General features: G+C 65.2%; 105 protein-coding genes, 4 tRNA genes and 1 pseudogene (1 of these 110 running past the window's edge). 63 read left to right on the top strand and 47 right to left on the bottom strand.

Annotated features, from left to right (window positions below; translation table 11 throughout):
- Window positions 1–83: 83 nt before the first annotated feature.
- Complete coding sequence (locus V9L17_RS05655) at window positions 84–569, bottom strand: Fur family transcriptional regulator (RefSeq protein WP_337346756.1); 486 nt, start codon at window positions 567–569, stop codon at window positions 84–86.
- A 30-nt stretch (window positions 570–599) separates the two neighbouring features.
- Window positions 600–1,394, bottom strand: coding sequence for a hypothetical protein (locus V9L17_RS05660; protein ID WP_337350781.1), 795 nt, complete (start codon window positions 1,392–1,394; stop codon window positions 600–602).
- A 195-nt stretch (window positions 1,395–1,589) separates the two neighbouring features.
- On the opposite strand from V9L17_RS05660, the gene htpX reads away from it, so the two are divergent.
- Entirely contained in the window at window positions 1,590–2,450 is an 861-nt protein-coding gene (gene htpX, locus V9L17_RS05665; RefSeq protein WP_337350782.1) for a zinc metalloprotease HtpX, read from the top strand.
- Window positions 2,451–2,503: 53 nt separating this feature from the next.
- On the opposite strand, the gene V9L17_RS05670 is transcribed toward htpX, so the two are convergent.
- Entirely contained in the window at window positions 2,504–2,995 is a 492-nt protein-coding gene (locus V9L17_RS05670; RefSeq protein WP_066293529.1) for a YajQ family cyclic di-GMP-binding protein, read from the bottom strand.
- A 203-nt stretch (window positions 2,996–3,198) separates the two neighbouring features.
- Between V9L17_RS05670 and V9L17_RS05675 the strand changes: the two genes are divergently transcribed.
- From V9L17_RS05675 to V9L17_RS05685, 3 genes are all read left to right on the top strand, one after another.
- Entirely contained in the window at window positions 3,199–3,453 is a 255-nt protein-coding gene (locus tag V9L17_RS05675) for a hypothetical protein (RefSeq protein WP_337346760.1), read from the top strand.
- A 181-nt stretch (window positions 3,454–3,634) separates the two neighbouring features.
- Window positions 3,635–3,716: transfer RNA gene (locus tag V9L17_RS05680), tRNA-Tyr, on the top strand.
- 254 nt (window positions 3,717–3,970) lie between these two features.
- On the top strand, window positions 3,971–4,402 hold the full coding sequence (locus tag V9L17_RS05685; RefSeq protein WP_337346761.1) for a CBS domain-containing protein: 432 nt from the start codon (window positions 3,971–3,973) through the stop codon (window positions 4,400–4,402).
- Window positions 4,403–4,521: 119 nt separating this feature from the next.
- Here the strand turns inward: V9L17_RS05685 and V9L17_RS05690 are convergent, their stop codons facing one another.
- On the bottom strand, window positions 4,522–5,364 hold the full coding sequence (locus V9L17_RS05690) for a LysM peptidoglycan-binding domain-containing protein (protein ID WP_337350783.1): 843 nt from the start codon (window positions 5,362–5,364) through the stop codon (window positions 4,522–4,524).
- Window positions 5,365–5,724: 360 nt separating this feature from the next.
- Window positions 5,725–6,459, bottom strand: coding sequence for a potassium channel family protein (locus V9L17_RS05695; protein ID WP_337350784.1), 735 nt, complete (start codon window positions 6,457–6,459; stop codon window positions 5,725–5,727).
- A gap of 72 nt (window positions 6,460–6,531) precedes the next feature.
- Between V9L17_RS05695 and V9L17_RS05700 the strand changes: the two genes are divergently transcribed.
- Window positions 6,532–7,086 carry an acyl-CoA thioesterase gene (locus tag V9L17_RS05700; RefSeq protein ID WP_337350785.1) on the top strand — a complete coding sequence of 185 codons (555 nt, stop codon included), beginning with the start codon at window positions 6,532–6,534 and terminating at the stop codon, window positions 7,084–7,086.
- A gap of 42 nt (window positions 7,087–7,128) precedes the next feature.
- On the opposite strand, the gene V9L17_RS05705 is transcribed toward V9L17_RS05700, so the two are convergent.
- Together V9L17_RS05705 and V9L17_RS05710 are read right to left on the bottom strand one after the other, a co-directional pair.
- On the bottom strand, window positions 7,129–7,929 hold the full coding sequence (locus V9L17_RS05705; RefSeq protein WP_337350786.1) for an ABC transporter permease subunit: 801 nt from the start codon (window positions 7,927–7,929) through the stop codon (window positions 7,129–7,131).
- Window positions 7,926–8,849, bottom strand: a complete 924-nt coding sequence (locus tag V9L17_RS05710) for an ABC transporter ATP-binding protein (RefSeq protein ID WP_337350787.1) — start codon at window positions 8,847–8,849, stop codon at window positions 7,926–7,928. Before V9L17_RS05710 ends, V9L17_RS05705 begins: the two co-directional genes overlap by 4 nt.
- A gap of 160 nt (window positions 8,850–9,009) precedes the next feature.
- Between V9L17_RS05710 and trxA the strand changes: the two genes are divergently transcribed.
- On the top strand, window positions 9,010–9,405 hold the full coding sequence (trxA, locus tag V9L17_RS05715) for a thioredoxin (RefSeq protein ID WP_337346767.1): 396 nt from the start codon (window positions 9,010–9,012) through the stop codon (window positions 9,403–9,405).
- 89 nt (window positions 9,406–9,494) lie between these two features.
- Here trxA and V9L17_RS05720 read toward each other — a convergent pair whose 3' ends face one another.
- Window positions 9,495–9,773, bottom strand: coding sequence for a putative quinol monooxygenase (locus tag V9L17_RS05720; RefSeq protein WP_337346768.1), 279 nt, complete (start codon window positions 9,771–9,773; stop codon window positions 9,495–9,497).
- Between the two features lie 115 nt (window positions 9,774–9,888).
- Here V9L17_RS05720 and V9L17_RS05725 point away from each other — a divergent pair, with 115 nt between their 5' ends.
- Window positions 9,889–11,565, top strand: coding sequence for an AMP-binding protein (locus V9L17_RS05725; protein ID WP_337350788.1), 1,677 nt, complete (start codon window positions 9,889–9,891; stop codon window positions 11,563–11,565).
- Between the two features lie 14 nt (window positions 11,566–11,579).
- Here V9L17_RS05725 and V9L17_RS05730 read toward each other — a convergent pair whose 3' ends face one another.
- On the bottom strand, window positions 11,580–12,014 hold the full coding sequence (locus tag V9L17_RS05730) for an ester cyclase (RefSeq protein ID WP_337350789.1): 435 nt from the start codon (window positions 12,012–12,014) through the stop codon (window positions 11,580–11,582).
- Window positions 12,015–12,141: 127 nt separating this feature from the next.
- On the opposite strand from V9L17_RS05730, the gene V9L17_RS05735 reads away from it, so the two are divergent.
- Window positions 12,142–13,824: a helix-turn-helix transcriptional regulator gene (locus tag V9L17_RS05735; protein ID WP_337350790.1), complete on the top strand. Its 1,683-nt coding sequence runs from the start codon at window positions 12,142–12,144 to the stop codon at window positions 13,822–13,824.
- A gap of 45 nt (window positions 13,825–13,869) precedes the next feature.
- On the opposite strand, the gene V9L17_RS05740 is transcribed toward V9L17_RS05735, so the two are convergent.
- Complete coding sequence (locus V9L17_RS05740) at window positions 13,870–15,369, bottom strand: multicopper oxidase family protein (RefSeq protein WP_337350791.1); 1,500 nt, start codon at window positions 15,367–15,369, stop codon at window positions 13,870–13,872.
- Complete coding sequence (locus tag V9L17_RS05745) at window positions 15,353–15,835, bottom strand: hypothetical protein (RefSeq protein WP_337350792.1); 483 nt, start codon at window positions 15,833–15,835, stop codon at window positions 15,353–15,355. The genes V9L17_RS05740 and V9L17_RS05745 overlap by 17 nt, the downstream gene beginning before the upstream one ends.
- Before the next feature lie 174 nt (window positions 15,836–16,009).
- Between V9L17_RS05745 and V9L17_RS05750 the strand changes: the two genes are divergently transcribed.
- Window positions 16,010–18,046, top strand: a complete 2,037-nt coding sequence (locus V9L17_RS05750; protein WP_337350793.1) for a sensor histidine kinase — start codon at window positions 16,010–16,012, stop codon at window positions 18,044–18,046.
- Complete coding sequence (locus V9L17_RS05755; protein ID WP_337350794.1) at window positions 18,039–18,758, top strand: response regulator transcription factor; 720 nt, start codon at window positions 18,039–18,041, stop codon at window positions 18,756–18,758. The genes V9L17_RS05750 and V9L17_RS05755 overlap by 8 nt, the downstream gene beginning before the upstream one ends.
- Here V9L17_RS05755 and V9L17_RS05760 read toward each other — a convergent pair.
- From V9L17_RS05760 to V9L17_RS05770, 3 genes are all read right to left on the bottom strand, one after another.
- On the bottom strand, window positions 18,751–19,557 hold the full coding sequence (locus V9L17_RS05760; protein WP_337350795.1) for an ABC transporter permease: 807 nt from the start codon (window positions 19,555–19,557) through the stop codon (window positions 18,751–18,753). The genes V9L17_RS05755 and V9L17_RS05760 overlap by 8 nt on opposite strands.
- A complete protein-coding gene (locus V9L17_RS05765; RefSeq protein ID WP_337350796.1) occupies window positions 19,557–20,525 on the bottom strand; it encodes an ATP-binding cassette domain-containing protein in 969 nt (322 codons plus the stop codon). Before V9L17_RS05765 ends, V9L17_RS05760 begins: the two co-directional genes overlap by 1 nt.
- Before the next feature lie 96 nt (window positions 20,526–20,621).
- Window positions 20,622–21,593, bottom strand: a complete 972-nt coding sequence (locus V9L17_RS05770) for a DNA-3-methyladenine glycosylase family protein (RefSeq protein ID WP_337350797.1) — start codon at window positions 21,591–21,593, stop codon at window positions 20,622–20,624.
- 132 nt (window positions 21,594–21,725) lie between these two features.
- Between V9L17_RS05770 and V9L17_RS05775 the strand changes: the two genes are divergently transcribed.
- The 8 genes from V9L17_RS05775 to V9L17_RS05810 all read left to right on the top strand — a co-directional run bounded on the left by V9L17_RS05775 (window position 21,726) and on the right by V9L17_RS05810 (window position 30,239).
- Entirely contained in the window at window positions 21,726–22,118 is a 393-nt protein-coding gene (locus V9L17_RS05775; protein WP_337350798.1) for a VOC family protein, read from the top strand.
- A 43-nt stretch (window positions 22,119–22,161) separates the two neighbouring features.
- Window positions 22,162–23,547, top strand: a complete 1,386-nt coding sequence (locus V9L17_RS05780) for a cystathionine beta-synthase (RefSeq protein ID WP_337350799.1) — start codon at window positions 22,162–22,164, stop codon at window positions 23,545–23,547.
- A gap of 15 nt (window positions 23,548–23,562) precedes the next feature.
- Complete coding sequence (locus V9L17_RS05785) at window positions 23,563–24,726, top strand: cystathionine gamma-synthase (RefSeq protein ID WP_337346781.1); 1,164 nt, start codon at window positions 23,563–23,565, stop codon at window positions 24,724–24,726.
- Window positions 24,723–26,009, top strand: a complete 1,287-nt coding sequence (locus V9L17_RS05790; RefSeq protein WP_337350800.1) for a glycosyltransferase 87 family protein — start codon at window positions 24,723–24,725, stop codon at window positions 26,007–26,009. Before V9L17_RS05785 ends, V9L17_RS05790 begins: the two co-directional genes overlap by 4 nt.
- 14 nt (window positions 26,010–26,023) lie before the next feature.
- Complete coding sequence (locus tag V9L17_RS05795; protein WP_337350801.1) at window positions 26,024–26,545, top strand: winged helix-turn-helix transcriptional regulator; 522 nt, start codon at window positions 26,024–26,026, stop codon at window positions 26,543–26,545.
- Complete coding sequence (locus tag V9L17_RS05800; protein WP_337350802.1) at window positions 26,542–27,873, top strand: MFS transporter; 1,332 nt, start codon at window positions 26,542–26,544, stop codon at window positions 27,871–27,873. The genes V9L17_RS05795 and V9L17_RS05800 overlap by 4 nt, the downstream gene beginning before the upstream one ends.
- A 218-nt stretch (window positions 27,874–28,091) precedes the next feature.
- The gene (locus V9L17_RS05805) at window positions 28,092–29,441 is read left to right on the top strand and encodes a glycosyltransferase 87 family protein (protein ID WP_337350803.1); all 1,350 of its coding nucleotides are present in this window, start codon (window positions 28,092–28,094) and stop codon (window positions 29,439–29,441) included.
- A 9-nt stretch (window positions 29,442–29,450) separates the two neighbouring features.
- Window positions 29,451–30,239 (top strand): SDR family oxidoreductase, encoded by a 789-nt coding sequence (locus V9L17_RS05810; RefSeq protein ID WP_337350804.1) that lies wholly within the window; start codon window positions 29,451–29,453, stop codon window positions 30,237–30,239.
- A 109-nt stretch (window positions 30,240–30,348) separates the two neighbouring features.
- Here the strand turns inward: V9L17_RS05810 and V9L17_RS05815 are convergent, their stop codons facing one another.
- The 4 genes from V9L17_RS05815 to V9L17_RS05830 are packed head-to-tail and all read right to left on the bottom strand — an operon-like array spanning window position 30,349 to window position 35,022.
- Window positions 30,349–31,569, bottom strand: a complete 1,221-nt coding sequence (locus V9L17_RS05815; RefSeq protein ID WP_337350805.1) for an acyl-CoA dehydrogenase family protein — start codon at window positions 31,567–31,569, stop codon at window positions 30,349–30,351.
- A 9-nt stretch (window positions 31,570–31,578) separates the two neighbouring features.
- Window positions 31,579–33,105 carry an APC family permease gene (locus V9L17_RS05820; protein WP_337346788.1) on the bottom strand — a complete coding sequence of 509 codons (1,527 nt, stop codon included), beginning with the start codon at window positions 33,103–33,105 and terminating at the stop codon, window positions 31,579–31,581.
- 31 nt (window positions 33,106–33,136) lie between these two features.
- A complete protein-coding gene (locus V9L17_RS05825) occupies window positions 33,137–34,348 on the bottom strand; it encodes a glutathionylspermidine synthase family protein (RefSeq protein ID WP_337350806.1) in 1,212 nt (403 codons plus the stop codon).
- A 2-nt stretch (window positions 34,349–34,350) separates the two neighbouring features.
- Complete coding sequence (locus V9L17_RS05830) at window positions 34,351–35,022, bottom strand: Tat pathway signal protein (protein WP_337346790.1); 672 nt, start codon at window positions 35,020–35,022, stop codon at window positions 34,351–34,353.
- A 171-nt stretch (window positions 35,023–35,193) separates the two neighbouring features.
- Here V9L17_RS05830 and V9L17_RS05835 point away from each other — a divergent pair, with 171 nt between their 5' ends.
- The 7 genes and pseudogenes from V9L17_RS05835 (at window position 35,194) to V9L17_RS05865 (ending at window position 41,178) form a co-directional block, all read left to right on the top strand.
- Window positions 35,194–35,847, top strand: a complete 654-nt coding sequence (locus tag V9L17_RS05835) for an MOSC domain-containing protein (protein WP_337350807.1) — start codon at window positions 35,194–35,196, stop codon at window positions 35,845–35,847.
- Window positions 35,848–36,240: 393 nt separating this feature from the next.
- A complete protein-coding gene (locus V9L17_RS05840) occupies window positions 36,241–38,433 on the top strand; it encodes a DEAD/DEAH box helicase (protein ID WP_337350808.1) in 2,193 nt (730 codons plus the stop codon).
- A 248-nt stretch (window positions 38,434–38,681) separates the two neighbouring features.
- Window positions 38,682–38,753: transfer RNA gene (locus V9L17_RS05845), tRNA-Thr, on the top strand.
- A gap of 61 nt (window positions 38,754–38,814) precedes the next feature.
- Window positions 38,815–38,888: transfer RNA gene (locus V9L17_RS05850), tRNA-Met, on the top strand.
- Between the two features lie 138 nt (window positions 38,889–39,026).
- Window positions 39,027–39,800 (top strand): annotated as a pseudogene (gene yidC / locus V9L17_RS05855) (membrane protein insertase YidC); the annotation flags it as partial.
- Between the two features lie 128 nt (window positions 39,801–39,928).
- Window positions 39,929–40,486 (top strand): dihydrofolate reductase family protein, encoded by a 558-nt coding sequence (locus V9L17_RS05860; protein WP_337350809.1) that lies wholly within the window; start codon window positions 39,929–39,931, stop codon window positions 40,484–40,486.
- 35 nt (window positions 40,487–40,521) lie between these two features.
- Entirely contained in the window at window positions 40,522–41,178 is a 657-nt protein-coding gene (locus V9L17_RS05865; protein WP_337350810.1) for an SDR family oxidoreductase, read from the top strand.
- Here the strand turns inward: V9L17_RS05865 and V9L17_RS05870 are convergent.
- Window positions 41,175–42,416, bottom strand: a complete 1,242-nt coding sequence (locus V9L17_RS05870; protein ID WP_337350811.1) for an ROK family transcriptional regulator — start codon at window positions 42,414–42,416, stop codon at window positions 41,175–41,177. The two genes, V9L17_RS05865 and V9L17_RS05870, sit on opposite strands and share 4 nt — an antisense overlap.
- A gap of 222 nt (window positions 42,417–42,638) precedes the next feature.
- Between V9L17_RS05870 and V9L17_RS05875 the strand changes: the two genes are divergently transcribed.
- The 8 genes from V9L17_RS05875 to V9L17_RS05910 all read left to right on the top strand — a co-directional run bounded on the left by V9L17_RS05875 (window position 42,639) and on the right by V9L17_RS05910 (window position 50,870).
- A complete protein-coding gene (locus tag V9L17_RS05875; protein ID WP_337350812.1) occupies window positions 42,639–43,940 on the top strand; it encodes an ABC transporter substrate-binding protein in 1,302 nt (433 codons plus the stop codon).
- A gap of 26 nt (window positions 43,941–43,966) precedes the next feature.
- On the top strand, window positions 43,967–44,911 hold the full coding sequence (locus V9L17_RS05880; RefSeq protein WP_337350813.1) for a carbohydrate ABC transporter permease: 945 nt from the start codon (window positions 43,967–43,969) through the stop codon (window positions 44,909–44,911).
- Window positions 44,911–45,810, top strand: a complete 900-nt coding sequence (locus V9L17_RS05885) for a carbohydrate ABC transporter permease (protein ID WP_337350814.1) — start codon at window positions 44,911–44,913, stop codon at window positions 45,808–45,810. Before V9L17_RS05880 ends, V9L17_RS05885 begins: the two co-directional genes overlap by 1 nt.
- Before the next feature lie 57 nt (window positions 45,811–45,867).
- Window positions 45,868–47,580 carry a glycoside hydrolase family 13 protein gene (locus V9L17_RS05890; protein WP_337350815.1) on the top strand — a complete coding sequence of 571 codons (1,713 nt, stop codon included), beginning with the start codon at window positions 45,868–45,870 and terminating at the stop codon, window positions 47,578–47,580.
- Window positions 47,581–47,661: 81 nt separating this feature from the next.
- Window positions 47,662–48,630 (top strand): aldo/keto reductase, encoded by a 969-nt coding sequence (locus V9L17_RS05895; protein ID WP_337350816.1) that lies wholly within the window; start codon window positions 47,662–47,664, stop codon window positions 48,628–48,630.
- 161 nt (window positions 48,631–48,791) lie between these two features.
- Window positions 48,792–49,655 (top strand): HpcH/HpaI aldolase/citrate lyase family protein, encoded by an 864-nt coding sequence (locus V9L17_RS05900; RefSeq protein ID WP_337350817.1) that lies wholly within the window; start codon window positions 48,792–48,794, stop codon window positions 49,653–49,655.
- A gap of 26 nt (window positions 49,656–49,681) precedes the next feature.
- Window positions 49,682–50,623, top strand: a complete 942-nt coding sequence (locus V9L17_RS05905) for a DUF2797 domain-containing protein (protein ID WP_337350818.1) — start codon at window positions 49,682–49,684, stop codon at window positions 50,621–50,623.
- A gap of 22 nt (window positions 50,624–50,645) precedes the next feature.
- Window positions 50,646–50,870, top strand: a complete 225-nt coding sequence (locus V9L17_RS05910) for a DUF3188 domain-containing protein (protein WP_337350819.1) — start codon at window positions 50,646–50,648, stop codon at window positions 50,868–50,870.
- On the opposite strand, the gene V9L17_RS05915 is transcribed toward V9L17_RS05910, so the two are convergent.
- Both V9L17_RS05915 and V9L17_RS05920 read right to left on the bottom strand, forming a co-directional pair.
- A complete protein-coding gene (locus tag V9L17_RS05915) occupies window positions 50,858–52,531 on the bottom strand; it encodes a SulP family inorganic anion transporter (RefSeq protein WP_337350820.1) in 1,674 nt (557 codons plus the stop codon). The genes V9L17_RS05910 and V9L17_RS05915 overlap by 13 nt on opposite strands.
- The gene (locus V9L17_RS05920) at window positions 52,528–52,908 is read right to left on the bottom strand and encodes an ArsR/SmtB family transcription factor (protein ID WP_337346822.1); all 381 of its coding nucleotides are present in this window, start codon (window positions 52,906–52,908) and stop codon (window positions 52,528–52,530) included. Before V9L17_RS05920 ends, V9L17_RS05915 begins: the two co-directional genes overlap by 4 nt.
- A gap of 133 nt (window positions 52,909–53,041) precedes the next feature.
- Between V9L17_RS05920 and V9L17_RS05925 the strand changes: the two genes are divergently transcribed.
- From V9L17_RS05925 to V9L17_RS05940, 4 genes are all read left to right on the top strand, one after another.
- Window positions 53,042–53,503, top strand: a complete 462-nt coding sequence (locus tag V9L17_RS05925) for an FAS1-like dehydratase domain-containing protein (protein WP_337350821.1) — start codon at window positions 53,042–53,044, stop codon at window positions 53,501–53,503.
- Window positions 53,504–53,505: 2 nt separating this feature from the next.
- On the top strand, window positions 53,506–53,943 hold the full coding sequence (locus tag V9L17_RS05930) for a MaoC family dehydratase (RefSeq protein ID WP_337350822.1): 438 nt from the start codon (window positions 53,506–53,508) through the stop codon (window positions 53,941–53,943).
- 71 nt (window positions 53,944–54,014) lie between these two features.
- Entirely contained in the window at window positions 54,015–55,235 is a 1,221-nt protein-coding gene (locus tag V9L17_RS05935) for an MFS transporter (RefSeq protein ID WP_443198010.1), read from the top strand.
- A 25-nt stretch (window positions 55,236–55,260) separates the two neighbouring features.
- Window positions 55,261–56,328: a UDP-N-acetylmuramate dehydrogenase gene (locus tag V9L17_RS05940; RefSeq protein ID WP_337350823.1), complete on the top strand. Its 1,068-nt coding sequence runs from the start codon at window positions 55,261–55,263 to the stop codon at window positions 56,326–56,328.
- Here the strand turns inward: V9L17_RS05940 and V9L17_RS05945 are convergent.
- Window positions 56,309–56,821 carry a hypothetical protein gene (locus V9L17_RS05945; RefSeq protein ID WP_337350824.1) on the bottom strand — a complete coding sequence of 171 codons (513 nt, stop codon included), beginning with the start codon at window positions 56,819–56,821 and terminating at the stop codon, window positions 56,309–56,311. The two genes, V9L17_RS05940 and V9L17_RS05945, sit on opposite strands and share 20 nt — an antisense overlap.
- Window positions 56,822–56,936: 115 nt before the next feature.
- On the opposite strand from V9L17_RS05945, the gene V9L17_RS05950 reads away from it, so the two are divergent.
- Window positions 56,937–58,043: a winged helix DNA-binding domain-containing protein gene (locus V9L17_RS05950; RefSeq protein ID WP_337350825.1), complete on the top strand. Its 1,107-nt coding sequence runs from the start codon at window positions 56,937–56,939 to the stop codon at window positions 58,041–58,043.
- Window positions 58,044–58,131: 88 nt separating this feature from the next.
- Here the strand turns inward: V9L17_RS05950 and asd are convergent, their stop codons facing one another.
- The 13 genes from asd to V9L17_RS06015 all read right to left on the bottom strand — a co-directional run bounded on the left by asd (window position 58,132) and on the right by V9L17_RS06015 (window position 70,572).
- A complete protein-coding gene (gene asd, locus V9L17_RS05955; protein WP_337350826.1) occupies window positions 58,132–59,262 on the bottom strand; it encodes an aspartate-semialdehyde dehydrogenase in 1,131 nt (376 codons plus the stop codon).
- A 114-nt stretch (window positions 59,263–59,376) separates the two neighbouring features.
- A complete protein-coding gene (locus V9L17_RS05960; RefSeq protein ID WP_337346829.1) occupies window positions 59,377–59,622 on the bottom strand; it encodes a hypothetical protein in 246 nt (81 codons plus the stop codon).
- Between the two features lie 130 nt (window positions 59,623–59,752).
- Complete coding sequence (locus tag V9L17_RS05965) at window positions 59,753–60,391, bottom strand: hypothetical protein (RefSeq protein ID WP_337346830.1); 639 nt, start codon at window positions 60,389–60,391, stop codon at window positions 59,753–59,755.
- A gap of 28 nt (window positions 60,392–60,419) precedes the next feature.
- Window positions 60,420–61,376, bottom strand: a complete 957-nt coding sequence (locus V9L17_RS05970) for a hypothetical protein (protein ID WP_337346831.1) — start codon at window positions 61,374–61,376, stop codon at window positions 60,420–60,422.
- A gap of 121 nt (window positions 61,377–61,497) precedes the next feature.
- Complete coding sequence (locus V9L17_RS05975) at window positions 61,498–61,716, bottom strand: NF038396 family protein (RefSeq protein ID WP_108600216.1); 219 nt, start codon at window positions 61,714–61,716, stop codon at window positions 61,498–61,500.
- A gap of 1 nt (window position 61,717) precedes the next feature.
- Complete coding sequence (locus V9L17_RS05980; protein ID WP_337346832.1) at window positions 61,718–62,302, bottom strand: dihydrofolate reductase; 585 nt, start codon at window positions 62,300–62,302, stop codon at window positions 61,718–61,720.
- Complete coding sequence (locus V9L17_RS05985) at window positions 62,299–63,102, bottom strand: thymidylate synthase (RefSeq protein ID WP_337346833.1); 804 nt, start codon at window positions 63,100–63,102, stop codon at window positions 62,299–62,301. The genes V9L17_RS05980 and V9L17_RS05985 overlap by 4 nt, the downstream gene beginning before the upstream one ends.
- A gap of 82 nt (window positions 63,103–63,184) precedes the next feature.
- Window positions 63,185–63,577 (bottom strand): GntR family transcriptional regulator, encoded by a 393-nt coding sequence (locus V9L17_RS05990; RefSeq protein WP_337350827.1) that lies wholly within the window; start codon window positions 63,575–63,577, stop codon window positions 63,185–63,187.
- Window positions 63,574–65,214, bottom strand: coding sequence for a hypothetical protein (locus V9L17_RS05995; protein WP_337350828.1), 1,641 nt, complete (start codon window positions 65,212–65,214; stop codon window positions 63,574–63,576). Before V9L17_RS05995 ends, V9L17_RS05990 begins: the two co-directional genes overlap by 4 nt.
- A gap of 96 nt (window positions 65,215–65,310) precedes the next feature.
- Window positions 65,311–66,279 (bottom strand): NUDIX hydrolase, encoded by a 969-nt coding sequence (locus V9L17_RS06000; protein ID WP_337350829.1) that lies wholly within the window; start codon window positions 66,277–66,279, stop codon window positions 65,311–65,313.
- 10 nt (window positions 66,280–66,289) lie between these two features.
- Window positions 66,290–68,539 (bottom strand): RNA degradosome polyphosphate kinase, encoded by a 2,250-nt coding sequence (locus tag V9L17_RS06005; protein WP_337350830.1) that lies wholly within the window; start codon window positions 68,537–68,539, stop codon window positions 66,290–66,292.
- Window positions 68,540–68,669: 130 nt separating this feature from the next.
- Complete coding sequence (gene mshD, locus V9L17_RS06010) at window positions 68,670–69,641, bottom strand: mycothiol synthase (protein ID WP_337350831.1); 972 nt, start codon at window positions 69,639–69,641, stop codon at window positions 68,670–68,672.
- A 232-nt stretch (window positions 69,642–69,873) separates the two neighbouring features.
- A complete protein-coding gene (locus V9L17_RS06015; protein WP_337346839.1) occupies window positions 69,874–70,572 on the bottom strand; it encodes a winged helix-turn-helix transcriptional regulator in 699 nt (232 codons plus the stop codon).
- A 346-nt stretch (window positions 70,573–70,918) separates the two neighbouring features.
- On the opposite strand from V9L17_RS06015, the gene V9L17_RS06020 reads away from it, so the two are divergent.
- The 6 genes from V9L17_RS06020 (at window position 70,919) to V9L17_RS06045 (ending at window position 76,348) form a co-directional block, all read left to right on the top strand.
- Window positions 70,919–71,686 (top strand): permease, encoded by a 768-nt coding sequence (locus V9L17_RS06020; RefSeq protein WP_337350832.1) that lies wholly within the window; start codon window positions 70,919–70,921, stop codon window positions 71,684–71,686.
- A 168-nt stretch (window positions 71,687–71,854) separates the two neighbouring features.
- Window positions 71,855–72,469: an FABP family protein gene (locus V9L17_RS06025; RefSeq protein WP_337346841.1), complete on the top strand. Its 615-nt coding sequence runs from the start codon at window positions 71,855–71,857 to the stop codon at window positions 72,467–72,469.
- 86 nt (window positions 72,470–72,555) lie between these two features.
- Window positions 72,556–73,278: a flavodoxin family protein gene (locus tag V9L17_RS06030; RefSeq protein ID WP_337350833.1), complete on the top strand. Its 723-nt coding sequence runs from the start codon at window positions 72,556–72,558 to the stop codon at window positions 73,276–73,278.
- A gap of 41 nt (window positions 73,279–73,319) precedes the next feature.
- Window positions 73,320–74,405: a CAF17-like 4Fe-4S cluster assembly/insertion protein YgfZ gene (ygfZ, locus tag V9L17_RS06035; RefSeq protein ID WP_337350834.1), complete on the top strand. Its 1,086-nt coding sequence runs from the start codon at window positions 73,320–73,322 to the stop codon at window positions 74,403–74,405.
- Window positions 74,402–74,827, top strand: coding sequence for an ankyrin repeat domain-containing protein (locus V9L17_RS06040; protein WP_337350835.1), 426 nt, complete (start codon window positions 74,402–74,404; stop codon window positions 74,825–74,827). The genes ygfZ and V9L17_RS06040 overlap by 4 nt, the downstream gene beginning before the upstream one ends.
- A 3-nt stretch (window positions 74,828–74,830) precedes the next feature.
- On the top strand, window positions 74,831–76,348 hold the full coding sequence (locus tag V9L17_RS06045; RefSeq protein ID WP_337350836.1) for a DHA2 family efflux MFS transporter permease subunit: 1,518 nt from the start codon (window positions 74,831–74,833) through the stop codon (window positions 76,346–76,348).
- A 23-nt stretch (window positions 76,349–76,371) separates the two neighbouring features.
- On the opposite strand, the gene V9L17_RS06050 is transcribed toward V9L17_RS06045, so the two are convergent.
- The 9 genes from V9L17_RS06050 to V9L17_RS06090 all read right to left on the bottom strand — a co-directional run bounded on the left by V9L17_RS06050 (window position 76,372) and on the right by V9L17_RS06090 (window position 84,471).
- Window positions 76,372–77,088, bottom strand: a complete 717-nt coding sequence (locus tag V9L17_RS06050) for a GNAT family N-acetyltransferase (RefSeq protein WP_337350837.1) — start codon at window positions 77,086–77,088, stop codon at window positions 76,372–76,374.
- Window positions 77,089–77,189: 101 nt separating this feature from the next.
- On the bottom strand, window positions 77,190–78,215 hold the full coding sequence (locus tag V9L17_RS06055; protein WP_337346847.1) for an ATP-dependent 6-phosphofructokinase: 1,026 nt from the start codon (window positions 78,213–78,215) through the stop codon (window positions 77,190–77,192).
- Window positions 78,216–78,313: 98 nt separating this feature from the next.
- Window positions 78,314–78,946, bottom strand: coding sequence for a response regulator transcription factor (locus V9L17_RS06060; protein WP_337346848.1), 633 nt, complete (start codon window positions 78,944–78,946; stop codon window positions 78,314–78,316).
- Window positions 78,943–80,259 (bottom strand): sensor histidine kinase, encoded by a 1,317-nt coding sequence (locus tag V9L17_RS06065; protein ID WP_337350838.1) that lies wholly within the window; start codon window positions 80,257–80,259, stop codon window positions 78,943–78,945. Before V9L17_RS06065 ends, V9L17_RS06060 begins: the two co-directional genes overlap by 4 nt.
- Before the next feature lie 58 nt (window positions 80,260–80,317).
- Window positions 80,318–81,184, bottom strand: coding sequence for an ABC transporter permease (locus V9L17_RS06070; protein ID WP_337350839.1), 867 nt, complete (start codon window positions 81,182–81,184; stop codon window positions 80,318–80,320).
- The gene (locus tag V9L17_RS06075) at window positions 81,181–82,158 is read right to left on the bottom strand and encodes an ABC transporter ATP-binding protein (RefSeq protein ID WP_337350840.1); all 978 of its coding nucleotides are present in this window, start codon (window positions 82,156–82,158) and stop codon (window positions 81,181–81,183) included. The genes V9L17_RS06070 and V9L17_RS06075 overlap by 4 nt, the downstream gene beginning before the upstream one ends.
- Window positions 82,159–82,346: 188 nt before the next feature.
- Window positions 82,347–82,604, bottom strand: a complete 258-nt coding sequence (locus tag V9L17_RS06080; RefSeq protein ID WP_337346852.1) for a PspC domain-containing protein — start codon at window positions 82,602–82,604, stop codon at window positions 82,347–82,349.
- A 3-nt stretch (window positions 82,605–82,607) separates the two neighbouring features.
- A complete protein-coding gene (locus V9L17_RS06085; RefSeq protein WP_337350841.1) occupies window positions 82,608–82,898 on the bottom strand; it encodes a hypothetical protein in 291 nt (96 codons plus the stop codon).
- 1 nt (window position 82,899) lies between these two features.
- Window positions 82,900–84,471 (bottom strand): PspC domain-containing protein, encoded by a 1,572-nt coding sequence (locus V9L17_RS06090; protein WP_337350842.1) that lies wholly within the window; start codon window positions 84,469–84,471, stop codon window positions 82,900–82,902.
- Window positions 84,472–84,595: 124 nt separating this feature from the next.
- Here V9L17_RS06090 and V9L17_RS06095 point away from each other — a divergent pair, with 124 nt between their 5' ends.
- Both V9L17_RS06095 and V9L17_RS06100 read left to right on the top strand, forming a co-directional pair.
- Window positions 84,596–86,074, top strand: coding sequence for an ATP-binding protein (locus tag V9L17_RS06095; RefSeq protein WP_337350843.1), 1,479 nt, complete (start codon window positions 84,596–84,598; stop codon window positions 86,072–86,074).
- Entirely contained in the window at window positions 86,071–86,754 is a 684-nt protein-coding gene (locus tag V9L17_RS06100) for a response regulator transcription factor (protein WP_337346856.1), read from the top strand. The genes V9L17_RS06095 and V9L17_RS06100 overlap by 4 nt, the downstream gene beginning before the upstream one ends.
- 82 nt (window positions 86,755–86,836) lie before the next feature.
- On the opposite strand, the gene V9L17_RS06105 is transcribed toward V9L17_RS06100, so the two are convergent.
- A complete protein-coding gene (locus tag V9L17_RS06105) occupies window positions 86,837–88,054 on the bottom strand; it encodes a pyridoxal phosphate-dependent aminotransferase (RefSeq protein ID WP_337350844.1) in 1,218 nt (405 codons plus the stop codon).
- Window positions 88,055–88,329: 275 nt separating this feature from the next.
- Between V9L17_RS06105 and V9L17_RS06110 the strand changes: the two genes are divergently transcribed.
- The 9 genes from V9L17_RS06110 (at window position 88,330) to rplL (ending at window position 94,910) form a co-directional block, all read left to right on the top strand.
- Window positions 88,330–88,402, top strand: a tRNA-Trp gene (locus V9L17_RS06110).
- A gap of 81 nt (window positions 88,403–88,483) precedes the next feature.
- Window positions 88,484–88,768, top strand: coding sequence for a preprotein translocase subunit SecE (gene secE / locus V9L17_RS06115; protein ID WP_337346858.1), 285 nt, complete (start codon window positions 88,484–88,486; stop codon window positions 88,766–88,768).
- A 117-nt stretch (window positions 88,769–88,885) separates the two neighbouring features.
- A complete protein-coding gene (gene nusG / locus V9L17_RS06120; protein ID WP_337350845.1) occupies window positions 88,886–89,728 on the top strand; it encodes a transcription termination/antitermination protein NusG in 843 nt (280 codons plus the stop codon).
- Window positions 89,729–89,858: 130 nt separating this feature from the next.
- Window positions 89,859–90,290, top strand: coding sequence for a 50S ribosomal protein L11 (rplK, locus tag V9L17_RS06125; protein WP_024365990.1), 432 nt, complete (start codon window positions 89,859–89,861; stop codon window positions 90,288–90,290).
- 196 nt (window positions 90,291–90,486) lie between these two features.
- Window positions 90,487–91,194, top strand: coding sequence for a 50S ribosomal protein L1 (rplA, locus tag V9L17_RS06130; protein WP_337346860.1), 708 nt, complete (start codon window positions 90,487–90,489; stop codon window positions 91,192–91,194).
- 125 nt (window positions 91,195–91,319) lie between these two features.
- Entirely contained in the window at window positions 91,320–92,432 is a 1,113-nt protein-coding gene (locus tag V9L17_RS06135) for a GNAT family N-acetyltransferase (RefSeq protein WP_337350846.1), read from the top strand.
- An 8-nt stretch (window positions 92,433–92,440) separates the two neighbouring features.
- Window positions 92,441–93,559 (top strand): GNAT family N-acetyltransferase, encoded by a 1,119-nt coding sequence (locus tag V9L17_RS06140; protein WP_337346862.1) that lies wholly within the window; start codon window positions 92,441–92,443, stop codon window positions 93,557–93,559.
- Between the two features lie 310 nt (window positions 93,560–93,869).
- Complete coding sequence (gene rplJ, locus V9L17_RS06145; RefSeq protein WP_028269591.1) at window positions 93,870–94,460, top strand: 50S ribosomal protein L10; 591 nt, start codon at window positions 93,870–93,872, stop codon at window positions 94,458–94,460.
- A gap of 78 nt (window positions 94,461–94,538) precedes the next feature.
- Window positions 94,539–94,910 (top strand): 50S ribosomal protein L7/L12, encoded by a 372-nt coding sequence (gene rplL, locus V9L17_RS06150; protein ID WP_011692821.1) that lies wholly within the window; start codon window positions 94,539–94,541, stop codon window positions 94,908–94,910.
- Between the two features lie 117 nt (window positions 94,911–95,027).
- Here rplL and V9L17_RS06155 read toward each other — a convergent pair whose 3' ends face one another.
- Window positions 95,028–95,531, bottom strand: a complete 504-nt coding sequence (locus tag V9L17_RS06155) for an aminoacyl-tRNA deacylase (RefSeq protein ID WP_337350847.1) — start codon at window positions 95,529–95,531, stop codon at window positions 95,028–95,030.
- On the bottom strand, window positions 95,531–96,730 hold the full coding sequence (locus V9L17_RS06160) for an acetyl-CoA C-acetyltransferase (protein WP_337350848.1): 1,200 nt from the start codon (window positions 96,728–96,730) through the stop codon (window positions 95,531–95,533). Before V9L17_RS06160 ends, V9L17_RS06155 begins: the two co-directional genes overlap by 1 nt.
- 213 nt (window positions 96,731–96,943) lie before the next feature.
- Here V9L17_RS06160 and V9L17_RS06165 point away from each other — a divergent pair, with 213 nt between their 5' ends.
- From V9L17_RS06165 to V9L17_RS06200, 8 genes are all read left to right on the top strand, one after another.
- Entirely contained in the window at window positions 96,944–97,411 is a 468-nt protein-coding gene (locus V9L17_RS06165; protein WP_337350849.1) for a hypothetical protein, read from the top strand.
- A 297-nt stretch (window positions 97,412–97,708) separates the two neighbouring features.
- Complete coding sequence (gene rpoB, locus V9L17_RS06170; RefSeq protein ID WP_337346866.1) at window positions 97,709–101,218, top strand: DNA-directed RNA polymerase subunit beta; 3,510 nt, start codon at window positions 97,709–97,711, stop codon at window positions 101,216–101,218.
- A gap of 107 nt (window positions 101,219–101,325) precedes the next feature.
- Entirely contained in the window at window positions 101,326–105,225 is a 3,900-nt protein-coding gene (locus V9L17_RS06175; protein WP_337346867.1) for a DNA-directed RNA polymerase subunit beta', read from the top strand.
- A gap of 404 nt (window positions 105,226–105,629) precedes the next feature.
- Window positions 105,630–106,004: a 30S ribosomal protein S12 gene (rpsL, locus tag V9L17_RS06180; RefSeq protein WP_018773658.1), complete on the top strand. Its 375-nt coding sequence runs from the start codon at window positions 105,630–105,632 to the stop codon at window positions 106,002–106,004.
- 1 nt (window position 106,005) lies between these two features.
- Window positions 106,006–106,476, top strand: a complete 471-nt coding sequence (gene rpsG / locus V9L17_RS06185; RefSeq protein WP_026531948.1) for a 30S ribosomal protein S7 — start codon at window positions 106,006–106,008, stop codon at window positions 106,474–106,476.
- 69 nt (window positions 106,477–106,545) lie between these two features.
- Complete coding sequence (gene fusA / locus V9L17_RS06190; RefSeq protein ID WP_337346868.1) at window positions 106,546–108,660, top strand: elongation factor G; 2,115 nt, start codon at window positions 106,546–106,548, stop codon at window positions 108,658–108,660.
- Window positions 108,661–108,925: 265 nt separating this feature from the next.
- A complete protein-coding gene (gene tuf / locus V9L17_RS06195; RefSeq protein ID WP_078027241.1) occupies window positions 108,926–110,116 on the top strand; it encodes an elongation factor Tu in 1,191 nt (396 codons plus the stop codon).
- Between the two features lie 168 nt (window positions 110,117–110,284).
- Window positions 110,285–113,858, top strand: the 5' portion of a protein-coding gene (locus tag V9L17_RS06200; RefSeq protein ID WP_337350850.1) for a hypothetical protein. Its footprint extends 668 nt past the window's final position; only the first 3,574 of its 4,242 coding nucleotides appear in the window; the start codon lies at window positions 110,285–110,287; the stop codon falls past the right edge of the window.

Here is a 113,858-nt window from a genome sequence, read left to right on the forward strand (position 1 = left end):
CGTCGGCACCAACTGACTTCGAATGCGCGTCGGACGTAACCGGCGCACCTGACTGGGTCGTTGAAATGGCAGTCATTTTTCTCCTATTTCTCTATTACTTGCGAGGGACGTTCAGAAGGAAGTTGTTGGGACTGCTGGCAGTCCTGGCAGATGCCCTGGTACATGACATCGGCGATCTGGATGGTCATGGGCTTGGCGTCCTTATCCCAATGCGGGGTAAGGCAAGGCGCATGCCCGACGGCGCACTCTACGTCCTCGACGCGCCCGCAGCTGATGCAGATCGCGTGGTGGTGGTTATCGCCCACGCGGGTCTCGTACAGTGCGGGGGAGTGCGGCGGCTCAAAGCGGCGCAGCATGTGCAGGTCAGTGAGGTCGCCCAGGACCACGTAGACGGACTGCGCAGTGAGCTCCGGGAGCTCCTTGCGCGCGGCGGCGAGGATGCTCTCCGCGGGGGAGTGGGGGTGATGCTCGACGGCGGCCAGCACCGCCAGCCGCTGCTTGGTCACCCGGCGGCCGTGGGCGCGCAGGGCAGCAGCCCAGGCTTCGTGGCCGCCAAAGTGTTCCGTCATGCCTCTATTGAAGCACTTATTATGAGTTCATCACAATAAGGCTTGGCTAACCTCCGGAAGAGCCAGGAACTCCTGCATCGGATTGACTGATTCCCCAGCCGAACGTCCCATGGCGTGGACCTCCAATGGCCCATCGCCAGGCTCCGGAACCACACAGCTCAACCCGCTCACGCCGGGGCGCTCCGTCATGCTTTGGAGTGACGCGGCCAGCGCCAGCAAGTGTCCGGGCCTGAGCCCCGGTTCGCCCGACGACGGCGCCAACGCCGTGGACAACACAGTGTGGTGCGCGCCAGCCTTAAGCCGGGGTGGCGCCACGACGAGTTCCCCGAGATGGGAGTTCGCGGCAGTGTCGCCGGGCAACATTGTCTCGAACTGCCAACTCGGATCAGCCTGGCGCTCCAAAGCCAAACGGCGCAGCGCAGTGCGGAGGCCGCCGTCGTACTCCTGGAGTTCCTCGGCTGCGGCCGGTACCCGGCGCTGCGCGGGGAGGCGGAGCTGTTCGCCCGGGGTGACCGGCTCAGTGGCCCAGCGGCCGAACAGGTGGAACGTGGGCGTGGAGGATTCGACTTCCGGTTCGCCGATTGCCGCGCCGATGGGGTGCCACTGGTGGGCGAAAACCACGGTGCAGCGACTGGCGCCGAGGACCTCGGCGAGCGCCTGCCGGGCAGCATTGTGGCACCAAAGCCAGTCGGCGGCCGAGCGGAGATCGAAGGCAACGGCTGGATTCGTGAGCCGGATCAGGAGGTGGCCGGCGTTCAGCGCGGTCCGGGGACGGGCCACCTCCCAGAACGCCGATGCAAAAAGCAGCCGCCTGGATAGATTCATGCGCCAACTCCTTCCCCCGCCTGAGGATACCAAGCCGATGGCACAACACGACACGCAGGCGTGACCAGGTTTGCAGGTGGCTTCGGTGGGGACCCGCACCTCGACTGGCCCACACGGTACTAAAATTCTGACTGAGGGCCGGGTCCTGCTGCCCGGTCCCCTGAAGGCGTGCCGGGCAGACGTGGAGGAGTGGACGTGCACAAGCATTACAACGGCCTGAAAACTGCGGCGCTCTTCGGCGTCCTCTGGGCCGTCCTGCTAGGACTGGGCGGCCTGATCGGCCTCAACATGCGCAGCTCGGCGCCCATCTGGATCATGGCACTTATCGGCGTGGCCACCACGGCCTATGGCTACTGGAACAGCGACAAGATCGCCATACGCTCCATGCAGGCCTACCCGGTCGCCGAAACCCAGGCGCCGCAGCTGTACCAGATCGTCCGCGAGCTGTCAGTCCGCGCCAACCAGCCGATGCCACGCATCTATGTCTCGCCCACGATGAACCCGAATGCCTTCGCGACGGGGCGCAATCCGCGCAACGCCGCCGTTTGTGTCACAGAAGGCATCCTCCAGCTGTTGGACGCAAGGGAGCTCCGCGCCGTCCTGGGGCACGAACTCATGCACGTGTACAACCGCGACATCCTCACCTCCTCGGTGGCTGCCGCCGTCGCCGGCGTGATCACCTCGGTGGGCCAGATGCTGTTGTTCTTCGGCGGTGACAGGCGCAACTCCAATCCGCTGGCCATGCTGGCCATGGCCCTGTTGGCGCCGTTTGCGGCGTCCCTGATCCAGTTGGCCATCTCCCGGACCAGGGAGTACGACGCCGACGAGGACGGTGCGCAGCTGACCGGCGATCCGCTGGCGCTCGCCTCAGCCCTGGGACGGATTGAGCAGGGCGTGCGGATCGCGCCACTGCCACAGGACCAGAAGCTCGTCAACACCTCGCACCTGATGATCGCCAACCCGTTCCGCGGCGGGGCGATGACCAAGCTGTTCGCCACGCACCCGCCCATGAAGGACCGGATTGCCCGGCTCGAACGGATGGCGGGCCGGCGCTGACCCGGGGTTGATCAGCAAAGCTGGATGCCGCCGTCGTGCTTTCTTCGCTGCTGCTAGCTGCGGAAGTTGACGAACTGCAGGTCCGCCTCGTCAAAGTCCTTCAGCAGCGCCATGGTGGCCTGCAGGTCATCGCGTGACTTGGATGTGACGCGGAGTTCGTCGCCCTGGATCTGGGACTTGACCCCCTTGGGCGCTTCGTCGCGGATGAGCTTGTTGATCTTTTTGGCCAGGTCCTGCGCGATGCCTTCCTTGATGGAGGCCTCCAGGCGGAACTCCTTGCCGGACGCGTAGGGCTCACCGGTGTCCAGGGACTTCAGCGAGATGCCGCGGCGGATCAGCTTGGACTGGAGCACGTCCAGGACGGCCAGGACGCGTTCCTCCGAGTTCGCCTTCATCAGGATCTTCTCGCCGCTGAAGTCGACCTCGGCGCCGACGCCCTTGAAGTCGTAGCGCTGGGCCAGTTCCTTCTGGGCCTGGTTCAGGGCGTTGGCCACTTCCTGCTTGTCCACTTTGCTTACGACGTCGAACGTTGACTCGCCTGCCATGATTCTCCTTGTGCTGGTGGTGTTATGCCGGTGGTGCGGCTGGTTGCGCCCGGGAGGCGCCTGATGTCTGCATTCCAGCCTAATACGGATGCCCCTGTTGGTCGTTGCCGCTTTTCACAGTTCCCTCTCAGCGGACACCGGGCGGGAACGAAGCCCCGCGCCACAGAGTTGGAGTTGTTGGAAAGAGCGCGAAGGGAAAGACCATGCACCGCAAAGCCGTCCGTTACGTCAACCGAACCACCACTGCAGCCGCCGGAGCCGTGGCTACCGCAGCCACCTCCGTCGCGGCCGCCGCCGTGGCGGCCTCCATCATCTTCAGCCCGGTGGCGGATGCTTCTGCCCGCATGGACGGCGTCAGTGAGGACCTGCTGCGTGCGGTCGAACTGAACCAGATCACCGAGGAGCAGGCCGTGAAGTTCGAGGCCCGGCTCGCCGGACGCATTCTCGGCGAGGCCTGATTCGGGCCGTTTTCCGCGCCGTTTCGGGGTTTTTCACGTGCGTTCCGCAGGACCGGGGGCTCGATTCGATTCTTCGGCAGAAGTTCTGTAAAGTTGTCTTGCCCGCGGTTACTGGAAGCGGAACGGCCCGGAAACGGACGTTCCGAACACTGCAGCCGGGGGTGATCTTCTTTTGAAGTTCGGCAGATTACCCGAGCGGCCAAAGGGGGCTGACTGTAAATCAGCTGGCAACGCCTACGGGGGTTCGAATCCCTCATCTGCCACCCAAGGAAAGCCTCCGGAACCATCAGGTTCCGGAGGCTTTTTCGTGCCTGAAGCGACCCCCGGCCGCCTGTCCTGCCCTGCTGCGGGGTATTCCCCTCCTCGTGGTCTTTTCCCCCCTGCGTTACAGGGGGAATTGACCACGCAAAGGGGAAATCTGGGCCGTCGACAGCTTTATGGCTCCGGCGTAGGCTGGCAGCATCGGCGCATGAACCCGATGCCCTGCGTCGATGCATCAATCGATGAAGGAGTACCAATGAGTGCTGTACGTGAATTCATGACTACAGATGCAAAGTGTATTAAGGAGACCCAGTCCCTCACGGATGCTGCCCGGATGATGCAGGATCTGGACTGTGGCTCGTTGCCGATCTGCGGTGACGACGGAAAGTTGAAGGGCATGATCACCGATCGTGACATCGTGCTCAAATGCATCGCCGCCGGCCGCGATCCCCGCGAAATGATGGCCAAGGACCTCGCTACCGGCAAGCCTTACTGGGTTGACGCCGATGCGAATGTCGACGCCGCCATCGAACTGATGGAGAGGCACCAGGTCCGGCGTCTCCCGGTCATCGCCGACCACAAGTTGGTGGGCATCATCAGCCAGGGCGACATCGCCCGCAACTACTCCGAGCAGCGTGTGGGCGAGCTGGTGGAACACATTTCGGAACGCAGCCGAATGCAGGTGTAGTCAGCAACTGAAGCAGAACGCCACGGAGTCCTCTCCGTGGCGTTACTTTGTGGGCCGTCATGGCCTTGTCCGCGGTTCCCCGCCTTGAAGGTTAGGAACCACGGACAAGCTTTGGAAGGTCAGTTCAGCGCGATCAGGAGCATCTGGCTGGTTCCCGGGATACAGGTCTGCAGGATAGCCCTGGGGAAACCACCGAAAACGGCCTTGACGTCGTTGGTGGTGCCGGGGTTGGGAACCTGCCCACGGGCGGTGGCCGTGTAGGTTCCGTAGCCCGGGATGCTGATGGTTTCGCCCACGGCGATGCCGGAGAAGCGCGCCCAGCCGCCGCAGAAGTCATGTTCGGTGATGAACAGCGAGTAGCCATCGTTGGGGGTGAAGTGGATGGGGCCGATGCAGGCGTCCACCATTGCCTGTCCGCCCGCGCCCGCTACATAGATCGTCCGGACCGCAGGCGCGGCCTGGCCCGGAGCCGTTGGGGCGGCGACGGCGGGACCGGTCAGCACCAAGGACTGGCCGGGGACGATGATGCTGTAGGCACCCAGCCCGTTGGCGGCCAGCATCGCATTCAGGTCCACGCCATACCGTGCGGCGATCCCACCCACAGTGTCGCCGGGAACAACGGTGTAGCGGTTGGAGTCGACCGAGGGAGCAGGCGGCGGAGCAGGCGCCGGAGCAGGCGCCGGAGCAGGCGCCGGAGCTGGTGCAGGACCCTCGGCCTGTGCAGGACCCTCGGCCGGTGCGGCCGCGGTCGTGCTTACCTCCGGTGGAAGCGGAACCTCTGCAGTGCGGACGGGCCCTGCTAAGGAAGCAACGCCAACGGCGGAGACCACGGCAGCGGCGGCCATGCCTGCCCAGAGCCGGTTGCTGACAGGATTGCGGGTCTGGGTCAGTTCTGCCCGGGGGACGTCTGTTTCGAAGTTCCGGCTGGGAGGTTCGGAAGGTTTTGCGGTCAACTGATGCATGGGTGGCCCATCGCAGGTCGGCCCAGTCAAGGAAAAGCAGCGGTGGATGCCGCCGGTTCCCCTTGGAGGACGGATCGAGGTGTGATGCGCTATGCGGTTCCGGTCAGTAACCGGCGCCGCGCAGGGATGCGCGTGATGGGAGCCGCCCGCATACCCAGAAGATGCGGGAGCTCCACCATGAAGCGGCATCGTCCACCCCAGCTCGGAGGATGCGCCAGCAACGTATTCGGCCCTAGGAATTCCGAGTCTAGGAAGCCGTTGCGCCAGGCGGCACCAGTAGGGGTTACTCGAATTTTTCGCAACAAAGCCAGTGGCGGGCGTTTTTTCTACTCAGTAGTACTCGCCGCGGCTACGCGAACTTCAGGGCGTGCGCCGGTCCCTCAGTTCGGCGACCTCGCGCCGCAGCGATGCGATCTCCTCCACCAGGTCGGCCAGCTCGGCCCGGACGGGTTCCTCCGCAGACTCCGCGGCGGCTTCGGTGGATTCCTCAACGCGCTGGACAAGCCAGGAGGCGATGGAAGCGGTGACCACGCCGAGCACGGCGATGCCGCTCATCATGAGCGCCGCGGCAACCATCCGGCCGATCGGAGTCACGGGATACATGTCGCCGTATCCCACAGTGGTGATAGTGGTGATGGCCCACCAGACGGCGTCGCCGAAGGTCAGGATCTTGGCATCTGGAGCGGACTGTTCAACATCCAGCACTGCCAAGGCACCCACAAAGACGAGCAGGGCAGCTGAGCCGGCCACATACGTGACAACGCGGCCACGGAGTGTTTCACCGACGGTCCGGTGCAGTACCGAGAGCAGCGTCACCAGCCGGAGCAGCCTGAGTGGACGGAAGAAGGGCAGGGCAACTATCAGGAGTTCGTGCAGGTTCCAGAGGAACCAGCGACGCCGGTCCTCGGCGAGCCACAGGTTGGCTGCGTAGTCGAGGGCGAAGATCCCCCAGGTCAGCCACAGGACGGCCTCCAGCCACTCGGCGGCGCTTCCTTCGACGCGGCCGATCACCTGCCACGCATAGGCGGCCAGGAACACCAGTGCAGTTCCCATCAGCGGCCACTCGGCGAGGTCCCGGTAGCGTTGTTGCGTCATGCGCCACATCCTACGCGGGAGCTCTTGAAAGTCAGGCTGGCCCCTCAAGTTACTGACGGGTAACATTGGGGGATGCACCTGCTTCTTCGTACCCTCCTGATGCTGTTCACGTCCGCCCGCCGCTCCGCGCTCACCATCTGGGACACCTCGTCCTTACCGCTGCGCGTCCTGCCCACCGACATCGACATCGCCATGCACGTCAACAACGGCATGTATTTCTCCCTCATGGACCTGGGCCGGTTTGACCTCATGGTCCGCAGCGGCGTCTGGAAGAGGATGCGCCGGCGCGGCTGGAACCCGGTGGCAGCGGGGGAGACCATCGCCTTCCGGAAGTCCCTGCAGCTGTGGCAGCAGTACACCATCGAAACGAAGATTATCGGCCTGGATGCCAAAGCCATCTACTTTGAGCAGCGCATGGTGGCCGACGGCGAGATTTACGCCCGTGCCTACATCGCCACCCGCCTGGTCAGCAACGGCAAACCCGTCAGTCAGGAAGAGATCCTGCGGGAGTTCGGCCAGCCCCCGGCGGACTGCATTCTGCCCGAATGGATTCACGAGTGGCGTGAGGCCAACGCATTGCCGGGCAGCCGGACACCTGCCCCGCATCTCTGGGAAGCCAGGGCCTGACCGCAGGCCAAGCGAACAAAAACGGCCGACGACGGCACCCGGCTATGCGCCGACGTCGCGCCTTTCCACCGCGAAAGCAGCCAGCGCCACTAGGGCCGCCGAGATACCCCACAGCCACCCCGCCGCGGCCCAGTCCGCACCGTTGGCCACAGGGGAATTTCCATACGCCCAGTGGTAAGGGCTCAAATTCAGCAACCATTGCACATCATCGCTCTGCCGGCCGACGGCGTTGAAAACATACCCCAGCACCCCCACCGCGGCACCGGCGGCGAGCCCGTACGTCCGGCGGCCGGTCACCGCTCCCGCGCAAAGCGCCGCGGTTCCGCTCAGGAGCGCCAGGCCGGCGAACAGCACCGCCGCGCCGAACAGGTTCTCCGGAAGAATGTCCAGCTTGGCCGGGTCATTCAGCAGCCGGACCAGCACAAAGACCAGGGCCGCGAGCAGCACCACACGCAGGACCAGGGAGAGCGCGCGTTCAAGCACCACCTGGACCCGGGTCACGCCGTGGGCGAGCGTCAACTCCAGCTGGCCGGACTCCTCGTCACCACCCACCGCGGCGGCACCCCATCCCACGGAGGCGATGGTCATCAGGAGGAACCCGATCAGGCCGAAGAGCGTGGCCTGGGTATAGCCGGGGCCGGTGGCGATCTGGTCGTAGTTCAGCGCCTTGGTCATCTCGGCCGGGAGGGCATCGATCATGTCCTGCATTTGCGCACTTCCGCCGATGGACGGGTACAGCGGCAGGTACAGGAACGTGGCGCCGGACAGCCCGGCTCCCCACGCGAGGGTGGAGCGCCAGGAATCAAAAAACGCCCGCCGGAACAGCGGAAGCTTGGTGCTCACGTTGCTGCCTCCTGCTGGCTTGAATACATCTTCAGTACCGATTCCTCCAGGTCAGGCTCCTCCAGGACAAGGTCGGTCAGCTGCAGGGACGCGAGCACCTGGACCAAGGGCTGGATGTCACCTTCCAGCGTGGCTGACACGGTGACGGTGCTGCCGGAGTCAAGCACCTCCACGCGTCCGACGCCGGGCACCGCACCCAGCAGCGCGCCGGCGTCGTGCGCGTTGATTCCGTGAGCGGAAAGCCGGACGTGCCGCACGGCACCTGCCCGAAGTCCGCTCACCGACTCAACAGCGATGATCCTGCCGTCCCGCAGGATGGCAACCGTATCCGCCGTCTGCTGTACTTCGCTCAGGACGTGGGAGCTAAGGAAAATGGTCTGGCCATTGTGCTGCGCTTCCCGCACCATGGCATGGAACTCCTGCTGGATCAGCGGATCCAGGCCGCTGGTGGGCTCGTCAAGGACCAGCAGTTCCGGATCGTGCATAAATGCCTGGACCAGGCCCAGTTTTTGCTTGTTGCCCTTGGACAGCTTGCGCGTATGGCGGTCCAGGTCCAACCCCAGCCGTTCGGCCAGCGCATCGATCCGGCCCGGTGCTACCGGACCGCTGATGGCCTGATAATGGGCCAGGAGTTTCCGGCCGGTGACCCGGCCCTCGAGGAACAGCTCTCCCGGAAGGTAGCCGATCCGCCGGCGGAGTTCCGGACCGGCCGCCCGCGGGTCCTTCCCGAGGACCCGGACCTCCCCGGAAGTGGGTCGGATGATGTCCAGCAGGCAGCGCATGGTAGTGGTTTTGCCCGCACCGTTGGGGCCGATGACGCCGAACACCGAGCCGGCCTCGACCGCGAAGTCCACGCCGTGGAGCACCTCCCGGCGGCCGAATTTCTTGGTGAGGGACTTCGTGGAGATGGCGTGCGGCATGCACCCTCCCGTGTGCGGCGTTCAGCGGCTGATCACCCCAAGGGTAGGCTTGGCGGCCCGCCCTGTATATGGGGTGCCGCAGTTATTCCCAATGACGCGCGAAGCGAACAGGGCCCCCAGGCCGCGACATTCCATGGCCTGCTCGCGTACCGTTGAAACCATGGCTACCGTTGACATCACAGGTGAACAGTTCGCATCGACCATCGAAGGCAATGACATTGTCCTGGTCGACTTCTGGGCTGAATGGTGCGGTCCCTGCAAGCAGTTCGGGCCCACGTACAGCGCCGTGTCGGAGAAGCACTCCGACGTCCTGTTCACGAAGGTGGACACCGAGGCCGAGCAGCAGCTCGCTGCCGAGGCCGGAATCACGTCCATCCCCACGCTGATGGCGTTCCGCGAAAAAGTCCTGGTCTTCTCGCAGCCCGGCGCCCTGAACGCCCAGCAGCTGGAGCAGGTGGTTGACGCAGTCAAGGCCCTGGACATGGACGAGGTGCACGCCCACGTGGCGCGTTCGAAGGCAGAGGCCGCGGCCGGCGAGGCCAAGGACAACTCCTAGCCCTTAAAACGCATCGACTGCTCCGTAAGCGCCCTTTAGAACGTCCAAAAGGGCCCTTACGGAGCAGTCGATGCTTAAGTGGCGGGGGGCTAGAGGCGTTCCAGCTTCACGGGCTCGGCCAGCAGGGCGCTCAGGGATTCGTTGAGGTCCTGGACAGCGGTGCCCTTGGAGTGCTTCTCCAGATCCTCTTCGGACGCCCACTGCTCCGTCAGGACCAGCTTCTCTTCGGTGGCCTCGGTCAGCTCGTAACGGATGCATCCGGGCTCATTCACCACCTCGTCGATGGCGATTTCCAGGGCGAGCTTCACACGGAAGAACTCGCCCTCGTTGGGGATGAACGTTGCCTGCAGGTCGATGGGTGCACTCATGGATTTCACAATACCGGGCCGCAGGCTGCCGCCCGTTCCTGTTTACGCGCAGACACCAGCCTGTTGCGCTTCCCATGTGCTTTCAATGCCGGGGGCCAGTTGGTAGCGTGCCAGCATGCGCGCTTATACAGCCGGGGACACTGACGTCCCGCTGCTCGAGGAGACCATCGGCACGAACTTTGAGCGGGTGGTGGCCCAGTTTCCCTTCCACGACGCGCTGATAGAGGCCGCGGCCGTTCCCGGAGCCGACGCCCGACGGTGGAGCTACACCAAAATGAACGACGACGTCGACCGCCTCGCGCGTGCGCTCCTCGCCTTGGGCATTGCCAAGGGAGACCGCGTGGGCATCTGGAGTCCGAACTGCGCCGAGTGGACCCTGCTGCAGTACGCTATGGCGAAGTCCGGCGCGATCCTGGTGAACGTCAACCCCGCCTACCGCAGCCACGAGTTGGAGTTCGTGGTGAAACAGAACGGCATGCGCATGCTGGTCGCGGCGCCGTCGGACCGGACCAGCGACTATGTGGGGATGGCCCGCCAGGCCCTGGCCGCCTGCCCGGACCTGCGGGAACTGGTCTTCCTGCCGGATCCGGGCGTGGACGGGCTCGACGCCGGCATCCCCCAAAGCGACGCAGAGCTGACGTACGGCGAGCTGCTCAAGCGGGCGGACGTCGTCGGGCATTCCGCCCTGAGGGCGCGGATGGCAGAACTGGACCCGCACGACCCCGTCAACCTGCAATACACCTCCGGGACCACGGGCTTCCCCAAGGGCGCCACCCTGACGCACCACAACATCCTGAACAACGGCTACTCCATCGGGGAGCTGCTGGGTTACACCGAACATGACCGCGTAGTGATTCCGGTGCCGTTCTACCACTGCTTCGGCATGGTGATCGGCAACCTCGCTGCGCTCAGCCATGGCGCGGCCACCATCATTCCCGGCCGTGGCTTCAGCCCCGCGGCGGCGCTGGAGGCGGTACAGGACTTCGGCGGGACATCGCTCTACGGCGTGCCCACCATGTTCATTGCCGAACTGGCGCTTCCGGACTTCGCTTCCTACGACCTCGCCACCCTTCGCACGGGCGTCATGGCGGGATCAGTGTGCCCCATCGACGTGATGAACCGGGTGATCTCCGAGATGCACATGGTGGACGTGGCCATCTGCTACGGCATGACCGAGACCTCGCCGGTGTCCACCATGACCCGGAACGGTGACACCCTCCAGCAGCGCACCGAGACCGTGGGCCGCACTATGCCCAGGCTGGAAAGCCAGATCATCGACCCCGGCTCCGGCGACGTGCTGGAACGGGGAAGGATCGGCGAACTGTGCACGCGCGGCTATGCGGTGATGCAGGGATATTGGAACCAGCCGGACAAGACAGCGGAAGCCATCGACGCCGACGGCTGGATGCACACCGGCGACCTCGCCCGGATGGACGACGACGGCTACGTGGTGATCGAGGGCCGGATCAAGGACATGGTGATCCGCGGCGGCGAAAACATCTACCCGCGCGAGATCGAGGAGTTCCTCTACAGCCACCCCTCCATCCAGGACGTGCAGGTCATCGGGGTGCCGGACGCCAAATACGGCGAGGAACTGATGGCCTGCATCATCCTGAAGCCCGGCGCCGAGCGGCTCGATGCGGCCGCCGTGGCCGATTTCTGCCGGGGGAAGCTGGCCCACTACAAGGTCCCCCGCTACGTGGACGTCCGCGAAAGCTTCCCCATGACGGTCTCCGGGAAAGTCCGCAAAGTGGAAATGCGCGAGGAGGCTGTGGCCAGGCTGGGGCTCTGACAGGCGGGCTAGGCTCAGGTTGCCGCGGCTGGCTCGATCTGCGCGAGCAGACCGGCAGCGTCGTAGTAGCGGCGTTCCTCGATGACTTCTCCGTCAGCGTTGAACTTCGAGAAGACAGCCCCGCTGTTGTCGATGGAATTTCCGGTAGCGGGAATCTCCCCCTCGGGGGAAGCCAGCGGGCCAAGGTGCGTCCCGCGCAAGGTGTACTCGCCCGCTACCGTCTCGCCGTCCTGGAGAAGGGGACCCACCGTGACTCGTGCGTCCGGGAAGGCCCGCAAGAGTTCCACCATGTCCTGCTCGATGGCGTCCCGCCCCTTCAACGGCTGCGGATAGAGCGGGTCGTGAACCACCGCGTCCGCGGCGTAGGTTGCGGCGAAGGCCTTCGCATCGTGGGCGTTAACTGCATCCACCGCCGTGGTAAATGCACTGGTCAATGGGCTCGTGTTCATCGTTTGCTCCTAAATTCGTTCCTGTTGTCCGTTTTCCGGGACACCTTCAGGCTCCCCTGATTGGTGGCAGCGGGGATCGGTCAGCTGACCCATTTTGTGGCCCATGCCGAAGTGCTGTAATTGAAGCGTGACGCTGGAGGAAATCACAGCGAGAGGCCACGAGGCACTGGAAGCGGGGCAGTGGGCGCAGGCCCGGGCCGCGTTTGAGGAAGCGCTTGTGGGCACCGGATCGGCAGGCGCGCTGGCGGGCCTGGGTGACGCCCTGTTTTTCCTCGGCGAAGTTGGTGAAAGCGTCCGCTGCCGTGAGCGCGCCTATGCCGCCAGCCGCCGCGCCGGCAACATGCCGGAGGCGATCGACTCCGCAGTGTGGCTGTGCCTCGTCTACGGGATGTCCCTGGGCAATGAGGCAGCGGCGCGGGGCTGGCTCGCCCGCGCCGAAAGCATGGCCGACCCGGACGACGGACTGACCCAGGCCTGGGTCGATTATTGTGCGGCCCTCCTCGCCACGGATGTGCACTCATGCCGGGACCTGATCGAGCGGGCGCTGGCCACCTCGCAGGAGCTGGGCGACCCGGACCTCGCAGTCTGCGCCCTTGCCGAGCGCGGAGTCCTCCTGGTCAAGGACGGCGAAGTCCAGGCCGGGTTGCGGTGCGTGGATGAGGCAATGGCCAGCGCTTTGGGCGGCGATGGGACCACGTTCTACACCGTGGTTATGGCGAGCTGTTCGATGCTGACGGTCTGCGACCTCCTGAGCGACCTCGGGCGGGCAACCCAGTGGTCGCAGGCTGCAGATGACTACATGAGAGCGTATGGATGCCCCTACCTTTATGCCCAGTGCCGGCTGGTCCACGGGCGCGTTCTCCTGCTGACGGGCCACTGGGCCGAAGCAGACGAGGAATTGCGGCGTGCCGCCGCAGGCACAAGGGGCGTTTTCCCCGGCATGTTCCACCAGGCCATCGCGAGCCTTGCCGAGCTTCGCCTGCGCCAGGGACGCTTCGACGAGTCCCGGGCATTGATTGAGGGCATCGGTACCCCGGTCGAGGCCAGCCTTGTGGCGGCGGGCCTGGCCCTCCGAAACAACGAACCGGCGGTGGCTGTGGCCCTGGCAGAGCGGTGGCTTCGGTCGGAAAGCATCAACAGCGACGCCGTGGCTCCGCCGCTGCACGCGGGCGGGCAGCGGACGTCACTGGAGACGGCGGGCGCACGCGGCCTCCTGGTGGAAGCACACCTGGCAGCCGGAAATCCCGCTGCTGCCGCTGCGGCGGCCGAATACCTTGCCACGCTCGACGGCGGCACAGGGGAAGTGCGGTTGCTGTCCGCCCATGCCGCGCTGGCGAAGGGGCGGGTGGCCGCCGCCGAAGGCCGGCAGGAGACCGCAACGGTCTACTTTGAGGACGCCCTCACCTGGTTCGGGCGGCTCGAGCTTCCGCTGGAGGCGGCACGCACCAGGCTGGAGCTTGCGCGGGCATTGGCCCAAGGCCAGCCCGCGCTCGCAGTCTCGGAAGCCCGCTCTGCCCTGTCAGCGCTGGACAAGCTGGGGGCATCCCATGATGCAGACGTGGCTGCGGCCCTGCTGCGGTCCTGGGGTGCCGGGGGCCGGTCCGTTCCCCGCGAGGCAGGCATCCTCACCCGCCGGGAGCAGGAGATCCTGCGCCTGCTGGTCGAGGGCTATTCCAACCCTGAAATCGCAGGACAGCTGTTCATCAGCAGCAAGACCGTGGCACACCACGTGAGCAACGTGCTGGAGAAACTGGGCCTACGCAACCGTGCTGAAGCCGCAGCCTACGCCGCCCGCCTGGACTCCGCCTGACCGGGCCTTGATTGCCCCGCATTTACCGGTTTGTGCTGCGGCCTGCTACTCGGGCTGGTTGCCGGCACCGCCGTTGATGGTGAACGGCGTCGTGACCCCGTCGTACATCACGTGGGCAACGAGGCCGTCGACGGCGTGGGGAAGCGTATGGCAGTGGTCGCTCCAAATACCAGGGTTGTCGGCAACGAAGGCAATCTCATACGCCTCGCCGGGGTGGACATCGAGCGTATCGACCCACCAGGGGCTTCCCGCCGCCGGCTTGCCGTCGCGTGAGAGCACCAGGACATGGTGGCCGTGCAGGTGCATTGGATGCACCTCGCCCGACTCATTGGCGATCCGCATGACGACGACATCATCCTCGCGCACGTGGAACATCGGCACGTCCGGGAAGAGCTCCCCGTTGATTGTCCAGAAGTTTCCGGGCCGGCCGTCGATCAGGCCGAGGCGGCGTCCGATCGTGTAGTCGAACGTGCGGTCCGGCGAGCGCGGATCGAAGTCGGGCGGGGCAGGGTCGCCGTACGCCAGCAGGTCCAGGGTTTCGGAGGGTTGCCGGGCAGGGGGCGCGGCGCCTGTATCTCCGGAGGCCGGATCGCCGATGGAGATGCTCCGGGCCCCGCCGACGTGCAGGCGGGCAGCGCCGTTAACGGGGGCCTGCACGGCGACGTCCACCCGGCCGCCTGCCGGAATCAGTACCTTTCGTCCGTCGACGGCGGCTGCGCCGTTGACCTCGTGCCCATCAGTCGCGATGACCCGGAAGGGTGCGGCTGACCAGACAGCGGCAGTTCCCTGGTCGGTGTTGATGACCCGGATCCTAACGGTACTGCCGGGCTCGGCCGGCACGTGCTCGTCCTGCACGCGCCCGTTGAGGGTGTGCTGGCCGCCGTAGACGTGCAGCAGCGCGACGGCGTCGGCCTGGAACTGCTTGGCCGGCGGGTCGGCCGCCGGCAAGGCCGGTTCGATGACGACCGCACCCAGCAGCCCGCCCTCGACCTGCTCATGTGAGACCTGGTGCGAGTGGTACCAATACGTGCCGGCGTCATCCGCGGTGAAACGGTAGACATGGCGGCCGCCGACAGGAACAGCGTCCTGCGTGATCCCGGCAACGCCGTCAGCCGCGTTCGGCACGTCCACGCCATGCCAGTGCAGGGTGGCCCCTGCCCGGACCGACTCATTGACCAACACCACCTCGACGAGATCACCCTGCGTGGCGCGGATCGTAGGCCCCGGGGATGTGCCGTTCACGGTATATCCCTCCACCGGACGTCCGCCGGGGATGTCCACTGTCTGGCGGCGGGCGACGAGCTCGATGCGGACGTCAGGTGGCCGGAGCGGGTCCGCGATCAGCTCCGTCACGCTGACCTCACCGGCCGGGCCGGCAGCGACGGAACCAGAGCCATGGATGTGGGAGGCGTGCCCGCCACCCATATCGATCACCGAGTATTCGCCCAGCAGGGTGGAGCTCCACCCGAGCGCACCGAGGCCAAGCGCACCGGCCACCGCAACGCCGGCGGAAACGCGCCGGACGAGGTCAGGTCGCGATGGCATGGGAGGCGCGTTCCTCAGCACCGGCTGCCGCCGAGCGCCTGGCCCGCATCCCCGCGTAGACGGCGGTGAGCAGCACGGCCAGCGCGTTCGCACCGTGGACCAGGCCGAGGTAAGGCATGTCAACGATGGAGTAGCCGAGCGTGATCTGCAGCGCCACCAGGGCGAGCACAACGGCTGCCCACAGGCGTGCGCCACGCAGCCGTGCGCCGTCGGCCTTCACGAAGAACGCCACGATGAGCAGCGCGACGGCGGCCAGCGGTATGACCATCCCGCCAACGATGCCGTGGATGGGGAAGCCGAGGTCGCCGATGAACGTGGCCTGCCGGCTCTCGACGAGGGCCTTGTCGATGACACCACCATCCTGGACGTACCGTCCGATGCCTCCGAGGGCGAAGGCGATCGACGCTGCCTGCACAACAACGCCGCCGGCGATGATCCAGGCGATGGCTGCGTAAATCCTGCGCATGATGTCCTCCTGTTCGTGCGGGTGCCATTCCGCGGCATCCACTCGAGCCCAACGTAGGCGCGCAGCCGACGTGCCCGGAACGCGGGTGGCCGCAGGGTAGATGGAGGCCAGCCACCATGGGAGTCGGGTGGGTACCCCCTCCCGGGATTGGCCACACAGGCGGATCATAGGACTGTGCTCCGAAGATGGGGATTGCTCGCAGCGTTGGCTCCGGTCGGAGTGGCGTCGCTCATCTACGTCGTGATCATTCGCGGGTTCGTCGCACCGGAGAACCACGGACTCAGCTGGCCGTTGCTTGGCGTGCTGCCGACCTTCGTCTTCGGCATGTGGCTGCTCACCGTTTCGTCATCCCGGGCCGCCGTGTTCATCGCGGCCGCTGCCACGGCCATGGCTGTCGGCTCGGCGTACGAGACGTTCGCGGTCCAGGATCCGGGGCTGACCGGCCAGCCGTGGTTCCCGCTCGTGAACCTGGTCGGCCTGACCGCCGATGCGGTGGCGGCGGCAGGCTTCGTCAGCATGTTCGCGAGCTTCCCGACCGGGGTGCCCGAGCATCGGTGGCAACGCATCGCCGTCGGCCTCCTGTGGGTTCCCGTGGTGGCCGCCCCGCTCTCTTTGTTCACCAGCCCGCAGGTACTGGTGCCGCAGTTTCTGGACCTCAGCGATGGCATACCGAACGCATTCGCGGTGCCCTGGCTGGGTTGGGCGGCGCCGGCGGTCTACTGGGCCATCTACCAGTGGCCGTGGATGCCACTGGGCGTGGGCGTGCTCCTGAGCCGGGCAGTGTTCGGGGACAAGGAAGTCCGGGCACGCACCCGGGTCATGACCTGGGTGGTGATCGCCACGGTCATCAGCTACGGGCTGTGGCTGCACGGGCCGCCCAACGCCATCGTTACGGCCGCCGTGTTCGCTTCGCTCACCGCAGTCCCGCTGGCGGCCATCCATGGCATCCTCCGCCATGGCGCCTTCGATATTGCCCCCGGTGACCGCGGGCGCCTCGCGGCCCGGTCCTCCGGCCTGCTCATCACGGTCCTGTACGCGATCGGCGTCGCAACACCGGCCGTACTGCTGGCCGACCGCCTCACGATTATCGGCGCCGCTCTCCTGACAACGGTTCTCGCCGTGTGCCTCTTGCCGGTCCGGGGATGGTTGCAGCGGTGGATCCACCGCTCTGTCTTTGGGGATCGGGACAGGCAGCTGATGCTGCTCAGCGAGCTCGGTTCCCGCTTGGAGCAGTCCGTGGAGCCCGGTGAGCTGATGGCCCGCCTGGCGGCGGCCGTGCGTGATGGCCTCGATGCATCCTGGGTCCGTATTTTCCTCGCAGGTCCTGACGGCAGGTTCGTGGCATCGCCCACGGGTGTGGCCGGTGATGTGAAGGGGGAAGCTGTTGCCTCCTGCGACCTTGAGCGGGCGAATGAGGCACTGGGCCGGATCGAGCTTGGGCCGCGCCGGCGCGGTGACTACAGCGACGCCGAACGGGCCTTGCTCCGTACGGTCGCCGGCCAGGCTGCGGAGTCAGTGGCGAACGTGCGCCTGAGCGCCCAGCTCGCTGAGCAGCTTCAGGAGCTGAGTGCGTCGAGGGAGCGGCTCGTCGCCGCGCAGGATGACGAACGCAAGCGCCTCGAACGGGACCTGCACGACGGGATCCAGCAGAACGTGGTCGCACAGATCGCCGGGCTTCGCCTCGCCCGGAACCGGTTGCAGCGCGGTGAGCTTACCGCCGTCGAACTCGCTGATCTCCAGGACCAGGCCCGGGAGACGCTCACCGACCTGCGCGAACTCGCCCATGGCATTCACCCGCCCGTCTTGAGCGATAACGGCCTCGTAGCGGCCATCGAGTCCAGTGCGGCCAGGTTCCCCATCCCGCTGACGGTCGACGCTGACGAGGGCATCCGTGCCGAGCGGTTCCCTGAGGAAGTGGAAACGACGGCGTACTACGTGGTCCGGGAGGCGCTGGCCAACACCGCAAAGCACGCGCAGGCGAGCCATGCCTGCGTGGGCCTCGCCCGGAAGGACGGGCACCTGCGGATCGCGATCACCGACAACGGCTGCGGTATAGGCGCCCTCGCGCCCGGGTCCCGCGGCGGCCTGGCCAATATCCGTGACCGCGTGGCGGCGCTGCGGGGAACGGTGGACGTCTCGGGACGCGACCCGTCGGGCACCACCGTGCTGGTTGACCTCCCCGTGGAGCGGGAGGAGCACCACGTTGGATGAAGCGGATGTGCTGCGGGTGGTCATCGCCGAGGACAACTACCTCGTCCGAGAGGGGCTTCGACGTTTGCTGGAGGACTCCGGCGAAATAGACGTCGTGGCCTGCACGGGCAACGCAACGGAGCTGATCGACGCTGTGCGCCGGTTCTCGCCTGATGCGGTGCTCACCGACATCCGGATGCCGCCTGGCCATCACATGGAGGGCATTGAGGCTGCCCGCGCCATACGCGCCGCGCACCCGGAGACGGGCGTGGTGGTCCTGTCGCAGCACGCCGACCAGAGCTACGCGCTCGCGCTGTTCGCCGACGGTTCGGCAGGCCTCGGCTACTTGCTCAAGGACCGCATCGGCGACCTGGAGGACCTCGTGCACGCGCTCCGCGAAGTGCGGGCTGGTGGTTCGGTCATCGATCCGCAGATCGTCGATACGCTGGTGCGCCGCCGCAGCGCCGGTGCAGCCAACCCGCTTTCGGACCTGTCGCCCCGGGAACTGGACGTCCTGCGGGAGATGGCACAAGGCAGGACAAACGCGGGCATCGAACAGTCGCTGTACCTGTCCTCATCCACGGTCGAGAAGCATGTCAATTCGATCTTTACCAAGCTGCGCCTTCCTTCAACTGGCGTGCACCGCCGCGTGGCAGCCGTGCTCGCCTTCCTCCAGCGCAACGGCAACGAGGCATCGGCCGAAGAAGACGGACAGAACCACCCGCTCAGCTGATGTTGCGGTTGATGGCCCGGACACCAACCACCAGCCCGACGGCGGCCGTCACCGATGCGGCGAGCAAGCCCAGGAGGGTGTCGGTCCCGACGTTGCCGGCGAACAGCTCCCGCTCAGCGTTGACCAGGTAGGTCAGCGGGTTGAACAGGCTCGCAGTCTGCATCCACCCCGGTCCGGCCTCAATGGGCAGCATGATGCCGGAGAGAATCATCAGCGGGAACAGCAACGTCTGCTGCACGCCCCAGAAGATCCACTCCTTGTTCTGGGACACGAGCGCCAAGGCGTAGGAGAGCGCGCCGAGCCCGATGCCGAAGATCCCCAGGATGACCAGTCCTGCCAGCACATGCACCGGGTAGAAGACGAAGCCGAAGGGAATGCAGACCAGGGCGATGAGCAGTCCCTGCACCACCAGCGGCGCCCACTCTTTCAGGGCACGCCCGATCATCAGCGAGGAACGGGACAGCGGCGTTGCCAGGATCCGCTCGTACGAACCGGTCATGAGCTCGTACTGCAGGTTCGAACCGGTCATGGATGTGCCGAACAGGGCAATCATCACCACCACCCCGGGCAGGAACCACTGAAGCGTGGACTGCCCGCCGAACGCCGGCGCGCCCACGGCAGCGCCGAGCAGCGGCCCGAAAAGGCCCAGGAACACGAGCGGCTGGATCAGCGAAAAGATCAGCGAGAACGGGTCCCGCAGCGGCAGCAGCATCTCGCGCCAGAAAACGTACTTCGTATCCCTCAGAACCTGGCTGAGGCTGGGCTTCCTCAGGACTTCCGGAGTGGTTTGCACACTCATCAGCGGTTGGCTCCTTCCCGCAGGTTGCGCCCGGTCAGTTCCAGGAACACGTCATCCAGCGTCGGCGGCTTCAGCTCCAGCGACTGGGCGGGAGCGCCGGCGTCGTTCATCTCCTTCAGCAGCGCGGGCGCCAGCCGCGCGCCTTCGGGGAGCCGGAGGCGGAAGCGGACAACGCCGTCGTACGTGTTTTCATTGACCTCCCCGCCCGCAGCGGCCCGGCCCAGCAGCCCGCGCACTCCGGGAGCCGCTTCCGCCGCCACTTCCACAGCCAGCAGGTCACCGGCGAGGTTGGCTTTGAGCCGGGCCGCCGTGTCATCGGCGATGATCCGGCCGTGGTCGATCACGATCACGCGCTCGGACATCAAATCGGCTTCGTCCATGTAGTGCGTGGTCAGGACGATGGTGGTGCCGTGTTCGGCGCGCATCCGCATGATGTGCTCCCACAGGTTGGCCCGGTTCTGCGGATCCATACCGGTGGACGGTTCGTCCAGGAAGAGCAGCCTCGGCGAATGCATCAGGCCCAGCGCCACGTCCATCCGCCGCCGCTGGCCGCCGGACAGCTTGATGACCGTGCGCTTGGCGAGGTCGGTGAGGTCCAGCGACTTCAGCAGTTCCTGCGCCCGGGCGTTGGCGTCCGTGGTGTTCATGCCGTAGAAGCGGCCCTGCATCACCATTTCGTCGATCACCCGGAAGCTGTGGCCACCGCCGTTGCCCTGGCCGATGTAACCAATCCTGGACCGCACTCCGGCAGGGTCCTCGGCGACGTCCACCCCTGCCACGGTTGCCGTCCCGGACGTGGGCCGCAGCAGTGTGGTCAGCATCCGCAGGGTAGTGGACTTGCCGGCGCCGTTCGGGCCGAGGAACGCGACGAGTTCGCCGGGCGCAACATCGATGTCGACGCCCTTGACGGCTTCCACGGTCTCCTTTTTGACGGTGAAAGTCTTCGTCAGTTTGTCAGTGTGGATCATGGGTGACTCCAGAGAATGCGGGATTCCAGGGCTCTGGTGCGGGCTCCATGGCGCCACGCTATACCCAAGGGCCCGCGGGAGTCCACGGAAAAAGGCTCAGTGCCCGCGGTGGTCCTGGATGGTCATCCGCGGCCCGAACGTGGGTTTGCGGAAGCCGCTCAGCCCGATCATCCTCACCACCCGCTGGCGGTGCCCCTTCCACGGCTCAAGCAGCGCCAGCATGCCCGAATCGTCGGTCCGGCGGCCGGTGAGCGCGGCGCCCACGTAGGCCGCGAGGTGGTAGTCGCCCACGGCGATCGAGTCCGGGCAGCCGTGGGTCCGCTGCACCACCTCGGCCGCGGTCCAGACCCCGATGCCGGGTATGACCTGCATCTTTGCCGCCGCTTCCGTGGCCGGCAGCGCTGCAAGCCGTTCAAGTGCGACGGCGGAGCGCAGCGCACGCATCACGGTTGCGGAACGCTGTGGTCCAACGCCGGCCTTGTGCCACTCCCAGGACGGGATGCGCAGCCACTGTTCCGCGGTGGGCTGGACACGAAGCCCTTCCGGGGCGGCCATTCCGGCAGCCGGTGCCGCCGACCCGAAGCGGTACATCAGGTACCGGTAGCCGCGGCGGGCTTCTATGACGGTGACCTTCTGTTCAAGGATGGTGGGCACCAGGGCATCGATCATCCGGCCGGTGGAGGGCAGCTGGACAGCAAGGTTCCGACGGCGGGCCTCGCGGACCATCCGGGGGAGCGATGCGTGGAAGGCAGGCTCGTCAAAGGCCGACCAGTCATCCCCGGAGCCCAGGAGGCGGGGCACCCCGGCGAGTCCGGCCGCGGAACCCGGCCCCCATGCCAGGGCATCGACAGCGCCGTCCGCTGAAGTGCTGAGACGCAGTGTGACTGGGCCGTCCGGCGTCGTAAACGCCGTCCAGAACCCGTCGGGCCGGGCGGAAAACGACGGATCGCCGGTGCCGCGCAGGAGGATGCCGAGCGTCTGCAGCAGGCTGTATGGCCTGTCCGGATGCCACCGCAGGGAAGCGTCCGCGGCGGCGGCCAGCCGGGCGGGGGCATCTGCGATGGTCATGGTTTCATCGTCCCACGGCTGGCTGACAATGCCGGTTCCGGAGCCCCCTTACGGGCCACGGATGCCGGGACTAGACTCCATCGTGTGGCGCGGAGCGTCCGCGCCTTCCCCTGGCATCCAAAGGAGCATGCAATGGCTGGAGTTGTGCATTTCGAGATCCCGACCGATGACAAGGAACGCGCCAACACCTTCTACCAAAGCGCGTTCGGTTGGAACCTGACCCCCATGCAGGAGATGGATTACACCATCGCCATCACCACGCCGTCGGACGAACAGACGGGCATGCCAAGCGCGCCCGGGGCCATCAACGGAGCCCTGTTCCCCCGCACGGACAACCTCAGGACGCCCGTCCTTACCATCGATGTGGAAGACGTTGACGCCGCACTGGCACAGGTCGAATCCGCCGGTGGTTCGGTGACCCAGGCCAAGGACGCCGTTCCCGGAATGGGTTATTACGCCTACTTCAAGGACACCGAAGGCAACATCATGGGCCTTTGGCAGACAGATTCCTCGGCAGGGAGCTGACTGCGGAGCAAGGCCCGTCACGGGAGACGGTAACTTTGTACCTATGAAGTACGCCCAGTCCATCCTGGACCTCATCGGCAAGACCCCCCTCATCAAGCTCAACCACGTCACTGACGGCATCCAAGCCACAGTCCTGGTCAAGCTGGAGTACCTGAACCCCGGCGGATCCATCAAGGACCGCATCGCGGCCAAGATGATCGAGGAGGCCGAGCGGGAAGGCAAACTGCTCCCCGGCGGGACGATTGTGGAGCCGACGTCCGGCAACACAGGGGTGGGGCTGGCTCTGGTTGCCCAGCAAAAGGGCTACAAGTGCATCTTTGTGGTGCCGGACAAGGTGGGCGAGGACAAACGGGCCGTCCTTCAGGCCTACGGCGCCGAGGTGGTAGTGACCCCCACCGCCGTCGCCCCTGACAGCCCGCAGAGCTACTACAGCGTCTCGGACAGGATCGTCTCGGAGACCCCTGGCGCCTACAAGCCGGACCAGTTCTCCAACCCGGCGGCCCCCGGCAGCCACTATGAGACCACCGGCCCGGAGATCTGGCAGGACACCGACGGAAAGGTCACGCACTGCGTGATCGGCGCCGGCACCGGCGGCACCATCACTGGCACCGGACGGTACCTCAAGGAGGTCTCTGCGGACCGCGCGGAGTCCGACGGCGGCCGGGTCAGGATCATCGGGGCGGACCCCGAAGGTTCGGTCTACTCCGGCGGGACCGGTCGGCCGTACTTCGTTGAGGGCGTGGGCGAGGACATGTGGCCGGCGAACTATGACAAGTCCGTGCCGGATGAGGTCATCGCCGTCAGCGACGCCGACTCCTTCGCCATGACGCGCAGGCTGGCCCGTGAGGAAGGCCTGCTGGTGGGCGGCTCGTCAGGGATGGCCGTGGTGGCTGCGCTGAAGACCGCCAGGGACCTTCCGGAAAGCGCCGTTGTGGTGGTCATCCTGCCCGACTCCGGCCGCGGCTACCTCGCCAAGATCTTCAACGACCAGTGGATGCGGTCCTACGGCTTCCTCTCCGGCGGCGAGGAAGCGTCCGTGGGCGAGGTGATCAAGTCCAAGACCGGTGAACTTCCGGACCTGGTGCACATCCACCCGAACGAGACCGTCCGCGACGTCATCACCATCATGAACGAGTTCGGCGTCAGCCACATCCCGGTCCTCTCCCAGGAGCCTCCCGTGGTGATGGGCGAAGTCCTGGGCGCCGTGGACGAACGGACCCTGACCTCCAAACTGTTCCGCGGCGAGGCAAAACTGACGGATAAGATCTCCGAACACATGGGCCCGAAACTTCCCATCATCGGCTCGCTGGAAACCATCTCTGCGGCCCGCGCGCTGCTGTCCGATGTGGACACGGTGATGGTGACGTTCGTCGGGGCGCCGGTGGGCATCCTGACCCGGCACGACCTCCTCGCGTACCTCAGCAACTAACTCCAAAGGAGCATCATGCCTGTTTCTGAAAACCAGGGCTTCAACACCCGCGCCGTGCACGCCGGCCAGGCCTTCGAACCCCGCACCGGCGCCGTCGTCCCTCCGCTGCACTTCAGCTCCACCTATGCGCAGGATGGCATCGGCGGGCTGCGCGACGGCTACGAGTACGGCCGCGGCGGGAACCCCACCCGCGACGCCCTGCAGGAACAGCTTGCCGCGCTCGAGGGCGGCAGCCACGCGTTCTCCTTCAGTTCGGGCCTGGCGGCGGAGGACTCCCTGATCCGCGCCCTGACCCGGCCCGGGGACCACATTGTGCTGGGCAACGACGCCTACGGCGGGACATACCGGCTCATCAGCGGCGTGCTCGGCGACTGGGGCATTGGCAACACGCCCGTGGACATGGCAGACCTGGACTCGGTCAGCAAGGCCGTGGCGGCCAACAAGACCCGCTTCGTCTGGGTCGAAACCCCCTCCAATCCGCTGATGAAGATCACGGACATCGAGGCACTCGCCAAGGTGGCGCACGACGCCGGTGCCCTCCTGGTAGTGGACAACACCTTCGCGTCCCCTTACCTGCAGACCCCGCTCGCCCTGGGTGCGGACGTGGTGGTCCACTCCACCACCAAGTACATTGGCGGCCACTCTGACGTTGTTGGCGGCGCCATTGTGGTCAACGATGCCGAACTCGCGGAGAAGATCGGCTTTGTCCAGTTCGCCGTAGGAGCGGTGTCCGGCCCGATGGATGCGTTCCTCACCACCCGTGGCCTGAAGACGCTTGGCGTGCGCATGGACCGGCACAGCGACAACGGCCAGGCCGTGGCCGAATGGCTGCTGGAGCGCCCTGAGGTGGAAGCCGTCCTCTACCCGGGCCTGCCCTCGCACCCCGGCCACGAACTGGCCAGGAAGCAGATGAAGAAGTTTGGCGGCATGGTGTCCGTGCAGTTCAAGGGCGGTGAGGCGGCGGCCCGCACCGTCGCGGAAAACACGTCTGTATTCACCCTCGCGGAGTCCCTGGGCGGCATCGAATCGTTGATGAACTACCCCTCAGAAATGACGCACGCCTCGGTCAAGGGCACCGAACTGGCCGTTCCCGTCAACCTGATCCGGCTGTCCTGCGGCATCGAGGACCTTGAGGACCTCATCGCGGACCTCGAGCACGCCTTCACGTTCATCCGGTGACCGCAACTTCCCCGGCACTGGCATCCGGTACCACCCGCGGCTGGATCGCGACGGCGGGCGGTGCTGCCGCCGTCGTCCTGGCCCTGGTGGTGCTGTATTCCGCGTACATTCCGCTGATGAACGACTTCGAGGTGTACTACTACGGCGGCAGCCGCGTGCTGCAGACCGGTGAGTCCGGCGCCCACGAGCTTTACGCACCCCGTGACGGCCTCCCGTTCACCTACCCGCCGTTCGCGGCGTTGCTGTTCGCCGGGCTCGCGCTCCTGCCCATGGGCACCAGCAGCCTGGTGTTCAGCACGACGGCGCTGGTGGGGGCCGCGGTCGTGGCCGCCTGGCTGGCGCGGCACTACTTCGGACTCCGCAGCTGGCGCACGTCCTTCGCCGACTGGCGGTTCCGTTCGGTTGCTTTGGCTGGTACCGCGGCGATCCTCCTGCTGGGACCATGGCGGGACACTTTCGATTTCGGCCAGATCAACATCATCCTGATGGGGCTGATCCTCGCCGATTTCGCGCTGTACGGGAAAGACCGGGCGGGGGAGCTGAGGTGGCCCGCCGGGCTGTTGATCGGCATCGCGGCCGGCATCAAACTCACGCCGTTGGCGTTCGGCCTGTACTTCCTGGTGCGGCGCGACTTCAAGGCCCTCGGCTGGATGGCGGCCGGGTTCTTCGGCTCCATCGCCTTTGCTTGGGCGGTGCTGCCCAACGCCTCATTGACGTTCTGGACCAAGATCTTGCCGGACACCGGCCGGATCGGCGGGCCGGCATACCTGGACAACCTCTCCGTCAAAGGGCTCCTGCTCCACGTTGGCCTGCCCGACTCCGGCTCCACCAGCATGCTCTGGCTGGTGCTCTCGCTGGGTCTCGCCGTGTTGGCGGCCCTGGTGATCAAATGGGCCGTGGCTGCCGACGAGAACTTCGTGGCCGTCTCCGCCACCGCCGTGCTGATGCTCCTGATCAGCCCCGTCTCCTGGTCCCACCACTGGGTCTGGATGGCCGTGGCGCTGCCGTCCATGGCGTTCGCGATGCACCGTGTGCCATCCCGCAGCGGGAAAATGCGGCTGTACGGCTGGATCGTGGTGGGTGCTTCTGCTGTCGCCTTCTACCTCACGCCCAAGTACCTTGCCATGATGGCCGGTGCCAACGAATGGGGCAAGGATCCGCAGACCCAGTTGCAGTTGGCCGTCACTAGCCTGGGCGTCCTCTGCGGCGTGGCTCTGTTGGCGTACTGGGCGGTGGCCTACAGCCCGTCACGGCGGAAGCCTGGCTTTCTTCAAGAAAGTTAGCTAGGGTGCCCTCCATGGCACTCCGATCTGACTGGTCCGCGCGCAACTGCAGCATTGCCCGGGGCCTGGACATCCTGGGCGACCCCTGGTCCATTTTGGTGCTCCGCGAAGTCTTCTTCGGCAACGGGCGCTTCGATTCCATGAAGTCCCGCCTGGCGGTGGCCGATTCCGTGCTCACCAAGCGCCTGTCGGGCCTGGTGGAGGCCGGCCTGCTCAGTAAAAGGGCGTACGACGGCGGCGGGCGCACGCGCCAGGAGTACGTCCTGACACCCAAAGGTGAAGACGCGCTCCCCGTGCTGAATGCGGTGGTGATGTGGGCGGAAAAGCACCTGCCCGCCCCCTCCGAGCAAGCCCATATGTTCGTGATCCACGCCGGCTGCGGGCAGCGGACCAGTTCGGCGGATACGTGTACCGGGTGCGGCGAGCGGCTCACCGCCGCCAACACCAGCTGGCACAGCCTCAGCCGGTCCGAGGCTCCCGTGCGGCTGGCCACGGCGGCCCGACAGTTCACCACACAGAAAGGGGCAGCCGCATGAGCGCCACCGAAACGGCCCGCCAGCGCCGGCTGCATCCGGCATGGATCGTGGCCGCCGTCGCCTTCCTGGCCCTCGTGGGTGCCGCCGGATTCCGGGCTGCTCCGGGGGTCCTGATGGTGCCGCTGCAGCAGGAGTTCGGCTGGTCCACGACCGTGCTCTCGGCAGCGGTCAGCATCAACCTGGTGCTGTTCGGCCTCACTGCTCCCTTTGCCGCCGCCCTCATGGAGCGGTTCGGAATCCGTGCGGTCACGGCCACGGCCCTGGTGCTGATCGGCGCCGGCAGTGCGCTCACGGTGCTGGTCAACCAGTCCTGGCAGATCCTGCTCACGTGGGGGCTGCTCATCGGCCTCGGCACGGGGTCCATGGCGCTGGTCTTTGCCGCCACCATTGCCAACACCTGGTTCGCCAAAAGCCGCGGCCTGGTGATCGGCATCCTCACCGCCGGAAGCGCAGCGGGCCAGCTGGTCTTCCTCCCCTTCATAGCCATGCTGGCCCAGGATCCGGGCTGGCGGCAGGCCTCACTGCTGATAGCGGCCGGTGCGCTGGCGGTGGTTCCCCTGGTGCTGAAGTTCCTCAAGAACTCACCGGCCGACGTCGGCGTGCTGCCCTACGGCGAAACGGTGCCTGAGGAGGGATCGGCAGCCCTGTCCCCGGCCGGATCGCTGTCCCCGGCCGGACCGGAGAACGGGAGCAGCAACGCCGCAGTCCGGGCACTCCAGGTCCTGAAGCGGGCCAGCCGGGTCCGGACATTCTGGGCGCTCGTGGCGGGCTTTGCAATCTGCGGCGCCACCACGAACGGCCTGATCGGCACCCACTTCATCCCATCCGCCCACGACCACGGCATGGCAGAAACCACGGCCGCCGGCCTGCTTGCCGTCGTCGGGATCTTCGACATCGTGGGCACTATCGCCTCGGGTTGGCTGACCGACCGGTTCAATCCCCGGATCCTGCTGGCCGTCTACTACCAGTTCCGCGGCATCGGCCTGCTGGTCCTGCCGCTGCTCCTCAGTGCCACAGTCCAGCCCAGCATGATCGTGTTTGTGGTGATCTATGGCCTGGACTGGGTGGCCACTGTGCCGCCCACGGCAGCCATTTGCCGCAAGACCTTCGGCTCGGACGGCAGCGTGGTGTTCGGCTGGGTTTTCGCCGCCCACCAATTGGGCGCCGCAGCTGCCGCGCTGGGCGCCGGAGCCATCCGCGATGCCACCGGCCAGTACACGTACGCGTGGTTCGGGGCCGCCGCCATGTGCACCATCGCTGCTGTCATCAGCGCCACGATCCGCAAGGACGCAGCTGCGCGGGAGCCCGAACCTGTAGCTGCTGCCTGAACACCATCCCGACACATGCCGGGAATCATCGCGATGCATATGTAGTATGTAGCTACGGCCAGCCGCCGTTCCAACGATGCAACTGACGGTGGAACGCGGCCGCCCGCAGCTAGAGCGACCTTGGGGGACAACGGATGGCACAGCGCGACCTTCATTTATCGGCAGTCAACACGGCAAGACCGTCAGAGGCCCCCGGCCCGCGACGTGGGGGACCGGCGTTGTGGCGGACAGCCACCCTGTGGCTGCCCGCCGTCGTCATCGCGGTGCTGGCCTGGTTCCTGCTGGCCGGGTGGAACAAACAAGGCCTCGATTTCAGCGTGTACTGGCATGGTGGCAAGATCCTGAACGACGCCGGCTGGGCTGCCTCAGACCTGTACGGTCCGAATGTTGAATGGGCCGGCGGCCCCGGGCTGCCCTTCACTTACCCACCGTTCGCGGCACTCGTCTTCAGCCTCCTTGCGCGGCTCCCTGAGCCTGTCGCCCTCCAACTCTTCAACACTGCCGGTGTGGCTGTGGCCGCGTGGCTGTCGCTGCTCGCCGTGCGCTATTGGAACGCCAAGGCGGACTGGCGCCGGACCTTCGAAACCCCACGCAGCCGCTGGATCGCTGCAGCCGTCCTCCTGGCGATGCTGACCCTCGGCCCCTGGCGGGAGACGCTGGCATTCGGCCAAGTCAACATCTTGCTGATGGGCCTTATGGCCGCGGACCTGCTGTCCCGGAACCACCGCTGGAACCGGAGCATGCCGGGAAGCGGGTTCCTGGTAGGAGTGGCGGCCGGCATCAAGCTGACGCCCTTGGTGTTCGGGCTCTACTACCTGATGCGCAAGGACTGGCGCGGCCTGGCCAACATGGGCGCCGGCTTCGGGGCCACCGTGCTCCTCGGCTGGCTCCTCCGCCCCGCCGAGACCCTGCAGTTCTGGCTGGAGATCCTGCCGGACACGTCCCGGATCGGCGGGGCCGGCTACGTGGACAACCTCTCCATCAAGGGGGCGCTGTTGCACTTCGGTGTCCCGGCGTCCGCGGTCACGGTTCCCTGGATGGTCCTGAGCCTGCTGGTGGTGGCTTTGGCCGCCGCAGTCATCAAACTCGCGTCCGATCAGGGCGCCCGCGTAGTGGCCATGTCCGCCACCGCTTTGGCCATGCTCCTGATCAGTCCCGTCTCCTGGTCCCACCACTGGGTTTGGGTCGCTGCCGTCCTCCCCGCCTTTGCCTGGACGCTGAGGGAAACCCCGGAGCGCTACCGTCGCCTGCGCGCGGGCATGACATCGGTGTTGCTGCTCTCGGTCCTGGTGTTCTTCTTCTCCCCGAAATCCATCGGGATGGCGTTCGGCGCCGAGAACCTTGACATCCAGACACCGGGGCCGTGGATCATGGCCTCCAGCGCCGGAGTGTTCTGTGCCGGAGCGGTCCTGCTGTGCTGGCTGGCGGTCCTCCGCCGCGGCGCCCTGGCCCCTGCCGAGCCGCTGGCGGAAGTCCCGGCCGTGGCTTTGCTGGAAGCACTCGCTGAGCCTGTGGCCGAACCTGCCCCCGCAGCGTCCGCGTCGCCCCCGGCAGCCGTCCGCTACTAGGCTGGCCAGATGGAATCCACCCCCTTTGAGTCCATGCCCCGTGAATCCACTCCCCGGAAAGCAGCACTGGTCACCGGGGCAGGCAGGCTTGCCAGCATCGGCGCAGGCATCGCCCGGCAACTGGCAGCCGATGGCTGGGACCTGGTCCTGAGCTACTGGCACGACTACGATGCCCGGATGCCGTGGGGAAGCCAGCCCGACGACGTCGTGCGCCTCACCGCCGAGCTGGAAGCTATCGGCGCCCGCGTCCACACAGTGCCGGCCGACCTGCAGGATCCCGCCGCCCCGGACCGGCTCATGGCCGAAGCCAACCAGCTCGCCGGACCGCTGCAGGCCATGGTCCTGAGCCATGCCGAGTCCGTCGATTCCGGCATCCTGGACACCACGCTGGAGGCATTCGAGCGCCACTTCGCGGTGAATACCCGGGCTAATTGGCAGCTCATCGCCGCGTTCGCCCGGCAGGTTACAGAAGACGGCGGCGCGATTGTGGCGCTGACCAGCGACCACACCGCCTTCAACCTGCCCTATGGCGCTTCGAAGGGCGCCCTGGACCGGATCGTGATCGCCGCGGCACGGGAGCTCGGGCCGCTGGGCATTTCGGCGAACGTCCTGAATCCCGGGCCCATTGATACCGGGTGGATGAATGACGAGATCAGGGAAATGGGGACGCGCCAGCAGCCCGGCGGACGCCTCGGCACCCCGGCCGACGTCGCAGGCACCGTGGCCTTCCTGCTGTCCCCGGCAGGCCGCTGGGTCTCGGGCCAGTTGATCAAGTCCGATGGCGGCTTCTCCGCGTAGGTGCCCTGCCGCGGTTTGGTGCCCGGCCCCTCCCAACTAGGTAGCAGCAGATGTCGTTTTGAGGGCTCAAAACAGCATCTGCTGCTACTTAGTTGGGCCGGGGAGGGGCTTAACGGAACGCGCCGAAGCCGGTGATGTGCTGGCCCACGATGAGCGTGTGGACCTCGTCGGTGCCCTCGTACGTGCGGACCGATTCCAGGTTGGCGGCATGACGAAGCGGCGAATAGTCCAGGGTGATGCCGTTGCCACCCAGGATGGCCCGGGCTTCCCGGGCGATCGCCAGGGCCTCCCGGACATTGTTCAGCTTGCCCAGCGAGATCTGCTCCGGTTTCAGGGTCCCGGAGTCCTTCAGCCGGCCAAGATGCAGGGCCAACAGGGTGCCCTTCTGGATCTCCACGAGCATGTTCACCAGCTTCTCCTGAGTTAGCTGGTACGCGGCCAGCGGCTTGCCGAACTGGAGCCGCTCCTGCGAATACCCCAAGGCGGCCTGATACGAATCACGGGCCGCTCCCATGGCACCCCAGGCGATGCCGTACCGGGCCTCGTTCAGGCAGCTGAACGGTCCGCGCAGGCCCCGGGCAGCGGGGAGCAGTGCCTCCGGACCCAGCCTGACGTCGTCGAACACCACATCGCACTGGATGGAGGCGCGCATGGACAGCTTCTGCGTGATGGCCGAGGCGCTGACGCCCGGTGTACCGGCAGGCACCAGGAAACCGTGGACGCCGTCGTCCGTCATGGCCCACACCACCATCACTCCGGCCACCGACGCCAGGCCAATCCACCGCTTCGCGCCGTCCAGTACCCAGCCCGCGCCGTCCCCGGAACCGTCGCGCCGGGCAAACGTGGTCATAGAGGAAGGGTCCGAGCCGGCCGTGGGTTCGGTCAGGGCGAAGCAGCCGATTATCTCCCCGGCAGCCATTCGGGGGAGCCATTCCTGTTTCTGGTCCTCGGAACCCCATCTGTGGATGGCCGTCATCGCCAGGGACCCCTGGACCGACACAAACGTGCGGATCCCGGAGTCACCGGCCTCCAACTCCATCGCGGCCAGGCCGTATTCGACGGCGGACCGTCCAGGGCAGCCATAGCCCTCCAGATGCATGCCCAGGACGCCCAGCTCGCCGAGTTCGGGAGCGAGCTCCAGCGGAAAAACGGCGCTGTCATACCAGCGGGCGATGTCGGGTTTAATCCGCTGGTCGGTGAAGTCGCGGATTTTCTGGCGGACCTGCAGTTCCTCCGCGCTCAGGAGCGAGTCAAGAGCGAGGACGTCCGAGGGATCGGTTGGGGCGGGAACTTCTGGGAATTCGTCGGGGACACCTGGGGCTTCGGTCATCGCAGGTCCCTAGGCCGGATTCGAAGTGGTGGCTGCAGGGGCGGGCTTGCCCATGAAGTATCCGCGCGTTGACGGCAGGAACCGGCAGACGACGGCCAGCACAACGCCGAGGGCGAGGAGCACAACGCCGCTGACGAAAGCCCCTCCCACACCTAGAATCTCGGTGTCGCCGTAAGCCGGGTCCCACATCTGGACGGCGGAAATGAAGAAGGCGGCCGTGAGCATCAATGCCCCAATGAGGGGAAGGATGCCCCGGAACCAGAGGTTGCGGGCGGATCCGCGGAGCGTTCCGCGGAAGTACCAGAAGCACGCGTAGCCGGTGAGAGCATAGTAGAACGCGATGAACAGGCTGATGGAACTGATGGAATCGGAGAGCAGGTTCTCGCTGAGGAAGCTCATGGCTACGTAGTACACCACGGCCGCGGCGCCCATCACCTGAGTGGAGAACCCCGGGGTCTGGTTGCGCGGGTGGACTTCGCCAAACTTCGGCGGCAGTGCACCATGCACGCCCATGGACAGGGTGCCGCGGGCCGTTGGCAGGATGGTGGTCTGGGTGGAGGACAGCACGGAAGCCAGGACGGCCACCACAATCAGCCAGCCCCAGGGACCAAGGACCACGTCCTTCATAGCGAGGAAGACGTCGTCCTGGTTCGCTTCGTTGCCGAGCCCGATGCCCTCGGTGCCCACCGTGGCGTACATCATCACCAGCAGCGCCATCGAGACATAGATGGCCACCAGGACAAAGGCCGAAATGACGGCGCCGCGTCCGGGCGTGGTGGACGGGTTTTCGGTTTCCTCATTCACGGCGAGGCAGGTGTCCCAGCCCCAGTAGATGAACAAGGCGAGGAGGGCGCCGTGCACCACCGCGCCAGGATCGGCGAAAGCCCCGGCCGGATTGAACCACTCGATGTCGAACGCCTGGCCTTCGGGGGCGCCGCCCGCGATCCTGATGATGATCGCCAGCGCAAAGATGCCCAGCGAGACATATTGCACGTAGGTCAGGACACGCTGGACGTGCTCGCCCAGCCGGATGCCCCGGTAGTTCACCAGGGTCATGAAAAGAATGAACAGCACGCCCGTAGCCGTGACCACGAGGTCGTTTTCCGCCAGCGAGCCGTCCCCGATGAGCAGCCACACGTACTGGCCGGCCACCTGGGCCAGGTTAGCCAGGACCACGACGCCCGCCAGCGCAACGCCCCAGCCACCCAGCCACCCCGCCCAAGGACCAAAGGCCCGGCGGGACCATGTGAACGTGGTGCCGCAGTCCGGCATGGCGCTGTTCAGCTCACGGAAGGCATAGGCGATAAACAGGACGGGGATGAAGCCAAGGAGCAGGATCAGTGGGGTGTAGTTTCCGTTGACGGCCACGATCAGGCCCAGCGTTGCGGCCAGCGAATACACCGGTGCCGTGGAGGCGAGGCCAAGCATGACCGAGTCGCCAAGGTCCAGGATGCCCGCCCGAAGGCCTTTGGCGGGAACGGCACCGCCGGACGGTCCGCCGGAGCCGCCGCCCGCCGTCGTTATTTCTGTACTCATGGTGTCACCGGGCTCTGAAATGCCAGGGGGCTCATAGGGCGATACCTGCCTTGTTGGATTGGGCTGCCGCGGAAAGCGGAGCCGGGGCATCAATGGTGTTGGGTACAAAACGGCAGAAGTAATCGGTGATGGGGCCATCCGATTCCCGGATCCCGCACCCTACGGACTCGCCGTCCACCACCCAGAGGCCCAGGACGGGGTGGTTGCCGTCGAAGTCCGGCAGTGGATGGAACTGCTGGTAGCACCAGCCCTCGCGGCCATATCCGCCCGGCTGCTCCAGGTTGACGCCCTGGGCATGGATCCTGATGTTGTCGCCTTCGCGCCCGTGAAGCGGCTTGGCCACCCATTCCTTCAACGGCCCCGGCTCGTTGAGGTAGGCGGGCAGCAGGTTGGGGTGGTCCGGGTACAAATGCCAGAGCGCGGCGAGCAGCGCCTTGTTGGAGAGCAGCATCTTCCATGCCGGCTCAACCCAGCGCGGGTTGTGCGCACGCTGCAGCAGGCGGTGCCCAAACGGCTCCTTCATCATCAGTTCCCACGGGTAGAGCTTGAACATGGTGCTGATCATGAAATTGTCCAGGTCCACAAAACGGTTCAGGTTGGGATCCCAGCCGATGTCGGACATGTTGATTCCGATGGTGGTCCAGCCTGCCTGGCTGGCCACGTCCCGCATGTAGGCGGCCGTCATCCAGTCCTCGCCGGATTCCTCGGCCTCTGAATGGGCGATGTGGAGCGTGCTCATCCCGGTGCGGTACTGCAGTTTCTTCCACTGCCGGATCAGTGCCTCGTGAATCCCGTTCCACTGGTCCTTCTCGGGGAACACATCCTGCAGCCAGAACCACTGCGCCACGGCAGCCTCGATCAGGCCCGTGGGGGTGTCGGCGTTGTACTCCAGCATCTTGGCCGGTCCGCCCTGGCCGTCGTAGATGAAGTCGAAGCGGCCGTAGACGTCCATGTCCCCGGCCTGCAGCGACTCAGCGGCGAGCTCCAAGGCCTGCGGACCGATGCCGATGTTGCCCATAGCGCCCGTCGCCAGGAACTTTGCAGCTTCCAGGCACATCTTGTGCATGTCCTCGGCCGTGACCTCCAGGGCCTCCACCTCGTCCATGGTGAATTCGTAGTAGGCGGCTTCATGCCAATATTCGATTTTCCGGCCATCGGGCATGGTGGTGGTGGAGAAGACCAGGCCCTGCTCTTCGATCTTCCGCTTCCAGTCGGGCCTGGGCTCCGATAACAACCGCTTCACGCCTAGCCCCCCGTGCTTCCGCCCTTGGAGCTGCTGCCGAAGCCGCCCCTGCTGACGGTGCCACCCTTGGTGCTGTACCCCGTGGACGCTTTCGCACCGCTGGGGATGGTGCTGGTGTAGCTCGGGTACGAGGAACGGTTCTGCCCTACACCCGGTACGCTCGCGCCGCGGGAGTAGAAGTACCACGCATAGAGCCCGCCACCGCGTCCGGCAGAGCTGTTGCACTGGGTGTCCTCCACGCGCTCGCCGGTTTCGTCGTTGAAACAGACCTGCGCGTACTCCGGTTCGTCCTGGTTGCTGGCTACGACGGCGGTGATTGTCCCGGCGAGGAGGGCAGTGACCCCCAGGCCCACCACCACGGTGCGCCGCTGGGAACGCTTTTTGCGCGCCGCGGCCTCGTGCTCCTGGCGCTCGCGGTCCCTGGCGAAGGGATCCACCATCGGGGTGGGCTCATTCAGGAGATCAGGACGCAGTTCGGGCTTGGGGACCTGCCATGGCGGGGGTTTTGGCGCGCCTGCCGGCGTTGAACCGCCGACGGCGTGGCTGCCGCCCGCGTTGGTGCCGCCCGTGTCAGTGCTGCCCTTGTCAGTGCCGCCCGTGTCAGTGCTGCCCTGCGAACCGTTGCCGGGCAGGTCCTGCTGTGGATCGTGCTCCGGATCCTTGTTCGGGTCCACGGCGTCCCCCCTCGGTAGTCCATGTTGAATGTCGGCGCACCTGTGCGCCGGAATCTCAAACCTGAATTCAGCGTAGTCTCTGCCCGCTCCGGCTGCGAGCAGGAAACGGGACAGAACTGCCCATCGCCGGTTCCAACGGCGCCAGCGTGCCGGGAACCCTACACTGGAGCCATGGAAACCGCATCAGTGCTCGCAGTCTGCCGTGTCCACCAGCTCCTTCCCGATGAAGGCAGCGTGGGAGTCACGGCCATAGACAAGCGGCCGGTGGAAGGTCCTGTCAAGGTCCACAAGCTGGGCATTCACGGTGACGTTCAGGCAAGCCGGATCCACCACGGCGGCGAAGACCAGGCCGTCTACGCCTACTCCCAGTCGGACGCCGACTACTGGGCTAACGAGCTCCAGAGGGACCTGCCGCCGGGGGTGTTCGGCGAGAACCTCCGGGTTTCCGGGATCGAAACCACCGGGGCAATCATTGGGGAACGTTGGAAAATTGGGCTGGACGTCGAGCTGGAAGTCACCTCGCCCAGGGTCCCCTGCGCTGCGTTCCAGCGCCGGATGGGGGAGCCACAGTGGGTGAAGCGCTTCACCGACGCCGGCCGCGTGGGCACGTACTTGCGGGTCATCCGGACCGGCACCATTCGGGCCGGTGACCACATCCACCGTCTGTACGTCCCGAAGCATGGCGTCACTATCGGTCGTTGGTTCAGCGATCCGGACCTTGAGGTTATGGAGGCCCTGCGGGATGCAGACGCCGACGGCGAGATCCGCCTCCAGCCCGAATACCACGACAAATTCGAGCTGCTGCTGCGGCGGCTGGGCCGGTAGCCCAGCCCAAACCGGCGGCAATGTGCGCAAGCTCACCGCCGCCGTCGGGCGTTAATTTAGTCCTGGGCGGATCTGTGCCTTACACTTGAAACATCCCCCACTCCGGAAATCCCTTATTCCTGCCCAATTTTTGAGGCAGGACTGGCAAGTGTTGGGGCCCGCGAATGTGAAGCGGGCATTTTCCTAGGGAGAGCCGGCTAAAGAAAACGCTGTACAGACTGCTGGGATAGCAGCCAAGAGATGCAGCGGGAAGTCCTGCCACGGGATTGCGAAAGCGCCGGACTTCTACGTGACCGGCCGGTCAACGATTGCCCGGCATCCACGGCACATGTACTGCGGCTCCGCTCACCTCGGGTAGTGCCGCCTGGCCCCCTATGGATGAGGAATTTCCCTATGCCCGAAAATCAGAACGACGTCACTGCAGAAGCCGTGACCGCCGAAACCGCCACCATCGAATTCACCGAGCCCGCTGTTCCCGCAGCCGAGCCCGCCGTCGAAACCGCCGCTGAGCCTGCCGCAGAGGCGCCCGCCGCCGAAGCGACTGTCGAGGCACCCGCCGCAGCCCAGGTCGAGGAAGCGCCCGCCGCGCCCGCCAAAGCTGAGGACGAGGAAGAAGAGGGCATCAAGTTCGCCGATCTCGGCATCGACGGCCGCGTCCTGGCCGCCCTGCAGGATGTCGGCTACGAAAAGCCTTCCCCCATTCAGGCAGCCACCATCCCGCTGCTGCTTGAAGGCCGCGACGTCGTGGGCCTGGCCCAGACGGGCACCGGTAAGACTGCAGCATTCGCAGTACCGGCACTGTCCCGCCTGGCCGAACTCCACGACCTCAATGGCCCCTCCCGCAAGACCCAGGCCCTGGTCCTGGCCCCCACCCGCGAGCTGGCGCTCCAGGTTGCCGAGGCCTTCACCTCGTACGCCAAGCACATCGACGACTTCACCGTCCTCCCCGTCTACGGCGGCTCCGCCTACGGCCCCCAGCTCGCCGGCCTGCGCCGCGGTGCCCAGGTGGTTGTCGGTACTCCCGGTCGCGTGATCGACCACATCTCCAAGGGTTCCCTGGACCTGTCCGAACTCCAGTACCTGGTGCTGGACGAGGCCGACGAAATGCTGCGCATGGGCTTCGCCGAAGACGTGGAGCAGATCTTCCAGCAGACCCCTTCGGACCGCCAGGTTGCACTGTTCTCCGCCACCATGCCGAGCCAGATCCGCCGGATGTCCAAGCAGTACCTGAACAACCCGGCCGAGATCTCGGTGAAGTCCAAGACCACCACCGGCGCCAACACCCGCCAGCGGTACCTGCAGGTCATGGGCCCGCACAAGCTGGACGCCCTGACCCGCATCCTTGAGGTTGAAGAGTTCGACGGCGTCATCGCCTTCGTGCGCACCAAGATGGCTACCGAGGACCTGGCTGACAAGCTGAAGTCCCGCGGCTTCCAGGCTGCCGCCATCAACGGCGACATCCCGCAGCAGCAGCGCGAACGCACCGTCGACGCCCTGAAGGAAGGCCGCATCGATATCCTCGTGGCCACGGACGTCGCAGCCCGTGGCCTTGACGTGGAGCGCATCAGCCACGTGGTCAACTACGACATCCCGCACGACACCGAGTCCTACGTCCACCGCATCGGCCGCACCGGCCGTGCAGGCCGTTCCGGCGATGCCATCCTGTTCATGACGCCGCGGGAGAAGTACCTGCTGCGTTCCATCGAGAAGGCCACGCGCCAGCCGGTGGAGCAGATGCACTTGCCCACCGCGGAGACCGTGAACACCCTTCGCCTTGGCAAGTTCGCCGAGCGCATCACCGAGACCCTCGCGTCCGAGGACGTGGCCCCGTTCCGCGACCTCATCTCCTCCTACGAGGAAGAGCACAACGTTCCGGCGTCGGAGATCGCTGCTGCACTGGCCGTCATGGCACAGGGCGGGCAGCCGCTGCTGGTCAAGGAACTGCCTGCAGCTCCTGAGTTCCAGAAGCGCGAACGTGCCAAGGACGGCTTCGGCTCCCGTGGCCCGACCCGCACGCTCACCGAGGGCAACGCCACCTACCGGATCGCCGTCGGACGCCGCCAGCGCGTTATGCCGGGCTCCATCGTGGGCGCCATTGCCAACGAGGGCGGCATCTCCTCGGCCCAGATCGGCGGCATTGACATCCGCTCTGACCACTCCCTCGTGGAGCTCCCGGCCGACCTCAGCCCCGAGCAGCTTCGCGCCCTGTCCCGCACCCGGATCGGCGGCGAGCTGATCCACCTCGAGCTGGACAACGGCCGCAAGCCGTCCGGCGGGGGCGAGCGTGGCGGCTACCAGGGCAACCGTGGCGGCGACCGCGGCGGTTACTCCGGTGGCGGCGACCGTGGAGGCAACTTCAAGGGCAACGGCGGGTTCAAGAAGGAATTCCGCAAGAGCGACGGCGAGCGGTCCTCCGCTGACCGTGGCGGCCGTTCCTACAGCGAGCGTTCCGTTGGTGCCGACACCGGCTCCACCCGCGGCCAGGCCAGCGACTCCCGCTTCGGCGGCCACGGCGACGGCTCACGCAAGCCCCGCCACGGCAATGAAGGCGGACAGCGCGACTTCAACCGCAAGGGCAAATGGTAAGCGTCAGCTAGTCTGACATTTACTGACGATGGGCCGGCTTTCGAGCCGGCCCATCGGCATTTAACGCACGACGGCGGACGCCGCCTGTTCGCTTCGTCACACCGGTTTCGCCGGCAGGCCCCGGCGGCATGACGCCGGCTCCCTGGCGAGCCTTTCAGGCCCGGATTTACGCGCTTTTTCGTGCATCCGGTGGCGTCTGGCCGCCGATTTGTTGGTGGCGAAATCTTCCGGTAGAGTATTTACTCGTTGCCCCCCTAGCTCAGTGGTAGAGCGCGTTCTTGGTAAGAACGAGGTCACCGGATCGATTCCGGTGGGGGGCTCTGGATGAGGGCCTGTGTCAAGGCGGTTTTGACCGGCTTGGCGCAGGTTTTTCTCATTCGTGGCGGTGTAGCTCAGTTGGTTAGAGCGCACGACTCATAATCGTGAGGTCGGGAGATCGAGCCTCCCCACCGCTACAGGCTAAGCCCCCGGAATCCCCGAGATTCCGGGGGTTTTTCTGTCTCCCGGCAGGGCGCCATGCCGGCCGCGGTGAGAGGCCGTGACAACCGCGGCTTTTCGCCGTAGCTTTGCAGCACTTGGGGAGGGGGATATCAGTGGACTTCTTTGAAACAATCATGGTTCCGTTCAATTGGTTTGTCTCCGCCACCATGGTTGGACTCCACGACGCCCTGACCTCTCTCGGCATGCCTGCGGTGAGCGGTTGGACGTGGACTTTGTCCATCGTTGGCCTCGTGCTGATTATCCGTGCCGCTCTGATTCCCGTGTTCCTGCGGCAGGTCAGCGCCCAGCGCCGGCTGCGGCTCCTGCAGCCGGAACTGAAGAAGCTGCAGGACAAGTACAGGGGCAAGACCGATCAACTGTCCCGGCAGGCGATGGCGCAGGAGCAGATGGCCCTCTACAAGGAACATGGGACCAACCCCTTCTCCGCTTGCCTGCCGATGCTCATCCAGGTGCCCTTCTTCTTCGCGCTCTTCCAAGTACTCGCCGGCATCCCAGCAGCGGCCCGGGAGGCCAAAGGCATCGGAGCAATGAACCCTGAGCAGGTGTTGCAGTTCGGCGAGTCGAGCATTCTCGGGGCACCGCTCTCAGCGTCAGTGCTTCATGTCAGCGGCGACCCGGCGGCGGTCACGGCACTCACTCTTGTGATGATCCTGGCTATGACTGCCTCACAGGTCATCGCCCAGAGAAGGGCCCTGGCCAGGAACATGCCTGACGAGACCACGGACAATCCCCTCGTGCGCCAGCAGAAGATGATCCTCTATGTCCTGCCGCTTGTTTTCGCCGTGGGTGGCATCTTCTTTCCGATCGGCGTGCTGATCTACTGGACCACCACCAATCTCTGGACCATGGCGCAACAGTTTTTCATCAAATGAGGGGTGAGCTCTCGGCGCTTAGGCCGGGGCTTAGCGCCGAGAGCTCACCCCTCACCGCAGCGGGCGGCGCCGCATCAGGCCAGCGCCTACCCAAGTGATGCCGCCAGGCGCAGAATGGGCGAATGGGCCAGCTCATCTATTCCTCAATTGCATCTTTGGACGGCTACGTCGCAGACCGCCAGGGCAACTTCGACTGGAGCGCCCCGGACGAGGAAGTCCATGCCTTCATCAACGATCTCGAACGTGAAGTCGGCACCTACCTGTTCGGGCGCCGCATGTACGAGGTCATGTCAGCCTGGGAGGGTATGGGCGGCGCCGAGGATCCGCCGGTGATCCAGGATTATGCACGGATCTGGCGGGCGGCAGACAAGGTTGTCTACTCCACATCGCTGGCAACGGTTGACACAGCCCGTACCAGGATCGAGACCACGTTCAGCCCCGACGGGGTCCGGGAGCTGAAGGCCGGGACGGACGGCAGGCTGGGGATCGGAGGAGCCACGCTGGCCGCTGCCGCGCTCAACGCCGGACTGGTGGACGAATGCCAGGTCTTCCTCAACCCAGTGGTTGTGGGCGGCGGCAAGCGGTTCCTGCCGGACGGGCTGAACCTGCGGCTGGAACTCCTTGAAGAGCGTAGGTTCGGAAACGGCGTGGTCTACCTCCGCTACCGCACGTTGCCCTGAGGTGTTGCCGGCTCAAGAGAGGGCAGAATGGGGGCATGACCCGCATCGCAATCATTGGTGGCCACGGCAAAGTGGCCCTCCGCCTGTCCGCTCTGCTTACGGAAGAGGGGCACAGCGTCACCTCGATCATCCGCAACCCCGATCACGCGCCTGACGTGGCGGCAACGGGGGCAACGCCGTCGGTCCTGGATGTTGAAAGTTCGACGACGGCGGCGATCGCCGAGTGCCTCGCCGGCCATGACGCCGTGGTCTGGTCAGCCGGGGCGGGCGGCGGAAATCCCGAGCGGACTTACGCTGTGGACCGGGATGCGGCCATCCGGTCCATGGACGCTGCGGCGGAGGCCGGCGTCGAACGGTATGTGATGGTGTCCTACCTGGGCGCGGGTCCGGACCACGGCGTCCCGGCGGAAAACAGCTTCTTCGCCTACGCAGAAGCGAAGGCGGCGGCGGACGAGTACTTGCGGGGAACCGGGCTGGCCTGGACCATCCTTGGCCCCGGCACGCTAACGGACAAGCCGGGGACGGGGCGGATCGACGTCAACCCCTCAGCGTCGGGCGGCAGGGAAACCTCGCGCAGCAATACTGCCAGTGTGGCCGCTGCCGTGTTGGACCTGCCTGAAACCGCGGGGCGGACCATCGAATTCCGCGACGGCACGCTGCCCATTGCTGCCGCGCTGGAGCCGCAGGCCTAGCTTGTAGCCGTGGCTGACGCTGGTGGCAGGTGGGGTGAGGCACGCGCCATAAGCTTCAGGTCCAGGGTGTTCTTCTCCACGTAATCGAGGGCGCACCGTACAGCGCCCACGGTGACGATCGAATCGCCCAGCGGGGAGACCGCCAGGCGTGGGGGAGTGGCGGTGTACTGTTTCAGGCGTTCGGCGATCGGGTCGAGCAGCACTCCTGCGGACTTGGCTACGGCGCCGCCAATGACCACCAGTTCGGGGTTGATGATCGTGGCCACGGCCCCGATCACCCGGGCCATCCTGTCGGCCAGTCGTTCGAGGATCTTCAGGGCCACGGCATCGCCTTCGGCGGCGGCAGCGAAAACGTGCGCAGCTTCTGCACCGTCGGCGGCATGTTTGCGAAGCGAAGTTTCAGCATTCCCGGCGAGGGCGTCGGTTGCCCATTCCCTGGCCAGGAAGGCGATGCCGAATGTGTTTCCCACTCCCTCCACCATGTCCAGGAAGGCGAGCTCGCCGGCGCCTCCGCCGCGGCCATGCACCAGCCGCCCGCCGTCGATCACCCCGGAGCCGAAGCGCTCACTGGCGAGGATGACCACTACGTCGTCGACGCCGGCCGCGGCGCCCCGCCAGCGGTCGCCGAGGGCGGCAAGGTTTGCATCGTTCTCGAGCAGTACGGTCCATCCCCGCCGGTCCCGCAGCGCAGCCTTCAGGCCGACGTCGAACAGTCCCCAAAAGTGCTGTGTCACCAGCACGTCGCCGTTGCGGTCCACCGGGGCCGCAATACCGGCACAGACGGCAAGGACTGATTCGGGGGAGGCGCCAACGCTGTGCAGCGCCAGCATGGCGGCGCGGTCGATCACCGAGATTCGCTCTTCGGCCGAAATTTCCGCTTCCGCGAACGGCTGGCTGGCCCTGCCAAGCGCCTTCCCGCGGAGGTCGGACACCACCACCGTTGCCTTCCGGATGCCTACGTCCATGCCCAGGACATAGCCGGCGCGTTCGTTGAGTTCGAACCGCCGTGCCGGCCGGCCCTTCTGGTAGCCGCCAAACGCCCGCTGGTTCTCCAGCTCCCGGATCCAGCCCCGTTCCATGAGGTCCTCACACACCGAAATGGCCGTGGCGCGCGTGAGTCCGGTGGCTTCCATGACGTCCGTGACCGTTACGGCTTCTGAGGCGCGCAGGTAATCCAGGACTGCTCCAGCGCTCACGCGCCGCAGCAGTTGGGGCGTTGCCGCGGAGATTTCCGACATGGTGTTGACCTCTCTGTGCTTTCCACCACATAATACTTGAGGAACTAAATTTAGATTCCAAATAAATAGCTGGAACCAGTCGGTCCGGACGGCCGCCGACCACTGGCATCTCTCCCAGCCCTCCACTTTCGCCTTTTGCAAAGGAGCAACTGTGAACTGCATCCCGAAGCACTGCCCGCCCTCGCCCCGGCCCCGCCGCAACGCCGCGTCAGCCGCCGCCCTGTGAACACCACCGTGCCCGCATCACTGCTGAGCAGACGTTCCCTTCTCCGTGCCGCCGGCCTTGCCGGGGCTGCCGCCATCTTTCCCCTGACCGGCTGCGCCGCCAGCGCCAGCCAGCAGAACGGCGTCACCACCCTGCGTTTTATGCAGAACAAGCCCGAGGTGGTGGACTACTTCAACCAGGTGATCAAGGACTTCGAAGCGCTGAACCCGGACATCCGTGTGATCCAGGACTTCAACGAAGGCAACTTCGTCCCCGGCCTGGTGCGGAACGATCCGCCCGACGTCGTGACCCGCGGTTTCGCGCAGGCCACCGCTGACTTCGTCAAGAAGGGCATCTTCGCCGACCTCGCCGACCTCCCCGCAGCCTCCACCATCAACCCGGAGATGCAGGAACTCATCAGCTCCTGGGGCCGGTACAAAGGCAACGAGACCAGCGCCCTGCCGTTCTCCGTTGCTGCCGCCGGAGTTATCTACAACCGGGACATCTTCGAGGCCCACGGCGTGGCCGTCCCCATCACCTGGGACGAATTCGTGGCCGCCTGCGAGACTTTCAAAGCGGCCGGCGTCGCCCCGATTTACGGGACCTTCAAGGACCCCTGGACCCTTGCGCAGGGCATGTTCGACTACGTAGCCGGCGGCTCACTGGACGTTGCCGAATTCTTCACGAAACTCAATGCCACTGGCGCCAATATCAGCACGGCCGCCCCGGAATCATTCACCAACAACTTCGGCCCTGCTATGCCCAAAATGCTGCAGCTGGCGTCCTACTCCCAGGGTGGCGCCGCCAGCAAGAACTACGCCGACGGCAATGCTGCGTTCGCCAAGGGACAAGCAGCCATGTACCTGCAGGGTCCGTGGGCCCTGTCCCAGCTGGTGGCCGCCAATCCTTCGATCCGGCTGGGCACGTTTCCGCTGCCCGTCACCAACAACCCGCAGGAGAACAAGGCACGGGTCAACGTGGATATGGCGCTGTCCATTACGCGGAACACCCCGAACATGGCAGCGGCGCAGCGGTTCGTCGCGTACTTGCTGGAGCCGGACGTGGTGAACACCTACAACGAGAAGAACGCCGCCTTCTCCCCGCTCAAGGACGCCCCGGCAGTGACGAATCCGCAGATCAGCGGACTCAACGACTCCATCAGGGAAGCCCGCTATTTCCAGGGCGCCGTCACGTACTTCCCGCCCTCAGTGCCGGTAAACAACTACATTCAGTCGTTTGTCTACAACAAGAACGGCGACCAGTTCCTCTCCGCGCTTGACGACGAATGGCGCCGTGTCGCCGAACGGACAGCGGTCTGATGCCCACCCCGATCCCAGGAGCCACCGTGACCACAACTTCCCTGGCGGCCGAGGCAGCCCCGTCCCCGCGCACCGACTCAGCCTCAGCCGAAGCGCCAACCGTCCGGACCAAACGCCGGATCGACCCCACCTACTACTGGATGGTGGTGCCGGTCCTGGCACTGTTCGCCTTCTTCATCACCCTCCCGGCACTGGTGGGCGTGTTCTTCAGCCTGACCAACTACGCCGGCTACGGAGACTGGAAGTTCATCGGGCTGGCCAACTACGTCAACATCTTCAAGGACCCTGCTGTCCTGCAGTCGTACATCTTCACGTTCGTCTTTGCCCTGACCACCACCGTGGTGGTGAACGTCGTGGCACTGGCCATCGCCCTTGGCCTGAACGCCAAGATCAAGTGGCGCACCGGCATCCGCACCGTGTTCTTCATCCCCATGGTGCTCTCCGCCCTGATCGTGTCCTTTGTGTTCAACTACCTGTTCTCGAACACCCTTCCGGTCCTGGCGGAGCGTTTCGGCGTCACGCCGCTGGCCACAAGCATCCTCGCCAACGAAAACCTCGCCTGGCTGGCCATCGTGCTGGTCACCGTGTGGCAGGCGGCGCCCGGGGCTACCATCATCTACCTCGCCGGCCTCCAGAGCGTACCTTCGGAAGTCTATGAAGCCGCTGACCTGGACGGGGCTGGCAGCTTCCGCCAGTTCCTTAGCCTCACGCTGCCCCTTATCCTCGGTTACCTGGTGATCAATGTGATCCTCGGCTTCAAGGGTTTCCTGGGCACGTACGAGATCATCGTGGGCCTTACCGGCGGCGGCCCAGGCATGGCGACGCAGTCAGTGGCCATGCGCATCTTCTCCGGCTTCACGGGCGGCGACTACTCCTACCAGATGGCCAATGCCGTCATCTACTTCCTGATCACCTTGCTGATCTCCGTCATCCAGCTGCGCCTCATCCAGCGCCGGGGGGTATCTCTCTAATGACTTCATCAACTCTGACCCGCTCCGCGCCCACCGCAACGAAGGCAACGGTCCGCAGGAACCGCCGGTCGGCCCGCGAAGGCTTCAAAGTCAACTGGTGGCTCACTGCCCTCATGCTGGTGGCCTCCGTGACGGTCCTGCTGCCGCTGTACTTCACGGTGGCCATGGCCCTGAAGTCGCCGGACCAGATCGGCACGGGTACCGGCCTTGCCTGGCCCAACCCGATGAACTGGGAAAACTTCGCCGCCGCGTACGTGGCCACCAACTTCCCGCGGGCCTTTATGTCCACGGCCTTCGTCACCGTCCTCAGCGTGCTGGGCTCGCTGGCCTGCAGCTCGCTGGTGGCCTACGCGATCGCACGGAACTGGAACCACCGGTTCTTCCGGGGCTCCTTTGTGTACTTGCTCTCGGCCATGTTCATCCCGTTCCCGGTCATCATCCTGCCCCTGATCAAGCAGACGGCCCTCCTTGGCCTGGACAACCCAGCCGGTGTCGTTTTCCTGCACGTGCTGGGCGGAATCTCGTTCAACGCGCTGCTCTACATCGCCTTCGTCCGTTCCATTCCCGTGGAGTTGGAAGAATCGGCGCGCATGGACGGCGCCACCACCTGGCAGGTGTTCCGCAAGATCATCTTCCCGTTGCTGGCACCCATGAACGCCACCGTGGGCATCTTCGCCTTCCTGGGTTCGTGGAACGACTTCCTGCTGCCGCAGATGATGATCGCCGATCCGGCGCTGCAGACGCTCCCCGTGGTCCAGATGCTCTTCCAGGGCGAATTCAACACCAACTACAGCCTCGCATTCGCGTCCTACCTGATGGCCATGGCCCCCACCCTGGTGGTTTACATCCTGGCCCAACGGTGGGTACTGTCCGGAGTAATGCGCGGGGCCGTGAAATAGCCAGACCAATAAAGCCAGCCACCAAGAACAACCCAAACAAGAGAAAAGGATCATCCTTTGTCCACCACTGCCACTCTGGCAACCCTGTCCGATTCCGACCGCCTGGCCGATCCCAACTGGTGGCGCCAGGCCGCGGTCTACCAGATCTACCCGCGCAGCTTCGCCGATTCCAACGGCGACGGCCTGGGTGACATCAAGGGCATCACGGCCAAGGTCCCGTACCTCAATCAACTGGGGATCGACGCCGTGTGGCTCAGCCCGTTCTACCCGTCGGCCCTGGCGGACGGCGGCTACGACGTGGACGACTACCGCGACGTGGACCCCAAGCTGGGCACCCTGGCGGACTTCGACGAGATGGCCAAGGCGCTGCACGCCGCGGGCATCAAGCTGATCGCCGACATCGTCCCGAACCACTCCTCGAACCGGCACGAATGGTTCAAGGAGGCGCTCGCCTCGCCGAAGGGTTCCGCTGCCCGCGACCGCTACATCTTCCGCGACGGCAAGGGCCCCAACGGCGAGTTCCCGCCGTCGGACTGGGATTCCGTCTTCGGCGGACCGGCCTGGGAACGCATCACCGAACCCGACGGAAGCCCCGGCCAGTGGTACATGCACATCTTCGCCAAGGAGCAGCCGGACCTGAACTGGTCCAGCCGCGAGGTCCGCGACGACTTCCTCAAGACCCTGCGCTTCTGGTCAGACCGCGGCGTGGACGGCTTCCGCGTGGACGTGGCGCACGCCCTCACCAAAGACCTCACCGAACCGCTGCTCTCCAAGCTGGAACTGAGCGCGGCCAACACAGGCACGGACGGGTTCGACGACGGCTCGCACCCCTTCTGGGACCGCGACGACGTACACGACATCTACGTCGAGTGGCGCGAGGTGTTCAACGAATACAACCCGCCGCGCACCGCCGTGGCTGAAGCCTGGGTGCACGCTACCCGCCGCGCCCGCTACGCCAGCCCGGAAGGCCTGGGCCAGGCCTTCAACTTCGACCTGCTCCAGGCCGACTTCAACGCCGAGGACTTCCGCGAAATCATTACGCACAACCTGGCTGAAGCCGCCGCCACCGGCGCGTCGTCCACCTGGGTTTTCTCCAACCACGACGTCGTACGGCACGCCACGCGCTACGGCCTGCCGAAGGCGTCCGCGGGCAAGAAGCACGCCAAGGGCCAGGACGGTAAGGACTGGCTGCTGGCCGGCGGCCCCAAGGAAGAGCTTGACGTGGAGCTCGGTGAGCGCCGCGCCCGCGCCGCCACCCTGCTGATGCTGGCGGTCCCCGGATCCGCCTACCTCTACCAGGGCGAGGAACTTGGCCTGCAGGAAGTGGCGGAAATTCCCGACGCCGAACGCCAGGATCCCTCTTTCTTCCGGAACAAGGGTGTTGAGGTAGGCCGTGACGGCTGCCGCGTGCCGCTTCCCTGGAAGGTTGAAGGAACCTCCTTCGGCTTTGGCGACGGTGGATCACACCTGCCGCAGCCGGACTGGTTCAGCAAGTACGCGGTGGAGGCGCAGGACGGCACCGAGAACTCCACCCTGGAGCTGTACCGCACGGCCCTGAAGCTCCGCCGCGAACTCCAGGCTGCGGAGGAACTGGAGTGGGTGGAGACCGGCAACCCCGAGGTCCTGCACTTCCGTCGGCCCGGCGGCTGGCAGTCCGTCACCAACTTCGGGGACACCGCCGTCGAACTCCCTGCAGGAACTGTCCTGGTCAGCAGCTCGCCGCTGGAGAACGGCAAGCTGGGCGCCAACAGCACCGCCTGGCTGCGCTGACATAACCCCAACCACAGGTGGCGGGGCCCGGCCGGGCCCCGCCACCTGTGCGTTTGCCGCGCCCCGTGAAAGAGTGAAGCAATGACTGAACACACCGTTCCATCGTCCGCGCAGGAACTCATCTATGGATGCATGGGCCTGGGCGGCAGTTGGTCCGACGAACCCCATGGGTCTGTTCATGTGGACGAGGCCGCTGCCGCCGTCGACGCAGCCCTTGCTGCCGGGATCACATTGTTCGACCACGCCGATATTTACCGCCGCGGGAAGTCCGAAGCCGTGTTCGGTGACGTCCTGGCGGCGACACCCGGCTTGCGTGAACGGATCCGGCTGCAGACCAAGTGCGGGATCCGGCTCAGCGAACGCGGGCTGCCCGGGCATTATGACCTCAGCAGGGAATCCATCCTGGAGAGGGTAGGCGCCAGCCTGAAGAGGCTGCGGACGGACTTCGTGGACGTGCTCCTGCTGCACCGCCCCGATCCGCTGACGGACCTTGCAGAGGTGGCTGCCGCCGTCGGGCAGTTGCTGGCCGAAGGCAAGGTGCGTGCGCTTGGCGTGTCCAACATGTCCGGCGCGCAGATCCAGGCGTTGGAAGACCGGCTGGAAGTCCCCGTGGTGGCTAACCAGCTGGAGATGAGCCTGCTGAAGCGCGCCTGGTTGGAGAGTACCGTCCTGGTGAACCACGCGGAGCACCTGGACTACAGCTTCCCGCACGGGACGTTGGAGTACTGCACCAGAAGAGGCATCACCCTGCAGGCCTATGGTGCGCTGGCCCGCGGGCTGTACACCGGGGCGGGCCCGGAGGACCCCACAACGGCCGAGGCAGCCACCGCGGAGCTCGTGGGGGAGCTGGCACGGGAGCACAACACCACGGGGGAGGCGGTCCTGTTGGGCTGGCTCATGAAGCACCCAGCCGGGATCGCGCCTGTGATAGGCACCGTGAATCCGTCAAGGATCGCCGCCTGCGCGGACGCTGCCCGGGTTGCCGAAGCCATGACCCGCGCCGAGTGGTACGGGCTGTGGGTCACGGCGCGGGGCAGCAGCCTCCCCTAACCCAACTAGGTAGCAGCAGATGTCGTTTTGAGCCCCCAAAACGACATCAAGTGCTACCTAGTTGCTCCGGGCGCCAGTCATATCCGGTTTAGTTCGTATTGATCCTCACATGCCGGCCGTTTTCTGCGGCGAGCCGGTGGCCGGGCGGATACGGTAGATACATGACGTCTACCACCGCCACCGAGACCGTACGGCCTGAACGGCATATCCCCGCAGAGATCGCCCGTTCGTGGCTTCTCGTCAATGCCATGAAAACGGAACTCTTTGACCAATCGGCCATCTCGCGTGCCGACTCCATCATCCTCGACATCGAAGATGCCGTGGACCCGTCGCAGAAGGACCGCGCCCGTGGCCACGTGGTGGACTGGCTCTCCGGCGGCGGTAAGGCATGGGTCCGAATCAACGATGCCACCAGCCCGTTCTGGGCCGACGACCTCGCAGGCCTGCGCGGCACCCCGGGGCTCCTCGGCGTTATGCTCGCAAAGACCGAATCCGCGGACCAGGTCACCGAAAGCTTCCACCGGATGGACGGCAAGACGCCGGTCATTCCGCTGGTGGAATCCGCCCTGGGCATCGAGGAAGCCAACAACATCGCCAAGGCACAGGGCGCTTTCCGCCTCGCCTTCGGCTCCGGCGATTTCCGCCGCGACACCGGCATGGCAGCTACCCAGGAAGCCATGGCCTACCCCCGCGCCAAGCTGGTCGTCGCCAGCCGCGTCGGTAACCTGCCCGGTCCCATCGACGGACCCACCGTGGGCACCAACCACCCCATCCTGCGCGAGCAGACCGCCGTCACCGTCATGATGGGCATGACAGGCAAGCTCTGCCTCGCGATCGACCAGACCGCCATCATCAACGAGGTCATCAGCCCCACGCCGTCGGACGTCGCCTGGGCCACGGACTTCATGTCCGACTTCGAGGCCAACGGCCGGGTCATCCGGGACGGCTCGGACCTGCCCCGCCTGGGCCGCGCCGAGAAGATCATGAAGCTCGCGGTAGCCTTCGGCGTGCAGCCGGCGCTCTAGCCACACCAGTCCATTACAGGAGACCCGTGACCGATACCCGCTATCTGGTGCACGGGGTCTTTTGGGACGGGGAACCGGCTCCCCAACACGAGCACGACGGCGGCACCCCGGTTCTGCGCCTCCAGCCGCCTACCGGCGCCTTCAGGGAAGTCAGCCTCCACCCGGGTGCCAGGCTGGGCTTCCACGTGACCGCCGGCGGCAGGTACTGCCTGGGGCACTACAAGGTCCACTCGGAGTCCCGCCGGGACCACGTGCCGTGCCCGGCCGGCGCTCCTGCGGCCAGGGGCAAGCAATGCGAACGGTGCTTTGTGCTGGACGACTCCCGGCTCATCCATGACTTCCACCGTGGCGGCCGCGTCCCGGCGGGACTTCGGACCTATCTCATGCAGCAGCACTGGCTCTACGTCGCCACCTTCGCCGGCGGGACCAGCAAAGTGGGAACAGCGTCCCACCTGCGGAAATGGAACCGGCTCGCGGAGCAGGGCGCCGTGGTGGCCAGATACGTGGCCAGGGCACAGGACGGGCGGGTCGTAAGGATCCTCGAGGACCGGGTATCGGCAGAAGCCGGACTTACCCAGCAGGTCCGTTCCGCGGCCAAGGAGGAGGCCCTCGTGCAGCCCCTGCCAGTGCCCCGCGTGGATGCCATCAACGCCCGACACGCGGCCGCGGTCCGCACTCTGCTGGCCGGCGTCGCCGTCGAGGGTTTCAGCATTGTGGAGGAACAATGGGTGCGGCCGGCGCAGGCAGCCGGCCTCTGCGCATCCACCGCCCGGCACGCCTACCCGCACGCGCTCGACGACGGCCGGCACGGCTTCGGTATCGCGGCGCTCAGCGGTACGAACGCCCTGGCCCGGCTGGACGGAACGGACGCTGCCTTCGTGGTGAACCTTGGCCGGCTGGCCGCCCGGACCATCGTCCTGGGGGACTTCGCCTCGGACGTGCCTGCCGTGCAGGAATCGTTGTTCTAAGCGTGCTCGGTAGACTTGGACGGTGCTGAACGAATTCTGGAACACCGCGCCCACCGCCTACAAGGTCATGGTCTTCACCGCTATGGGGCTGATCGGCGTCGGAATCGTCCTGAACCTGATCGGCAACACGTCCGGAAACCAGGGCCTGGCCACCGCCTCCCTGCCGCTGATTGGGATCGGCCTCCTGTTGCATGTCGCCGGGATCGTGGTCCGGGGCCAGGCGATCCGGAAGAACTATAAGCGGTAGGCCGCGTTCCTGCGCACGTGGTCGCGGGCATGCGCCACTGCCGACGGGAGGTCTTCGAACAGGTGCTTGTGGTGCCGGAGCGAACGGATCACTCCAACATTGGTCACCAGGGCCAGATGGTCAGGCCGGACCCCCTTGAGCAAAACCGTGACGCCGCGCAGTTCCAAAGCAGAAATGACTTCCACGAGGGCGTGGGCGCCGGTGGCGTCGAGCATCCGCAGCTGGGAGAGCCTGACGATGGCCACCTGGGTGTCCTTCACCTGGCTGATCTCCTGGAGGATGCGTTCAGCGGCGCCGAAGAACATGGCGCCATCCAACCGGAAGATGGCAATATGCTCATCACCGTCGGTTGGTGGCCCTGAAATCTCCTCGCGCTGCACACTGCTCAGCGATGCGAACTTCCGCAGGGTGAAGAGCGCAGCCGCGGCCAGGCCTATCTGGATCGCAACGATCAGGTCGAAAGCCACAGTGACGGTAGCCGTGAGCACAAAGACCGCCGCGTCCGGTCGCGTGGAGCGCAGGATTGCGGCAACGGTTCGCCGGGACACCATCCGCGCCGCGGTAACCATCAGGACCCCGCCCAGGGCTGCCAGCGGGATGCGGCTGACCATCCCGGACGCCAGGTAAACAATGCCCAACAGCACCACGGCGTGGACCGCAGCGGCCATCCGGGTTTTGGCTCCTGCCCTCACATTGACGGCAGTTCGTGCGATGGCTCCGGTAGCCGGCATGCCGCCGAACAGTCCCGCGGCGATGGAAGACAGGCCCTGGCCCGTAAGCTCCCGGTCCGGGCTATAGGCACCGCTTGGTGCGCCGTCCGGCCCCGTCATGCCTGCGGCCACCCGGGCGGAGAGCAGGGATTCGATCGAGGCCAGGACCGCGATTGCCACGGCCGGCATGGCCAGGCTGCCCAGCGAGGCCGGATCAAAGCCAGGGAACGCGGGTGAGGGCAGGGAGTGCGGCAAGGGACCGATCCGCGGGATGTCCAACTGCAGGAGTTCGGCCGCCGTGGTCGCCAGGAGCACCGCGAGCAGGCTCGCCGGAAGGGCCCGGAACAGCTTCTGCACCAGGATCATCACGACGGCGACACCCGCCACAAGCGCGAGTGTCAGCAGGACAGTGGGCGCCACTGCCCCGGACGCCGCCTCGATCGCGGCCAGCAGGGTGTTGTGGCCAGGGATGCCGGATGTACCGGTGGCCAGCGGAACCTGCTGGAGGAAGATGATGGCGGCAATGCCCAGCGTGAAGCCTTCCACTACGGGCCATGGGATGAACGCCACGGCCCGCCCCAGGCCGCTGACTCCCAGTATGCAGACCAACAGTCCCGCCATAAGGGACAGCAGGGCCACGCTGCCGGTGCCATGGACGGCCACCACCGGGGCGAGGACCACGACCATGGCGCCGGTGGGCCCTGACACCTGGACCGGGGATCCACCCATGACGGCAGCCACCAGCCCGGCCACGATCGCCGTGATGAGCCCGGCCTCGGCGCCAACCCCGGAGCTGACGCCGAACGCCAGCGCCAGCGGCAAAGCCACGATGCCCACGGTAATGCCCGCCAGCAGGTCCGCCCGCCAGAACTCCCGGATGCCGGTGTAGTCGGCCCGGGACGGCAGGAACCGGCTGAAGCCCCGGGAACCAAGGCGTAGGTGGTGGCTCACAGGGCGCTTCCCCCGGACAGGTGGCCATCCGGCAACTGCTGTGCCAGCCGGAGTTGTTCGTTGGAGTCAGCGAGGCTGTCGAGCAGGAACGTGCGGGCGACAGCAAGCAGCTTCGAAATTCCCGGGTGCGCAAGGCGGTACGTCACGGCGTTGGCGGACCGCGCCGACGTCACCACCTTGTGCTTGCGCAGCGTGGCCAGATGCTGGGAGAGATGGGAGGCCTCCAGGCCGGTCTCGGCAAGGAGGTAGCTCACTGCGGCTGTGTTCTCCGGAGCGGCGGCCAGCAGCTCCAGGATCCGGATCCGGGCCGGGTGGGCCAGTGCTTTGAACAGGTTGGCTTTGATCTCATAAAGCGGAGCCTGGGCGGGAGTCAGCATGGGAGGCTCCTTGTGTGGAGTAGCCGGCAATCCAAGGGACGAGGAACCGCAGCGACTTGATGGAATGATGAATCCATCATATCAGGGCGTCGCAAGACCCCGCCGACTGCCGGGCAGCGATAGGCTTGAACGCATGACTATCAATCCGGACCTGCAGGGCCGCAGCTACCCTGCCGCAGAGGTATACGACGTCGGCCGCGAGAAAATCCGCGAGTTCGCCCGCGCCGTCAAAGCCACGCATCCAGCCCACTTCGACGTCGACGCAGCCAAGGCCCTGGGCCACACCGATCTGGTGGCCCCGCCGACGTTCGCGATCATCATCGCCCAGCGGGCCGACGCGCAGCTGATCGAGGATCCGGAGTCAGGGATTGATTTTTCCCGGGTGGTCCACGCCGACCAGCGCTTCACCCACCATCGCCCCATCTTCGCCGGCGACCAATTGGTGGCGGAACTGCACGTTGACGGCGTCCGTGCCATGGGTGGCGGTGCCATGATCACCACCCGCCAGGAAATCTTCGCCCTCGCCGCAGACGAATCGCGTGAAAGCGTTGCCACCACCACCTCATCCATCCTCGTCCGCGGAGAGGGACAATAACCATGAGCCCCACCTTCAACGAACTTACGGCTGGCCAGGAAATCGGCAGCCGCACGGTCGAGGTCACCCGCACGGACCTGGTCAAGTACGCCGGCGCGTCCGGCGACTTCAACCCCATCCACTGGAACGAAGCGTTCGCCACCGGTGTGGAACTTCCCGGCGTCATCGCGCACGGCATGTTCACGATGGGTGCCGCGGTCCAGTTGGTGACTGACTGGGCAGGGGACCCCGCCGCCGTCGTCGACTTCCAGACCCGCTTCACCAAGCCGGTCCTGGTCGCGGACACCACTGGCACCGCTGAGCCCGGGGCCACCATCGAGGTCAGTGGCGCCATTGGAAAGCTCGACGCCGATGCCGGCACCGCCCGCGTTGACCTCACCGTGGTCTCGGCTGGCCAGAAGGTACTGATGAAGGCCCAGGCCGTGGTCAGGCTCTCCTGAACCCCAAGGAGCCTCTGACCGCCACAACAACTGCCGCCGCGGAGGTCACCGCCTGGCGCAACGCCGTCGTTGTGGCCTACGCGGCCAGCGGCCTGGCTTTCGCGTCCTGGGTGTCGCGGCTTCCGGCAATCCGGGACGGACTCGACCTGACCCCAGGCAACATTGGCCTGCTCCTGCTGTGCATGACGCTGGGATCCTTCGTTTCGGTCTCCGCGTCCGGCCTGATTGTGCTCCGGCTCGGTTCCAAGCGGACCATCCGGACCGGCAGCATCATGGTGGGCTGTGGGCTGGTGATCGCAGGATTCGGGACGTCGGTGCTTGCCACCCCTGTCGCTGTGGCTGTGGGCCTGGCCATCATCGGCCTGGGCACCGCCAGTTGGAACACCGCCTCCAACGTTGAAGGGGCCGCGGTGGAACGTGCCGTGGGCCGGCACATCATGCCCCGGCTCCACGGTGCCTTCAGCCTGGGCACCGTGGCCGGTGCCGGACTCGGAGCCTGGGCTGCTGCCGCCTCGCTCCCGGTGTTCTGGCACCTGGCGGCGGCCGGCGTCGTGGTGGCTGTTTCGGTGACGACGGCGGCGGGATGGTTCCGCGCGGACGTTACCCCCGTGGCGGGGCAGCGGGCATATGTACCCGATAACTTCGAGGATCCGTCCACGGGGCCGATCCCGATCATCACGCCCGGTGGGACTCAGGCCGAGTCCGCCGAAGCCCCGTTGGACAACAAGCGCAGGATCGCCCAGGCCTGGCGGGACCGGCGCACCCTTCTCCTGGGCGTGATGGTCCTGGGACTGGCACTTGCCGAGGGCGCCGCGGGCGACTGGGTTGCCCTGGCCCTCGCGGACGGCCACGGCCAGACGGACGCCGCCGGCGCCGCAGGCTATGGTCTCTTCGTTACTTTCATGACCGTTGGGCGGTTCGCCGGGACCCTGGTCCTGGACCGCTTTGGCCGCGTCCCGGTGATGCGCTGGTGCGCGGCGCTGGCCGTATTTGGACTCGGGCTGTTTGTGTTCGCCCCGGTCCCATGGATTGCCTTTGTCGCCCTGGCCATCTGGGGGCTCGGCGCATCGCTGGGCTTCCCGGTGGGCATGTCCGCCGCCGCTGACGACCCCGCCAAGGCAGCCGCCCGGGTCTCGGTCGTTTCCACCATCGGCTACGGCGCGTTCCTGTGCGGGCCGCCGCTGCTGGGCCTGCTCGCCGAGCACGTGGGCATCCTGCACTCGCTGCTGGCCGTGATGGTCATGCTGGTGGTGAGCTTCCTGCTCTCCCCGGTGGCCGGCAAAGTTCCGTAGGCATCGCCTGCGTTAGGGTTGATGGGTGACCCAGACAATGCTCTCCGCCCTGACCACGGCCGCCGTCGGAGGTCCCGCCGGCAAATTTGTTCAGGCCCGGACCGAGGCCGAGATCATCGACGCCGTCCGGACGGCAGACGCCGCCGGGGAGCAGGTCCTCATCATCGGGGGCGGCTCCAACCTCCTGATTTCCGACGACGGGTTCCCCGGAACCGTGGTCAGGATCGCTTCGGAGGGTTTCACCGTGAACGCCGAAGACTCCTGCGGCGGCGTCGCTGTGGTGGTGCAGGCCGGCCACAACTGGGACGCCCTCGTGGAACACGCTGTGCTGCACGCCTGGTCCGGGATCGAAGCCCTCGCCGGGATTCCCGGTGCCACCGGTGCCACGCCTGTCCAGAACGTGGGGGCCTATGGCTCGGACGTTTCACAGACCATCGCCGCCGTGCGGACCTGGGACCGGACCCGGAACGCTGTGCAGACGTTCACCAACTCGGAACTGAAGTTCGGGTACCGCGATTCAATCCTCAAGCAGACCACCGTGGACGGGTCGCCCCGCTACGTGGTGCTGACGGTCGAGTTCCAGCTGCCGCTGGGCCGGATGAGCGCCCCTATCCGGTACGCCGAGCTTGCCCGTTCCCTGGGCGTGGAGCCCGGCAAACGTGCCTATTCCAACGATGTCCGCCGGGAGGTGCTCCGACTGCGCGCCTCCAAGGGCATGGTGCTGGACTCCGCAGACCGCGATACCTATTCCACCGGCTCGTTCTTTACCAACCCGATCGTCCCGGCGGACATGGCCGCACGGCTGCCCGATTCTGCGCCGCGGTACCCGGCCGGGTCCGACGGCCTGGTGAAATTGTCCGCGGCCTGGCTCATCGACCACGCGGGCTTTGGAAAAGGCTACGGGCTGGAGGAAGGCAGTGTGACCGGCGGACGGGCCTCGCTTTCCACCAAGCACACGCTGGCCATCACCAACCGCGGCTCCGCCAGCGCCGCGGACATGGTGGCCGTCGCACGCGAGGTGCGGGCCGGCGTCGTCGAACGCTTTGGCATTGAGCTGCACCCCGAACCGCTGCTTATCGGTCTGTCGCTTTAGCCCCGGCCGCCCGCGCAGCGGCGTCGCGCTGGCCAGCTTCACTGTCAGCGAGCCGGACGTTCGCCGCCATGCCGAGCACGGCTGTGGCCCAGCCGGTCAGGGCGAGGTAGGGGCCCATAAACAGCCAGATCAGGAGCCCTGGGAGCGACGGGTTTCCACCGCCGGCAAGGATGCAGGTCACGAGGCCGGTGACCGCAACGGCGTGGGACAGGATCCAGAGGACCTTCCCGCTCAGGGGGTGCTGCTTCCAGTCGCGGAGAATGCGGAGGGTACTGTGGCCCACGCGAATACCGGGAAACAGGACGGCGTAGCCGCCACCGAGGCTGAACGCCAAGGAGGACAGCAGCAGCGAAAGTTCTGATTCCCCGTGTGCCAGGAACCCGGTGACTGCAGGCAGTCCCACCGCCACACCGGCGAGGACCGAAACGGTCCCTCCCACCATCCATCCTTTTGTTTCGCGCGCGAACAACTGCCACAAACTCCCCAAAGTCATGGTTCTACCCTAGCGGCCACGCCATAGGGGCGAGGACCATTGCTGCCCCACCTGGCGGCCCAGGCCCAGGTTTTCAACCATGTTGGGGAGTTCGTCAACAACCTAGGATGAGGTCATGGCAGGAACGGCATCGAAACGTGTAGGCCGCAAGCTCCTGGGCCGGCTCCGGCTGGCGTCCCAAGGACTGCTGGGGCCCGGCCTGGGCTCGGTCCCGGAGGCTGTCCGCTGGATGACGGCCTCCCAGGCCCAGGACTTTCAGGCGGCGCTGTGGGCTGTCGGCTGCCGTGTACCGGGCTCCGGACTGGCGGACGTCCGGGCAGCCCTGGACGAGGGCTCTGTGGTTCGTTCCTGGCCCATGCGGGGAACGCTTCACCTGGTGGCACCTGAGGACCTGCGCTGGATGCTGGGCCTCACCGCCGATCGGCTCACGCGCAGCATCGCCGGCAGGCACCGGGAGCTTGACATCACCTGGGCCGACATCGAGAAATGCCGCGACGTTGCCCTGGAACGCGTCGCGGGAGGCGGTTCCCTGAGTAGGACTGAACTCTTCGCAGTGTTTGAGGCGGCAGGGCAGCCCACCACTGGCCAGCGGGGGATCCACATCCTTGGGACGCTGTGCCGCCACGGCTGGCTTGTGCAGGGTCCGCTGGCCGGAAACCAGCAGCTGCTGGTGGCTTTCGATGAGTGGATCCCGGAGTCTCGGGAGCTGGAGCGGCAGGAGGGAATCGCCGAGTTTGCGCTGCGCTATTTCCGCAGCCACGGTCCAGCCACCGTCCGTGACTTCGCATGGTGGACGCAGATCCCCCTGACTGACGTGCGGCCCGCGTTTGAGCAGGTTCGCGCGAAGCTGGTCGAGGTGGAATTCGGCGATACCAGCTACTGGATGTCACCGGAAACAGCCGCGCTGCTTGACGACGGCGTGCCTGGACAGCGGTCCGTCCTCCTGCTGCCCGGCTTTGACGAGTTTCTCCTGGGTTACCAGGACCGGAGCCTGGTCTTGGCGCCGGAGCACGCGAATAAGATCGTCCCGGGCGGCAACGGCGTGTTTAAGAAGACCATCGTGGCCGGGGGAGAGGTGATCGGCACGTGGGCTCGGGCCGGGACCAACAGGAGCGCCGCCGTCGTACCTGAACTCTTTGACGAAACCCGGCCGCTCGGTGCCGGCGCGCAGGCCGCCTTCACGAGGGCCGTCGAAAGGTACGTCAGCTTCCTGGAGCACTGAAGCGCGCAGAGGACACGGAATCGGCCCGGGGACACCTGAATTCAGGCATCCCCGGACCGATTGCGTGTCCTGGAAGGAAGCGGGCGGGCTACAGGTTCCCGGTGGCGATGTTGAGCATGCGGCGCAGCGGCTCGGCGGCACCCCAGAGCAGCTGGTCACCGACCGTGAAGGCGCTGATGTACTGCGGACCCATTTCCATCTTGCGGATGCGGCCCACGGGGATGTCCAGTGTTCCGGATGCAGCCACAGGAGTCAGACCGGCCATGGAGGCTTCCTTGGTGTTCGGGATGACCTTGGCCCACTCGTTGTCCTCGGCCACGATCTTCTCGATCTCGGCCACGGAGAGGTCCTCGCGGAGCTTGAGGGTGAGGGCTTGGGAGTGGGATCGCATGGCACCGATCCGGATGCAGAGGCCGTCCATGATCACGCGGTTCTCTTCCGAGGTGCCCAGGATCTTGTTGGTTTCAACCCCGGCCTTCCACTCTTCCTTGGACTGTCCGTTGCCGAGGTCGGCATCGATCCAGGGGATCAGGGAGCCGGCCAGCGGCACGCCGAACTGTGTGGCGTCGATGTCGGTGCGCTGGTGGGCCAGGACCTTGCGGTCGATTTCCAGGATGGCCGACGCCGGGTCGTCCAGTTCCGAGCTGACCTCGGCGTTGAGCGTGCCGAACTGGCTCAGCAGTTCGCGCATGTGCCGGGCGCCGCCGCCGGAGGCGGCCTGGTAGGTCATGGACGTGCCCCATTCGACGAGGCCGTTCTTGAACAGCCCGCCGAGGCCCATCAGCATGCACGACACAGTGCAGTTGCCGCCGATGAAGTCCCTGGTGCCGTTGACCAGGCCCTTGTCGATGACGTCGCGGTTGATCGGGTCTAGCACGATGATGGAGTCGTCGTTCATCCGCAGGGTGGAAGCGGCGTCGATCCAGAGGCCGTCCCAGCCGCGGCCCCGCAGCTCGGTGTGCACGCGCTTGGTGTAGTCCCCGCCCTGGGCGGTGACAATAATGGGCAGCTTCGCCAGGGTCTCGACGTCAAACGCGTCCTCGAGCTTGCCGGCCCCATCAGCAAACGACGGGGCGGCACCTCCTGCGTTTGAGGTGGAGAAAAACACCGGGTTGATGTTGGCGAAGTCGCCCTCATCCTGCATGCGCTGCATCAGGACGGAACCGACCATGCCACGCCAACCGACAAGTCCAACGGACGGGGTAGCTGCTGTAGTCATTCGTACAGTTTAGACTTCGGAACCGGCAGGGCGCAGTCGGTTACGTCACGCCGTTGCTGTCCGGCCGCAAGGGCCATCGGCTGTGTCAGGTCTGCCTCGGTTTCACGTTCCCGGTCACAGAGCGGGGTCCGCAGGGGCTTTGGATTGTTCCCGCAACCAGCGCCGGCGCCGACCCGCGATGATGAAGGCCCAGACGGCCCCGGCTAAGGTCAGCGCCGCGACGATGGCCGCATAGACGGACAAGCCGGGCTCACCAGCAGCCGCGAACGCCCCATAGACCATCATCCCGGCCATGGCTATCAGGAAGATGCCGACTCCCGTGATCAAGCCGGGGCTCTGCACAGGCGTTATGGCAGCCATGGAGTACCCTTCCGGGACTCCGCCCGGACCGTATTGCTCCTCGTATTGGCGCACATTGAAGCGGTTTGGATCATATGGCGTACCGTCGGGTCGACGGAAGACTTTACGGTCAGGTTTCACAACGATGTTCCTATCCGAGGAGTTGTTCGTTCAAGAGACTTTCAACTTCCGCCAGGCTCAATGTCCCGCCCAGTGGCACGGCGCGTTCATCACCACGGCTGACTGCGGCTTCCCAACGGTCCCCGGATGCGCGGAGAATGACGTTCCGGGCCGAGGAGCCATCAACGGTCGATGAAAGAACCACCTTTGCATTCGTGGCTTGGGAGCAGTGCTCGGCGGCAAGCTGTGCCAAAGTCCCCGCGACACCGTGGCTGGCCATCTGGACCTGGGCAAACCAGCCGCCCAGCCCCCGTGGCTGGAGGAATGCCGCTAAGTCCGGAGCGTGAATGAAGACCGCCGCCTGGGGTGCGTCATCCGAAAGGAATGAGGCGCTGGTCCAGCGCGTGGCATTCCCCAGGGCATAGGCTATGGCCAGTGCCAGTCCTGTAGGAACCAGTTCGTCGCCCTCGACTTTGAGCTGTTGCCGCGCGAGCAGCGATGACGTTCCCGCAACACGCAAGTCGTCGCTGCTCGAGGGCCACTGCAGCATCAGTGCGTCGGCGGATTTCCTCGTGCTCGCTGTGTCATAACATCCGAGTAGGTACAACAACTCGGCAATCCCATAGCCAGCTGGCGAAAGGCCGGTGCCCTCGATGGTCTCAGCACTCATGTTTAATATCTCCTAACGAAGTCAATTTTCACCAGTTCCAGGGAAGAAGCTTGGCCGGATCCTTGGCCACGGCGGTGACGCCCTCACTGACCCTGTCGGCCACCCATTCGGCCCCGTCGGCGATTTTTTCCCGGTTTTCCCATACGGCAATCCCTACGTTGGCGGCGATCAGGAACGGCTGCTGGGGACCAGGGAAGAGAGCGGCCGCCCCTAAGGCAGCCTTCGTCGTGCTCCAGACGCCGTCGCCTATCTCACCCTTGGAGAAGCTGTTGACTGCGCTGCCCGCGTCGATGACTGCGCCGAGGCCGCCAAGGACGTTTCCAAAGGTCTTCACGCTTTTGAGCGCAGAAAAAACCTTGTCCGAGCCTTCGGTGAGATCTGCCGCGCTGTCCAGGGCCTTGGCTGCCTTGGTAAATAGTGGCGAGTCCAACGTATCCCAGAACTTGTTGGTGGTGCCGGCGAAGTTGAACGCGTTATGCCAGCTGGCAAGTTCGGTGCCTGCCTGAAGGGGCAGGCTTATCGTTCGCAGCGTGTCCGGTACCACCTTGTAGACCTCCCACGGCTTTGCCACGTAGGTGTCCCACCAGGTGTCGTCCTCCTCGTGCTCCCAAAAATAGGGATCCCGGGACGGCCCGACGCCGGAGTCAACTCCGCCGTTCCCGGATGTTCCGCTTTGTCCCCTGGAGCCCGGCCCGCCGCCGGATCCAGGCGCCGCATTGCTCGCCTTCTCCTGCTCGGTGGCGTTCTCCAGCAGTTTCTTGGACTCCTGCTTGAGCGCGGAAGCCGCTTGCTGGAGCAGCGCACGGTGGCTGCCGTTCCAGTCGGAACGGAACATGGCAGCGTCCTGGCCCTTCCAGGAAGGGTTGTTGTTGATCTGGTTGCTCAGCAGGGTTGACTGCTGGAGCAGGGTGTCGGACGCCTTGCCGAACTGCTGCGCCAGCGTCCGGAGCTCGGCGACGTCGGCGCCCCACATGTTTCCTGCCACAAGGCATCATCCCCCAAATGTCTCTGCAGCAAATATTCGTCAGGCTGCCTGCACAACTCTAGTAGCGGAGCAAAAGGCCCGCGATGGGCTGTCCTCCCCATCCGCCCACCGGCAAAACGCGTCAGCCGCGGTCGCTTTCCTCCAGCACGGCAGCCTTACGCGCACGCAAGGCAAAGAAGGCACCAAACGCGAACACCTGCGTCACCACCACCAGCACGATTGCTCCGGCGATCTTGTTGCCGCCCAGGATCATGGTCAGTCCAACAATGGCGGACAGCAGCGCCAGCAGCGGCAGCAGCATATACCCGAGGACAAAGAGGGTTTCCGGTTTCTTCAGCATCTCAGCCCGCCGTCCGTACCCATTTGGTGAACCTGTATTGAGTCCCGTTGGCAGCCGTGAGCCAGCCGTCCGGCGGAACGGAAGCAGCCGCCTCCCAGGTTTCGCCAAGCTCGGGGGCGAAGGTGTCGCCGTCGGCCTCCATATCGATGGTGGTGACCACCGCGACGTTGGCGAGGTCGGTGGACTGGCGGAACACTTCACCGCCGCCGAGGATCCAAACGGTCTCGCCGCCGTCGACGAACTGGGATTCCAGGAGGGCGTCATCCAGGGAAGGAACCACGACGGCGCCCTCTGCCTCGGGTGACTCCCCCCAGCCTTTTTGCCGCGTAATGACGATGTTGGTCCGGCCGGGGAGCGGTCGATACTTATCCGGGAACGACAACCAGGTCTTGCGCCCCATGATCACCGGGTGTCCCATGGTGAGCCGGTTGAAGTGCTTCAGGTCCTCCGGCAGGTTCCACGGCATGTCGCCGTCCTTGCCGATTACTCCGCCGGACGTTTGGGCCCAGACCAGGCCGACGCCCGTGACGGAGCCGGCGAGTTCCTCGGTGAAGGCCTGGGGATCTGCGGTGTTCTCGGTGCTCATACGGCGATCGGAGCCTTGATCGTGGGGTGGTGCTGGTAACCGACCACTTCGAAGTCCTCCAGCGTGTAGTCAAAAATCGACGCCGGCTTCCGCGTAATGACCAGCTGCGGGTACTCGTAGGGCTCGCGCTCCAGTTGCTTGAGGACCTGGTCCATGTGGTTCTCGTAGATGTGGACGTCCCCGCCGGTCCAGACAAATTCGCCAACACCCAGCCCGGCCTGCTGCGCCACCATGTGGGTCAGCAGTGCGTAGGAGGCAATGTTGAAGGGAACCCCCAGGAACATGTCCGCGGAACGCTGGTAGAGCTGGCAGGAGAGCTTGCCGTCCGCGACATAGAACTGGAAGAACGCGTGGCACGGCGGCAGGGCCATGTCCTTGAGTTCCGAGACGTTCCAGGCGGACACGATGTGCCGGCGTGAGTCAGGGTTCGTCTTGAGGTTCTCCACCAGCTCGGCGATCTGGTCGATATGTCCGCCGTCAGGCGTGGGCCAGCTGCGCCATTGGACGCCGTAAACCGGTCCGAGTTCGCCGTCGGCGTCGGCCCATTCGTTCCAGATAGTTACGCCTTGGTCCTGCATCCACTTCACGTTTGATTCACCGCGCAGGAACCACAGGAGCTCCACGGCAACGGACTTGAAATGGACGCGTTTCGTGGTGATCAGCGGGAAGCTGGTGGCCAGGTCGAAGCGGATCTGCCGGCCGAACACGCTGGTGGTGCCCGTTCCCGTACGGTCGGATTTGTGCGTGCCATGGGCCATGACATCGCGCAGGAGGTCTTCATAAGGCGTTGGGATGCTCACGGCTAAAGTCTACCGGGGAGGCAGCCCGAGGCCGTCGGCGACATCGCGGCGCGGCCGAAAAACGCCGTAGCCAGTGAGGCCGTCAGCCCTTCCTCAGCTTTCCGCGGACCAGGTCCAGCAGCAACTCCTCGCTGAGCCGGGCGTCCCGGCCCGAACGGACCAAGAGGTCGACGGCGGCAGTCACCGCTTCGGGCACGGTGCAGCCTGGCAGTCCGGCGGCGCTGCCATGTGCCGCGTGCGCAACAATGGTGCCGTTCCGCCGTCGGGACTCTAGGAGTCCGGCTGCTTCCAGCTCCTTGTAGGCCCTGGCGACGGTCCCCGCAGCGATGCCCAGGTCCGCGGCAAGGCTCCGGACCGTGGGCAGTCGGCTGCCCACCGGGAGTGCGCCGGTGGCGATCAGGGAGCTTATTTGGGAGCGGATCTGCTCATACGGCGGGGTTGCCGAGCGCAGGTCCACGGAGATTCCGGCGTTCACCGTGACCCTTCCGGCACGGACTGCGCCGGGGCTGCAGGAACCCGGGCGAATCCCCTGACCGGGATAATGGCGATGACCACCCCCGCAGTGGTGAGCGCCGCCCCCACGACGGCACCGGGCTGCCAGGTGGCGGAGGACGCAGGGAGTCCCAGCAGCGGCGGGACGGCATTGCTGGCTGTTATGAGCAGCACACCGCCTTGGGCAACGCAATAGGCTGCGATGGTCCGCACCACACGGTGGACTGTGATCGCCCGGAGCGCGGCGTCGAGACCGGCGACGCCGGTCGTGATGCCGCGGCGCATCCTTGCCGCGGCCACGGGCAGGCAGGAGATGGCTGCTACGGCCACGGTGGCCAGGACCGCGGCAATCCAACTGCCGGACGCACCGCGCCCGGCCTCGACAAGCTGCAGTTCACCCGCAGCGGCCACTGCTGCGACCGCGGTGAAAAGTGCGACGGCGGCAATCGCCGTGGTCAGCAGGGCCGGGCTGACCGCCTGCCGCGGCCAGGTCCTGGGGACGTCGGGGGAGCCGTAGTTGCGGTGCAGCAGGAGCTCGCCCGCAGCCGCTACCAGCAGCAGGACGGCAGCCATCAGCGCAACCAGGATCACCGGCTGTGCCCGGAGGCCGGGAACAAAGAACCCCAGCGTGCCCGCGACAAGCGGGGCAAGCCCTGTGGCTGCCCCGAGGGAAACTGAGAGGCGCGTCGCCGGATGTGCGGCGGCCGGAGCTTGCGACGATCCCACGCCGGAGCCGCCCCCCTGCGCGCTGGGCAGTTTGGGGGGAGCCCACCCCAACATCACCAGCAGCACCACAAATGACGCGAATCCCGCAGGATTGGTCCAGCTCGTGATGTTGGCTGAAGGGTCAGGCCGGGCTGCGAAGTTTCCCCCTACTGCCGCAAGTCCTGCGGCGATGGTTGCCACCGTCCGCAGGAGCCTGTTCATGGCAATGGTCCGCAGGAGGTCGTTCTCTGCCGCGTCCAGGGCCTCGAGCTGCCTCCGGCGGCTGATCAGGGTCAGTACCAGGACTGTGCCCAGGGCCAGCGCAAGCCAGCCGGCGCCGAGGCAGGCCGCGAGGACGGAACCCTGGATCCGGCCGTCTCCGCCCATCCGGCTGAAGCCCGGGCCGCGTTCCTGGCCGTTGAATGGAACGGCCTCGTAGCCCGGGAGCGTGGCCACCCAGCCGATATGCAGTGCCGAGGCAGCGAAGATCGCCGCGACCGTCCAGGTGAGGGCGCGTGGCAGGAAGTCCCGGACTCGGCGGACCTCCAGCGTTGCCAGCCCTCGGGGGAGCTGCGGTCCGGGGTAGCTGAGCTGTCCGATGGCATGGACGGCCAGGCAGCCGAGGATGGGCCAGGCCAACGCGACCAGGATGCTTGCGGGGCTGGCCAGCGGGGGAGAGGCGTTCCCGGCTGGAAGGATACCGGCACTTCCCACTGTTTGGAGGGAGCTTGCGAGCCATCCGATGACGCCGATCCACAGCGAATGCTGGGACACCGTGACGGCTGTGGTTCCCCCGCCAGGGGCCCGGATCACCCACCGCAGCAGCAAGTACAGGCCGGCTGCCAACAGGAAGGGGCCCAGCAGGACCATGGGCGGAACATTGTGGACCGCAAACTCAAAACCGTCATTCGACACGCTATCCCCCAGGCTGGTGCGTCAATGTATCAAGTATTTGATACAAAAACTCCGGGGTCAATGTGTGGCCCGGCGCGGCCGGGAGCCGGGCAGCCTTTAGTCGTCAAACGGTTTGAACTGCTCCACGGCGACGATCCGCTGCTTGCTGTGGTGTGTAACGTGGAACACCAGGATCTCTCCCGGCGCGAGGTAGGGATCGGACGTTGGCAGGAGCCCGCGCAGGCGGCCCGGCATCGCTTTTCCCAGCTGGTCGAGGACGGTCGGCAGTGCCGGCCGGTGCGTGCAGACGGCAACGCCGCGCTGTTTGTCCAACAGCGTGGACACAACGGCAGCGGTTTTCTTCGGGTTCCGGGCGTGCCGGTGTTCGGTCAGGGCATCCACCAGCTTGATCTTTGCGTCCACGGCCTTGGCATACGGCGCGATGGTGGCAACACAGCGCAGCCACGGACTGCTGACCACGCGTTGCGGCTTCCAGGCCTGCAGCAGGCGCCCCACGGCCTGCGCCTGCCTGATCCCGGTGGCGGCCAAGGGCCGCTCTCCCTCGGCCTTGGACCAGGATGAACGCGGCTTGGCTTTGGCATGCCGCACCACAATCAGTGGCCAGGTAGCCAGTTCGTGGCGTTCGTGGGCTTCCCGGAGATACTCAAGGGGAGCGACGTCGGACGGGTTGGACAGCAGCGCCGCAGCCTTCTCGGGAGCGCACCACATAACACTGTCAACTTCCTTGCCGTCGGGCCGAAGGGTTGCCCCGTTCACCTGGACGGCCCAGTAGTGGACCACTTTCAGGCCCGTGGCCACGTGATAGTGGATGGGCGGAAGCGGGATGCCCAGCTGGGCGGTGAGGCCGATTTCCTCCTGGATCTCGCGGACGGCACATTCGGGGATCGTCTCGCCGGCGTCAATCTTGCCTTTGGGCCAGGACCAGTCGTCATAGCGCGGCCGGTGGATCAGCAGGACCTCTAAACGGTCTTTATTGATCCGCCACGGCAGGGCGCCGGCAGCAGTAACTGCTACCGGCTCGCCGGGATGGTCTGTCTGGTCTGCTACCGGTGTATCGCTTGCCAACACCGCTGCCCTACCGGCGGCTCAAGGAGCGCTGGCGCGGCCTCGATGCAAGGAGCCAGGACTGGACGTCGTCGAGGTGGGTGCCGTCGTCGGCGATGTGATGCCGGGTCCAGTCACCTTGGTTGTCCAGGTGCCAGCTCGCCGTCTCCGGGTCCATGTACCGGCGCAGCAGGTCCAGGACGTAGGTGATGTCATCCGGGCTGGCGAGCTGCACCAGGGCCTCGACCCTCCGGTCCAGGTTACGGTGCATCATGTCGGCCGAGCCGATGTAGACCACAGGGTCGCCCCCGTTCGCGAACGCGAATACACGGGAGTGCTCCAGGAACCGGCCCAGCACGGAGCGCACTGTGATGTTCTCACTCAGGCCCGGAACGCCGGGACGGAGCGAGCAGATGCCGCGGACAATGACATCGACGTTCACCCCTGCCTGAGAAGCGCGGTACAGGGAATCGATGATCGCCTCATCCACCATGGAGTTGACCTTGATCTGGACGCGGGCCGACAGTCCGGCGCGGGCGTTGCGGATCTCGGTTTCGATGCGGTCAATGAGCCCGGAGCGGACCGACCTGGGAGCCACGAGCAGGCGCTTGAACGTTGACTTGGGCGCGTAGCCGGAAAGCTGGTTGAACAGCTTGGAAAGATCCTCGCCCACCTGGTCATTCGCTGTCAGCAGGCCCAGGTCCTCGTAGTAGCGCGCGGTCCGCGGGTGGTAGTTGCCGGTGCCGATGTGGCAGTAGCGGCGGAGGCCGTCAACTTCCTGCCGGACAACCAGTGACAGTTTGCAGTGCGTTTTGAGGCCCACGATTCCGTAGACCACGTGGACGCCGGCCTGCTCCAGCTTCCGTGCCCACGAGATATTTGCCTGCTCATCGAACCGGGCCTTGATCTCCACCAGGGCCAGGACCTGCTTGCCGGCCTCGGCAGCATCGATCAGGGCATCAACAATGGGCGAGTCACCCGAGGTCCGGTACAGGGTTTGCTTGATGGCCTGGACCTTGGGATCCGCGGCCGCCTGTTCCAGGAAGGCCTGGACCGAAGTGGAGAAGGAGTCGTAGGGGTGGTGGAGCAGGATGTCGCGGCGGCGCATGGCAGCGAAAACGTTGGCCGCCTTGGATGTCTCGGACTCGTTGAGGTACCGGGACGTGTGCGGCACATGCTTGGGGTAGTGCAGGTCCGCCCGGTCTATGCCGGCGATGACGGACAGTCCGCGGAGGTCCAGCGGCGCGGGGACTGAGTAGACCTCGGACTCTTCCACACCAAGCTCGCGGATCAGCAGGGCACGGATGTTGGGGTTGATGTCGTGCGTGACTTCGAGGCGGACGGGCGGGCCGAACCTGCGGCGCAGCAGTTCCTTCTCCAGCGCCTGAAGGAGGTTTTCGGCGTCATCCTCTTCCACTTCCACGTCTTCGTTGCGGGTGACCCGGAAGATGTGGTGTTCCAGGACTTCCATCCCGGCGAAGAGCTTGTCCAGGTGCACCGCGATGACTTCTTCGAGGGCAATGAACCGGGCAACACGTCCAGCGACGGCGCCGGCACGCGGTCCGTCGATGGAGATCAGCCGCGGAAGCTGGTCAGGGACCTTGACGCGGGCGAAGAGTTCCTTGTCGCTGACCGGGTTTCGCACCACTACGGCCAGGTTCAACGACAGCCCGGAGATGTAGGGGAACGGGTGGGCGGGGTCCACGGCCAGCGGCGTCAGGATGGGGAAGACTTTCTCGGCGAACATGGCGCTGAGTTGCTGCTTTGCGGCGTCGTCCAGTTCATCCCAGTGCATCACGTGGATGTGCTCGTAGGCCAGGGCCGGACGGATCTGCTCGGCGAAGACCTGGGCATGGCGCTGCTGCAGCCGGTGGGCTTCCTCACCGATCTTCTCCAGGACTTCCACCGGACTGAGGCCGGCGGGGGAGGGCACAGCCAGTCCTGTGGCGATGCGCCGTTTCAGTCCGGCCACGCGGACCATAAAGAACTCGTCCAGGTTGGAAGCGAAGATGGACAGGAAGCTGACCCGCTCCAGCAGGTGGAGCGTGGGATCCTCGGCCAGTTCCAGCACCCGGGAGTTGAAGGCAAGCCAGCTCAGCTCGCGGTCCAGGAACCGGTCGGGCCGGATATCGCCCTCAGGCTCGAGGTTGGGGGCGAACTCCGGGATGTCGATCCGGTCCTGCGTGGCACGTGATGCCGGAACTTCGGATGAACCAAAACGTGCCCGGACCGGCACGGCGGCGCCTTCGGACGTGACTGTTCCGGCGGGTTCCGGCTTCATGGGGTCTCCTCTTACCTGGCGCTGGATGCTGGCTCTCACGGCCGGCGCGGTTCTGTTTCAACCTTACAAGCATTCAGCGGCGCGGACCCCTAGATTTCGGGCGCTGGAAGTCGTGCGTCAGTCGATTGGACTAACCCGCCGTGACCGGTGCGTACATCACGTCCATATCCCACCGTGTGAACCCGAGATTTTGGTAGAGGCGCACGGCCGGGGCGTTGTCGGCGTCGACATAAAGCATGACGGCGTTCAGGCCCAAGTCCTGGAGATGGCGGATGCCTGCCACCGTCAGTGCTTTGCCCAGTCCCATTCCCTGCGCGGCAGGGGAGACGCCGACGACGTAGACCTCACCGATCGCCGGGTGGTCACCGTGGCGGGGGTGGACCTTGGTCCAGTGGTAGCCCAGCAGCCGGCCTGACCCGTCCACGGCCAGGAGGAACCCCGCCGGATCAAACCAGTCCTCGGCCATCCTGGCGTCCAGGTCGGCGCGGGTCATTCCGCCCTGCTCAGGGTGGTGGGCGAATGCCTCACGGTTCGCTGCCAACCAGGCGTCCTCGTCCTGGCCCGGCACAAAAGCACGCAGTGAAACCCCGTCCGGGAGGCCGGCGTCGGGAAGATCGGAGGAGGCAGTCGCCAGCCGCATCTTCCACAGTTCCCGGACCGGGCCGAAGCCGTAGCGGGCGGCAAGATCCGCCGCTGCCTCGTGATTGCCATGGGACCAGGCCTTCAGGCCGTCCAAGCCGCGTGTTGTTTTCAGCGCACCCACGAGGCGGTCGGCGACGCCTTGGTTGCGGTAACTCGGGTGAACTGCGATCTCCAGCACCCCGCCGCCGTCGGACTCTTCCACCACCACGGCGAAGCCGGCCAGGTCCTGCCCCGTTGCGGGATCCGAGTCCTCGTCCGGAGCGTACAGGGCCAGGCTCAGCAAGGAGTGCTCAGCGGAATCGCCGGCGCGGAGTGTGACCACCGTCTGTTCGGACAGCGAAGGATTGCCGTCGGATTCCTCCGCCGCAGCCAGTAGGCCACTGAAGTCCTTCAGTAACTGGTCATCCACACTGCCCCTGAGGACGAGGACGGGCCATTTCTCCGGATGTGCTGGGGTCATGAAGCTAGGCTATACGCCCCGGCCGTAGCTCTGCCGATTTGATAGGTGCGTGGCTTGACCGTATAGTCGGTATCCGATCCGGGCGAGCAGCACAACGCCGGATTCGAGGGGGATCCACCAGTGGGGTGGCCTCGATACGTTCGACCCGTATGTCCTCCACAACGAAGACTCATAAAACAGAACAGCCCCGGACAGTAGTCCGGGGCTGTTCTGTTATGGAACTGGGTCAGGTTCAGGCTTCCGTGAGTTCGTCTTCCTGCTGCCTTACAAGAGTAAGCCGGTAACCCACGTTCCTTACGGTGCTGATCAGGTTCTCGTGGTCTGCGCCTAGCTTGGCCCGGAGGCGCCGGACGTGGACGTCGACGGTCCGCGTGCCGCCGTAGTAGTCGTAACCCCAGACCTCGGTCAGCAGCTGTTGGCGGGTGAACACGCGTCCCGGATGCTGTGCAAGGTACTTCAGGAGTTCGAATTCCTTGAAAGTCAGGTTCAGGGGAGCGCCATTGACGCGGGCCGTGTAGCTCGCTTCGTCGATGACCACGCCGGCGGCCCGGATTTCGGTGGGGGCGTCGTCGGTGTCCGGAACGGCCCGTGCCACGGACAGCCTGATGCGGGCCTCCACCTCGGCGGGCCCGGCAGAGTCCAGCACGATGTCGTCCACGGCCCAGGCAGAGGAAACCGCAGCCATGCCGCCCTCGGTCAGGATCAGGACCAGCGGGGCGCTCAGGCCGGTGGCTTTCAGGAGCTGGGTCAGCGAACGGGCACCTACCAGGTCCTTACGGGCATCCAGCAGCACAATGTCGCATGGATCAGTCTCCAGCAGCGCGGTGGGTTCGGCGGCCAGGATGTGCACGCGGTGGTTCAGCAGTTCAAGGGCAGGCAGGATGTCCACCGATGAGCCGGTGCTGTTCGTCAATAACAGGATGTGCGACATTATTCCTCCAAGGGCCGTCCGCGCATCTTTGGGCGACTGAACCGGGTTTTCACCGGCCGGTACTGTCTCACTGCTGCGGTCTGGGCCGTCGATGGAAATATCCGGCCGGCAACCGAAGCAGGAAGCGTAGCTGAGCTTTGAGTATACCCAACCGCCCCTTAACAGACACTGATCGGGCCATCCTCCGTGTCCGTTTTGCGACACATCGCGGTCACATAGGGCAGGATTGAACACAGGGGCACTGTGCCCTGCCGGGGGCTGAACCGCCTCCCGGTCGCCAGCCAGAATGGGAATGCCGCGAATTGGGTGCAGAGTTGAAGCCGCGCACGTCAGAGCCAGGTCCCGCATGAGCGCGGATCTGCAAGCCCCGGTCCGTTCGCTGCCCTCGTGGACAATCGGCGCCTTTGGCATGGCCGGGCTGGCCGCCATCATTGCCGGGGTGTACACGTCTCCGGACACATTGCTCGCTGTCGCGGTGGTTGCGGCGCTCGCTGTCGGCGTCGGCTGGCCCCACTTCCTCCGTATTCCGGCGAAGAAGACCCTGGCCGCTGTCATTGCGCTGCCTGGTGTTGGCTCGGCGCTCGCGGCAGCTTATGCCCCTGCCCCAGGTTTCCTGGACTGGACACCGGCGTTCATGGCGCTGGGCATGATGGCCGTGTTTGTGGTGCAGCTCATCCGCGGCACAGGCCAGGCCCAGCGGCTCGAATCCACCTTGGGCTGCTGCGCCGGAGTGCTGCTGTCCTGCCTTGGTGCGGGCTGGATTGCCGGGGCCCGTTTCAACGGTGTCCGGGAAATGATGCTTGTCGCAGGCATCAGCGCCGCCGTTGCCCTGCTGGCAGGACTCATCCGCTGGCCCGACAGCATTGTGGCGCCGCTCGGCATCGTGATGGCCGGACTGGCCGGGCCACTCGCCGGCCTGGTTTTTTCCGACATCGCCGTCCTGCCGGCCGCGGTATTCGGGGTGGTAGTGGGTGCGGTGCTGGTCAGTTTCCGCCGGCTCGTCACACTCCGGGGCGCTCCACTTAACATTCCGGCGGCTCTTAGTATGGGTCTTGCACCCGTCTCAGCCGTGGGTTCGTTGGCGTACTTCATAGACAAACTACTCATCTACTAGGCGTTAGGATGGCATCATGTCCGTACTTGCATTTGAAATCTTCTTCCTCGTCCTGCTCGGTATCGCCAGCCTCGCCATGGCCTGGTTTGCAGGATTCGTCGTCTACCGCCTCTTCAAAGGCCAGAAGTAGACCGTTCAACAAGCTAGCCGTTTCCCGAGGTAATTGCTGTGCCGATTGAGATTCCCACAGATCTGACCCCCGAACTCGTCCCCCTTTCCTGGCTCATTGGTGAGTGGGAAGGCAGCGGCCGGCTCGGCAGCGGCGACGAGGACTCGGAACACTTTTTCCAGCATGTGTCCTTCACGCACAACGGTCTGCCGTACCTGCAGTACCGGGCGGAGAGTTGGTTAACGGCCGAGGACGGCACGCGCCTGCGGCCCCTTACCGTTGAGACCGGCTTTTGGGCACTGGAGCGCAAGCAACTCGACGCCGACGGCGGCCCGGGCCTGATCCCGGCGGACATCGTTCCGGCCCTCAAGAGCGCCGACGAGGTCGAAGCCCTGCGCAACAAGGATGGCGGGTTCGATATCTCTGTCTCGATCGCCCACCCCGGTGGCATCTCCGAACTCTATTACGGACAGATCAAGGGACCCCAGATCCAGCTCACTACCGACATGGTGATGCGCGGCAGCCACTCCAAGGACTACAGTGCCGCCACGCGGATTTTCGGCTTGGTGGACGGGAACCTCCTCTGGCGCTGGGACGTCGCAACCGGTGGAACATCGCAGCCGGGCAAGGGGCTTGAGGCGCATGCCTCCGCCTTCCTGAAAAAGGTTTCCTGAGACTTATTCATGACGCCCGCGGGGTCGTGGCCCTCAGTACACTTGGCTTCCTAGGCTTCACCCGCGAGTGAATCACAGGGAGCATCATGGCTGCACAGCAGAACGCCACGGATTTCAGCGATCTGAAGGCACTGTTCTTTAATGGCACGCTGAAAAGATCCCCGCAGACATCCAACACCGAGGGCCTGATCAACGTCAGCCGCCTCATCATGGAAAAGCAGGGTGTCAGCACCCGCGTCATCCGGACCGTGGACTATGACATCGCGAGCGGCGTGTACCCGGACATGACAGAGTACGGGTGGCCCACTGATGAGTGGCCTGAGCTGTACCCTGCGGTGCAGGAAGCGGACATCGTGGTGGTGGCGGGCCCCATCTGGCTGGGCGATAACTCCTCGCAAACGAAGAAACTCATCGAACGGCTCTACGCCCACTCGGGGCAACTGAACAGCAAGGGGCAGTGGGCCTACTATCCCAAGGTCGGCGGCTGCCTCATCACCGGCAACGAAGACGGCATCAAGCACTGCTCCATGAACGTCCTCTACAGCCTGCAGCACATCGGTTTCACCATCCCGCCACAGGCGGACGCTGGCTGGATCGGTCCGGTGGGCCCGGGTCCGAGCTACTTGGACGAAGGCTCCGGCGGCCCCGAATCCGACTTCACCAACCGGAACACAACGTTCATGACCTGGAACCTGTTACATTTCGCCCGGATGCTCAAGGACGCCGGCGGAATTCCCGCCTACGGCAACCTTCCTGAAGAATGGAAAGCCGGAACGCGTTTCGATTTCGAAAACCCGGAATACCGCTAGCGTCACCGGAATACTCACTGACCAAAGGACGTTGCCCCAGTATGACTACTCCCAGCCCACTGCTGTCGCGCCCTGGTGCCGTCGAGGGCGCCGGCGCGGACGCCGGCGTCGCAGCCCACTACGGTGAGCCCCTGCGCGAGCAGCGCGCCCTCGCAGCCGGCACCGCCGTCGTCGACCTCTCCCACCGCGGCGTGGTGACGGTCAGTGGCCCGGACCGGCTGTCCTGGCTGAACACCCTGTCCTCGCAGCAGGTCACGGGCCTGCAGCCCGGGGACTCAAGCGAACTGCTCCTGCTGAGCGTCCAGGGCCGGATTGAGTTTGACGCCCGGGTGGTGGACGACGGCGGGACCACCTGGCTGATCGTTGAGGCCGCCGAGGCCGGGCCGCTGGCGGAATGGCTGAACAGGATGAAGTTCATGCTGCGCGTAGAAATTAACGACGTCTCTTCAGACTGGGCAGTACTCGGCTCCACGCAGGAAGTGCAGGAATGGTCAGGCCTGCAGGCCTGGCGGGATCCCTGGCCCCAGGTGGGCGCCGGCGGTTACTCCTACGCTGTGGTTCCCGAAGACAGGCACCCCGGCCTGGAACGCCCTTGGTTCGAGTACCTTGTGCCAGCCGCTGAGCTGGAGCAGACGGTGGGGGACCGGCCACTCGCGGGCGTGTTGGCAGCAGAAGCCCTCCGCATTGCGGCCTGGCGTCCCCGGCTGGGCGCAGAAACCGATGACAAGACCATCCCGCACGAACTGGACCTCCTCCGCACCGCGGTGCACCTGGCCAAGGGCTGCTACAAGGGCCAGGAGACCGTCGCCCGCGTGCACAACCTGGGCCACCCGCCGCGCCGCCTGGTCTTCCTCCAGCTGGACGGGTCGCAGCACACCATGCCCGCACCCGGCAGCCAGGTCCTGCTGGGCGAGCGGAAGGTAGGCACGGTAACCTCCGTGGCCCAGCACTATGAAATGGGCCCGGTGGCACTGGCCGTCATTAAGCGGTCGGTTGCCCCCGATGAAATACTGACGGTAATGGACGGCGAGGAACCATACACCGCCGCCCAGGAAGTGATTGTCGCCCCCGACGCCGGCCAGGTAGTGGGGCGCCCGACAGGATTCCTGAGGGGGACTCGCTCATGACAGAAAACACTGCACCCGGCCCGGCAACGTCCGGCTCGACCGCACCTGACGACGAAACGCTGGAGCTCGCGCACAAGCTGTTCCAGGCAGCCAGGGAGGGCGACACCGGGCTCCTGCGCGGCTACCTGAGCGCGGGCGCGCCTGCCACCATGACCAACGCCGCCGGGGATTCCCTGCTTATGCTTGCCGCTTACCACGGCCATGCGGACACAGTGCAGCTGATCCTGGAGCACGGGGCCGAGGCGGACACCGCCAATGTCCGCGGCCAGACGCCGCTGGCCGGTGCGGCGTTCAAGGGTTACGCGGACGTCGCCCGGGTCCTGCTGGAGGCAGGAGCCGATCCCGACGCCGGCACGCCGTCGGCCCGGGCGGCAGCGCAGATGTTCGCCCGCACGGAGATCCTTGACCTGCTGGGCAACTGACGCTTGGAAAACGTAGCACGGCCCTGGCCAGCCCTGTGGTCGCTGGTGATCGGGTTCTTTATGATCCTGATCGACACCACCATCGTCTCGGTGGCCAATCCCAGCATCATGGAGGGGCTGGGAACGGACATCAACGCCGTCATCTGGGTGACCAGCGCCTACCTCCTGGCCTACGCCGTGCCGTTGCTGATCACGGGCAGGCTGGGTGACCGGTTCGGCCCCAAGAAGCTGTACCTCCTGGGCCTGGTGGTCTTCACGGTGGCATCCCTGTGGTGCGGACTGTCCGGCGATGTCCAGTCCCTCATCACTGCCCGCGTCCTGCAGGGCCTGGGCGCTGCCATGATGACTCCGCAGACCATGGCCGTCATCACCCGGATCTTCCCGCCTGACCGCCGCGGTGCAGCCATGGGGCTCTGGGGAGCGACCGCCGGCATGGCCACGTTGGTAGGCCCTATCCTCGGGGGTGTCCTCGTGGACAGCCTCGGCTGGGAGTGGATCTTCTTCATCAACGTCCCGGTCGGCATCGTGGGCTTCATCCTCGCCTGGCGCTTCGTCCCGTCCCTCAGTACCCATCCGCACCGGTTCGACATTCCCGGCGTGCTGCTCAGCGCCGTCGGACTTTTCCTGCTTGTCTTCGGCATCCAGGAGGGCGAGACCTATAACTGGGGTACCATCGCCGGACCCGTGAGCGTCTGGGGCCTGATCATCTCCGGCCTGGTGGTGCTTGCCGGCTTCATCGCCTGGCAGCGCTACAACAAGGGTGAGCCGCTCCTGCCGCTGGACCTGTTCCGTGACCGCAACTTCTCGCTGGCGAACATCGGGATCACCACGGTGGGGTTCACAGTGACCGCCTTCGGCTTGCCGCTGATCTTCTATTACCAGATGGTCCGGGGCATGACGCCTACCCAGTCAGCCCTGATGATGGTGCCCATGGCGCTGATTTCCGGCGGACTCGCCCCGGTGGTTGGCCGGATCATCGACCGCGTCAATCCCAAATACATCACGTCCGGCGGTTTGGTCCTGATGGCCGTTGCCCTGGCGTGGAACTCGGTCCTGATGCACCCGGACACGCCCATCCTGCTGTTCCTCCTGCCCAGTGCCGTGCTGGGTTTCGCCAACGCCGGCATCTGGGCTCCCTTGAGTTCGACGGCGACGCGGAACCTTCCGCCGCGGCAGGCCGGTGCGGGGTCGGGCGTCTACAACACCACTCGCCAGATCGGGGCCGTGCTGGGCAGCGCGGCCATCGCTGTGCTGATCCAGGCGCGCCTCGCGGCGGAACTTCCTGCCGGGGGACCCGGGGCGGACAACATGGAATTCTCAGGCCGGCTCCCGGAATCCCTCCAGGAGGGATTCTCGACGGCGATGGGCCAGTCCATCCTGCTGCCGGCGGCCGTGATCCTGGTCGGGGCGGCCGTGGCCCTGTTCTTCGCCAAACCCAAGGCTGTGCACGGCTGGAGCGCGCCGCAGGCTGCTGCCGCGGACACGCCAGGCGCTGCGGCGGAGGGCGCAAGCCGGCCATAGCCCTTTGCCGGGCTGCGCCGGGATCAGCCCAGGTGCACGCTGGTCTGGATTCCGCCGGTGGACAGCCCGAGCTTTCGGGCCAGGGCCACGCAGCCGGTGTTGCTGACTTCGGCACGCCATTGGACGGTGAGTCCTGCCGCGAGCGCCTCGTGCGCTGCAATGGAGGCAGCCAGCGACCCGAGCCCCCGGCGCCGCCATTCCGGATCCACCAGCACTCCGAGGTGGCCCAGCAGGCCCTCCCACTCCGAGTAGGCGCCGCAGGCCACCGGGACCCGCCGGCCGTCCACCTCATGGACGATCGTGTACCGGTTTTCCAGGTCCGAGAGCCCCACTTCGTTGACATCGTCCGGCGGGCACAGCCCCTCGAGCTCGATCGCCTCCGGGTTGCCGTGGGACACGGTCAAATCCTCGGAAGGTTGCTTCAGGGGCAGGTCGTCGGCGAAAAATAGGGCTGCGGCCCCGAGGCCGTGGCCTCCATGGGAGCGGGTCAGGGTCAGCAGCGTGACATGCTGGGCCATTTCCTCGTCCGGGATGCCGGCGGCTGCGTCAATGACCCACTGCGGGCCCACCAGCGCCGAGCTGCCGAAAAGCCGGACGAACTCCACTGTCCGGACCGAGTCGTCGGCCCTGACGATCCGCTCGCCGGAGGCAAGGGACGCAGCGAACGCGTCGTCGTCGAGCCCCAGGCGCCTGGCCCACGCGAGCTGAATGATTGCAGCGGAACCGGGGTCAAGAGTCATGTGCCCAGCCTACCCAGCACAGTGAAGCGCGAACGTGCAGTCATGGCCCCGCGTCGAAAGGGGCGGTAACTGTACGTCCGCGCTGGTCCGTGCCGCCTGGCTCAGCCGAACAGGACAGCGGCCTCGTCATAACGGTTCTGCGGAACGGTCTTCAACTGGCCCAGCGCTTCGGCGAAGCCGACGTGCTGGATGTCGGTGCCCTTGAGTGCCACCATGGTGCCCCAGTAGCCTTCCACCACGGAGTCGATGGCCGCCATGCCCAGCCGGGTGGCCAGGACGCGGTCGAAGGCGGACGGCACACCGCCGCGCTGGATGTGGCCGAGGATCGTAGCGCGGGTCTCGATGCCGGTGCGCGCCTCAAGCTCGGGCGCCAGTTGGTCCGCGATGCCGCCCAGCCGGGGCCGTCCGAAGGTATCGAGGCCGCGTTCGGAGTGGGGCGATTCCATGTGGTCCGGCACGAAGCCCTCTGCCACCACCACGAGGGGCGCACGGCCACGGTCGTGGGCCTCCTGCACCCATTCGGTGATCTGTTCGATACTGACCTTCTGCTCCGGGATCAGGATGGCATGCGCACCGGCTGCCATGCCGGCGTGAAGGGCGATCCACCCTACGTGGCGGCCCATCACTTCGGCGATCATGCAGCGGTGGTGCGATTCGCCGGTGGTGCGCAGCCTGTCGATGGCTTCGGTGGCGATCTGGACGGCGGTATCAAATCCGAAGGTGTAGTCGGTGGCGTCGAGGTCGTTGTCGACAGTCTTGGGGACACCCACGATCTTCAGTCCGGCGTCAGTGAGGCGCTTGGCGGCAGCGAGCGTTCCCTCACCGCCGATGGCGATGATTGCATCGATGCCCATCCGGTCCATGTGGGCCTTGATGACTTCCGGGCCTCCGCCGTTCTCGAACGGGTTGGTGCGGGAAGTACCCAGGATGGTGCCGCCCTGCTTGGCGATGCCGCGGACCATGGTGCGGGGGATATCGATGATGTCGCCTTCAACGACGCCGCGCCAGCCGTCCAGGAATCCCACGAATTCGTGGCCGTGGATGGCGATGCCCTTCAGGACGGCTCCGCGGATAACGGCGTTCAATCCGGGGCAGTCGCCACCGCTGGTAAGAATTCCAATTTTCATGTCTCGGCTCAAATCCTGGTGTGAAGGTTTACAGGCAGAGCGCCACGCTGAGCTCACCCTAGATTCTAGTGGGCGGTGTGGGGTACGACACAAACTGGTTACAAAAGGCCCCGCTCCATGGCGAGGACCACAGCCCGGGTCCTGTCGTCCACGTCCAGTTTGTTGAAGACCCTCAGGAGGTGGGTCTTAACCGTCGCTTCGGCGATGTGCAGCCGCGCGGCCACCTCGGGGTTGCTCAGCCCCTGGGCTACGCAACGGAGGACCTCCACCTCCCTGGCGGTCAGCCGGGGCAGTTCCGGGGACCGCATCCGGGAGACCAGCCTGGCCGCAACCGGCGGCGCCAGGACGGTCTCACCACGCGCCGCGGCGCGGACGGCCTCGATGATCCGGTCCCCGGGCGTGTCCTTGAGCAGGTAGCCCACCGCGCCCGACTCCACTGCGCGCATGATGTCGGAGTCGTCGTCGTACGTTGTGAGGACCAGCACCTTGGTGCCGGGGAACCGGTCCCGGATCTGTTCCGTGGCGCCGGCGCCGTCCAGGACGGGCATCCGCAGGTCCATCAGCACAACGTCCGGCCGCAGGCGGCTGACGGCGTCCACCGCCTCCTGCCCGTTGGCGGCGTCAGCCACCACGTCAATGCCGGCAGCGGTGTCAAGAAGGGCGGCAAGGCCGCTCCGCACCACGGGGTGGTCGTCGGCCAGGACTACCGTGACCGTTCCGGCGGCGTTCATGCCCCGGCTCCCGGTGTGTGCGACCGTGGACGCAGGTCCGCGTCGCTGGGCGCCTGTGCCGCCGCGTCATCACGCTGGGGTCCACTTGCCAGGGCGGCTGGCCCCGCCGTCGGGACGACTGCCACCAGCCGGGTGCCGCCGGACGATGAAGTCACCTGCAGCCGGCCGCCGATTTCGGCCAGCCGGGCCGCCATGGACCTCAGGCCGAACCCTTCGTGGTCAGCCGACGGGTCAAATCCGTGCCCGTTGTCCGTCACGGTCAGCCGCAGCAAGGGTGGATCTCCTGCCGGGACGTCCACGACCAGCTCCGCGGTTGTCGCTCCGGAATGCCTCCGGACATTGTTGAGTGCTTCCTGGGCCGTCCGAAGGAGGGCAACCTGCTGCGTGGACGGGAGCGGCGGCAGGCGGCCCGGCAGGGCCACGTTGAGCCGCATGCTGTCCAGGTGCAGGGTGTCCGGAAGGCGCCGCAGTGCGGCCAGCAGGTCGCCGCCCTGGACGTCGGACGGGACGCCCGAAGCCACCAGGGCACGGGCTTCGGCCAGGCTTTCCCGGGCGGTCTGGGAGATGGCCGAGAGGCTCCGGAGCAGTCCCGTTGGATCCTGCGGTTGTGTCCTGAGCTGGGCCTGTGCGGCTTCGGACAGCATGGCGATGGAGGTAAAGCCCTGTGCCAGGGTGTCGTGGATTTCCCGTGCCATCCGTTCCCGCTCAGCCAGTGCCCCGCGTGCCTGCTCGGCAACGTCGAGCTCATGGCGTGTTGCGTCAAGTTCGGCCAGCAGTTCGGCCCGCTGTTCGCTCTGTTCGATGACTTTGGAGATCCAGAGGCCAATCATGCAGCTGGCCACGAACGACGTCACCAGCTGGGCCGTAATGCCGTAGACCTCCGTGCCGCTCAGCCCCCAGCGGCTGACTTGGCCGACGGCCACGCCCACGCAGAGCAGGGCAGTGGCAGCCACGCCCTGGCGCTGCGTGCCTGTAAACATCCAGACCTGGGGGAAAGCCACAAACAGCAGGACGCCTGCGCCGTCGTACACGAACGAGAGGAGCACAACCACCGTCACGAGGAGCGCCACATAAATGGTGGGGCGTCCCGTCCGGAGATCCCTGGTGCGGGTGAGGAACGGATAGGCAATGCCCAGCAGCAACAGCGATCCAATCACCAGCGGCGTCGCTGAATCCCGCCCATCGCCAAAGAGCGCGAAGTAGGACACGCTGGCCAGCGCGGCGTAGAAACCCGCGTGCCACCAGAGCATGGAAGTGGTCCATACCGAGCGGGCGGGCAGCAGCCGCTCGGTCCGTCCGCTGATATAGCTCATGGGTGCACCCTATCGGCGCGACGGCGGGCAACCAAGATCGCTCCCGCCGCCGTTCCGGTTACTTCTGTGGCGGCCACTTGAACGCCAGCCTTGCCAGGACCGCACCGGCCGCCACCCAGATACCCAGTACGAGGAACGTCAGCGGCAGGTTGTAAGTTGCTCCCGGCTCCACGGCCTCAAAACCGGCAGGCAGGAAGACGGACCGGAAGGCGCTCGCCGTCCACCGCAGGGGGAAGAAATTGCTGATGGACTGCAGCCAGTCCGGAAGCTGGGAGAACGGGAAGTACACCCCGGAGGTGAAGGACAGCAGCAGTACCGGCAGGACCGCGAGCGTCGAGGCGCTCTGGGCGGACTTGGGCAGGGCCGTGAAGGCTATCGCCACGGTGGCCCAGGCGGCCGTGGCGAGGACCATCAGGAGCGCCACGAGGCCCCACTGCCCTGCCTCCCGGGGGAGCGGCACGTCAAACAGGACTGTGGCCGCCAGCAGCAGGAGGGCGGTCTGGGCCACGATCAGGTAGAGCGTCTGGCCCGTCTTTCCGATGAAGTAGGAGGCGGCCGGCAACGGAGTCCCTGCAAGCCTCTTCACTGTGCCGTTGAAACGCTCGGTTGCCACATAGCTGCTGAGGTTCTGGAAGCCGCTGAGGATGGTGCTCAGGGCCAGCATGCCTGGCAGGTAATAGTGCGCCGGGGTGATGCCGCCCTGCCCGTTTGGATCCGCCCCGAAGACCGGTTCATCACCGAACACTGTGCCAAAAAGGGACATCATCAGGATCGGGAAAAACAGCACGAGGACCAGTGACAGCACATCCCGGTTAAATAGCTTGATCTCCAGCAGGATCCGGCCAACCCCCAGGCGCAGGACTGAGGGACGCCAGGCCGGGCGGCCGGCTACTGGGCCGGCGGATGCCGGCAATGCGGTGCTCATCGGAGGGCTCCTGTCCTGGAGTGTGTTGCCTTGTCCGGCGGTATCGCCTGGTCTGGCGAAGGTTCGGTGTGGTCCGGACGCCCGGCCTCATCGGCGGCGCCGATGAGTTGGAGATAGATGTCCTCGAGGCTGGGACGGACGACGGCGAGCTCCGCCGGCTCGGTTGCGCCGCCGTCGGACAGGGAGTGGACCAGCGCCGCGGGGTGCTCGGTCACCACTTCACGCAGGCCCGAGGCATCCCGCCAACGGACCCGCGGCACGCGGAGGCCGGGGCCTCCGATGTCCGCCGGGCTGCCTTCGGCGATCATCCGGCCGTGGTTTATCACGCCGATCCGGTCCGCCAATTGCTCGGCCTCGTCAAGGTAATGGGTGGTGAGCACAATGGTGGTGCCACCCTTGCTCAGCTGGCGGATAAGATCCCAAAACTGCCTCCGGGCCTCGGGATCGAATCCTGTGGTGGGTTCATCCAGGAACAGGACTTCGGGGTTGCCGATAATCCCGAGGGCAACATCAAGGCGTCGTCGCTGACCGCCCGACAGGGTGGAGATCCGGACGCCGCCTTTGCCCCCGAGGCCCACTGCTTCGATGACCTCATCCACCTTGCGGGGCGCGGGGAAACAGGCAGCCAGGGACCGCAGTGCCTCAGAGACCCGAAGTTCCCCGGAATCGGTAGCTTCCTGGAGGACGATCCCGATCCGGGCGCGGAAAGCTGGGTGGGCCTTCCATGGCCGCGTGCCCAGGACGCTCACCTCGCCGCCGTCCGGTTTCCGGTGTCCTTCAAGCATCTCGATCGTGGTGGACTTGCCCGCCCCGTTCGGACCTAGGAGGGCGTACGTTTCGCCGGTCCGGATGGCGAGGTCCAGATGGTCCACTGCAGTGAGGATGCCGCCTTTGGGCAACCTGTACGACTTGTTGAGGCCGCGGACGGTGATGGCATCAGGGGAGTGCCGCTCCGGGCCGGTTGAAGAGTTCATGCTTCCAGCGTGGCAGTCGGGGGCCAGCTGCCAACAGGTCCGGCCGGTTGAATCCTGTGTCCACCGGCCGGTGGACACAGGCAGGGAATCGCGTGTGCAGGAATCGCACGTACAGCCGGCACCGGAAAGGCCCCCGTCCGCGGAGTTCCCATGGTGGGTGCTCGCGGACGGGGGCCCGTTTGGAAGGGTCAGGATCCGTTAATGGACCGGCGGTCCAGGAAGGTCTGCAGCGGGATGGAATTCCGCTGGTCCGGAAGGATGAGCCACGCCGCGACGTAGAAGACCACGGCGGGTCCGGGGAGGAGGCAGAAGACCAGGAACGCGATCCGGACAAAGGCCACATCCACGTTGAGCTTGGCCGCTATTCCTCCGCACACGCCGCCCAGCCAGCGCTCGGGACCGCGTTTCAGGCCGAAGCCCCTGACGATGCTGAAAAACTTGTCCATGGTTCAAGACTTCCCTGTTGTGGGCTCGTTGTCACGTTTCCGTGCCGAGAGCAGCCCGCCAACCACCAACGCGGCACCGGCTCCGATCATGAGGCCGATCAGCACGTAGGTTCCGTTCAGGGTAACGACTCCCAGTTGGGCGATGATGATCAGGACGGCCAGTGCCAGGACCACGAGGCCCCAGACCACGGTTCCCACCCTGGTGGTTGCGGGAGCAATGGGGTCTGTTGTGGCGGATTCCGCCGTCGGCGTTTCCTTGGTGTATGAATCCGGTGCCGGATCAACGTTGCTCATGTCAGTTTCCTTCCTGGATGGTGACGTTGCTGAAGGTGCCGTCAATCTCGACCACCAGGCGGGCGCCGGGCAGGTCGGTGTTGTAGCTGCTCTCACGGGTGGTGATGCCGCTGCGGTCGTTGGCGCCGTCGTGGATGTTGCCCATCGTCATGTCGGCCTTGACGTCCACGGGGACGTCATCGGGGATAACCACGGTGACGTTGCTGGCGGTGATGTCCAGGGGAACAACGACGTCGGATGTCAGCGGGGCCGCCACGCCCAGGTCAGTAAGGTCAACAGTCCCGCGGCCGGCGGTGACGTCGAGTCCGTCCCTGGCCTGTTCAATGCTGGCGGGTGTCCAGTCAACCTGGGTGAAGCGGACCCTGTCGCCGTTGCCCACCACGTTGAAGATGCCGCCGATGATCAGCGCAACCACGGCAAAGAAGCCGAGGATCCCTGAGGTCCTTCCGCGCAGGCCGGCGAGGAGGATGCCGAGGCCCAGGACCGCTGCGGCGCTGGCCCAGACGATGGCGTTCGCGGAGTCGCCGAGGTTGATCACGTTGCCGGCGTCCAGGGCCTTGAGCCCGCCGCCGACCAGCAATGCTGTTCCGGCGGTGATTGCCACAGCAGGTGCACCAGGGCCGCCGGGGCGGACCTTGGCCGGGTGCGCCGGTCCCTGGGGCTGCTGGTAACCGCCGCCATAATTACCGCCACCGTAGTTGCCTCCACCGGGGAATCCACCGCTGCCGTAGGGCGGGGTGGGGCCGGAAGGTGGTGTCGGCGTATAGGGAGGGGTCCCGGCGGAACCGGAACCGGTATCCGTCGTCGAGTATGGCGAGGTGTACGGGGCGGTGGGGTATGCGGCCGCGAAGGCGGCACTTCCGTCGGCGCCGGCCGGCTGCGGTGTGGCGTTCATGGGAGCTCCATTCCGGACCTTGTTGCGTTGGGTCAGGTAGTAAATGAGGTAGATGGCGCCACCTACCCAGAAGACCGTCCAGACGAATCCGCCGAAGCCGTTGCGGCTCCAGCCCCAGAAGCCGCCGCCGAGCCCGGTGAGGCCCACAACAGTGGTGACCAACGCGCCGGTCATGCCGGTGGACCACCGGCCTGCACCGGCTTCCTGGACGTGGATCCGGCCGTCAGGTTCGGGGAGGAACGCCCACGCGAGGCCGTAGAGAAGGACGCCGATTCCGGCGAAAAGCGTGAGGACGATGAAGATGCCTCGCACAATCAGGGGGTCGATGCCCATCCGGTAGGCGATGCCGCTGGAGACACCGCCGATCCAGCGGTCCCGCCCGCGCTGGATGCCGTGGCTCCGGATCCAGGGGAAGAAATCGGTGGACTGGGCAGGTGGTTTGGCGCCGGTGTACTGGCCAGACGGCTGGCCTTGGTAGGGGCCGGCGTACGGTCCTGCGTAGGGTCCGGACTGTTCGCCGTAACGTGGTTGCTCCGGAGCGTCCTGTGACGGGGATGGCTGCGAATCCTGGGTGCTTTCCGTCCCAGGCATCAGTGGCTCGGTGGGGTGTTCGGTTCCGCGGGGCGGGAGCGGCTCGGTAGGGTGTTCGTCATCTGGGGTGGGGGTCTGCGAGTTCATACTTCGATCCTGCCGTCCGGCGCCGCCCCGCTCTACTGGGGAACACCCTGAGCCGTCCCTGAGATACCCCCGGTTCGGGCCCGAATCGGGTCCGGGGAACCCTGATCCGTGTTTGGATTGACACATGAGCACAGCCTTTACCCGCCCACCGCTGGTCCGCAGCAGCGACCGCATCATTGCGGGCGTGTGCTCCGGCCTCGCGGCGCATCTGGGCTGGCCGGTGAAGACCGTCAGGATCGGCATGGCGCTCGCAACCTTGGCCGGCGGTGCCGGACTGGCCTTCTACGCGTGGCTCTGGATCATGGTCCCTACTGCTGACGAAAGCGCTCGGCGCAACGCCAGGCGTCCGGCGTCGCCCATTGCCCCGGCGGTGAGTCTTGATCCGGCTTTCAGCGCCCGGCCGACCACAGCGCAGGCACAGCCTGCCGGCCACTCAGCCACGGGTGCTGCACTGCGCGGAACGCACGACGCCGGAGCTGCCGCCCCCGCCGCCGCGGGCGGCGCCGCTGCCAATGGTCCGGCTGCCTACAGCGCAGCGTGGTCGGCCCAGCCTTTGCCCGGCAACGGTCCGGCCACGACAGGTTACGGTGCGGCTGTGCGGCCGCCGTGGTTCCGGGTCCGCAGCATGCGGTACGGCAAGGAGGTCCTGCTGGGAGCCGGACTCCTCCTGGTGGCGGGCATCCTGATCGCGCAGCTCCTGGGTGTCGACGTACCCCTCGGGACGCTCATTCCTGCCGCGGCCGTGCTGGGAGGCGCTGCCATCGCCTGGATGCAGCTCGACGAGACCCGCCGCGCGGGGCTTGTGGACAAAACCAAGGCCGACCAGGCCGGTGGCTGGGCACGGCTGGCAGCAGGATTGGCCTTGGTGGTGGCCGGCGTGCTGGTGATGGTGTCCGGTTCAGGATCATGGGAACAGACGTGGCTGGCGCTGCTTGCTTCGGTGGCGGTACTGGGCGGTGTGGTGCTGGTGCTGCTTCCCTGGGCGCTCAAATTTTGGCGGGACCTGGAATCGGAGCGTGCCGGCAGGGTCCGCGAAACCGAACGCGCAGAGATCGCGGCCCACCTGCACGACTCCGTACTGCAGACCCTCGCCCTGATCCAGCGCCGGGCCGGCAACGAACACGATGTAGTCCGCCTCGCCCGGGCACAGGAGCGTGAACTCCGGGGCTGGCTGTTCCAGGACCCGGGCCGGGACGCAGGGCAGCTCTCTGACCGGATCAAGGCAACGGCGGCCGAGGTGGAGGACTTCCTGGGTAACGCCGTTGAGGTGGTGAGCGTCGGGGACACGGCCATGACCGAAGCCCACGAGGCCCTCGTCCAGGCCAGCCGGGAGGCGATGCTAAACGCCTCCCGGCACGGCGGCGGGTCCGTGTCCGTGTACCTTGAAGTCTCTGACGGCCGTGCCGAAGTCTTCGTCAAGGACCGTGGTCCCGGATTCGAACTCAACGATGTGCCCGAGGACAGGCTGGGTGTCAGGGAATCGATCATCGGACGCATGAAGCGCCATGGCGGGACCGCCTCCATCATCAGTACACCGGACGGTACTGAAGTGCGGCTTGGCCTGCCGGCGCTCCAAACGGACAACGCGGAAGGGAAATCATGAACAACGCACAGGCGACCGGACCCATTCGCCCCGCCCAGCCGGTCCGTGTGGTGATTGTGGATGACCACGCCATTTTCCGCTCAGGCCTCAAGGCAGACCTTGACGCGAGCATCCAGGTGGTGGGCGAGGCCGCCACAGTGGAGCAGGCCATTGCGGTGATCGCCCAGGAACGTCCGGAAGTGGTCCTGCTGGACGTGCACCTGCCCGGCGGCCTCGGCGGCGGCGGGCGTGAAGTCATTGCCGGCTCAGCCGCCCTCCTGGGCACCACGAAGTTCCTTGCCCTCAGTGTCTCGGACGCCGCGGAGGACGTGGTGGCTGTCATCCGGGCGGGAGCGCGGGGGTACGTCACCAAGACGATCTCCGGTGCCGAGATCACCGACGCTGTGTTCCGGGTGGCAGGCGGGGACGCAGTGTTCTCGCCCCGGCTGGCAGGTTTCGTGCTGGATGCCTTCGGTACCGCCCCGGCGGACATTGCCGACGACGAACTGGACAGGCTTTCTGCCCGCGAACTGGAAGTCATGCGCCTGATTGCCCGTGGCTACAGCTACAAGGAAGTGGCTAAGGAGCTGTTCATCAGCATCAAGACCGTGGAAACGCACGTGTCGGCCGTGCTGCGCAAACTCCAGCTCTCCAGCCGGCACGAGCTGACCAAATGGGCCGCCGAACGCCGCCTCCTCTAACCCAAAGATGCGCTATCACTTGTGGTCCCTGTAAGCCTTGATAAGGGACCACAAGTGATAGCGCATCTGGTGTCGGGGAGCGTTACTTGGCCTTGCCCAGGAAGTCCTGGAGCCGGGCAACGCCGGTGGCCAGGTCCTCGTCGCCCAAGGCGTAGGAGAGGCGCAAGTAGCCGGATGGGCCGAATGCCTCACCCGGCACCACCGCCACCTCGACCTCGTCCAGGATCAGCGCGGCCAGTTCAGCGGAGGTCGACGGCGTGGCGGTGCCTGCCGACGTCGGGAATTCCTTCCCCAGCAGCCCGCGGACGTCCGCGTAGACGTAGAAGGCGCCCTTCGGCGTCGGGCATTCCACGCCGTCGATGGCGTTCAGTCCGGCGACGATCGCCTTGCGGCGGCGGTCAAAGGCGACCTTCATTTCGTCGACGGCGGTCAGCGGGCCGGAGACGGCTGCGAGGGCTGCGATCTGCATGATGTTGGAGACGTTGGACGTGGCGTGGGACTGCAGGTTGGTGGCTGCCTTGATGACGTCGGCCGGGCCGATCATCCAGCCCACCCTCCAGCCCGTCATGGCATAGGTCTTTGCCACACCGTTGAGGATGACCACCTTGTCGCCCAGTTCAGGGGCGGCGGTGGCGATGGAGGTGAAAGGGACGCCGTCGTAGGTCAGGTGCTCATAGATTTCGTCGGTGACCACCCACAGCCCCTTGGCAGCGGCCCATTTGCCGATCTCGGCGACCTGCTCGGGGGAGTAGACCGAACCCGTGGGGTTGGACGGCGAAACGAACAACAGGATCTTGGTCCGGTCCGTGACAGCGGCCTCAAGCTGCTCCACGGTGACGAGGTATTCCTGCTCCGGACCCGCAAAGACCTCAACAGGGACACCGCCGGCGAGCCTGATGGCCTCGGGGTACGTGGTCCAGAACGGTGTGGGGACAATCACCTCGTCGCCCGGGTCAACCAGCGTGGCGAAGGTGTTGTACACAGCCTGCTTGCCGCCGTTGGTCACCAGCACCTGGGACGCGTCCACGGCGTAGCCAGAATCGCGGAGGGTTTTCTCGGCGATGGCCTTCTTCAGCTCAGGAAGGCCGCCGGCGGGGGAGTAGCGGTGGTACTTGGGCTGGCCTGCGGCTTCGATGGACGCTTTGACGATGTAGTCCGGCGTGGGGAAATCAGGTTCGCCTGCGCCGAAGCCAATAACCGGCCGGCCGGCCGCCTTGAGCGCCTTGGCCTTGGCATCAACGGCCAGGGTTGCGGATTCGGCAATGGCGGAAATGCGCTGGGAAACGCGGGCGGCAGACATGGCGGGTCCGTTCTTCGCTTACAGCTCGGTGGCTGAATGGTGGAATTCGACGTGATCTACTCTATGCTGTTCACCGGATCGTTCGGGTTGCCGGATTGGTTTTGTGACTGCAGGTCAGATCAACAATTCCAGCGGAACGGGGGTCCGGAATGTGGCTGGTTCGACGTACGCGAAGTTGTTGCGTAGACTGGTTCACCGGTGTTGAAAACACAGATGATGTCGTGCGCCCCAGTGCAAACTGCGGAAGTCCGTCAAAACGGTCGTTTTCGATCCATAGGGTAGTGGCGCAATTGGTAGCGCAGCGGTCTCCAAAACCGCAGGTTGCAGGTTCGAGTCCTGTCTGCCCTGCGCAAGCTGTTCCGGCGACAAGCCGGAGCAAGCGCAGCAACCATGGTTCTGATCAGGGCCGGGTAATCCAACATTGCAAAGATGAGCGAGGACCAGGTGACCGAAACAGCTGCCAGCAGCTCCAAGGGCCGCCCAGCTAAGAAGGCCGCCAAGGCAAACTTCTTCGCTCGCATTGCGCTTTTCGTTCGCCAGGTCATCGGTGAATTGAAGAAGGTTGTTGCACCAACCCGCAAGGAACTGATCAATTACACACTGGTGGTGCTGGTGTTCGTGGCCATCATGATGGTCATCGTCAGCCTGCTGGACATCGGTTTTGGAACCGCTGTCAGCTGGGTCTTCGGCGGGATCGCTCCCGGGGACCGCTAAGGCGAATCGTCCGCAGGCTGCGTGGTCTGGTCCGGGTAAACCGGAGGAGGCCACGACAGTGTGCGGAATTGAGCCATTTAAATAGGCATGTTAGGCAATGAGGAAGCAGGAGACCAAGTGTCTGAGCAGGAGCTCGAGGTAACCGAGACTGAGCTGGAAGAGTCCGCGGACGTCACGGCAGGAGCCGGTGAAGAGTCCGAGGTTGAGTCCGCTGCGTCCGAATCCAACTTCGCCGATTCTGACGATGCTGATGATTCCGACGACCACTCTGACGCTTCAGAGGCAGACGTTGACGGCGACGACTCCGACGAGGAATCGGAGGAGGCAGACGCCCTCGCCGCCGCGGCCGCCAAGGCCGAGGTTGATCCCGCCGAGGAATTCAAGGCCAAACTGCGCCGCCAGGAGGGTGACTGGTACGTCATCCACTCCTACGCCGGTTACGAAAACCGCGTGAAGGCCAACCTTGAGACCCGCATCCAGACCCTGGACATGGAAGATTACATCTTCGAAATCCAGGTGCCGATGGAAGAAGTCGTTGAGATCAAGAACGCCCAGCGTAAGGTCATCAACCGCGTCCGCATCCCCGGCTACGTCCTGGTTCGCATGGACCTGACGGACGCCTCCTGGGGCGCCGTCCGCCACACTCCCGGCGTTACCGGCTTTGTGGGCAACGCCCACAACCCCGTGCCGCTGCGCCTCGATGAGGTCTTCTCCATGCTCGCCCCGGTCTTCGAAGAAGAGCAGGCCGAGAAGGGCAAGCCCGTCAAGCACGCTGCCGCCCCGGTTGACGTTGACTTCGAGGTTGGTGAATCCGTCATCGTCAAGGAAGGTCCGTTTGAGACCCTCCCGGCCACGATCTCCGAAATCAAGGTGGAATCCCAGACCCTCGTGGTGCTCGTCTCCATCTTCGAGCGCGAAACCCCGGTCACCCTGGCGTTCAACCAGGTCACCAAGATCTAGCACCACTACAGAATTCGTTCCGGCGCTGCCCGCTTAGCAGGTCCGGAACGGCCGGCCGCCTCGCCATGGCGGCCAAAAACCTGAGGCACGCTCCTGTGTCCCAGGACATTATTGAGAGAAGGACCCTACATTGGCTCCCAAGAAGAAGGTCACCGGCCTCATCAAGCTGCAGATCCAGGCAGGTGCCGCTAACCCGGCTCCGCCGATCGGTCCTGCGCTTGGCCAGCACGGTGTCAACATCATGGAATTCTGCAAGGCGTACAACGCTGCCACAGAAGCCCAGCGTGGAAACGTCATCCCCGTTGAAATCACGGTTTACGAAGACCGTTCATTCACGTTCATCACCAAGACCCCGCCGGCTGCAGAGCTCATCAAGAAGGCTGCAGGCGTTGCCAAGGGTTCACCCACCCCGCACACCGTCAAGGTTGCGAAGCTGACGCAGGCCCAGGTCAACGAGATCGCCACCACCAAGATGGAAGACCTCAACGCCACGAGCCTCGAAGGCGCAGCGAAGATCATCGCCGGCACCGCCCGCTCCATGGGTATCACCGTCGAGGGTTAATCCCCTTCCGCTGCCAGGGCGTTGGGTTCGGGAAACCGATCACGACGGCGGGCGGCACCGCCGGGAAACCGGCACCACTGCCGGAGAACCGGCACAAACCGTAATGTTGGAATCCGCGTACACCAGCCGGATCACCAACTGTGGCAGGGCCCAGCGCGGTCCGCAGACCACAACTGCACAAGGAGAAATAAGCAGCATGGCAAAGCGCAGCAAAGCATATGAGGCAGCAGCCGCCAAGATCGACGCGGAGAAGTTCTACGCGCCGTTCGAGGCAGTAACGCTCGCCAAGGACACCAACCCGTCCAAGTTCGACGCCACCGTTGAGGTCGCTTTCCGCCTCGGCGTTGACCCCCGCAAGGCTGACCAGATGGTCCGCGGCACCGTCAACCTGCCCCACGGCACCGGTAAGGTCTCCCGCGTCCTGGTTTTCGCAACGGGCGACAAGGCTGAGGCAGCAATCGCAGCCGGCGCCGACTTCGTTGGTTCCGATGACCTGATCGAAAAGATCGCCGCCGGCTGGACTGACTTCGATGCAGCCGTAGCCACCCCTGACCTTATGGGCAAGGTTGGCCGTCTTGGTAAGGTGCTGGGTCCCCGTAACCTGATGCCGAACCCGAAGACCGGCACCGTCACCCCGGATGTCGCGAAGGCTGTCAACGACATCAAGGGCGGCAAGATCGACTTCCGCGTCGACAAGCACTCGAACCTGCACTTCATCATCGGCAAGGTTTCGTTCGACGCCATCAAGCTGGCCGAAAACTACGCCGCAGCACTGGAAGAGGTGCTTCGCCTGAAGCCGTCCGCTTCCAAGGGCCGCTACATCCAGAAGGCCACTGTGGCCACCACGTTCGGTCCGGGCATCTCCGTTGACCCCAACGTCACCAAGGTCCTGACCGAGGTCTAATCCTCAACAGCGCCTGCTGCCGGACCTGTCCGGCACACAGAGAGACCGCCCGGCATCGCGCCGGGCGGTCTCTTTGCTTAAGCCCGCACCCTCGACTAAATCCTGCGGATGGCTAGGCTGGGGGCATGACCGCCCTGGCCATCACCGCTGTTCAGATCCCGCCAACGCCCGACGGCGGCACCCCGGCTGCAGAGGGAAGTCCGGACGGTGCCGCGGACTTCCGTGCCTGTCAGGCCCTTCGTGAAGCGCACGAGCAGGAGAAATGGGGCAACCTTGACCGCTGCCTTACTCCAGCCGAGGCCATGGAGTTCTGGCGCGGCAACGAGTACGAGGAACGGCACCTCTTTGCCGCACGGCTCGGCGGAGAGCTGGTGGGCCTGTGCTCGGTCACGCTGCCCCTGCGGGAGAACACGGCCAGTGCCGGGATCGATGTCCTGGTGGCCCCGGCCTACCGGCGCTGCGGGTGGGGGAGGCGCCTGCTGGAGTACGCCGAGTCCGTTGCGGCGACGCGGGGCAGGACGTCGCTGGACGCCTACTGCGAGATCCCGCTGGGGCTGGCAGAACGCCCAGGAACCTTGCTGCCGGCCAAATCAGGCGCAGGTGGGCTCCCGCGGGACGAGGCTTCAACTGCCTTTGCCGCCGATGCCGGGTATGAGCTGGAGCAGGTGGAGCGGTCCAGCCGGCTCTCCTTACCCGTTCCTGCAGAGCGCCTGGAAATGCTCGAGACCGAGGCGTCCGCCCACGCACTGGACTACAAGGTTCTCACCTGGACGGAGTCCTGTCCGGAGGAGTTCGTCGTTGAATACTCAGCCCTGAAGGCCCGAATGAGCACCGATGTGCCCACGGCCGGGTTGGACTGGGGCCCCGAGGACTGGGACGCGGCCCGGGTACGGGAAGAGGAAGAAACGCTGGTCCGCAGTGGTGTACAGGCCCTGGTGGCCGCCGCGATGCACAGCACATCCGGCAGGCTGGCGGCCTATACCGTCCTGAATTGGCGCCCGGAGGTTCCTGCGACGATCATCCAACAGGACACGTTGGTGTCTGCAGAACACCGGGGACACCGCTTGGGAATGCTGGTCAAGCTCGCGAACTTGCGTCTGGCACAGCAGCTCTGGCCCGCCGCGCGGTCGGTCCTTACGTGGAATGCCAGCGAAAACCAGCATATGCTGGCGATAAATATTTCGCTTGGATTCAAGCCTGCTGGCTATGAAGGTGAGTGGCAGAAACGGCTGGGATGATGCCCCTTATGGCAAACGACGTGAAGATCGAGCAGCTGTGGATCCCGGATTCGCTGGACGCACCGGACGCGGCGGACTTCCTGGCCGCCGTCGAGGTGGGCCGCAAGGTCCGGATGCAGACCTGGGGCACTGACGATCTGGCGTATGCGCCGCTGGAGAAACTCCTGGAGCTTGAGGACCCCTACGAACGCCAGATCATCCTGGTGGCAAAGGTCGACGGTGAGATCGTTGGTACCGTTGATATCGCCCTTCCACTGGCCGATAACCTGGACCTGGCCGAGTTCACGCTGGACATCCTGCCCGAATTCCAGCGCCAGGGCGTTGGCCGGAAACTATTGCTCGCCGCCGAACACCTGGCGCGGGCTGAGGGCCGGACCATGATCCTGGTGGATACCAACCACCCGGGTGCTTCACTGCACGAGTTCGAGAAAGCCCAGCTGGTCCCCGGATCGGGCCAGGGCTTTGTTCCACTGGAGAGCCGCGAAGTCGAGTTTGCCCGCAAGACCGGGTATACGCTGCAGCACATTGAGCAGTTCAGTTCCTGCGCCCTGCCCCTGGACACCAAGCTCGTGGCCGACCTCCAGGCGGAGGCGGACGCCGCCAACAACGGCCGGTACCGCCTGCATCACTGGACGGACCGCTGCCCGGACGAGTGGCTGGAGGCGGTGGCCGTGCTGGAGAACCAGGCGGGCGCCGACGTTGACCCATCGCTGCAGACCCCTGTCGAGCAGGACATGGTGTTCGACGGCGGCATCCTGCGTGAGGCGGAAGAGGCCACCATTGCCCAGGGTCGCCGGACGGTGGTTACGGCTGTTGAGCACCTTGCCACGGGCGCTTTGGTGGGCCTGACCACTATCAGCGTCCTGGCCCACCGCGCCGACGTAGTGTTCCAGGACGACACCCTGGTGCTCCAGGAACACCGCGGGAATAAGCTGGGGCTGCTGATCAAGGTGGCCAACATGGAACGCCTCACCGAGCAGTTCCCGGACGCGAGGGTCATTTATACCTGGAACGCCCCGGAGAACAGATACCTGCTGACCGTCAACAAGCAGCTGGGGTTCACTACGGCGGGGGTGACGGGCATCTGGCAAAAGGAACTCCCGCAGTTGGGCGCCAGCAAGAGCTGAACCTTCGCTTTGCACGATTTGGTAGAGGGACGCCGCGTCCCGTAAGCTTGAACTACCAAAGACCGTCGGTTGTTGGAAATCCACTCTCCTGAACACAGCTCAACTCTGTAGTTTGTGCGCTGGAGATCAAGTGGTTTTCTGGACGAAGGACCCTGAACGTAGGGCGGCCGGCGCAGGTGAACGAAGCAAAGCTCCACGGTGTGAAACTGTGTTTGAGCCAAGCCCCGTGCATCTGCGCGGGGCGTTTTTAGTTTTAGCTCACCTTGAGCGGGGACCGTCGAATACCGGCACTATCCCCGGAAGGAGGGTTATGGCAACGCCTGCAAAGGTTTCAGCAGTAGCTGAGATCACTAACGATTTCAAGGAATCGAACGCCGCTGTCCTGACCGAATACCGTGGGCTCACTGTTGCACAGCTCAAGCAGCTGCGTGTTTCTCTCGGCCAGGACACCAAGTTCTCGGTCGTCAAGAACACCCTGACCGCCATTGCAGCCAAGGAAGCTGGTGTCGAAGCATTCGACGGCCAGCTCGCCGGCCCCACTGCAATCGCGTTCATCAAGGGTGACGCAGTTGCAGCGGCCAAGAGCCTGACGGATTTTGCCAAGACCAACAAGCAGCTGGTTATCAAGACCGGTTACTTCGAGGGCAAGGCACTGAACGCCAGCGAAGTTGCTGCCCTGGCAGCACTCGAGTCCCGCGAGCTGCAGCTCGCCAAGGTTGCAGGGATCCTCAAGGCTCCTGCTGCCGCTGCTGCACGCATCATTGACGCCCTGCGCCTCAAGCTTGAAGAAGAGAACGGTGCACCGGCAGCAGCCGAAGCGCCCGCCGCTGAAGAAGCCCCGGCCGCAGAAGCAGCAGAGACCGAAGCTCCGGCCGAGGCCGCAGCCACCGAAGAGAACTAACTCTCTTTCAAACCAGACTCCGGTGTGAAGGCAACGGCCCTGGCCGCCAAGCACCACCTATAGGAAGGACGCCACACCATGGCGAAGCTCACCAACGAAGAGCTCATTGAAGCTTTCAAGGAACTGACCATCATCGAGCTCTCCGAGTTCGTCAAGCTCTTCGAAGAGACCTTCGAAGTTACTGCTGCTGCTGTTGCCGTTGCCGGCCCCGCCGCTGCTGCTGAAGAAGCCGAAGAGAAGACCGACTTCGACGTCGTTCTCGAGGCTGCTGGCGACAAGAAGATCGCAGTGATCAAGGAAGTTCGCGCCATCACTTCCCTGGGCCTGAAGGAAGCCAAGGACCTGGTTGACAGTGCTCCGAAGGCTGTCCTCGAAGGTGCAACCAAGGAAGCTGCCGAGAAGGCCAAGGAGCAGCTCGAGGCTGCCGGCGCCACCGTTACCCTCAAGTAACACTCGCTTTTCCAACAGGAAGCCCCGTCCACACCGGTGGGCGGGGCTTCCTGCGTTAAACCCAACAAGGTAGCAGCTGATGTCGTTATGGGGGCTCATAACGACATCTGCTGCTACCTACATGGGGTTGGGATCGGAGATGTCCGCGACGGTCGCGCCCAGGGCAGCAGTCAGGGCGTCGGCGTCAACAAAAGCGCTGAAACCATGCTGCCCGGCGCCCATGGAGATCCGGCGCCCGGCAATCGTCTGGTCGGCGTAAACCGGCCAAGCCTTGGTGCTGCCCAGCGGAGTAATGGTGCCCCGTTCGTATCCCGTGGCGTCGAGGGCGACGTGGGGCGGCGGCAGCGACAGCTTGTTGACTCCCACCAGGGCCCGGAGCTTGGGCCAGGAGATCTGCCGGTCACCGGGGATCAACGCGAACAGGAAGCTGCCGTCCTTGTGCTTGACCACCAGGGACTTCACGATGTCCGCCGGGGTTATGCCCAGGATGCCGGCAGCCTCCTCAAGGCTCCGGGCGGCGAGGCGCTCCACCACCTCGACGTCGAGGCCACGCGCCGCGGCGTCAGCCAGGAAGCGCCGGCGTCCGACGGCGGCACTTCCGTTGTCGGCTTGCGCCACCATCAGTCCCGGTACAGCAGGAGCGCTTCGCCCTGCCCTCCGCCGCCGCACAGGGAGACGGCAGCCTTGCCGCTTCCGCGCCGCTTGAGTTCATGGGCCGCGTGCAGTGCCAGCCGAGCCCCCGAGGCGCCGATGGGGTGGCCCAGGGCAATGGCCCCGCCATGGATATTGCACTGCTCCAACGGGTAGTCCAGGTCCTTCAGGGACTGCACTGCCACGGAACCGAATGCTTCGTTGATCTCGATGAAGTCCAGGTCCGCCGTGGTCCAGCCTGCCCGGTCAAGGGCGCTCTGGAGCGCATGTGAGGGCTGGGAGTGAAGCGAGTTGTCCGGCCCGGCCACCTGTCCGGGCTTACCGACGACGGCCAGGTACTCCAGCCCGTTGTCCTCGGCGAACTGCCGCGACGCGAGTACCAGTGCGGAGGCGCCGTCGGACAGGGGAGAGGAGTTGCCGGCGGTGATGGTCCCGTCCGTCACGAACGCTGCCTTGAGGCCGGCCAGTGTTTCGATGGAGGTGTTGGGCCGAACTCCTTCGTCCGCGGCGACAACAAGGGGGTCGCCCTTGCGCTGCTTGACACTGATCGGTGCGATTTCGTCGTCGAACACGCCGTTCTTCGCTGCCAGCGCGGCACGCTGGTGGGACTGGGCAGCCACGTTGTCCTGGGACGTTCGGTCTATGCCGAGGGCGAGGTTCCTCGTTTCGGTGGAAAGACCCATGGATTGGCCGTCGAAGGCGTCAGTGAGTCCGTCGTGTGCCGCGACGTCCAGGGCTTGAATCGCGCCGTAGGTCCAGCCTTGGCGGGAGCCGGGCAGCAGGTGCGGCGCGCGCGTCATGGACTCCTGTCCGCCGGCCACCACCACAGTGGCATCGCCGCTGCGGATGAGGCGGGCGGCGTCTATGACCGCGGTCAGGCCGGAGAGGCACACTTTGTTGATAGTGACCGTCGGAACATTCCAGCCGATCCCGGCTCCGATAGCGCTTTGCCTGGCAGGATTCTGGCCCGCTCCGGCCTGAAGCACCTGGCCCATGATCACCGCATCCACGCGCCCGGCGTCCACGCCGCTTGCCGCGATCGCGGCCTTGATGGCGTGGGCTCCGAGTTCGACGGCGGTGAAGCTCGCCAGTTGCCCGTTCAGCCGGCCCTGGGGGGACCGCGCCGCTGAGAGGATGACAACGTCAGTGTTGTCTGTGGAGTTGCCCATTGTTATCTCTTCCGATCTGAACCGATGTAGGCCAAGGCTACCGTGAGCTTCCTCACCTAATTATCCAAACATTGGCAGGCGCAGGCGAATTCCTTCGGCACGCGGCAGGGGAGAACTACCCATCACCGAAACGTGCAAGGCGTCGGCGGCCTCAGTAGGGTGGACGGCGGGTATGACAGCATCGCCGCAGAACAAAAAACAGGGAGCATCATCGTGAAGAAAATCCTCGCCGTGGCAGCGGTCGCAAGCCTTGCAGGGCTAACGGCCTGCAGCGTAGCCGCCCCCGCCCCCGCTCCCACCACGGCGACGGCCACCCCCACGACGTCCAGCCTCGCATCGTCGCGGCCGACGCCGTCGCGCTCTTCCGACGCCCATGCTCCGCAGGCAGGAGGTGTCCGGGCCGCCTGCGAGCAGTTCAACAAGCTCTACGCCGATTACAAGGCCGTTAAGGATGACGCCAACGCCTACGAAGAGATCTACTTCGCCGCCCAGGACGCCAAGGACGTTGCGTCCGGCAACCAGAAGGGATTGTTTACGTCCCTGGGCGTCCTGTCCCTGGACAGGTCGTCGGCGGTTGAAAGCGGCGGTGAAGTGGACCAATCGTCAAAGGACATGGTCCGTGACGCGGTTTTCGCCAACGCCCAGGAATGCACAGCTGAGGGTGTCACGCTCCGGCTCTGAGCCGCGTCCGAATGCGAAAAATATGGGTCTTGCAATAACGCGCGATGTGGGGTAGACACGTAATCGGTTTTGCCGTATCGTAGATATTTGCGTCTTCCCTGTTTACCTTCAGCCTTCATATAGCGGTGGGCTTTGCCTGGCAGCTGACCATCAACGTGCCGTCAACAACGTCATTGTATGGGCAGCCCGGGCCCCGGGTCATATAGCGGAACCGGATGGTAGCACTGCGGAGTCATTCTGCAGGGTGCACAGCGGGGGAGATCTGAAAACGCCTGAAGGTCTGTGGAAGGATCCCTCTTGGTCGCCTCGAGCACCTCTAATAACGAAACCGCTAACACCGCCGACAGCACTGATGGTGCCACTCGCCGGCTCTCATTCGCAAAGATTCACGAACCGCTTGACGTTCCGAATCTTCTTGCCCTGCAGACGGACAGCTTTGACTGGCTGGTCGGAAACGAACGCTGGCAGGCACGCGTAGCGAAAGCCGTAGAAGAAAACGACCTCAGCGTCGCCACCACGTCCGGACTGTCGGACATCTTCGAAGAGATCTCCCCGATTGAGGACTTCCAGGGCACCATGTCCCTGAGCTTCTCCGATCCGGAGTTCGCTGACCCGAAGTACACCATGGCCGAGTGCAAGGACCGGGACGCAACGTACTCGGCACCGCTGTACGTCAAGGCCGAGTTCATGAACAACAACACGGGCGAAATCAAGCAGCAGACCGTGTTCATGGGCGACTTCCCCCTGATGACGGAGAAGGGTACCTTCGTCGTCAACGGCACCGAGCGTGTCGTCGTCTCCCAGCTGGTCCGTTCGCCGGGCGCCTACTTTGAGCGCACCGCCGACAAGACCAGTGACAAGGACATCTTCACTGCCAAGATCATCCCCTCCCGTGGTGCATGGTTTGAACTCGAGATCGACAAGCGCGACCAGGTCGGCGTACGCCTCGACCGTAAGCGCAAGCAGTCCGTCACCGTGCTGCTGAAGGCCCTTGGCTGGACCGAAGGCCAGATCCTCGAAGAGTTCGGCCAGTACGACTCCATGCGCGCCACGCTCGAGAAGGACGCAACAGAGACCCGCGAAGACGCGTTGCTGGACATCTACCGGAAGCTGCGACCGGGCGAGCCGCCCACAGTCGAGGCTGCCCAGTCCCTGCTGGACAACCTGTACTTCAACTCCAAGCGCTACGATCTGGCCAAAGTCGGCCGTTACAAGATCAACCGCAAGCTTGGCATCGACCGCTCCCTTGGCGACAAGGAAGCCTCGGTCCTGCACGTTGAAGACATCGTGGCCATGATCAAGTTCCTGGTTGCCCTGCACGCCGGCGAGAAGACCCTGACGGGTAAGCGCGACGGCCAGGACCACGAACTGCGCGTTGAGATCGATGACATCGACCACTTCGGCAACCGTCGTATCCGCGCCGTCGGCGAGCTCATCGAGAACCAGGTCCGCACCGGCCTGTCCCGTATGGAGCGCGTCGTCCGCGAGCGTATGACCACCCAGGACGTCGAGGCCATCACGCCGCAGACCCTGATCAACATCCGCCCGGTTGTTGCAGCCATCAAGGAGTTCTTCGGAACCTCCCAGCTGTCGCAGTTCATGGACCAGAACAACCCGCTGTCGGGTCTGACCCACAAGCGCCGTCTGTCCGCGCTTGGCCCGGGTGGTCTGTCCCGTGACCGTGCAGGCATGGAAGTTCGAGACGTTCACCCGTCCCACTACGGACGTATGTGCCCCATCGAAACCCCTGAAGGCCCGAACATTGGCCTGATCGGTTCGCTGGCTTCCTACGGCCGTATCAACCCGTTCGGCTTCATCGAGACGCCGTACCGCCTGGTCAAGGACGGCGTCGTTTCCGACAACGTCCAGTACCTGACGGCCGACGACGAAGCAGAGGTCCTGATCGCCCAGGCCAACGCTCCGCTGGATGAGAACAAGAAGTTCGCCGAAGAGACCGTCCTGGTCCGCGCCCGTGGTGGTGGAGGCGAGCCCGTGCTGGTTCCTGCCGCCGACGTCGAGTTCATGGACGTTTCCCCGCGCCAGATGGTGTCCGTGGCTACGGCCCTGATCCCGTTCCTCGAGCATGACGATGCTAACCGTGCACTCATGGGTGCCAACATGCAGCGCCAGGCTGTGCCGCTGGTCCGTTCCGAGGCTCCGTTCGTGGGCACCGGCATGGAGCGCGCAGCCGCCGTCGACGCCGGTGATGTCACCATCGCGAAGAAGGCCGGTGTGGTCACCGAGGTCTCCGCTGAGCTCGTCATCATGCTCAACGACGACGGCACGGAAACCAACTACCGCATCAACAAGTTCGCACGCTCCAACCAGGGCAACTGCTACAACAACCGTGTTCTGGTGAACGAAGGCCAGCGCCTCGAGGTTGGCGGCATCATCGCCGACGGCCCGGCAACTGACCAGGGCGAGCTCGCCCTCGGCAAGAACCTGCTCGTGGCATTCATGTCATGGGAAGGCCACAACTTCGAGGACGCGATCATCCTCTCGCAGCGCATTGTTGCCGAGGACGTCCTTTCCTCCATCCACATCGAGGAGCACGAGATCGATGCCCGCGACACCAAACTTGGTGCCGAGGAAATCACCCGTGACATCCCCAACGTGTCCGAGGAAGTACTGGCTGGCCTGGACGAGCGCGGCATCATCCACATCGGTGCCGAGGTTGAAGCCGGCGACATCCTGGTCGGAAAGGTCACCCCGAAGGGTGAAACCGAACTGACCCCGGAAGAGCGCCTGCTGCGCGCCATCTTCGGTGAGAAGTCCCGCGAAGTGCGCGACACCTCCCTGAAGGTTCCGCACGGCGAGTCCGGCACCGTCATCGGCGTCCGCGTGTTCGACCGCGACAACGACGACGAACTGCCGCCGGGCGTCAACCAGCTGGTCCGCGTCTACGTGGCCGCCAAGCGCAAGATCACCGACGGCGACAAGCTCGCCGGCCGCCACGGCAACAAGGGCGTCATCTCCAAGATCCTTCCGATCGAGGACATGCCCTTCCTTGCCGACGGCACCCCCGTTGATATTGTCCTGAACCCGCTGGGTGTTCCGGGCCGAATGAACGTCGGCCAGGTGCTCGAAACGCACCTCGGCTGGGTTGCCAAGACCGGTTGGAAGATCGAAGGCGAGCCCGAGTGGGTCAAGCAGCTGCCGAACCTGCCGCGCGAGAGTGGCCAGACCACTGTTGCAACGCCCGTGTTCGACGGTGCCCGCGAAGAGGAAATCACCGGCCTGCTGGACTCCACTAACGTGACCCGCGACGGCGAACGCCTGATCAACTCCTCGGGCAAGACCCGCCTGTTTGACGGCCGCTCCGGTGAGCCGTTCCCGGATCCGATCTCTGTTGGCTACATGTACATCCTGAAGCTCCACCACCTGGTGGACGACAAGATCCACGCCCGCTCCACCGGTCCGTACTCCATGATCACGCAGCAGCCGCTGGGTGGTAAGGCACAGTTCGGTGGCCAGCGCTTCGGTGAAATGGAAGTGTGGGCGCTCGAAGCTTACGGCGCCGCTTACACGCTCCAGGAGCTCCTCACGATCAAGTCGGATGACATCCACGGTCGCGTGAAGGTCTACGAAGCAATCGTCAAGGGCGAGAACATCCCCGAGCCGGGCGTTCCTGAGTCCTTCAAGGTCTTGATCAAGGAAATGCAGTCGCTGTGCCTGAACGTGGAAGTGCTTTCCACGGACGGAACCACAATTGAAATGCGTGACTCTGATGACGCAGTCTTCACGGCTGCGGAAGAACTGGGCATCGATCTGTCTCGTGCAGAGCCCAGTTCCGTAGAAGAGGTCTAGAGTCCTCCGGAGCAAGGCAGCCGGCCCGTCCGCTGCCTTGCTCCGGGGCTCCCTCTTCCCGTAACCAAGACTTCAGAATTTAGAGAACAAGAGAGAACAGGGACCATATGTCCAGCGAATCCTCCTTCGGCCTCATGCAGATCGGCCTCGCCACCGCGGAAGACATCCGTGGCTGGTCTTACGGCGAGGTTAAGAAGCCGGAAACCATCAACTACCGCACGCTCAAGCCTGAGAAGGACGGCCTCTTCTGCGAGAAGATCTTCGGCCCGTCCCGCGACTGGGAGTGCTACTGCGGTAAGTACAAGCGTGTGCGCTTCAAGGGCATCATTTGCGAACGGTGTGGCGTTGAAGTCACCCGCGCGAAGGTCCGCCGTGAGCGCATGGGCCACATCGAGCTGGCCGCACCGGTCACGCACATCTGGTACTTCAAGGGTGTCCCCTCCCGTCTGGGCTACCTCCTTGACCTGGCTCCGAAGGACCTCGAAAAGGTCATCTACTTCGCCGCCTACATGATCACCAGCGTCGACGAGGCTGCCCGCCACGAGGAACTGCCCAACCTGCAGGTTGAGCACGACATCGAGAAGAAGCAGCTGATCGACAACCGCGACTCCGACATCGCGGCCATCGCCCGCGACCTCGAAGGCGAAATTGCGCGCCTTGAGGGTGAAGGTGCCAAGGCTGCCGACAAGAAGAAGGCCCGCGACTCCGCCGACCGCCAGATGGCGAACGTGCGTAAGCGCGCCGACGCCGACATCGAGCGCCTCGAGCAGGTCTGGGACCGCTTCAAGAACCTGAAGGTCGCAGACCTCGAAGGTGACGAAGGCCTGTACCGCGAACTGCGCGACCGCTACGGTATCTACTTCGAAGGCTCCATGGGTGCCGAAGCCATCAAGAAGCGTCTTGAGGGCTTCGACATGCAGGCCGAGTCTGACCTGCTGCGCGACATCATTGCCAACGGCAAGGGCCAGCGCAAGACCCGCGCCCTGAAGCGACTGAAGGTTGTCAACGCGTTCCTGACCACCAACAACAGCCCGCTCGGCATGGTTCTGGATGCCGTCCCGGTGATCCCGCCGGAACTGCGCCCGATGGTCCAGCTGGACGGTGGCCGCTTCGCGACCTCCGACCTCAACGACCTCTACCGCCGTGTGATCAACCGCAATAACCGACTCAAGCGCCTGCTTGACCTGGGTGCTCCGGAGATCATCGTCAACAACGAGAAGCGCATGCTTCAGGAAGCTGTTGACAGCCTCTTCGACAACGGCCGTCGCGGCCGTCCGGTCACTGGACCGGGCAACCGTCCGCTGAAGTCCCTGAGCGACATGCTCAAGGGCAAGCAGGGCCGTTTCCGCCAGAACCTCCTAGGCAAGCGTGTTGACTACTCCGGCCGTTCGGTCATCGTCGTCGGCCCGCAGCTGAAGCTGCACCAGTGCGGCCTGCCCAAGCAGATGGCCCTGGAGCTCTTCAAGCCGTTCGTGATGAAGCGCCTGGTTGACCTCAACCACGCCCAGAACATCAAGTCGGCCAAGCGCATGGTCGAGCGCTACCGCCCGCAGGTCTGGGATGTGCTCGAAGAGATCATCACCGAACACCCGGTGCTGCTCAACCGTGCACCTACCCTGCACCGCCTTGGTATCCAGGCGTTCGAACCGCAGCTTGTTGAGGGCAAGGCAATCCAGCTCCACCCGCTGGTTTGTGGCGCGTTCAACGCTGACTTCGACGGCGACCAGATGGCAGTGCACCTGCCGCTGAGCCCGGAGGCCCAGGCCGAGGCACGCATCCTGATGCTGTCCTCGAACAACATCCTGAAGCCGTCCGATGGACGCCCGGTTACCCTGCCGTCGCAGGATATGATCATCGGCCTCTACCACCTGACCACCAAGCGTGTCGGTTCAGCTGGCGAAGGCCGCGTCTTCGGCTCGGTTGCCGAAGCCATCATGGCTTTCGACGCCCGCGAGCTGCACCTGAACTCGCAGGTCCGAATCCGCCTCGAAGGCTTTGTTCCGTACGCCGGCTGGGAAGCTCCCGAAGGTTGGGAGCCGGGTCAGCCCGCCCTCGTCCAGACCTCCCTGGGCCAGGTCCTCTTCAACGAGACCCTGCCCGAGGATTACCCCTGGGTTGAGGCTGTTGCCGACAAGGGTGAACTGTCCCGCATCGTCAACGACCTCGCTGAGCGCTACCCGAAGGTTGTTACCGCGGCGACGCTGGATAACCTGAAGGATTCAGGCTTCTACTGGGCCACCCGTTCAGGCGTTACCGTTGCCATCTCCGACATCGAGGTTCCGGCCGCAAAGCCTGCCATCCTTGCCGGCTACGAGGAGCGGGCCGCCAAGATCCAGGGCCAGTACGACAAGGGCCTGATCGACGACGACGAGCGTCGCCAGGAACTGATCGAGATCTGGAACAAGGCAACCAACGAGATCGCCCAGGCGATGCGTGACAGCCTGTCCCCGATGAACACGATCAACCGCATGGTGTCCTCCGGTGCGCGTGGTAACTGGATGCAGGTCCGCCAGATCGCGGGTATCCGTGGCCTGGTGGCCAACCCGAAGGGTGAAATCATCCCGCGTCCCATCAAGTCCTCCTACCGCGAGGGCCTGTCGGTGCTGGAATACTTCATCGCCACCCACGGTGCCCGTAAGGGTCTGGCTGACACCGCACTGCGTACCGCCAACTCGGGTTACCTGACCCGTCGTCTGGTGGACGTGTCCCAGGACGTCATCGTCCGCGAAGAGGACTGCGGTACCGAACGCGGTCTGGTGACGGCCATCGCTGTCGCAGACTCCAACGGCGAGCTGGTCCTGGACGAGAACGTCGAGAACAGCGCCTACGCCCGTACCTTGGCCGTGGATGTCCTTGACTCCAAGGGCAATGTCCTGGCTCCGGCCGGCACTGACTGCGGCGACGTCGTGATTGCTGAGCTCTTCGCGGCAGGCATCACCGAGGTCAAGGTCCGCTCTGTACTCACCTGTGAGTCCAGCGTCGGCACCTGCGCCCTTTGCTATGGACGTTCCCTGGCAACCGGCAAGACCGTGGACATCGGAGAGGCCGTGGGCATCATCGCCGCACAGTCCATCGGTGAGCCCGGCACGCAGCTGACCATGCGTACGTTCCACACCGGTGGTGCTGTTTCCGCCAGCGGTGGCGACGACATCACCCAGGGTCTGCCCCGTATCCAGGAGCTCTTCGAAGCCCGTACTCCGAAGGGTGTCGCACCGATTGCTGAAGCAGCCGGCCGCATCACCATTGAAGAGTCCGAGCGCCAGATGCGCCTCGTCATCACCCCCGATGACGGATCCGAAGAGATCGCCTACCCGGTACTGCGCCGTTCACGCCTCCTCATCGAGGATGGCGAGCACGTCACAGTGGGCCAGAAGCTCATCAACGGTCCGGTCGACCCCAAGCAGGTGCTGCGCATCATGGGTCCCCGTGCCGCGCAGAAGTTCCTGGTGGATGAAGTCCAGGGCGTGTACCGCAGCCAGGGCATCGGTATCCACGACAAGCACGTCGAGGTTATCGTCCGCCAGATGCTGCGCCGCGTCACGGTCATCGAGTCCGGCGAATCGGACCTGCTGCCCGGCGAGCTCGCCGAGCGCAGCCGCTTCGAGGATGCCAACCGCCGTGTTGTGTCCGAGGGCAAGACTCCGGCTTCCGGACGTCCTGAGCTCATGGGCATCACCAAGGCGTCCTTGGCCACCGAGTCCTGGCTGTCCGCAGCTTCCTTCCAGGAGACCACCCGCGTCCTGACGCAGGCGGCCATGGAAGGCAAGAGCGATCCGCTGCTCGGCCTCAAGGAGAACGTCATCATCGGTAAGCTGATCCCGGCTGGCACGGGTCTCCCGCGCTACACCGAGGTCACCGTGGAGCCCACTGAAGAAGCAAAGGCCAACCTGTTCACCGGCCCCAGCGCGTTCAGTGACTTCTCGTACGACACCCTGGGAGGCGACGGAGCACCTGAGTTCCACGCCATCCCCTTGGATGACTACGACCTCGGGAACGATTTCCGGTAACCGTTACTCAACGGCGTCGGCCCCGTCTCCAGCCTGCTTCAACGAGCAGGCCGGGGCGGGGCCTTCCGCTTTGGGGGAGGGGCGCCGATTAAGGCCTGGCGGGAGTCCATGTTAGACTTGTTACCAATTGTTATTGTGGCAGTGGATGAGTGCGCCGGTTCCAGCTGAAAGGCTGAACCAGAGCGACGTTTCCGGTTTGCAGGGTTCTTGTGCAACGTATGCCACATTTTTGCATGCCTAGGGACCTTTGAAGACGTCAGTCATAACAGTCCCCGGGGTGCGATCCGACTATTAAGGCTTCGCCTCAGCTGCTCTGGAGATTCCCTTCAAAGCCCGGGCGGCGAGGCAACGCAACAAGAGAGTGGCTGGAAGCGGCCACTCCGGATAAAACGGAGAACACGAGAGTGCCTACGATTAACCAGCTGGTCCGCAAGGGCCGCACGCCTAAGGTCAAAAAGACCAAGGCTCCCGCGCTTAACGGCAGCCCCATGCGCCGCGGTGTCTGCACCCGCGTTTACACCACCACCCCGAAGAAGCCGAACTCGGCTCTGCGTAAGGTGGCACGTGTACGCCTCAACGGTGGCATTGAAGTCACCGCTTACATCCCCGGTGTAGGCCACAACCTGCAGGAGCACTCCATTGTGCTCGTTCGCGGCGGTCGCGTGAAGGACCTCCCGGGTGTCCGCTACAAGATCGTCCGTGGCGCCCTCGATACCCAGGGTGTCAAGAACCGTAAGCAGGCCCGCAGCCGCTACGGCGCAAAGATGGAGAAGAAGTAATATGCCTCGCAAGGGTCCGGCCCCCAAGCGGCCGCTCGTACTAGATCCCGTTTACGGCTCCCCGCTGGTCACCCAGCTGATCAACAAGGTGCTGGTCGACGGTAAGAAGTCCACCGCAGAGCGCATCGTCTACGGTGCCCTCGAAGGCGCACGCGCCAAGTCCGGCGGCGATCCCGTTGCAGCCCTCAAGAAGGCCATGGACAACGTCAAGCCTTCCCTTGAGGTCCGCTCACGCCGCGTTGGTGGCGCAACCTACCAGGTTCCCGTTGAGGTCAAGCCGGGCCGTTCCACCGCCCTCGCACTGCGCTGGCTGGTCGGCTACTCCAAGGCCCGCCGCGAAAAGACGATGACCGAGCGCCTCCAGAACGAAATCCTGGATGCGTCCAACGGTCTCGGTGCCGCTGTGAAGCGTCGCGAAGACACCCACAAGATGGCCGAGTCCAACAAGGCCTTCGCACACTACCGCTGGTAATACTTCCGGACGCCGCCGGCTCGTTACGAGCCGGCGGCGAACGTGTAGTCCATCCGAAAGGGAGACACCGTGGCACAGGACGTGCTTACCGACCTTAGTAAGGTCCGCAACATCGGCATCATGGCCCACATTGATGCCGGCAAGACCACCACCACCGAGCGCATTCTGTTCTACACAGGTGTGAACCACAAGATCGGCGAAACGCACGACGGCGCTTCGACCACCGACTGGATGGAACAGGAAAAGGAACGCGGCATCACCATCACGTCTGCCGCCGTGACCTGCTTCTGGGAAAACAACCAGATCAACATCATCGACACCCCTGGCCACGTTGACTTCACCGTTGAGGTTGAGCGCTCCCTGCGCGTCCTCGACGGCGCTGTCGCCGTCTTCGATGGCAAGGAAGGCGTTGAGCCGCAGTCTGAGACCGTTTGGCGCCAGGCCGACAAGTACAACGTTCCGCGTATCTGCTTCGTCAACAAGATGGACAAGCTGGGCGCTGACTTCTACTTCACCGTAGACACCATCATCAGCCGCCTCGGTGCCAAGCCGCTGGTCATGCAGCTGCCGATCGGTGCCGAGAACGACTTCATCGGCGTTGTGGACCTGCTGTACATGCGTGCACTGGTCTGGCCCGGCGATGCCAAGGGTGACGTCACCATGGGTGCCAAGTACGAGATCCGCGAGATCCCGGCTGACCTCCAGGAAAAGGCTGAGGAGTACCGCGCAACGCTCGTTGAGACCGTTGCCGAGGCCTCCGAAGAACTCATGGAGAAGTACCTTGAGGGCGAAGAGATCTCAGTCGACGAGCTCAAGGCCGGCATCCGCAAGATGACGATCAACTCCGAGCTGTACCCGATCTTCTGTGGCTCCGCGTTCAAGAACCGCGGCGTCCAGCCGATGCTGGATGCCGTAGTCGACTACCTGCCGAACCCGCTCGACGTCCCGCCGATGATCGGTCACGATCCCCGCGACGAAGAGAAGGAACTGACCCGCAAGCCGTCTTCGGAAGAGCCGTTCTCTGCTCTTGCGTTCAAGATTGCCGCGCACCCGTTCTTCGGCCAGCTCACCTTCATCCGCGTGTACTCCGGTCACGTGGAAGCAGGCGCACAGGTGGTCAACTCCACCAAGGGCAAGAAGGAGCGCATCGGCAAGCTGTTCCAGATGCACGCCAACAAGGAAATGCCTGTTGAGGGCGCTACCGCCGGCCACATCTACGCAGCGATCGGTCTGAAGGACACCACCACGGGCGACACCCTGTGCGACTCCGCCAACCAGATCGTCCTCGAGTCCATGAGCTTCCCGGAGCCCGTGATCTCGGTTGCCATCGAGCCGAACACCAAGGGTGACCAGGAGAAGCTCTCCACGGCCATCCAGAAGCTCTCCGCTGAGGACCCCACCTTCCAGGTGTCCCTCAACGAAGACACCGGCCAGACCATCATCGCCGGCATGGGCGAGCTCCACCTGGACATCCTGGTGGACCGCATGCGCCGCGAATTCAAGGTCGAGGCCAACGTTGGCAAGCCGCAGGTTGCGTACCGCGAAACCATCAAGCGTGCTGTGGAGCGTCACGACTACACACACAAGAAGCAGACCGGTGGTTCGGGTCAGTTCGCAAAGATCCAGATCGCGATCGAGCCGCTGGACACCGCCGAAGGCGAACTGTACGAGTTCGAGAACAAGGTCACTGGTGGCCGCGTTCCGCGCGAGTACATTCCCTCTGTTGACGCCGGTATCCAGGATGCGCTGAACGACGGCGTCCTGGCCGGTTACCCGGTTGTCGGCATCAAGGCCACGCTGATTGACGGCGCGTACCACGATGTTGACTCCTCGGAAATGGCGTTCAAGATCGCCGGGCGTATGGCTTTCAAGGAAGCCGCTCGCAAGGCGAACCCTGTTCTGCTCGAACCGCTGATGGATGTCGAGGTCCGCACCCCTGAGGAATACATGGGTGAAGTTATCGGTGACCTCAACTCCCGCCGTGGCCAGATGCAGTCCATGGAAGATGCACAGGGTGTCAAGGTTATCCGTGCGCACGTCCCGCTGTCCGGCATGTTCGGCTACATCGGTGACCTGCGTTCGAAGACCCAGGGCCGCGCTGTGTACTCCATGACGTTCAACAGCTACGCCGAGGTCCCGAAGGCAGTCGCCGACGAGATCATCCAGAAGACCCGCGGCGAGTAGTCTTTTTCGACTTTCGAAGCGACAAACTCGGGTGTGGTTTCCGGATAACGGAAGCCCGCCTGGTGCAGGTGGCCGGAACCCGGTCGGATGCAGTCCGGTCAAGCCGGGCCCCGGCCATCTGCACGAACAGGCTCTAGGCACTAGTATTAGTTCCTGAATCTGCAATTTCACCAATCCAAAGCCCCCCAAGTAGACTTGCCTGAGTTTCTGCCGCGACAAGCGCGGTTGAAGGGTAAGTCATTTGAAAACGTTCTAGGAGGAACCTGTGGCAAAGGCAAAGTTCGAGCGGACTAAGCCGCACGTTAACATCGGCACCATTGGTCACGTTGACCACGGTAAGACGACGTTGACGGCCGCCATTTCCAAGGTGCTGTACGACAAGTACCCGACTCTCAACGAGCAGCGCGACTTCGCGTCTATTGACTCTGCTCCCGAAGAGCGTCAGCGCGGCATTACCATCAACATCTCCCACGTTGAGTACCAGACCGAGAAGCGCCACTACGCACACGTAGACGCTCCGGGTCACGCTGACTACATCAAGAACATGATCACCGGTGCTGCACAGATGGACGGTGCAATCCTCGTGGTTGCCGCCACTGACGGCCCGATGGCTCAGACCCGCGAGCACGTCCTGCTCGCCCGCCAGGTTGGCGTTCCCTACCTGCTGGTTGCACTGAACAAGTCGGACATGGTCGACGACGAAGAGCTGCTGGACCTCGTTGAAATGGAAGTTCGTGAGCTGCTTTCGGCTCAGGGCTTCGATGGCGACGACGCTCCTGTTGTTCGCGTTTCCGGCCTGAAGGCCCTCGAAGGCGACCCCGTCTGGGTCAAGTCCGTTGAGGACCTCATGGAAGCTGTTGACGAGTCCGTTCCGGACCCCGTACGTGACCGTGACAAGCCGTTCCTGATGCCGATCGAAGACGTCTTCACGATCACCGGCCGTGGCACCGTTGTAACGGGCCGCGCCGAGCGTGGAACCCTCGCCATCAACTCCGAGGTCGAGATCGTCGGCATCCGCCCGGTCCAGAAGACCACGGTTACCGGTATCGAGATGTTCCACAAGCAGCTCGACGAAGCATGGGCCGGCGAGAACTGTGGCCTCCTGCTCCGCGGTCTGAAGCGTGATGACGTAGAGCGTGGCCAGGTTGTCGTCAAGCCGGGTTCCATCACCCCGCACACCGACTTCGAGGCTAACGTCTACATCCTCTCCAAGGACGAAGGCGGACGTCACAACCCGTTCTACTCCAACTACCGCCCGCAGTTCTACTTCCGCACCACGGACGTAACCGGCGTTATCACCCTGCCGGAAGGCACGGAAATGGTTATGCCTGGCGACAACACTGAGATGACCGTTGCGCTCATCCAGCCGATCGCCATGGAAGAGGGCCTCGGCTTCGCTATCCGCGAAGGCGGCCGCACCGTTGGTTCAGGACGCGTTACCAAGATCATCAAGTAATTCTTGTTGATCCCTGATTGACCTGACCGGAAAGGCCGCCTAGCGGTCCTGACGGAAAGTGTGGAAACAGCCCCGCTGCTAGTGCAGCGGGGCTGTTCTTTGCTACTATTAATCCAATCACTGGATTAATTGGGCCGGATTCATCCTGCCCGTTGGAGAGGGTTCATCATGCAGGACGAATCTTATGAAGCGGGCTACCGTGCAGGGCACCTCCAGGGCTGGTTGGACGCCATGGCCAAGATCGAGGCAACGCAGCCTGTGGCCCCGAGTCCGGCCGCACCGGGCACAGCGCCGTCTTTCCAGCCCAGGGTTCATCCCGCGCCCCCGGCGGCCTACAGTGTGGGTTCGCAGACGGGGACCGTCCCGGCGGCGGAACCGACCTTCGCCCTGCCATCCCGTGTGCCCGGGCGCCCTGCCTCCACGATCCGTCCCCAGGAAGCCGCGCCAGTATCCGGGCGGGCGGCACCTGGGCCCCACGTTGACCGTCCGGCAGCGCCGTACTCCAACTACCCGGCAAGGCAGCCGGCGGAGACGGTCGCGGAACGCCAGGCCCGGCGCGAGAAGCGGGACCGGCAGAACATCAACATCACGCTCTACGCCGCCAGCCTGCTCCTGGTCGCAGCAGCGGCGCTGTTCATCGGAACCAGCCTTCCCCCCACGCTTCGCTTCGCCGGAGTCTGCATAGTTACCGCCGCCTTCTATGCCGCGGGATTTGTTCTCCATAGCCGGGTGCCACGCCTCAGGCCGGCGGCGGTGGCCTTTGCGGGAACGGGCCTGGCGCTGGTCCCGGTGACGGGACTCGCCCTGTACAACTTCGCCCTCCACCACGGCCCCACCGCCTGGCTGATCACTTCACTGATTGGGACCGCCGCCTACGTCGCTGCCGCCGTCCGCCTCGAAAGCCGGGTGCTGGTCTACCTGTCGCTGACGTTTGTGGCGTCTACGGCTTGGTCCGGGGTGTCAGTCCTGGGAGGGGCGCTGGTCTGGTACTTCGCCGCACAGATCTGCGTGGCCGTACTGCTGACCCTAGTGTCCCTCGCCAAGCCCGCCTGGCTTCCGCCGGTCTATGCGAGGCCACTCATGGTGTTGCATCCGTTGGTGGTGCCTGCCGTCGCAGCCGCAGCCACTTGCGTTCCGCTGCTGTTGGACAAGACCGAGTACGCGTTCATTATGGCTATGTGCGGTTGCTACTTTGGGCTGATGGCCGCCGTGCCGGGCAGTCGGCTCAGGCTCGCCAACTTCTACGCAGCGCGGGTATCCCTGACGATCGCCGCCGCAGTCGAGATCTGGAACCTGACCGGCAGGGGAAGTGATGCCTTACTGGCTGCGGCAGCAATCCTCGCGGTCCAGGCAGTGGCCGTGGCTCTTGCCTCCGCCTGGTTAGGCCACTGGATGCCAGGCGCTAAGCGTCCGCAAAACCGGGCCGAACCGTCCTCAGGCACACTGCATGGACGCTGGTTCGTGGACTCGCTGGCCACCTTCACTATCCAGCTGCTCGCCACTGCGATGTACGGCGGCCTCGTACTTTCGGCCGAGTATTACCCCTACGGCGCGTTCGGCCAGGTGGGTGAGGTTCCCCTGTGGATACCCGTTGCCGGTGCCTTGGCCACCAGCTTTGTTGTGGCCACACGCCTGGGGGGCCCGGCCGAGTGGGCTCCTGTGGCCGCCCTGCTCCTCGCGGGAGTGCTCGGCTACGCCCTGGGCGCGTGGCCGTTGGCAGTCATGCTGGCACTGGCGTTCGTCTTCTGGGCAGTCCGCGCGTTATTCGCGGCCAGCAAGCTCCGGAGGAACCTCGTACTCGCCGCCAGGTTGGCATTGACCCTGTCTGTTCCTGTCACTGTTGCAGCGGTTATCGGCGCCGGCCCGGACCGCATCATCACTTCGGTCTTCGGGCTGCTGGTAGCGCTGGTGTGTCAGCAGGTGATCTCGGCGTTCCTGGAGCGGGCAGGTGGCGGCTCCCTGGCGCCGGAGGCTACCCTTGCGGGCTTCGGCGCGGGCGGCCTGGCCTCCGTTGTCATGCTGGTGCTCCTTGACACGACTCCGGCCCACGACTGGATCCGGGCAGCGGTACTCATTCAACTCCTGACCGCGATGGCGGTTGGCCTCTTGATGGTGCCCCGGCCTGCAAGTGAGCTTGAGTGGAACGCGACCATCTGGGAAGCCCTTCCTCTGGCGGCCTCCACGCTTTGTGTCCCCGTGTCTTTCCTGGCTGTGAGCCAGCCTTTCGGAAACGTCGCACTGCTTCTGGTCCTGGGATACCTGCTCGCTTCCGGCCTGCGGATGCGGGTGCAGCAACACCGCTGGACCTACTGGTGGTTGGGCCGCGTTGCAGCCACGGTGTTGGTACTGACGGCTTTTGACCTTCTCCAGAGTGAGGCAGGGCCAACCGTCATCGCCGGCGATGTACTCCGCCCTGCCACAGTGTTGGTCCTCTTCCTCGCCATCCAACTGGTATTCCCCGTCTCCGCCTTTGTGCGCGGGAAGGCTCCGCGGGGAGTGCTCACGGATCCGGGCGTGGTCCTGCTGTTCCAGCTGATGGCGTCTGTGCTGCTGTTGGTGCTGGACCCGGACGGTTGGCAAGCGCCCTTCGTCGCTGCACTGACAGCAACCTGCGCCGTGGCCTCAGGCTACGTCTTCAGGAGCACGGGCACCGCCGTCTGGTTCGCGCCATCGTCGCTGGTGGTCCTGCTGGCATTCAGCGGCGGTGACCTGTTGGTGGTTGAACTCGTGCTGGGAATATTTGCCGTGTTTGCCGCGGTGATGGTGGTGGCATCCGGCCAGCCCTTATGGAAGGGCTGGTATTTTGCAGGAGCCAGGCTGCTGACGGCCGCCCTCGCTGCAGTCCTCAGTTACGACGCCACGGCGTCTCCGACCGCCGTCTCCGTCACCTTCGCGCTTGTGCTGGCTGCCCAGCACGGAATCCGCTGGCTGATGCGTTCACGGCTGGCTGAAGTTCCTTTCCAGCAGGCGGCCGTCTGGATCACGCTCGCTGGCCAGGCCCTTCTTCCCCTCGCTTATGCCTGGCAGGCCCGGCTGGGCTGGGCGAGGACTTCCGACGACGACGGCGGACGCTGGGTGGTGCTCCTGGAGTTGGCACTGTTGCTATGTTCGGCAGTCGTGGCGCGCCGGTTCTTCGCGGCGCGAGGCTCCCTCTACTTCGCCGTCTATGCGCTGCTGTTCGGGGTCCTATCATTGGGGCCCGTGGTCAGTTTCGCCTCTGGCAGCCGAGCGAGCAGCGCGAGCTTCCTGGCGGCTCCGGTACTCGACTACACCGGCACTGCGGCAGTGCTGTTGCTCGGGGCGATCCTCGCTTCACTTGCAGGTGTCATGCTGCGCGGGCGCAACGTTGCTGTGACGGAGGTCGACCACTGGCTCTGGCTCACCACCGCCGGGTCATTTGCCCTGACCGCCCTGTTTGTGTCCACGACGGCGACGGGCTGGGTTATGGGCGCTGCCCTCCTGGTGCTCGCCGGGGTGTGCTTCACGGCCTCGCATGTTGAGGAGCTGCCCTGGCTGTACGTACCGGCCGCGCTTGCTGCCCTGGCCGGCGGCATGCAGCTGGCAGATGCTGCCTTCCGGGATGTTCCGGGGGAGTGGGGCCAGTATCTTACGTGGCTTTGCGGCGCGGGACTGTCAGCTGCTGGACTGTATGGCGCACGGCTGTACCGCAGTGGAGAGCTGGCCGCCGACCCCGTGCGCCGCTGGTCCTTGGCCGGAGGGGCCTTCCTGGGGCTTTGCATTG

This window comes from Pseudarthrobacter sp. CCNWLW207 (assembly GCF_037203945.1).
In the GTDB taxonomy this organism is placed as follows: domain Bacteria; phylum Actinomycetota; class Actinomycetes; order Actinomycetales; family Micrococcaceae; genus Arthrobacter.

Bases quoted from the DNA above. Each gene is read 5' to 3' on its own strand.
- V9L17_RS05655 (WP_337346756.1), bottom strand. From the start codon at position 569: ATGACGGAACACTTTGGCGGCCACGAAGCCTGGGCTGCTGCCCTGCGC.
- V9L17_RS05660 (WP_337350781.1), bottom strand. From the start codon at position 1,394: ATGAATCTATCCAGGCGGCTGCTTTTTGCATCGGCGTTCTGGGAGGTG.
- V9L17_RS05670 (WP_066293529.1), bottom strand. From the start codon at position 2,995: ATGGCAGGCGAGTCAACGTTCGACGTCGTAAGCAAAGTGGACAAGCAG.
- V9L17_RS05675 (WP_337346760.1), top strand. From the start codon at position 3,199: ATGCACCGCAAAGCCGTCCGTTACGTCAACCGAACCACCACTGCAGCC.
- V9L17_RS05685 (WP_337346761.1), top strand. From the start codon at position 3,971: ATGAGTGCTGTACGTGAATTCATGACTACAGATGCAAAGTGTATTAAG.
- V9L17_RS05690 (WP_337350783.1), bottom strand. From the start codon at position 5,364: ATGCATCAGTTGACCGCAAAACCTTCCGAACCTCCCAGCCGGAACTTC.
- V9L17_RS05695 (WP_337350784.1), bottom strand. From the start codon at position 6,459: ATGACGCAACAACGCTACCGGGACCTCGCCGAGTGGCCGCTGATGGGA.
- V9L17_RS05700 (WP_337350785.1), top strand. From the start codon at position 6,532: ATGCACCTGCTTCTTCGTACCCTCCTGATGCTGTTCACGTCCGCCCGC.
- V9L17_RS05710 (WP_337350787.1), bottom strand. From the start codon at position 8,849: ATGCCGCACGCCATCTCCACGAAGTCCCTCACCAAGAAATTCGGCCGC.
- trxA (WP_337346767.1), top strand. From the start codon at position 9,010: ATGGCTACCGTTGACATCACAGGTGAACAGTTCGCATCGACCATCGAA.
- V9L17_RS05720 (WP_337346768.1), bottom strand. From the start codon at position 9,773: ATGAGTGCACCCATCGACCTGCAGGCAACGTTCATCCCCAACGAGGGC.
- V9L17_RS05725 (WP_337350788.1), top strand. From the start codon at position 9,889: ATGCGCGCTTATACAGCCGGGGACACTGACGTCCCGCTGCTCGAGGAG.
- V9L17_RS05730 (WP_337350789.1), bottom strand. From the start codon at position 12,014: ATGAACACGAGCCCATTGACCAGTGCATTTACCACGGCGGTGGATGCA.
- V9L17_RS05740 (WP_337350791.1), bottom strand. From the start codon at position 15,369: ATGCCATCGCGACCTGACCTCGTCCGGCGCGTTTCCGCCGGCGTTGCG.
- V9L17_RS05745 (WP_337350792.1), bottom strand. From the start codon at position 15,835: ATGCGCAGGATTTACGCAGCCATCGCCTGGATCATCGCCGGCGGCGTT.
- V9L17_RS05760 (WP_337350795.1), bottom strand. From the start codon at position 19,557: ATGAGTGTGCAAACCACTCCGGAAGTCCTGAGGAAGCCCAGCCTCAGC.
- V9L17_RS05765 (WP_337350796.1), bottom strand. From the start codon at position 20,525: ATGATCCACACTGACAAACTGACGAAGACTTTCACCGTCAAAAAGGAG.
- V9L17_RS05770 (WP_337350797.1), bottom strand. From the start codon at position 21,593: ATGACCATCGCAGATGCCCCCGCCCGGCTGGCCGCCGCCGCGGACGCT.
- V9L17_RS05775 (WP_337350798.1), top strand. From the start codon at position 21,726: ATGGCTGGAGTTGTGCATTTCGAGATCCCGACCGATGACAAGGAACGC.
- V9L17_RS05780 (WP_337350799.1), top strand. From the start codon at position 22,162: ATGAAGTACGCCCAGTCCATCCTGGACCTCATCGGCAAGACCCCCCTC.
- V9L17_RS05785 (WP_337346781.1), top strand. From the start codon at position 23,563: ATGCCTGTTTCTGAAAACCAGGGCTTCAACACCCGCGCCGTGCACGCC.
- V9L17_RS05795 (WP_337350801.1), top strand. From the start codon at position 26,024: ATGGCACTCCGATCTGACTGGTCCGCGCGCAACTGCAGCATTGCCCGG.
- V9L17_RS05800 (WP_337350802.1), top strand. From the start codon at position 26,542: ATGAGCGCCACCGAAACGGCCCGCCAGCGCCGGCTGCATCCGGCATGG.
- V9L17_RS05810 (WP_337350804.1), top strand. From the start codon at position 29,451: ATGGAATCCACCCCCTTTGAGTCCATGCCCCGTGAATCCACTCCCCGG.
- V9L17_RS05815 (WP_337350805.1), bottom strand. From the start codon at position 31,569: ATGACCGAAGCCCCAGGTGTCCCCGACGAATTCCCAGAAGTTCCCGCC.
- V9L17_RS05820 (WP_337346788.1), bottom strand. From the start codon at position 33,105: ATGAGTACAGAAATAACGACGGCGGGCGGCGGCTCCGGCGGACCGTCC.
- V9L17_RS05835 (WP_337350807.1), top strand. From the start codon at position 35,194: ATGGAAACCGCATCAGTGCTCGCAGTCTGCCGTGTCCACCAGCTCCTT.
- V9L17_RS05840 (WP_337350808.1), top strand. From the start codon at position 36,241: ATGCCCGAAAATCAGAACGACGTCACTGCAGAAGCCGTGACCGCCGAA.
- V9L17_RS05860 (WP_337350809.1), top strand. From the start codon at position 39,929: ATGGGCCAGCTCATCTATTCCTCAATTGCATCTTTGGACGGCTACGTC.
- V9L17_RS05865 (WP_337350810.1), top strand. From the start codon at position 40,522: ATGACCCGCATCGCAATCATTGGTGGCCACGGCAAAGTGGCCCTCCGC.
- V9L17_RS05870 (WP_337350811.1), bottom strand. From the start codon at position 42,416: ATGTCGGAAATCTCCGCGGCAACGCCCCAACTGCTGCGGCGCGTGAGC.
- V9L17_RS05885 (WP_337350814.1), top strand. From the start codon at position 44,911: ATGACTTCATCAACTCTGACCCGCTCCGCGCCCACCGCAACGAAGGCA.
- V9L17_RS05895 (WP_337350816.1), top strand. From the start codon at position 47,662: ATGACTGAACACACCGTTCCATCGTCCGCGCAGGAACTCATCTATGGA.
- V9L17_RS05900 (WP_337350817.1), top strand. From the start codon at position 48,792: ATGACGTCTACCACCGCCACCGAGACCGTACGGCCTGAACGGCATATC.
- V9L17_RS05920 (WP_337346822.1), bottom strand. From the start codon at position 52,908: ATGCTGACTCCCGCCCAGGCTCCGCTTTATGAGATCAAAGCCAACCTG.
- V9L17_RS05925 (WP_337350821.1), top strand. From the start codon at position 53,042: ATGACTATCAATCCGGACCTGCAGGGCCGCAGCTACCCTGCCGCAGAG.
- V9L17_RS05930 (WP_337350822.1), top strand. From the start codon at position 53,506: ATGAGCCCCACCTTCAACGAACTTACGGCTGGCCAGGAAATCGGCAGC.
- V9L17_RS05945 (WP_337350824.1), bottom strand. From the start codon at position 56,821: ATGACTTTGGGGAGTTTGTGGCAGTTGTTCGCGCGCGAAACAAAAGGA.
- V9L17_RS05950 (WP_337350825.1), top strand. From the start codon at position 56,937: ATGGCAGGAACGGCATCGAAACGTGTAGGCCGCAAGCTCCTGGGCCGG.
- asd (WP_337350826.1), bottom strand. From the start codon at position 59,262: ATGACTACAGCAGCTACCCCGTCCGTTGGACTTGTCGGTTGGCGTGGC.
- V9L17_RS05960 (WP_337346829.1), bottom strand. From the start codon at position 59,622: ATGGCTGCCATAACGCCTGTGCAGAGCCCCGGCTTGATCACGGGAGTC.
- V9L17_RS05965 (WP_337346830.1), bottom strand. From the start codon at position 60,391: ATGAGTGCTGAGACCATCGAGGGCACCGGCCTTTCGCCAGCTGGCTAT.
- V9L17_RS05975 (WP_108600216.1), bottom strand. From the start codon at position 61,716: ATGCTGAAGAAACCGGAAACCCTCTTTGTCCTCGGGTATATGCTGCTG.
- V9L17_RS05980 (WP_337346832.1), bottom strand. From the start codon at position 62,302: ATGAGCACCGAGAACACCGCAGATCCCCAGGCCTTCACCGAGGAACTC.
- V9L17_RS06005 (WP_337350830.1), bottom strand. From the start codon at position 68,539: ATGAAGCCGGAACCCGCCGGAACAGTCACGTCCGAAGGCGCCGCCGTG.
- mshD (WP_337350831.1), bottom strand. From the start codon at position 69,641: ATGACCCCAGCACATCCGGAGAAATGGCCCGTCCTCGTCCTCAGGGGC.
- V9L17_RS06015 (WP_337346839.1), bottom strand. From the start codon at position 70,572: ATGTCGCACATCCTGTTATTGACGAACAGCACCGGCTCATCGGTGGAC.
- V9L17_RS06020 (WP_337350832.1), top strand. From the start codon at position 70,919: ATGAGCGCGGATCTGCAAGCCCCGGTCCGTTCGCTGCCCTCGTGGACA.
- V9L17_RS06030 (WP_337350833.1), top strand. From the start codon at position 72,556: ATGGCTGCACAGCAGAACGCCACGGATTTCAGCGATCTGAAGGCACTG.
- ygfZ (WP_337350834.1), top strand. From the start codon at position 73,320: ATGACTACTCCCAGCCCACTGCTGTCGCGCCCTGGTGCCGTCGAGGGC.
- V9L17_RS06040 (WP_337350835.1), top strand. From the start codon at position 74,402: ATGACAGAAAACACTGCACCCGGCCCGGCAACGTCCGGCTCGACCGCA.
- V9L17_RS06050 (WP_337350837.1), bottom strand. From the start codon at position 77,088: ATGACTCTTGACCCCGGTTCCGCTGCAATCATTCAGCTCGCGTGGGCC.
- V9L17_RS06055 (WP_337346847.1), bottom strand. From the start codon at position 78,215: ATGAAAATTGGAATTCTTACCAGCGGTGGCGACTGCCCCGGATTGAAC.
- V9L17_RS06060 (WP_337346848.1), bottom strand. From the start codon at position 78,946: ATGAACGCCGCCGGAACGGTCACGGTAGTCCTGGCCGACGACCACCCC.
- V9L17_RS06065 (WP_337350838.1), bottom strand. From the start codon at position 80,259: ATGAGCTATATCAGCGGACGGACCGAGCGGCTGCTGCCCGCCCGCTCG.
- V9L17_RS06070 (WP_337350839.1), bottom strand. From the start codon at position 81,184: ATGAGCACCGCATTGCCGGCATCCGCCGGCCCAGTAGCCGGCCGCCCG.
- V9L17_RS06075 (WP_337350840.1), bottom strand. From the start codon at position 82,158: ATGAACTCTTCAACCGGCCCGGAGCGGCACTCCCCTGATGCCATCACC.
- V9L17_RS06080 (WP_337346852.1), bottom strand. From the start codon at position 82,604: ATGGACAAGTTTTTCAGCATCGTCAGGGGCTTCGGCCTGAAACGCGGT.
- V9L17_RS06085 (WP_337350841.1), bottom strand. From the start codon at position 82,898: ATGAGCAACGTTGATCCGGCACCGGATTCATACACCAAGGAAACGCCG.
- V9L17_RS06090 (WP_337350842.1), bottom strand. From the start codon at position 84,471: ATGAACTCGCAGACCCCCACCCCAGATGACGAACACCCTACCGAGCCG.
- V9L17_RS06095 (WP_337350843.1), top strand. From the start codon at position 84,596: ATGAGCACAGCCTTTACCCGCCCACCGCTGGTCCGCAGCAGCGACCGC.
- V9L17_RS06100 (WP_337346856.1), top strand. From the start codon at position 86,071: ATGAACAACGCACAGGCGACCGGACCCATTCGCCCCGCCCAGCCGGTC.
- V9L17_RS06105 (WP_337350844.1), bottom strand. From the start codon at position 88,054: ATGTCTGCCGCCCGCGTTTCCCAGCGCATTTCCGCCATTGCCGAATCC.
- secE (WP_337346858.1), top strand. From the start codon at position 88,484: ATGAGCGAGGACCAGGTGACCGAAACAGCTGCCAGCAGCTCCAAGGGC.
- rplA (WP_337346860.1), top strand. From the start codon at position 90,487: ATGGCAAAGCGCAGCAAAGCATATGAGGCAGCAGCCGCCAAGATCGAC.
- V9L17_RS06135 (WP_337350846.1), top strand. From the start codon at position 91,320: ATGACCGCCCTGGCCATCACCGCTGTTCAGATCCCGCCAACGCCCGAC.
- V9L17_RS06140 (WP_337346862.1), top strand. From the start codon at position 92,441: ATGGCAAACGACGTGAAGATCGAGCAGCTGTGGATCCCGGATTCGCTG.
- rplJ (WP_028269591.1), top strand. From the start codon at position 93,870: ATGGCAACGCCTGCAAAGGTTTCAGCAGTAGCTGAGATCACTAACGAT.
- rplL (WP_011692821.1), top strand. From the start codon at position 94,539: ATGGCGAAGCTCACCAACGAAGAGCTCATTGAAGCTTTCAAGGAACTG.
- V9L17_RS06155 (WP_337350847.1), bottom strand. From the start codon at position 95,531: ATGGTGGCGCAAGCCGACAACGGAAGTGCCGCCGTCGGACGCCGGCGC.
- V9L17_RS06160 (WP_337350848.1), bottom strand. From the start codon at position 96,730: ATGGGCAACTCCACAGACAACACTGACGTTGTCATCCTCTCAGCGGCG.
- V9L17_RS06175 (WP_337346867.1), top strand. From the start codon at position 101,326: ATGTCCAGCGAATCCTCCTTCGGCCTCATGCAGATCGGCCTCGCCACC.
- rpsG (WP_026531948.1), top strand. From the start codon at position 106,006: ATGCCTCGCAAGGGTCCGGCCCCCAAGCGGCCGCTCGTACTAGATCCC.